This is a genomic window from Nocardia takedensis NBRC 100417 (genome assembly GCF_000308695.1).
Classification (GTDB): domain Bacteria; phylum Actinomycetota; class Actinomycetes; order Mycobacteriales; family Mycobacteriaceae; genus Nocardia; species Nocardia takedensis.
In genome coordinates, this window is the sequence record NZ_BAGG01000265.1 from 1 (window position 1) to 113,290 (window position 113,290).

Sequence of the window (113,290 nt, forward strand, 5' to 3'; positions counted from 1 at the left end):
CTTCGTCCAGTTCGTCCTGGGTCAGTTGCGCCGACGGGCGCGACACCAGCAGCAGTGCGAGCGTCATCCGGGCGATGTCGTACTCGCCGGAGGCGGATCGCACTTGGCGCAGGGTGTCGATGGCGGCGGTGGTCTCACCCGCCGCGATCGAGCGGCGGGCCGACCCGAAGGCGGCGGCGACCACCGTGCGGTCGGTCCGCCACACCGTCCGGTAGTGGTCGGCGGCCCGGCGCTGTCCGCGTTCGCGGTCGGCGGGTTCGGCGGCCTCGGCCAGCAATTCGGCGACGCCCGCCAGGGCGAGCAGGGGCGCGAGTTCGCCGGGGACCATCGCGGCGACGGCCTCGAACCGCGCGTACGCCCGGTCGAGCCGTCCGGTCGTCAGGGCGAGGATCGCGTCGAACCAGTCCACGCGCCACTCGTGCGGATGCTCGACGCGCAGTCGGTCGAGCAGTTCCCCCGCCGAGGCGGGCGCGCCGATGTCCAGGTAGGCGCGGATCTCGATCAGCGCGCATTCCAGCGCGAAGGAGTCGGTGGGCTCGATCGCGTTGGCGCGCAGACTCGCCCGGGTGATCCGCAGGGCCTCGAGCGCGCGGTCCGGGTCGGTGTGCGCGCGGCCGGCGAGGATGTCGTAGCCGGGTTCGTCCGGGTCGACCATCGGGATCGGCAGGGCGGCCGCCAGATCACGCGCGGTCAGTCGAGGCGGGCGGCCGTCGCCGATGGTGATGTCGACCGAGCCGAGCAGGACCGCCGCGCCGAAATCCGCGCGCACGGCCCCGAAGGACGTCGAGACCTGCGGATGGTCACGGCCGGTGTCGGCGGCGAGCACCATCCGCAGCACGCCCTCGAGTTGCCGGTACATCGCCACGGCGGAGGGGAAGCGCCGCGCGGGGTCCTCGTGGGTCGCCCGGCGCAGCAGTCGGGCGAAGGCCGGGTAGCGGCGCAGGACCGGATCGTCGTCCGGGATCGGCCCCGCCGCCCCGTCCGGCAACGCCAGCGCGGCGAGGGTGCGGCCCACGGTGTAGAGGTCCGAGGCCACTGTCGGGCCGGTGCGCCCGATCTCGGGCGCCTGGTAGCCGGGGGTGCCCTCGAGGCTGCCGCCCGAACGCAGCGCCGCGACCGCGCCGAGATCGATGAGTTTGACCTCGTCGCCGCTGACCATCACGTTGTGGGGTTTCAGGTCGTTGTAGGCCAGGCCCAGGGAATGCAGGTGGTCCAGGGCGGGCAGGACGCCGAGCATGTAGGCGATGGCCTCGGCCACCGGAATCGGCGCCGGACCGCGCTGTTCGAGCAGCGCGCCCAGCGACCGTCCGCCGATGTACTCCATCACGATGTAGCCCTCGGCCGCGCCGCGGTCGGTGACGAAATTGAAGATCTTCACGATCGCCGGATGGATGACCTCCGACAGGAACTGCCGTTCGGCCAGCGCCGTCACGTGCGCGTCCAGGTCGCGGGGATTGCGCAGTCCCTTCAGCACCACCCATCGGCCGCCGACGTGGCGGTCACGAGCCAGATACACCCACCCGAAACCGCCGTGGGCCAGGCAGCCGCGGATCTCGTACTGGTCGGCGACGAGGTCGCCCGGTTCGAGGGCGGGCCGGAAACTGAACAGCGCCCGGCACTGTCCGCAGATTCCGCGCGTCTCGCCGCGCGCGCGGCCGACCGGGCTGGCACACTTCCAGCAGAACCGTTTGTCCTCGGGGACTTCCGGTTCGGCCAGCACCGCGGCCTCGGGTTCGATCGGCACCACACCGGGCATCGCGACCAAGCCGAGGTCGCGACGAAGGGCGTGTCGCCGGGAAGGACCCCGTCGCGTCGAGAAAGGTTGCCGCACAGCGATATCGGACGAACGAGGAACACCATCGACCAGATTCTTCATTGCTACCACGTCATCTCACCGAGGCTCGGTCTCACACCGGCCATGTGCCATCGATTTATGTAATGTACCGCTATTTTACGGCACATAACAGGGATGGCCGGAAATGTAACGTGGCTGAAATCCGCGCGATCGGACGCACCGTCGTCTGTGGTTTCCTGGAGGCATGGCGGTGAATCCCGAGCTGACGATCAGCGACCTGGCCCAGCGGGCGGGCATGACGGTGCGGACGCTGCGCGACTACAACGAACGCGGACTGCTGCCGCCGCCGAAGATGAAGGGCCGGACCGGCTTCTACGGCGAAGAGCACCTCAACCGCATCAGGATCGTGGAACGACTGCTCGAACGCGGCATCACCCTCAACGGTGTGCGCGGCCTGCTCGAAGCCTGGGATCGCGGCGAGGACCTCGCCGACGTCCTCGGCGTCGCCGCGCCCAGCGCTCCCCCGTCGCCGCGCGAATCCACCGCCGACGGCCTGATCGGCGCCGAGGATCTGGCGCGGCGCTTCCACGACGTGCCCGACGGCCTCGGCCGCGCGGTGGCCGCCGGTCTCTACGAACCGGTCGGCGCGGACGCCTACCGCGTGCCCGATCCCGTCCTCGTCGACGTCTTCGACCAACTCGTGGAGGCGGGCGCGCCCCTGGACCGCGCGCTGGACGAGATCGACCAACTACGCGCCGATTGCGACCACATCGCCCGGCAGTTCACCGACCTGTTCCTGCGCACCTCGGTCCGCGCGTTCCGGCAGTCCGAGCGCACCGACCGCGACGTGCAGCGCCTGAGCGCGCGCCTCGAACTCACCCGCGAACTGCCCGGCAAGGTGGCCGGGCAGGTCATCGACCGGTTCGTCGACCGCCACCTCGCGACGATCGTGCGCCGCGAACTGGGCGACGTATTCCCCGACGGTCCCTAGTCTCTCGCGTACCCGTGGCACCGTCGCCCGGCGGTCAGGACGGCCTGGTCAACTCCAGGATCACCACTTCCGGCGGCGCTCCCACCCGCACGCGGCCGCGTCGTCCACCTGCTTCGGTTGGTGGGCCAGCAGCAGCACGAAACGTGTCGGGTCCGCCGCGACCACGAGCACCCCTGTCGTCACCCGCAGCCACCGCAGTCGGACCGGTGGCGCGGGCCGACCCGCCACCCTGAACACCAGCAGGACGATCCCCAGCACCGCGAGCCCGAGTACCAGGTAGAACACGGCGGCCATCCAGGTCGGACCGGCGAATCCCACCGGCCGTATCCACGCGACCGGGGCCACCGTCCCCACGGCGGCAGCGGTCACCGCCGAGGCCCAGCCGAGCACCAACACGCCGTCGGTCACCCGCGCCCATCGACCGGTCATCCCGGTGGCGCGCACCAGTCGCCGGTGCAGCAGCAGGTGCACCGACCCGAGCAGCACCGCCACGACAGCGACCCGAACCATCCCGATCCGCTTCTTCGTCGAACGTTTCCGATGTGGGGGACGTCGCCGCCGGTTCGGCCCCGCGAACGGCGACGGCGTTCGCGCCGGTCAGCGGGCTACGGTGCCGCCGTCGATCAAGAATGTCTGACCGGTGATGAAGCTGCCGGCGTCCGAGCACAGCAGCAGGGCCGCGCCGACCAGTTCGTCCGGGTTCGCGATGCGGCGCAGCAGGGCCGAGTTCGCCATCAGTTCGACGAACTGCGGCGGGTTCTTGCGGACCATGTCGGTGTCGACCGCGCCGGGGGCCACGGCGTTCACGCGGATGCCGTCGGCGGCGAATTCGGCCGCCATCGACCGGGTGAACGAGAGCAGCGCCGCCTTGCCCGCCGCGTACATCGACAGCGCGGGCGCGAATTGCAGCGCCGCCACCGACCCGATGTTGAGCACGGCGGCGTGCTCGCTGGTCTTCAGGTGCGGCAGTGCGGCCTGCACCAGGAACAGCGGGCCGTTGACGTTGACCGCGAAGGATTTCTCCACGGCTTCGGGCCGCATGGTTGCCAGAGGTTGGGCGAGCGCGTTGGCGGCGTTGTTGACGACGATGTCGAGGCCGCCGAATTCGGCGACGGCGCGGTCGACCAGCGCTTGCAGCGCGGCGTGTTCGCCGAGATGGGTCGGCACGCCGATGGCCTGCGCGCCGAGTGACCGCAGCCGGGTCGCGGCTTGTTCGCACGCCTCCGGTTTGCGGCTGGCCACCACGACATTCGCGCCCGCGCAGGCGAATCCCTCGGCGATCGCGAGCCCGATCCCGCGCGTCCCGCCGGTGACGACCGCCGTGCGCCCCGTCAGGTCGAACAGTGTCGCGAAGGCTTGTTTGTCCACCGGAGTCACCTCTCGTTCGCGGGCCGCGTCGCCCGCCCGTCCGTAGCGTGCCCTACGGTCGCAGCCAGTTGTACCAGGCGGCGGGACGATGACACACCGGGTGCGACAGAGTAAACTTTCAGCTACCAGTTGTCGCCTCGCACGACGCGGGTTCCGGCCCGCGCCACAGGAGAACATCGTGTCGACAGTCGACTCTCGGAGCGCCCGCCGCCTGCTCGCCGCTGCCGCGTTCACCGGCGCTTTTCTCGCGCTGCCCGCCGCATTCACCCTCGCGCCCGCCGTCGCGCCCGTCGCCCAGGCCCAGATGCCGCCCGCGATGCCGACCCCGGACATCCCCACCATCCCGGACCTGCCGAGCGTGCCGCAACCGCAACTCCAACCGCCGACGCCGCCGGAATCACCCGGTTCGCCCGGATCGCCGCTCGACGTCCCGTGCGACCCCGGTGACCCGACCTGCTACCTCAGCCCCATGAACCCGGAGAACCCGTCGAATCCGGACAATCCCGAGAACCCGAACAACCCGCTGAGCCCCGAGAACCCCGAGAATCCGGCCAACCCCGACAATCCGATCAACACCCCGCCCTGGCCCACCGCCCCCGGGCCCCAAGGCTTCGCCCCCAGCCCCAGCGGCTGAGCCCGACAGGCACTTCTCCGTCGCCGTCGTTCCGAGAATGTCAGAGCAGTCCGCGGGCGACGACCTCGCCGGTGAGTCGGTCGGTGAGGTAGGCGGTCGCGTCGTGGGCGTGGGAGCCGTTGTGCACCAAGGCGTTGCGCAGGGCCGGGCCGAAGTGGGGGCGGAGGTCTTTGACGAGGGCGACGATGTCGCCGGCGTCGCTGATGTTGGACCATTCCAGGGTCGGCGGGCCGGGCCAGGCCCCGAGGCGGTCCACGGGCGCGGGTTCGAGGCGGTCGAAGACGAGGTTGGGGATGCCGAGGGGCGAGCCGAGGGTGAGCAGGGCTCGGACGGGGTGATCGGTTGTGGCGCAGAGGGTTTCGTAGGCGACGACGGAGCCCAGGGAGTGGGCGACGACCACCCGGGTGTCGGGGGCGAGGCAGGCGCGCAAGCGGGCGCGGACCCGTTCGCGGAGTTCGGAATCGGTGAAGTAGCGGCGGACCTGTTTGAGGTTCCAGATCAGCAGGCGTTCGCCCAGGCCCGCGAAGAATTTCGCGCGGGCGAGTTGGTAGAGGGCGGTCTGGATCGAGGACGGGACCGCGACCAGGCTCTCGTCGCCGGGCACGGTGACCTCGGGGTCGGTGGCGGCGGCGTGCCGCCACCACGCGGTGAGCAGGTCCTGTTCCCAGCCCGGGTCGACGTCGCGGGCGTCGAGGTAGGGGATGTCGAGCGAGAGCCATTCGCCGGGCGGTCGGAACAGGTCGCCGTAGAAGGCGAAGGCGACCTCGTGTTCGAGTAGCCGGTCCGCTCCGGCGCGGGTCAGGCCGCCGTTGAGGGCGGCCAGCCAGGGGGCGGTGAGCAGGGGTTCCCCGGACAGTTGCGCGCCGATGCCGTGCACGAACACCACTCGAGCCATGTCGACCTCCCCGGTGGGCCACGCGGCCACCCGATATCCAGCTCCTCCGACGAATGCTACGGAGCCCGACGGGTTTCCGGTGCGAACTCGACGGCGCCGAGAACATGGGCGCGGTGCTGGATTTCCTCGGGGCGGGAATGCCACCGCCCGGGGCACGGGACCGAGCGGCGGCGGTCGGGTCAGTCGACGGCGAGCAGGTCCTCGACACAGCGCCCGGCGCACAGGCGGGTGGCCGAACCGCAGCGGAAGCGTTCGATCGGGGCGAGGTCATCGGCCGGGGCGCCGCCCGCGGCCAGCGCCCGAGATTTGAAGGCGCGCGCGGCGGCGCTGAGGTGGTGGTGGGCCTCGACGAAGTGGTGGTCGAGGTCGTCGGGCAGGTCCTCGTCCCAGACGACGATGTCGAGCAGTCCGCGGTCGAGGCAGTCCTGCACGCCCGCGCGCACCCGCGAGTCGGCGACCAGGACCTCCGGGCTCACGACCATCAGATCGGGCCAGATGTGGTGCACCGGCACCGACAGCGGCCCCTCGAGTTCGACCACCGAGGCGCCCAGGATGTGCAAGGGGGCGATGTCGTCGACCTGTTCGAGGGCGGCCACGACTTCCCAGCCCGCCTGCGCCTGATCGAAGAGCCAGCCGCCCGCACGGGCGACGACGTCGTCGGAGTCGTGGGCCAGCACGGCCAGTCGGCGCCGCAGGCGCAGCCCGTGCGCGTAGGCCCACCATTCGGTGATTTCCCCCCCTGGTCGCACCACGCCCATACAGTTCCCGCTCTCACAAGATCCATCAGTCCCCCCACAGGTCTACACCCGCCGACGCGCGCCCGGAGCGAATCGCGCGCAGTCGGCAGGTTGGCGACGCCTGTGGGGTTACCGGTCAGTCACTGGCGGGCAGCGGCTTGGCCTCCTTCAGGGTCAGGGGCGTCGCGCCGACGGTGAGGGTTCCCTTACCGGCCTTGGTGACCAGCACTTCCGCGCCGGAGGGGTCCACGTAGCGCTTGCCCATGAGGTTGCCCTCGGCGAATCCGTCGGCGGGCGCGCCCGCCTCGACGCGGTCCGCGCCGAAGGGCACCATCGGCGCGCCTCCGGCCCGCAGATCGGCCAGGCTGTCGGCGGCCTTCACCACGATCACCTCGGTGTCGCAGACCTGACTGCGCAAACGCGCGCCGTTGTCGACCATCGTCGATCCTCTCTACTGGGTGTCGGCGGCCCCGGCGACCGGTGCCGGACCGTATTCGGCGACGAGTTCGCGACGCAGCACCTTGCCGGTGGGCGTGGCGGGCAGCGCGTCGCGGAAGACCACCCGGTCGGGGGTTCGCGATCCGCGCAGTCCCGCGCGGGCGAACGCGCGCAACTCCTCGGGGTCGGGGGCCGAGGAGCCCTCGGCGACCACGACGGCGACGATGATCTGGCCCCAGTGCGGGTCCTCGACGCCGATGACGGCGACCTCGCGCACCAGCGGGTGTTCGACCAGGACGTCCTCGATCTCGGCGGGCGCGATGTTCTCGCCCCCGCGGATGATGGTGTCGTCGGAGCGTCCGCCGAGGAACAGATAACCCTCGGCGTCGAGTTCGGCGACGTCGCGGGTGGGGAACCAGCCCTCGGCGTCGAGGACCGAGCCGATGCCGGTGTAGCGGCCGGAGACCTGGGCTCCGCGCACGAACAGCTCACCGGTGTGGCCGGGCGGCAGGACCGTCCCGTCCTCGGCGCGGATCTGCACCTCGATGCCGGGGACCGGCAGACCCACCGAGGCGAGTCTGCGGGCCACGGCCGGGTCGTCGGAGTCCAGGGCGGCCCGATGTTCGTCGGGGCCCAACACCGCGATGGTTGAACTGGTCTCGGTGAGGCCGTAGGCGTTGACGAACCCGACCTCGGGCAGCAGTCGCAGCGCGGTGCGCAGCAGCGGCAGCGGCACTTTGGAGCCGCCGTAGGCCAGGGTGCGCAGGGCGGGCAGCGGCGTTCCGGTGCGGTCGAGTTCGTCGATGACGCGGGCGAGCATGGTGGGCACCACCGTGGCGGAGGTGACCGCTTCGGCGGCCGCCAGCTCGACCCAGCGCGCGGCGTCGAAGTTGCGCAGGTACACCACTTTTCGTCCGGCGTAGAGGTTCGACAGGGCCGCGCTGACGCCGGCGATGTGGTAGGGCGGCACGCAGACCAGGGTGGTGTCTCCCGGTGCGGCCGAATCGAAGTCGACGGTGCCGGTGATGTAGCTGACGAGGTTGTGGTGCGACAGTTCGACCGCTTTGGGGGCCGAGGTGGTGCCGGAGGTGAACAGTACCACGGCGACCCGCTCGGGTTCGCAGAACTGGGCGGTCGGGGTGGCCACGGCCGCTTGGTCGACGAATTCCGCCGACCGCAGCACCGTCACCGCCGGGCCGGCGAGTTCGGTGACGAGCGCGTGGTATTCGTCGTCGGCGATCACCAGCGGGGCGGGCAGGCGGCCGATCAGCGCGCCCAGCGCCTCGCCCGCGAGTCGGTAGTTCAACGGTGCGAAGGGCACGCCCGCGCCCGCGGCGGCGAAGATCAGCAGGGGCAGCAGGTGGCCGCCGGTGCCGACGTAGACCGCGGTGCGCGCGCCCGAGGCCGCGATCGCCCCGGAACCGCCCATGACCAGGGTGTGCAGGTCCTCGACGCTCCAGCGCACCTCGTCGCAGACCAGCGCGGGCCGTTCCGGACTGCCCGACACGGCCATGTCCAGCAGCAGCGACACACTCATCCCGCCCCCTTTCTCGGGTGGTCCTCACGCATATGAGATTGGCATTCTCATATGCGGAGAGTAGCATAATCGATCAGGTCGGCCGCTCGACGAGGTCGCGACGCGGCGGACGGCGCGACCTCGAGCGAAAGGGTCAGGCGGGCTGATGTTTCTGTTCGTAGAGCGCGGCCCACTCGGCCCGCGAGCGGATCGAGGTGTCGACGTCGGTCGAGCGGGCCCGCAGGGCGCCGACGGTGATCTCCTCGCGCCGCTTGCCCGCGAACGGATCCCAGGTGAAGAACCGGCAGGAGTTCTGCCAGGTGATCTTCTCGATGTCGGCGTCGTCGGCTCCGGCGGCGTCGAGTTCGGCCAGGACGCGTTCGGGAGCGTCGGGCCAGAAGCAGTCCGAGTGCGGGTAGTCGCACTCCCAGGCGATGGTGTCGATGCCGATCTCGTGGCGCAGTTTCAGCGCCGTCGGGTCGGTGACGTAGCAGGCCAGCGAATGCTCCTTGAACACCTCGCTGGGCAGTTTCCCGCCGAAGTCGCGGCGCAGCCAGCGCTGGTTGGTGTAGTGCCGGTCGCAGCGGTCCAGATAGAACGGAATCCACCCGATCCCACCCTCGGAGAAGGCGAATTTCAGGTCGGGGTAGGAGCGCATCGCGGGGCCCCACAGCAGGTCCTGGGCGGCGATGGCCGAGATCTGGGTGGCCAGCACGATGAGGTTGTCGATCGGCGCGTCCTTGGCCATCGAGATCGCGCCGAAGCCCGACCCGATGTGCAGGCACATCACCACGTTCTCCTCGCACAGGGTCTGGAACACCGGACCCCAGTACTCGATGTCGTGGTAGCTGGGCAGACCTTCCAGGTGCGGGATCTCGGGCATGGTGATCGCCCGGCAGCCCTTGGCGGCGACCCGGCGGATCTCCGCGCACATCGCCTCGACGTTCCAGGTCGGCATCAGCGCCAGCGGCAGGAACCGGTCCGGGTAGGCCCCGCACCACTCGTCGATGTGCCAGTCGTTGTAGGCCTGCACCATGACGATGGTGACCTCGGCCTGGTGCTGGTTGAGGTGCCGCGCCGAGAAACCGGTGAAGGTCGGGAAGCACATCGAGCCGATGATGCCGTTGCGGTCCATGTCGCGGACCCGGGCGTCGATGTCGTAGACGCCGGGACGCATCTCGGCGAAACGCGCCGGATCGCGACCCCACTCCTCGGCGGGCCAGGACACCACCGCGTTGAGACCGCTCACGCCGGTCGGCCTGCCCTGGTAGACCCACTGGTCAACGCCCTGTTCGGTGACGATGACCTTGGGGGCTTCGTCGGCGTATTTGGCCGGGACATGGCGGGCGAACATGTCGGGGGGCTCGACCACGTGGTCGTCGATACTCACCAGAATCATGTCGTCGATACGCATTCTCACTCCTCGGGTGCCGCCGTTCACGAAAGGATAATGCCGTTCTACTCCCTGAACCGCTGACCGACGCCACACGATCGGCCAGTCCTCGTGCGCGATCGGCCGACATCAAATACCTGCGCCGCAGCGCCGCGGTGACGGCGGGTAGCTACCTCTACGACCGCGGCCATCTGGTCACCACCTGGCACAGCCACGAGATGCACCAGATCGAGTACGCCGTGGGCGGCGTGGTCGAGGTGGAGACGGCCACCACCCACCACCTGCTCCCCCCGCAGCAGGCGGTGTGGATTCCGGCGGGCCTGCGACACCGGGCCACGATGAGCGCCGACGTGCGCTCGATCGCGGTGATGTTCGATCCGGAACTGGTCCGCTTCGCGGGCGACCGCGCGGCCGTGCTCGACGTGTCGCCGCTGATCCGGGAGATGATCATCTACGCGCGGCGCTGGCCGATCGGCAGGCTCAGCGACGATCCGCGGGCAGCCGAATTCTTCGCCACCCTGGGACATCTCGTACTGGAAGCGCTGGAGTCGGACGCGGCGCTGCTGGGTCTGCCGGTGTCGGATCACCCGGTCGTCGGCGCGGCGATGGCGTTCACCAAAGAGCATCTGCGCGCGGTCACCATCGGGGAGGTCAGCCGCGCGGTGGCGGTGTCGGATCGCACGCTGCGGCGACTGTTCGAGGAACACGTCGGCTACCCGTGGCGCACCTACCTGCTGCACGCGCGGATGCTGCGGGCCATGGCGCTGCTGGCCTCGCCGGGGCGCGGCGTCGGGGAGACCGCGCGCGCGGTGGGTTTCGACAATCCCAGTTCCTTCGCCCGCGCGTTCACGGAGTTCTGCGGCCAATCACCGTCCGCGTACGCGCGGCGCAGCGCCGACCGATAGCGAGAATGCCATTCTCATTCGAGGGCGGGTGACCTACCCTCGAGAGACCACACTCGCACCGGCGGACGGAACCGCGATGGACCCACACCTCCCGCAAGACGGTCGCCTCCGCGTCGGGCAGTGGGCCACGGGCAACGTCGGCGCGCAGGCGCTGCGCGCGATCCTGGACCACCCCGATCTGCGGCTCGTCGGCGTGCTGGTCCACGACCGCGCCAAGGTGGGCCGCGACGCGGGTGAGCTGTGCGGCACCGAGGCCCCGACGGGCGTGTGCGCCACCGCCGAAATCGCGGATATCCTGGCGGCACAACCGGATTGCGTGCTCTACATACCGCGCCTGTTCGACGCGGACCAGGTCTGCGCCCTGCTCGCGGCGGGCATCGACGTGGCCGGGAGATCCTGCTTCCGGTCGGTGTGGTACTGCCGCGCCGCGCCCGCGCCGGGCTGGACCACCCGCGAGACAGGCTGGCACCTGACCGTCGCCGGGGAGACGCCGGTCGAGTTGTTCCTGCGCTACGACGCCGAACCCGACCGGCTCGCCGCGGTCTCCCCGCGCTACGCGGCCAACCGCGCGGTCAACGCCGTCACCGCGCTGCGCGCCGCGCCGCCCGGCATCCGCACCACCCGCGACCTGCCCGCGCCCGCCACCCGATTCTGCTGAACCGTCACGAGCCGGGGCCGAATTCACGCGACGCCTCGCGTCTTCCAAACGCCGAGCAGGCGCAGGCAACGCCCCGCGGTGTCACGGAAAGGCCGTGCCGCTTCGAAACGCTGAGCCGGGCCGTCGGAGTCCGACGGCCCGGCTGCGCGCTCGATCGCGTTATTTGAGCATGCTGCCCGCGTCGATGGGCAGCGAGACGCCCGTGATGAACCGCGCCTCGTCGGAGACCAGGTAGAGGATCGCGTTGCTGACGTCCACCGGGTCCACCCACGGCGTGGGCAGGGTGTGGAACATCTGGCAGATCGGCTTCATGTCCTCCGGGCCCGGGTTCTCCAGATCCGGCCGGAACAGTTTGTAGGTGCCCTCGTTCAGCAGCATCGACGTGCTGACGTGGGTCGGGTGCACCGAGTTCACCCGGATGTTCTGGTGTCCGTGCTCGACCGCGAAGGTGCGCATCAGGCCCACGACGCCGTGTTTGGCGGCGATGTAGTGACCGACGTTGGGGTAGGCCTTGAGACCGCCCACCGAGCCGGTCAGCACGACCGCGCCGCCGCCCGCCGTGATCAGATGCGGCACAGCGGCTTTCACGGTCTTCCAGACACCGCCGAGGTTGACCGAGATCATGTCGTCCCACAGGTGTTCCTGCAGATCGGCCAGCGCGCCGCCCTCGTTGCCGATGCCGGCGTTGGCGATGACGATGTCGAGCTTGCCGAGTTGTTCGACACCGCTGTTCACGGCGGCGACCAGCCCGTCGTAGTCGCGCACGTCGACCTCGGCGGTGACCACGCGCCTGCCCTCGGCCTTGACCAGTTCCGCGGTCTCGGCGAGATCCTCGGGGGTGGACATCGGGAAGGGGACGTTGTCCAACTGCTTGCACACGTCGACGGCGATGATGTCGGCGCCTTCCTGCGCCAATCGCACGGCGTGGCTGCGACCCTGCCCGCGGGCAGCGCCGGTGATGAAGGCGACCTTGCCCTCGACCCGTCCGGTCATGGTGATACCTCTCTTCGATGGTGCTGCTGTGTCAGGAGTTCGGGGTGAAGGTGATGTGCAGGTTGGAGAGCCCGCGCAGGATGTAGGTGGGCTCGTAGGTGTAGCGGCGATCACCCGCCGGGCCGTGCTGCTCTTCGTCGATGCCGATGTCGAGCATCCGGTCCAGGATCCGTTCGATCGAGACCCGGCCCTCCACGCGCGCCAGCGGTCCGCCGGGGCAGGAGTGCACGCCGCGGCCGAAGGCCATGTGCTCGCGGAAGTTCTTGCGGTCCAGGCGGAAGGTGTGCGGGTCCTCGAACCGGCGCGGGTCGCGGTTGGCGGCGCCGGGGCAGAACATCATCGTCGACCCGGCCGCCACCTCGACCTCCCCGACCGTGACCGGCTGGGTGGTCAACCGGAAGCCGCTCTTGACCGGGGAGTCCATCCGCAGCGTCTCCTCGACGAAGATCGGGATGAGCGTGCGGTCCGCGCGCAGGGCCTCCTGCACGTCCGGGCGATCGCCCAGAACCCGCATCGCGGCGCTGAGCAGTTTGGCGGTGGTCTCCTGCCCCGCGGCGAAGAGGAAGGTGGCCGAACGCACCACGTCGATCACCTCGGGGGTGGAACCGTCCGGGTACTTGGCCAAGGCCAGCGAGGTCAGCACGTCGTCGCGCGGCGATTCGCGGCGGTCCTCGATGTAGGCGGAGAACTTCACGTCCAGCCAGGCCAGCGGATTCTCGGCCAGCACTTCGTCATCGAGCGCGCCGACCCGCGACCCCGGCTGCTCGGCGCCCAACACCACGCGGAACTGCTGGTGGTCCTCCTCGGGCACCCCGAGCACGTCGGCGACCACCAGCAGTGAGAACGGCTTGGCGTAGGAGGCCAGGAATTCGCAGCGGCCGTCGGCCAGGAATTCGTCGAGCTGCTGGTCGGCCAGCCGCCACATGAACTCCTCGTTCTCCTTCAACCGGGCCGGGGTCAGCAGGCGGTTGAGCACCGAGCGCGCGTAGGTGTGCTGCGGCGGGTCCATGGTGACCATGTGCTCGTGCATCGGCAGTTCGCTGCGGTGGCGCGCGATCTGCTCGCGGATGTCGTCGCCCTCGGGCTGGAACGGCAGCGGCGGGAACGGCCCGCCGACCGCGATGGCCGAGGAGAACAGGTCGGCGTCCTTGAGCACCTCCATCGACTCCTCGTAGCCGGTCACCGCGTACACGCCGTAGCGCGATTCCCGGGTGACGGGGCAGCGGGCCCGCAGATGGTCGAAATACGGGTGCGGGTCCGGCACCAACGCCGGATCGGTGAAGTAGTCGACGGTGTCGAAATCGGTCATCGAACGCTCCTAGATCTTGTGAACAGATGCGGTCTCGCGCTGCGCGAGAGAACGGTCAGGGCAGGTAGACCCGGCTGGCCAGCCAACGGCCGTCGACCAGGCGCATGGTCATCTCGACGCGGCTGCGATCCACGCGCGGATCGGCGGAGGCGGCGTTGGTGACGGTCTGGTCGATGAACAGCAGCACCTCGACCTCGGTCTCGGTGCCCGATTTCACCGCCGCCTCCAGCACGGTGCCCTTGCCGGTGGCCTTGTTCTCCAGCAGCAGTTGGCGCAGTTGGCCGCTCGAACGGGAGTACATGTCCTTGAAATCGCCGGTGGCGCCGTCGAGTACGGCCGCGAAGTCCCGGTCGAGATTGTTCGCGTCGACGCTGGTCAGGGTGACCGCGTAGGTGCGGGCGGCGGCGAGTGCGTCGCGGGCGGCGGCGTCGCGGGCGCGCTCGGTGTGCAACTGCCGGCCGAGGATGCCCGCCGCGACCAGGGCGGCGATCGCGACCAAGGCGGTCGCCGGGAGCAGGAACCGGCGACCGAGGGCGAGCGTCCGGGACCAGCGCGAAGGCGGGGGCGGGGTGGAAGCGTCGGCGTCGCCGTCCGGCGTCACCCCGGCTTCGGAATCGGCCGACTCCGACTCCGCGACAACCGAATCCGAATTTCCGTCGGGCTCGGCATCGGCGGCGATCGACTTCGCGCCGACGGATTCGGCCGCGGCAGCGCCGTTCTCGGCACGTGTGGTCGCTGATCGCGCGGGCGTGTCGGTGCCGAGGTCGGGGAGGTTCTCGACTGCGGTGTCGGTCTTGCTCATGAGCTGTTCCTCGCGGTTCATTTCCGGGCTGGGTCGAACGTCGGGTAGTGGAACGTCGGCGGTGGAACTCGGGCCGGTCGGTTCACCGCCTCGGGGCGGGCGGCGGGTCGGGCAGGGGCGGTCCGCCGTAGTCCAGCGGCAGCGACAGCGGGCCCATGGGGGTGGGCGTGGCCTGCCGGTCGGCGGGCATGCCGGGCGGCGGCGGTCCGGCGACCGTCGCGCCGGGCGGGCGGGGGGCGTTCTGCGCGCCGCGGATCATGATCGACGGGTCGTCGGTCGCGCAGTAGGTGTAGAGGTAGGGCTCGGGGAAGTCGGCCAGCCAGGGTGGGCGGCGCGGCAGGTCGTAGTCGCAGGCGTGGCGCGGGTAGAGGTTGACCAGGCCCCAGACGCCGCCGTCGTGGAAGGCCACGGCGATGGCCCCGAGCGTCGATCCGTCGCGTTCGGTGGGGAAGAAGAATTCCTGGAGCGCGGGCACCCGGGAGCCGGTGGTCTCGGCGACCACGGACAGGCTGTCCAGCAGATTCCCGCCGACGGTCGCGTTCTGCGCCATGACGGCGTCCAGCGCGCGCAGGGTGCCGGGCGCGGCGGCCAGCAGGTCCACGAATCCGCCGGTCTTGGCCTCGGTTCCGGCCAGCGTCGATTTCGCGTCGCCCGCGAATGCGCGCAGCCCCGGGGTCAGGTCGGCGACGGTGCCCATGACCTGTTTGCTGTCGCGGATCAACCGCACCGTCTGCGGCAGCACCGAATCCAGGGTGGCGGCGAGGAAGACGCCGCCGTCGAGGATGTCGGCCAACTTCTCCGGCCCCTGCGGGCCGACGCCGAGTTCGGCGACGACCGCCGCCAGCTCGCTCGGATCGACCTGGGCCAGGGTGGTGTCGAGTTCGGACAGGGTGCGCCACAGCGGGGTCGGGGTGCTGGTGCGCTCGACGGCGATCTCCGCGCCGTCGCTCAGGTACGGGCCGCCGTCGCGATCCGGGCGGAAGTCGAGGTACTGCTCCCCCGCGGGTGACAGACTCGCCACCCGCACCGCGCCGTCGGCGGGCACGGGGATCGCGGCGTCGATCACCGCGACGGCGACCAGGCCGGAACCGCTGAGCCGCACCGATTCCACGGTGCCGATCGGCACGCCGCGCAGGGTGACGTCCTGTCCGGCCAGCAGTCCGCCGGATTCGGCCAGGTGCACCCGCACCCGCAGCACCGACTCCCCCGGACGCAATCCGAGCGCGCCGACCGTCAGGTAGGCGACCCCGAGGGCCAGGGTCAGCACCAGCGCCGCGGCCGACAGCGTCGAGCGACGGGCGCGGCCCGCGCGCACCGCCCCGACCAGCAGCCGGGCCGGTGTTTCGATCAGCGCGCTCATCGGCCTGCCCCGTTCAGCCTGCCCTGCAACTTCAGCAGGGTGTAGGTGAAGCTGCCGATGAAGTTCTCCCAGTCGCGCTGATCGGGCAGGCGACTGGCGGGGTCGCCGCCCGGGTGGTTCGGATCGGGCAGGAACCCGATCGCGAGGTCCTGCATATCGGCGTCGGTGCTGGCCGAGGTGGCGTCGAGGACCTTCATCAGCGGGCCGAGCATGGCGTTCATCGCCGCGACGCTGGCGCCCGGCGTCCGCGCGGCGGCGTCGAGTTGGTCGGCGATGGTGTTCACGTCGGCGATCAGTCCGGCGCCCTGTTGTCCGTCGAGGCCGGGGAAGCGGGCGAGTCGTTCGCTGATGGCGTCGACCTGGCGGACCAGGGTCAGCGCGTGGTCGGCGTCGGCGCGCAACGTGGCCAGCGCGGGTCCGGCGGCGGCCAGTACCTGGTCGATGGTGTCGCCGCGCTCGTCGAGTCGCCTGGTGAGCTGGTCAACCTCGGCCAGCGTGGTGCGGATGTCCTGCGAGCGCGCGGTGAGCGCGGCGACCACCCGGGTCGAGCGTTCGATCAGGTCGGCCATCCGTTCGCCGCGGTCGCCGACGGTGCGCCCGAGTCCGTTGACGATCGTGCTCAGATTGCGGATCGCGCCGCCGTTGACCAGCAGCGACACCGTCGCCAGCAGTTCCTCGATGGTGGCGGCCTGCGCGGTGCTCTCGAGCGGGATGTCGTCGCCGTCGGCCAGCGCCGGGCCGTCGGCGGTCGCCTCGGGCGGTGGTGTCAGCGAGACGAACACGTCGCCCAGGGGGGTGGCGGTGCGCAGTTCGGCGCGGGTGCCCTTCGGCAGGCGCACGTCGGCGCGGATGCCGAGGGTGACGATGGCGGTGTAGTCGCGCACGGCCATCTCGGTGACCTCGCCGATCTCCGCGCCCGCGAGCCGGACCTTCGCGGCGGCGGGCAGGTTGAGGGCGTTGGCGAACGCGGCGTGCACGAGATACTTGTCGCCGCGCACGCCGGGGGCGGGCAGCGGCAGATCACCCAGGCCGACACCGCATCCGGTGCAGGCGACCAGAGCGGTCAGGCCCAGCGCGGCTTGCCGCGACCAGTGCGCGCGGCGGCTCATCGGGGCAACCCCGCCATCGCCGTGAGCATGTCGGTGATCCCGAAGTCGGGGCCGAAGTCCTGGAGTGTGCCGGTGGCGCAACCCAATTGGCGCAGGCCGAGGATATTGCAGACCTCCTTGACCAGCTGCCCGTCGAAGAACACCTTGTCCAGCAGCGCGTGCACGCGCACGCCGCGGTTCTCGAAGTCGACGGCCGTGTAGGCGTTGTTGAGCAACAGCGGTGTGACGTCGAGGAATTCGGCGAGTTCGCCGCGGTAGTCGGCCAAGGACTTCGTCACGGTGGCGGCGTCGGTGAGGGTGCTGTTCAGCAGGCCGGCGTTGTCGCTGAGCAGGGCGTCGGACTGCCGCAGGATCTCGACCAACCGGGCTCCGGTGTCGCCGGTACCGAGGTTCAGCTCGGCCAGCACGTCACCGAGTTGACCCGTGGCCGAAGCGAATTCGCGCACGGTCTGATCGTTGTCGGCGGCCGCGCGCATCAGCGCCGCGAGCTGGTCCACGATCCGGCCCACCAGTTCGCGCATCTGCGCGCCGCCGTCCTCGCCCAACCGCAGCGCCGTCGCCAGTTCGTCCAGGGTGCCGCGCAGTTGGTCGCCGCTGCCGGTGGAGATGGCCGCGGCGGCGCTCAGCAGGCGGGCCACCGGGCCGTCGTCGGGGGTCTGGCCTTGCAGGTCGCCGCTCATGCGGTCGGCCGCGCCGAGCAGTCGGTCGAATTCGACGGGGGTGCGGGTGCGGTCCAGACCGATCCGGGCGCCGTCGGCCAAGGCGGGACCGCCCCGATAGGCCGGGGTGAACTCTACGTGCCGGTCGGTGAGGACCGAGGTGGACAGCGCGACCGCCATCGCGTCGGCGGGGATGTCGACCTCGCCGTCGACCGACATGGTCACCTCGACGTGGCCGCCGCGCGGGTGGATCGCGGTGATCTCCCCCACCGGCATGCCGAGCACCGCCACGGCGTTGCCCACGTACAGCCCGGCCGCGTTGTCGAATTCGGCGGTGACGGTGCGGTTCTCGTCGTCGAAGGGGGCCGCGCCCACGGCGCATCCGCCGATCACCACCAGCAGCAGCGCGGCGCCCGCGCGGACCAGGCCACGGAACGGACTCATCGGCAGTCCTCGCGGTAGGGGGTCAGGTTCGCCTGCGACGCGCGGCCGCTCAGCGCGCACATCCAGGAGTCGATCATCGGACCGGAGGGTGCGGTGAAGTCGACCTCGTTGGCCGTGCCCGAGGCGTTGGCGAAGTTGCGCACCGGCACGGGCAGGATCTCGAGGGTGTTGCGCAGCAGCGCGTCGTTGCGCGCCAGGCTGCCCAGCAGGTTGTCCAGGCCGGCCAGCAACTCCTCCACGGCGGGACGGTCCTGGACCAGCAGCGTGCGCAGTTGATCCGCCAGGCGGGTGGTGGCCTGCATCAGGCGTTCGATCGCGTCACGGCGCGCGACGATCTCGGTGAGCACGTCGCGCCCCTGGGTCATCACCGCGGCCAGGTCGGCGCGCTGATCGGTGAGCACCTGGGTGAGTTTCGCGGTGCTCGCGAGCAGCGCGCCCACCTCGGAGCGCCGGTCGCCCAGGATGTTCGCCAAGGCCCGCAGGTTGTCCAGCATCGAGGGCAGCACGGTGGGCACACCGTCGAGTTGGCCCGCCAACGTGGTCAGCGACTGTCCGATCTGCCGGGTGTCGATCTGCTCGAGGGTGACGGTGGCGTTCTCCAGCGCGCGTTGCAGATCGTAGGGAACCTCGGTCTGTTCCAGGGTGATCCGGTGCGCGGGCAGCGACCCCTCCCCCGCCGGGCGCAGTTCGATGTAGCGCGCGCCGAGCAGGGTGGTCAGCTTGATGGCCGCGCCGGTCCGCGCGCCCAGCGGCACGTCCGCGTCCACGCTCAGGGTGACCAGCACGCGGTCGCCCGCCAGTCGCTGCCGCTGGACCGCGCCGACCGGCACGCCCGCGACGGTTACGGCGTCACCGGGGCGGATACCCGCCGCCTGGGCGAATTCGGCCTCGTATTCGACGCGGCCCACTTGCAGACGGCTGTAGCCGATCGCGCCCGCTGTCACCGCCAGCAGCACCAGTACCGCGATCGCGCCGAGCACGACGCGGGGATGGTCCTCGAGCGGGGTGCGCAAGGTCCGGCGTACGGGGGATCTCTTCGCGTTCATGCCCTCACCTACAGGTCGGTGAATACTGGGCCTGCCCCGAGGCCGAGGCCAGCCCGACCACCGTGGGCACGAGCGGGATCAGCGGCGGCAGCAGGTTGACGTTGAAATTGCACAGGTAGGTGTTGAGGTAGGGGCCTTCCTGGCTGACCCGCGCCAGCCCTTTCATCAGGGCGGGCAGGTTGAAGCCGAGGTAGGCGAACTCGTCCTTGTTCTCCTGGAAGTGCCGGGTGAATCCCGGTTGGCGGTAGAGCATCTCGTGCAGCGGCGCGTCCGCGCCGTCGAGCAGATCGGCCATCCGCCCGGTCGTCGTGGCGGCCGTGCTCAGCGCGCCGAGCAGTTCGTCACGGTGACGCGAGAGGCCGTCCACGATCGAGCGCGAACTCTCCAGCAGGGTGCTCACCTCGCCGCTGTGGCCCGCCAGTTCGCCGACCACCTTGTTCAGGTTGACGATGACCGAGCCGAGCACCTGGTCCGGGCCCGCCAGCGACTGGGCCAGCGTCGAGACCTGTTCCACCAGCAGGACCAGCGAGGTGCCGTCGCCTTGCAGCGCGGTGATCAGCGCGGCGGTGACGTTGTCGACCTGCTTCGGATCGAGTCCGCTGAACAGGGGCTCGAAACCGTTGAGCAGTCCGGAGATGTCGAAGGACGGCTCGGTGTGCTCGAGCGGGATCTCCCCGCCCGGCGGCAGCGGCAGCGGATCGCCGAAGTCGGCGCGGGCCAGTCCGAGATAGCGCTGGCCGATCAGGTTCTGGTAGGTGATCGACGCGGCGGTGTCGCCGTGCAGCGTCTGATCGTCCTGGACGCGGAACCGGACCCGCGCGTGCGTGCCGTCGAGTTCGATGGCGTCCACCCGACCGACCCGCACTCCCGCCATGCGCACGTCGTCACCGACGCGCAGACCGCTGACATCGGTGAACACCGCGCTGTAGGTACGGGTTTCGCCGCTGATCCCCCGGTTCAGCGTGACGAAGGTGATGTAGAGCAGCGCGACGGCGAGGGCGACGAACAGGCTGACGCCCACCAGGGCCTTGCGATAGCTCATCGCGGACCTCCCGTCGGGAACGGCCCGTCGGCCAGCAGCGGCGCGAGCAGCGACTCCGCGCCGTTCTGCTCGCCGGTGAGCACCCGCTGCACCAGGTCGCGCAGGTCGGCGGGCAGGTCGACGGGCATCGGCGGATAGGTCGCCGGGTCCAGGGCGGCGGGCACGGGCTCGACCGGGATGTTCTCCGGCGCGGTCCGGCAACTCGGTCCTTCGAGGTCGCCGTAGCGGGGACAGTCGGCGCGGGTGTAGGGGGTGTGCGGGGTGAAGCGGAACTGGAATTTGCCGCGCCCGCGCGGGCTCTCGGCATTCCAGAACTCGCTGAACCACAGGTCCGACAGGTTGCGGATGCGCAGCACGATCGGGCCGAAAGCCGGTGAGCCCGCGGCGAAGACGTCCAGCACCGGTCCGAGTTGGTCGGTGGCCGTGACGAGTTGGTCGGTGCGCCGGCCCAAGGTGGCCTCGACGGTGGACAGCGTGCCCGTCCCGGCGGTGAGCAGGTTCGTCAGCTGGGCGTCCTGTTCGGCGACGGTGCGCATCGGCAGCACCGCGTGGTGCAGCGCGTCGAGCAGGTCGGGGGCCGAATCGTCCAGTCCGCGCACGGCTTCGGCGACCAGCGCGAGCGTCGGCGGTCCGCCGTCGGGGGTGAGCAGCGCGTCGAATTCGCGGGTGATGCGGTCCAACTGCGCGCCCGCCGCGACCAGATCGGCGCCGCGCCGGTCGGTGGCCCGCGCGACGGCGGCGAGCACGCCGACGGTCGCGCCGGAACCGATGCGGGCGGTGGCGGCGATGATCTCGCGCAGTTTGGTCAGCGCCGTCTGCAGTTGCACGGTGGCCAGGGTGCGGTCCTGGGGGATCTCCACCTCGGCGCTCAGCGCGGGCGCGGGGCCGTTGTCGACCAGTTGCACCGAGGACACGGCGAAGACGTTGCTGGGCACCACCCGGGCCGTCACCGTGCGGGGTATGCCCGCCACGACCTGCGGGTCGAGCAGGAGCCGTACCCGATTGCCCCGGTCGCCCGCGACCAGGTCCACCGAACCCACCGTGCCGACCAGCATGCCGCGGAATTTGACGTCCGAGCGCGCGGGCAGGCCGTCGCCGAGTTGGTCGAGGACGGCGACGACCTCGACCTGCTCGTCGAACCGGCCGGTGGATTTCATCAGCAGCACCGACACGACCGCCGCGCTCACCAGCACCAGCGCGATGCCGCGCAGTACCAGCGCGAGACCCGAGGGTCCGCGTCCGTCCTTCTCGAACAGGATCGACATCGACTAACCCCCGAGCCGCGCGCCCGCGCCGATGCCCCACAGGGCGACGGTGAGCAGCAGGTTGACGATGATCATCAGCGAGATGGCGGCCCGCATCGCGCGGCCCGCCGCGATGCCGACACCCTGCGGGCCGCCCGCGGCGTAGAAGCCGTAGTAGCACTGCACGGTGGTCGTGATGATCACGAAGACAACGGCTTTGAGCAGCGAGTACACGATGTCGTTGCCGTTGAGGACGAGTTGGAAGTAGTGCTGGTAGGTGCCCGCCGACAGGCCGCCGGAGAAGCCGACCACGGCCTGCACCGCGAGGTAGTTGACGGCCAGGCAGACCAGATACAGCGGGATCATGGCCAGGATCGAGGCCAGCAGTCGGGTGCTGACCAGGTACGGGATCGACCGGATCGCCATGGATTCCATCGCGTCGATCTCCTCGGCGATCCCCATCGCGCCCAACTGCGCGGTGAACCGGCAGCCCGCCTGCGAGGCGAAGGCCAGCGAGGCCATGATGGGCGCGAGTTCGCGGGTGGAGGCGGTGGAGGCGATCAGGCCGACGGTCGGTTCCATGCCGAGCAGGTGCAGCGCGTTGTAACCCTCGAGGCCGACGATGGCGCCGCCCGCCGCGCCGAGCACGATGATGACGCCCGCGGTGCCGCCGCCGACGACCAGTGAGCCGTTGCCCCAGGTGATGTCGGACAGGATGCGCAGGAATTCCTTGCGGTAGTGCCGCAGCATCACCGGGATCGAGACCAGCGCGCGGACCAGGAAGGTGATCATGTGGCCCAGGCGCATGACCGTGATCGAGAACTGTCTGCCCGAGCGCAACAGTACGCGGGTGCCCGGCGGCCGGTAGGGCGCGGCCATCACAGCGCCGACCGCGGGAACAGGATCAGGAACATCTGGGTGAAGACGACATTGACCACCATCAGCAGCAGGATCGAGGACACCACGGTGGAGTTGACCGCGTTGGCGACCCCGGCGGGTCCGCCGCGCGTGGACAGCCCTTTCTCACACGCCACCACCGCGACGATGGCCCCGTACACCACGGCCTTGACCACGGTCAGCCACAGGTCGCCGACGGTGGCGAAGGAGGCGAAGGTCGCCACGAAACTGCCGGGTGTGCCGTTCTGGGCGAAGACGTTGAACAGGTAGCCCGCCAGGAAGCCGACGAAGCAGACCACTCCGGTCAGGCAGACGCCGACCAGGATCGCGGCCGCCAGGCGCGGCACGACCAGGCGGCGGATGACCGAGACGCCCATGATCTCCATGGCGTCGAGTTCGTCGCGGATCTTGCGCGAGCCGAGGTCGGCGCAGATGGCCGATCCGACCGCCGCGGCCATCAGCAGCGCCGCGACCATGGGCGCGCCCTGCCGGATCACCGCGAGTCCGCTGGCCGCGCCCGCCAGCGAGGTGGCCCCGACCTGTCCGGCCAGCAGGCCGAACTGGATGGACAGGGTGACCCCGATGGGCAGCGAGACGAAGATCGTCGGCAGCGCCGCCGAGGAGGCCATGAACGCCGATTGCCGGATGAATTCGGCGAAGGCGAAGCGGCCGGTGACGATGTCGAGGACGAGGTACTGCATCGCGCGCACGCCGAGGACGAACTGTCCGCCCACGGTCTCGAGCGCGGCCTGCGGGTGCCGCCGCACGTAACCGCGTCCCCAGTCGGCGATCTCGCGCGTCGCGGGCGACGCGGAGACCGGAGCGGGCCCGGTTTCCGCTGCGCGGTCCGTGACCTTCCGGACTGCTGCGGCGCGACGAATCGTCATGGCGTGGTCTTTCGGTTCGACAGGGTGCGCGCGAGGACGCGACGCGGCTGGGAAAGGCACGGAACGAGGTGAGAACTCACTCCCCGAGAGCTTGACATGACCATTGTGAGTGCCACCACAACCCTAGTCAAGAGCGGAATGCAGAAAAGGGAGAATCCAATTCTCCTGTGTGCGTTCGCATTCCACGGAATTCGTTGATTCGAAATGCCGAAAAGGGGCGGCGGGAAATTCCCGTCACCCTCGCGCGATGCGCGTCGACCGCTCGCGCGGTGCCGCGCAGCCGTCGAGATGGCTTGCGACACAACATAGGTGCCGCGACACGCCGGAGGTCCACGAGGGACTTCCGGCTGCGCGGGCGCTGTCCTGAGCACCCGCACAGCATTGTGCTGTGCACATGCTTAGCATGGAATTCGAGAACGAGTCAAGAGCGTAACGCCGCCGCATTCCTCGCTATGTATGTGAACAACAACCGTTTCCGGAGAGAGGTGGGCCGATGCCGTCGTCGCGCAGGATCGGGGCTCCCGACGCCAAGAATCGCGCCCTGCTGCTCGAGGCCGCCGAACAGCTGCTCGTGGAGGAGGGCTGGGCGATGGTGACCTCGCGCCGGGTGGCCGAACGCGCCGAACTCAAACCGCAACTCGTGCACTACTACTTCCGATCCATGGACGATCTGCTGCTCGAGATATTCCAGCGGCGCGCCGAGGAAGGGTTGGTGATCCAGGACGCCGTGCTGGCCTCGGCCGAACCGCTGCGGGCGCTGTGGGAGTTCAGCATCGACCCGGCCGCGGTCCGGTTCACGATGGAATTCGTCGGGTTGTCCAACCACCGGCCCGCCCTGCGCGCCGCCGTCGCCGACTGGGCCGAGAAATTCCGCGCCGCGCAGACCACCGCGCTGACCCGCATCCTGGACGACTACGGGTTCGACACCGCGCGATTCCCCGCGGCCGCCATGGCGGTGCTGATCACGAGCGTGTCCCGGGTGGTCGTCCTCGAACGCGCCCTCGGCATGTCCGGCGGGCACGCCGAGGCGATCGCGATGGTCGAGCGCGAGATCGACGCGCTGGAACGGGGTGCGCGAAAGTCCTGACCGCGCAACCGGTTTCGGGTATCAGCCCGCCGATTCCAGATCGCGCAGATGGGTGCGGTAGGACGGCGGAAGCAGTTCGCCGGTGCGGAAGCGCTCGGTGGTCTCGGCCGCGCCCGCCGGCAGTCCGGCCGCGGCCAGCGCCCGCGTCTTGAACGCGCGCGCCGCGACGCTGACGCGATGGTAGGAGGTGCCGACGCGGCCGTCGAGTTCGGCGGGGAGCCGGTCACCCCACACCACGACCTCGAGCAGTCCGCGGTCCAGACAGTCGATGAGCCCTTCGCGGATCATCGGGTCCCAGCGATACATGTCGGCCGAGACGGCCACGGCCGTCGGCCAAGCGCTGTGTCCGCCGCCGGGCAGGGATTTGCGCAGGTCCAGCACGGTGGCGCCGAGGATCTGCAAGGGGTAGACGTTGCGCGGTTCGGGGACGAGGACCGTCACCTCCCAACCCGCCGCCGAACGATCGAAGAGCCATCCGCCCGCGTGCCGGACCACGTCGGTCTCGTCGGGAGCGATGACGGCCAGCCGATACCGCAGCGGGCGTCGCTTGGCGTGGGCGCGCCAGCGGCTGACGGAGTGAACGCCGGAGTCGGTTCGGTCGACGGAGTCGACGGATCGTGCAGCCATGATTTCCATCCGAATCAGTCGGGAACTCGACACGGCGGTTGCTCCGCGGCGGCCACCGGCAACGAGCTGAAGCTGCCTGTTCCGTCCAGTCGGACCACAACTACCGACCACACCGTAAGGCGATTCGACCTCCGCCGATACCGACCTCGCAAAACTACTAGATGTGATGAATATCACATTACCGCGTGAGTATCCCTGTTACGGAAATGACGTGCAGTTTTGGGTGCAACCCTCGCTGCCAGGTGGTCCACCCCTGTTCTCCTTTGAGAAAATGTGCTTCTCTCGAAATGAGAACGTTCTTACGTCGCGGTGTGTCCCGTCGGCCGCACCGGAGAAGGGGCCGACGATGCGCACGATTCCTCCCGCCCTGGCGGAACACTACCGACGGGAGGGGTGGTGGACCTCCGAGACCATCGGCGACATGCTCGCCGGCGGGCTCGCGGCCGCCCCCAACACCCCGTTCCAGGTGCACTCCACCGTGCGCCCGTGGTCGGGCACCTTCGGCGAGGTCGAGACGGTGGCGCGGCGACTGGCGGCCGGACTGCGCCGCCGCGGCGTCGGACCGGGCGACGTCATCGCCTTCCAACTGCCGAACTGGATGGAAGCCGCGGCGGTCTTCTGGGCCTCGGCGCTGCTCGGGGCCACCACGGTCCCGGTCGTGCACTTCTACGGACACCGCGAACTCACCTACATCCTCGACGCGGTGCGACCGCGCGTGTTCGTCACCGCGGAGCGCTTCGGGACCAGTGAGTTCCCCGCCGAGACCTACGCGCGGGTGCCGATCACGGGCGTGGTCGGCCGGGATTTCGAGGACTTGCTCGACGAGACCCCGATGCCGGGGGTGCTGCCCGTGGACGCCGCGCGAGCGGCCCTGATCGCGTTCACCTCCGGCACCACCCGCGCGCCCAAAGGCGTCGTGCACAGCCACCAGACCCTCGGCAACGAGACCCGCCAGTTGGCGAGCACCTATCCGCGCGACCGCGGCCACCAACTCACCGCGGCCCCGGTCGGACATTTCATCGGCATGGTCAACGCGTTCCTGATCCCGGTGCTCGACGGTCAGCCGATCCACCTGATCGACGTGTGGGATCCCGCGCGGGTGCTGGCGCTGATGCTCAGCCACGACGTCACCGTCGGCGGCGGCGTGCCCTACTACGTGACCAGCCTGCTCGAACATCCCGACCACACCCCCGCCCACCTCGCGCGGATGCGCTACGCCGGACTCGGCGGCTCGAGCGTGCCCGCGGCGATCACCACCCGCCTGGCCGGGCACGGCATCACCGTCTTCCGCTCCTACGGCAGCACCGAACACCCCTCGATCACGGGCTCGCCGCACACCGCCCCCGAGGACAAGCGCCTGTTCACCGACGGCCGGGCCCGCACCGGCGTCGAGATCAGACTCGCGCCCGACGGCGAAATCCTCAGTCGCGGACCGGATCTGTGCCTGGGCTACACCGACGAGGAGTTGACCGCGACCGCCTTCGACGCCGAAGGCTGGTACCACACCGGTGATATCGGCGTCCTGGACGAGGACGGCTACCTGACGATCACCGACCGCAAATCCGATGTCATCATCCGCGGCGGGGAGAACATCAGCGCCCTCGAGGTCGAGGAGGTGCTGCTCACGTTGGCGGGGGTGGCCGAGGCGATCGCGGTCGCGGTGCCCGACGAGAGCCTGGGCGAACGGGCCGCGGCGGTGCTGCGCCTACTGCCCGGCGCACAGGCGCCGACGCTGGAACAGCTGCGCGAGCACTTCGCCGCGGCGGGACTGGCCAAGCAGAAGTGGCCCGAGCAGATCCACGTCGTGGCCGACTTCCCGCGCACCCCCAGCGGCAAGATCCAGAAATTCGTGGTCCGCCGCGAGTTGCGCGCGGGCACGGCATTGCCACCCGACAGTCGAGAGAATACGATTCTCACTAGACGATAAGGAGAATTCCTATGACGAAGATCGACCTTCCGTACCAGCTCTTCGACGCGGACAACCACCTCTACGAGAGCAAGGACGCGCTGACCCGGCACCTGCCCGAGCAGTACTCGAAGGCCATCCAGTACATCGAGATCAACGGCCGCACCAAGATCGCCATCCTCGGCCAGATCAGCGAGTACATCCCCAACCCCACCTTCGAGGTGGTGGCCCGCCCCGGCGCGATGGAGGAGTACTTCAAGCACGGCAACCCCGAGGGCAAGAGCCGCCGCGAGATCTTCGGCGAGCCGATGCGCGCCATCGACGCCTTTCGCGATCCGGTCGCGCGCCTGCAGGTCATGGACGACCTCCAGTTGCACCGGTCGCTGATGTTCCCGACCCTGGCCAGCCTGGTCGAGGAGCGCATGCGCCACCACCCCGAACTCATCCACGCGGTGATCAGCTCGCTCAACAAGTGGATGCTCGAAACCTGGGGCCAGGACGGCGCTTTCGTGCACTCCGACCGGATCTTCACCGTCCCGGTCATCACGCTGCCGATCGTCGAGCGCGCCATCGACGAATTGAACTGGGCCGTGGTCGAACACGGTGCCAAGGCGATCCTGGTGCGCCCCGCGCCGGTCCCGGGCCTGCGCGGTATGCGCTCGTTCGCCCAGCCCGAATTCGATCCGTTCTGGAAGCGGGTCGTCGAACTCGACGTGCTGGTCACCATGCACTCCTCCGACAGCGGCTACCAGCGCTTCGACGCCGAGTGGGACGGCAACAGCCTGGAGATGCTGCCGTTCCAGACCAACACCTTCGCGATGGTCAACCAGTGGCGCCCCGTCAGCGACGCGGTCGCCTCCTGGGTGTGCCACGGTGCGCTGAACCGGTTCCCGGAGTTGAAGATCGCGGTCATCGAGAACGGCTGCGCCTGGCTGGAACCGCTGCTGCAGCAGTTGACCGACGTGTTCAAGAAGGCGCCGGAGGGCTTCGGTTTCCGCAACCCGATCGAGGCCATCAAGCAGAGCCTCTACGTCAGCCCGTTCTGGGAAGAGGATCTCGACCGACTCTCCAGCGTCATCGGCGCGGACCACGTGCTCTTCGGCTCGGACTGGCCGCATCCGGAGGGCCTGGCCGAACCCGCGCGCTACATCAACGAGATCAAGGACATGCCCCTGGAGAACCAGGCCGGGATCATGGGCGGCAACCTCGCGAGGCTGCTGAAGGTATGACCTGGGACACGATCCCGCAGATGGTGCTCAGCGCGGCCGACCGCTTCGGCGATGCCGAAGCGGTCGTCGACGGCGATCTGCGGTGGAGCTTCACCGAACTCGTCGACCGGGTGCGGGTCGCCGCGGGCGCCTACGCCGGTCTCGGGATCGAGCGCGGCGACCGCGTCGCGCTGTGGGCGCCCAACAGCGCCGAGTGGATCGTGGCGGCCTTCGGCCTGCTCACCGCGGGCGGGGTACTGGTGCCGGTGAACACCCGGTTCAAGGCCGAGGAGGCGGGCGAGGTCATCCGGCGCAGCGGCGCGAAGGCCGTGCTGGTGCAGCAGGGTTTCCTCGGGACCGACTACAGCGGTGTCGCCGAGGTGCCGGTGCTCGACCTGAAGTCGGAATTCCTCACCGCCGCCAACCCTTTCGAACGGCCGGTGGACGGCGAGGACATCGCCGACATCGTGTTCACTTCCGGCACCACCGGCCGCCCCAAGGGCGTGCTGATGAACCACCGGCAGACCTTGCGGCTCTACACCGAATGGTGCGACCTGGCGGGGTTGCGACAAGGCGACCGGTACCTGCTGGTCAACCCGTTCTTCCACACCTTCGGCTACAAGGCCGGTCTGGTCGCCTCGCTGGTGCGCGGGGCGACGATGTTGCCGGTGCCCGTCTTCGACGTGGACGCGGTGCTGGATCTGGTGGAACGCGAACGGGTGACGATGCTGCCGGGACCGCCGACGCTCTACCATTCGCTGCTCGAGGCCGCGGGTGAGCGCGACCTGTCCTCGCTGCGCAACGCGGTCACCGGCTCGGCCGACATCCCGGTGGAGCTGATCCGCCGGGTGCGCGAGGAACTGCCGTTCGAGTCGATCATGACCGGTTACGGGCTCACCGAGGCGGGCACGGCCACGGCCTCGCGGCCCGGCGACAGTTTCGAGCAGATCGCGACCACCGTCGGCAAGCCGTGCGACGGCGTGCAGATCGACCTGGCCGCGGACGGCGAGGTGCTGGTGCGCGGATACACCGTCATGCAGGGCTATCTCGACGATCCGGAGGCCACCGCCGCCGCGATCGACGCCGACGGGTGGCTGCACACCGGCGATCTGGGCGAACTCGATCCCGACGGGCGGTTGCGCATCGTCGGGCGCAAGAAGGACATGTTCATCGTCGGCGGCTTCAACGCCTACCCGGCCGAGATCGAGGGCTTCCTGCTCGAACATCCGGCGGTGGCCCAGGTCGCCGTGATCGGGGTGCCCGACGAGCGACTCGGGCAGGTGGGGCGCGCGTTCGTCGTCACCAAAGGCCCGGTGTCCGAACAGGAACTGATCGCCTGGAGCCGCGAACGCATGGCAGGCTACAAGGTGCCGCGCACGGTGCGTTTCCTGGCCACACTGCCGCTCAACGCGACCGGCAAAGTGGCCAAGGACCAGTTGGACGCCGCATGAACGCGGTACGCGAATTCGCCGACTTCGACGCCCTGCGCGCCGCGGTCGGCGCCGAACTCGGCGCGAGCGAATGGATCGAGATCGACCAGGCGCGCATCGACCTGTTCGCGCGGGCGACCGGTGACCACCAGTGGATCCACGTCGACCCCGTGCGGGCCGCCGACGGCCCGTACGGGCGCACCATCGCGCACGGCTTCCTGACCTTGGCCCTGCTCGCGCCGATCGCCCAGCAGCTGATGACGGTGCGGGCGGCGCGCTCGGCGATCAACTACGGCCTGGACCGGGTGCGCTTCCCGAGTCCGGTCCCGGTCGGCAGCCGGGTGCGCGGCACGATCGCGCTGAGCGCCGTCGACGAGGTCCCCGGCGGCGTGCAGGTCCGCCGCACCGTCACCATCGCGGCCGAAGGGGCCGACCGTCCGGCGTGCGTGGCCGAGCACCTCGTGCGCTATCTGGCCTGAGACCGAACACCCGACAGGAGAGAACACCGATGGCACAACGACTGCTGGTCTTCGCGACCCCGCGCGCGGGAGCCGAAGAGGAATACGAGAAGTGGTACTCCGAGGTCCACATCCCCGAGATGTTGGAGATCCCCGGTGTCGTCTCCGCCGAATGGCACCGCCTGGTGCGCGGCGGACCCGATGACGAGAGTCACCTGTCGGTCTTCGTCCTGGCCGCCGACGCGGAGGCGACCGCCGTGCTGGGCGAGTTGCGCGCGCGTTCCACCGACGGCCGCATGACCATGTCCCCCGCCGTCGACCCGACGCACACCAAGATCACGGTGTACGAAGCCCTCTGATCCGGCAAGCCACCGCAGACACTTCGGCGCCCGCCTTCGCGGCGGGCGCCGAAGTGCTGTGTCGGGGACCGCTGCGATCCCGCGAGATCGGCGGACTCAGCGTCCGGAGCCTTCGAGGATCGTGACCGCCGAGACGGCCGTGGGTCCGCCGAGGTTGTGCGCCAGCCCGATCCGCGCGCCGTCGACCTGGTTGACCGCCGTGCCGCGCAACTGCTCGAACAACTCCACGCACTGGGCCACCCCGGTCGCACCGGGCGGATGCCCCTTGGACTTGAGACCGCCGCTGGGATTGACCGGCAGCGCGCCGCCGACCTCGGTCACACCCGCCTCCAGCAGCTTCCAGCCCTCGAAACGGTCGGCGAAACCGAGATCCTCGTAGCTCATCAGCTCGATGCCGGTGAAATAGTCGTGCACTTCGGCCACGTCGATGTCGGCCGGGTCGAGGCCGGCCATGTCGAAGGCGCGCTTGGCCGCGCGCACGGTCGCGGGGAAGGTGGTCAGATCGGGCCGGTGCTGATGCATCACCGTGTCCAGGCCGAGGCCGACACCGCGCACCCACACCGGGGCGTCGGTGTAGCGGTCCACCACGTCCTCGGCGGCCAGGATCAGCGCCGCGGCGCCGTCGCTCTGCGGCACGCAGTCGTAGACGCCGAACGGGTCGGCCACGATCGGGGCGGCCAGCGCCTGTTCGACGGTGATCTCGAAACGCAGGCGCGCCTTGGGATTGCGCGCGCCGTGCCGATGGTTCTTCACCGCGACCATCGCCAGATGCTCACGGGTGGCCCGGGATTCGTGCAGATACCGGTTGACGTGCAGCGCGAAACCGGCGGGCGCGAACAGGCCGAGTTGGTAATCCCAGGCCCGGTGGCGCGTCATCGCCTCCCACTCGCGCAGCATGTCCTTCTCGGCGGTCTCGCGCAGTTTGTCCGCGCCGATCACCAACGCCACGTCGACCGCGCCGGAGGCGATGGCGTAGAGGGCGTTGCGGACCGCGTCGTTGCCGGTGGCGCAGGAGTTCTCGATATGGGTGACGGGTAGGTCGGGCATGCCGAGCGAATCGGCGAGCACCCCGGCCGGGAACCCGTCGGTGGTGCGCAGGGCGCCGAACCAGGCGGCCTGGATCTCGGCGGTGCGCATCCCCTTGTCCACCGTGGCCACACAGTCGGCGAAGGCCATCGGCAGCAGGTCCTGCACGCCGAGGGCGAAGTGTTCGGCGAACGGGGTCATGCCCGCGCCGACGACGGCGACTCTTCTCATGCCGCTTCCTCTCCGTTCGCGCCGTCGGCCGCCTGCGGGCCGGGTACCAGGCCGTCGGTGTCCGGTTCGAAGGCGTAGCCGTAGTCGGGCACGCCCGAGCGGACCGCCCCGCGCCGCAACACCATTCGGCCGCGGGTCCCGATGCGGGCCGTGCCCGCGTCGGCTCCGGTGACCCGCGCCAGCGCACGCACACCGACGCCGTCGAGTTCCACGATCACCAGCGTGTAGGGGCTTTCCAGACCGGGCACGGGCAACCGGACCGTGGTCTGGGTGTAGACCGTTCCGGTGCGCGGCAGCGGCACCAAGGTGTAGTCGGTAGCCAGCGTCCCGTCGGGGCCCAGGCGGTAGCGGGGCGGGAAGTCGAGGTCGTCGCTGCCCGCGAAACGGCCCGCCTCCCAGCGCACTTTGGCCTCGAACGCGCGATCGTAGGCGGCCAGCGACAACGGCAGGTCGTCGCCGGGTTCGTACACGGTCTCGGGCAGTTCGCGGGCGGCGGGCTCGACCCGGGCCACGCCGACCGGCCCCGCGCTCACGGTGACACCGGACAGGCTGGCCTGTTCGACGCCGACCAGCAGGCCCGCGGTCTCCCATTCGGCCATCGCGGCCAGCGCGAACAGCGCGGAGGACGCGCCCGTGGTCGGCACCCGGGGCGGGGAGGTCCGGCACAGGGCCGTGGCCTGGTCGTGGTCCACCCCGGCGACCGCGACGGGAGTGTCGAGCCAGGCCGCCGACAGCGAGGCGACCAGTCCGCGTTCGCGCAGCAACCGAGGGTCGCCGTAGTCGTGCACACCGGTGGCATTGCGGGTGCGCACCGGCAGACTGCGCGAGACCCTGGCGGTGGTGCGGACCTGGAGGCCGCCGTGTTCGCCGACCCAGGCCGCCGCCGCGCCCGCGGGCTCGAGGTCGACGCCGATCACCAGGGTGCGCGGCCGCGCCGAACTGAGCGCGTCCAGCGTGGCGGGCGCGCCGCCGAGTCGTTCGACGACCTCGAGTTCGGGATCGAGGCCCAGGCCCGCCAGCAGGACCGCGGCGTTGGCGCTGTCGACCAACGGCAGTTCCCGGCTGACCAGCACCACCCGTTCCACCGGTTCACCGCCGCCGAGCGCGGCTCGGCCCGCCTCCACCGCCAAGGTGACGGCGTCCTCGTCGGGTCCGGCCACGCGACTGTGGCGCGCGCCCCAGCACGGCAGGTAGGTGCCCATGGCGGTGACGTGCGGCATCGCTCGTCCTTCCGGTGTCAGGAGACCGCGCCCGCGGTCTTCAACTCGATGACCCGATCCCAGTCCAGTCCCAGTTCGAGCAGGATCTCCTCGGTCTGGGCGGCGAATTCCGGACCGGGGCGCAGTCGCGGCGCGGTCACGTCGAATTGCACCGGGCTGGAGACCAGTTCGAGCTCGCCCGCGGGCAGCACGTACTCGTTGGCGCGGATCTGGGAATCGGCGAGCACCTGCTGGGAGTCCTGCACGGGCGCCCAGGGTCCCGCCAGTCCGGTGAAGCGTTCGCTCCACTCGGCCAGCGTGCGCGCGCCGATCGCCTCGCGCAGGATCGCCACCGCCTCGGCGGTGTGCTCGGCGATGGCGGCCGCGTCGGCGAAGCGCGGGTCCTCGGCCAGTTCCGGGCGGTCCAGGTGCCGGACCACGTCGGCCCAGAACTTGCCGGGCTGCAACATGACCAGCGACAGGTAGCGTCCGTCGGCGGTCTCGTACAGCCCCGAGAGCGGATTGGTGGGCGCGCCGTGCGCGCCCGGCTTCGGCGCGACCATCGGCTGCTTCTGCTGGGCCGAGAGCGCGACGGTGTGCCCCATCGACCACAGCCCGCTGCCGAGCAGCGAGACGTCGACCACCGAGGTCTCCCCGGTGCGTTCGCGTTTGAGCAGCGCCGCCGCGATGCCGCCCGCGAGGTTGGTCCCGGAGATGGTGTCGCCGAAGGCCGGGCCGGGCGGTTGGATCATGCCGGGTGTCCCGGGCGGGGTGATGGTGGCGGCGATGCCGCCGCGGCACCAGAACGCGGTCATGTCGTAGCCGCCGCGGTCGGATTCGGCGCCGCGCGGCCCGAGCGCACTGCCCCTGGCGTAGACGATGGCCGGGTTCACGGCGCGGATGTCGTCGAGGTCGATGCCGAATTTGGCGCGGGCCCCCGGTAGGAAGCTGGTCAGGAACACGTCCGCGGTCCTGGCCAACTCGTGCACCACCGCGCGCCCTTCCGGCACGGACATGTCGACGCCGATGCTGCGCTTGCCCCGATTGGCGTGCTCCACATTGGGATTCGGATCGCCCTCGACGGTGAACGGGCCGACCCGGCGCAGTCCGCGCTGCGGGTCGCCGGTCACCGCGTGCTCGACCTTGATCACGTCGGCGCCCCAGTCGGCCAGCACCGCGCCCGCCGAGGGCACGAAACCGTACATGGCGACCTCGAGCACACGGATGCCGGCGAGCGGGCCGCTCACAGTGTCACCCTGCGGGCCGCTCATGCGATCACCTCGGCCAAGGTCTTGGACTCCAGGAACTCCTCGAGTCCCGCGCGGCCCATCTCACGTCCGATACCGGACTGTTTGAAGCCGCCGAAGGGCGCGTCGGGGTGGAAGTAGCTGCCCCCGTTGATGCTGAAGGTGCCGGTGCGCACCCGCCGGGCGATCGCCCTGGCCCGGTCGGCGTCCGCGCCGAACACCGCGCCCGACAGACCGTAGACGGAGTTGTTGGCGATGCGGACCGCGTCCTCGTCGTCGGTGTAGGGGATCAGCGCCAGGACGGGGCCGAAGACCTCCTCCTGGGCGATCTCGCTGTCGGGGTCGACGTTCGCGAGCAGCGTGGGCGCGTAGAAGAAGCCGGGGTCGAGCTTCTCGCCGCCGGTGACCAGCGTCGCGCCCGCCTCGACCGCCCGGCGCACCATGCCGTGCACCTTCTCCCGCTGGCGTTCGCTGATGAGCGGGCCCATGTAGGTCGTGGGTTCGTTGGGGTCGCCGTGCTTGACGTGGGCGAAGTTCGCCGCGATCAGTTGCGCGACCTGGTCGTGCTGGGCCTCGGGCACCAGCACGCGGGTGGTCAGCGCGCAACCCTGGCCCGCGTGGGTGACGATGGTGAAGGCCGCGAAGGTCGCCGCGGTGGTGAAGTCGGCGTCGTCGAGCAGGATCATCGCGGATTTGCCGCCCAGTTCCAGGAAGACGCGCTTGAGGGTGCCCGCCGCGGCGGCCATGATCTCGCGGCCGACCGGCGTGGACCCGGTGAAGGTCACCACGTCGACGTCGGGATGGGTGGTCATGCGCTTGCCGACCTCGATGTCGGAGGAGCTGAGCACGTTGACCACGCCGGCCGGGATGTCGGTGTGCTCGGCGATGATCTCGCCCAGCGCCAGGGTGGACAGCGGGGTGTCGGGCGCGCCCTTGAGCACGACGGCGCAGCCCGCGGCCAGCGCGGGCGACAGTTTCGCCAGCGCCAACTGGTGCGGGTAGTTGTAGGCCGCGATGGCGCTGACGACGCCCGCCGCCTCCTTCTCCACCCACCGCGCGTGCTGCTTGCCGCGTACCTCCACCGGGCCCAGGTCCTCGGTGAAGGAGTAGCCCTCGAGCAGATCGGCGTAGTAGCGCACGATCTCGATGGGCGTCTCGAGCTGGTTGCCCTGGGTGAGCACGCGGGTCGCGCCGACTTCGGCGATGGTGAGCGCGCGCAACTGCTCGACGTTGTCGCGCAGGGCCTGGTGCAACTGGCGCAGGCAGTGCACCCGGAACTGCGTGTTCGTCGCCCAGTCGGTGGTGTCGAAGGCGCGGCGGGCGGCGGCGACGGCCGCGTCCACCTCCGCCACGCCCGCTTCGGGCGCGTATCCGTAGTGCTCGCCGGTCGCGGGATCCAGGGAGGCCAGCGTCCGCCCGGTCTCCACCAGCTGCCCGTCGATCAGCAGCCGCCGCGCCACCGTCACCGCTTGTTCCTGCGTTGACATCCCCGTCTCCTCGCTGAGTCCTACCTCGTCGCGGAAATCACATTCTCACTTGTCGAGAATGATACATTCGGTCGAGCGCACTGTAGCAACAACGCGAGAACCACACCAGGTTCGTTTCCGCCCGCTACCGCTGCTCTTGTCAACGTCAAAGCCTGAGAGTACGGTTCTCACATCTGTAAAGGGAGATTCTTGTGTTGCAGACGACAGAGGACGAGGCGGCCTCGCGCGGACGCACGGCGGTGGTCACCGGCGGCGCGTCGGGCATCGGCCGCGGCATCGTCGACCGGCTGCGCGCCGAGGGCTACCGGGTCGCTGTCCTGGACCTGAACCCGCCCGACGACGACCCGCACGCCCACCGCGCCGACGTCACCGACCCCGACCAGGTCGCCGCCGCGCTCGACGCCGTGCGCGCCGACCTCGGCCCGATCACCATCCTGGTCAACTCGGCCGGACTCGAGGGCTTCGAGCGGTTCGCCAAGATCTCCTTCGACGTCTGGCAGCGGGTCGTCGAGGTCAACCTGCACGGCGTCTTCCACTGCGTGCAAGCGGTGCTGCCGGACATGGTGAACGCCAAATGGGGCCGCATCGTGAACATCTCGTCCTCGAGTACCCATTCCGGACAGCCGTTCATGGCCCACTACGTCGCCGCCAAATCCGCGGTCAACGGGCTCACCAAAGCACTGGCCCTGGAACTGGGCCCCTCGGGCATCACCGTCAACGCCGTGCCGCCCGGCTTCATCGACACCCCCATGCTGCGCAAGAACGAACAGGCCCGCCGCCTCGGCGGCACGGTCGAGGACCACATCCAGCGCACCCCGGTCCGCCGGATCGGCCTGCCCGCCGACATCGCGGCCGCCTGCGCCTTCCTGATCTCCGAGGACGCCGGCTACATCACCGGCCAGATCCTCGGCGTCAACGGCGGACGCAACACCTGAGCACGAAACCCGAACGAGAGGAACCACCGTGGGACGCGTAGAGGGCAAGGTCGCCTTCGTCACCGGAGCGGCGCGCGGCCAAGGCCGCAGCCACGCCGTCCGGTTGGCGGAGGAGGGCGCCGACATCATCGCCGTCGACATCTGCCGCGACATCGACACCATCGGCTACTCGCTGGCCACCCCCGAGGATCTCGAGGAGACCGCGCGACTGGTGGAGAAGGCGGGCCGCCGGGTGATCGCCGAACAGGGCGACGTCCGCGACGCCGCCCGCCTGCGCGAGGTGATCGCGCGCGGCGTCACCGAATTCGGGCGTCTCGACATCGTCATCGCCCAGGCCGGCATCGCGGGCATGAAGGGTCAGCCGCAGTGGCAGGCGTGGTCCGATGTCATCGACACCAACCTCATCGGCGTCATCAACACCATCCAGGCCGCGCTGCCGCACCTGACCGAAGGGGCCTCCATCATCGCGACCGGTTCGGTCGCCGCGCTGATGGACATCGCCAAGGTCGACCAGCCGGGTCGCGACCCGGGCGGGGTGGCCTACGTGGTGGCCAAGCGTGGCCTCTCGCAGTACGTGCACCACCTGGCCCTGCACCTGGCGCCGCAGAAGATCCGCGCCAACGTCATCCACCCGACCAACTGCGACACCCCGATGTTGCAGAGCGAGCCGATGTACCGCTCGTTCCGCCCGGATCTGCCGAATCCCACCAGGGCCGACGCCGAACCGGCCTTCGTCGTCCAGCAGGCCATGCCCGTGCCGTTCGTCGATCCCGGCGACATCAGCGCGGCCGTGCTGTTCCTGGCCTCGGAGGAGGCGCGTTTCATCACCGGCACCCAGCTGCGCGTGGACGCGGGCGGCTACCTGAAGTGGTACGACTACCACATCTGAGAGGAAGATCCCGTGAAGGTCCACGTCGACCAGCAGCGCTGCCAGGGACACACCCTGTGCGCCATGATCGCGCCGGAGTCGTTCGCGCTCAGTGACATCGACGGCCACTCCACCCCGGTCGCGGACTCGGTTCCCGCCGACGCGCGGGATCGGGTGCGCGAAGCGGCGCACTCCTGCCCCGAGCGCGCGATCTCCATCGACGAGTAGGCAGAGATGACAGTCGAGAACCACGACACCGCACGCCGACAGCCGCAGTTCCACTTCGACCGCTACGCCCCGGAGTACCGGGAACGGTTCCAGGACATCACCGAGCAGATGCAGCAGCAGTGCCCGATGGCCTGGACCGACACCTACGACGGCCACTGGGTGGCGGCGGGCAATCGCGAGGTCTTCGAGCTCGCGCGCTGCCCGCACGTCTCCAACGACAACGATCCGCACGGCGTCCGCAAGGGCTACCAGGGCATTTCGATCCCGCCGCCGAACCGGGCGCGCGGCATCCGCGGCGGCATCCTGGAGATGGACGAGCCCGAACACCGCGAACTGCGCTCGGTGCTCAACCCGTACCTGTCCCCCGCGGCCGTGAAACGGTGGATTCCGTTCATCGACGAGGTGGTGCGGGCCGCGATCGACGAGCACATCGAGTCGGGGCGCATCGATTTCGTCGACGACCTGGCCAATGTGGTGCCCGCCGTACTCACCCTGGGCATGCTCGGCGTCCCGTTGGCCAAGTGGACCATCTACAACGAACCGGTGCACGCGGCGGTCTACACCCCGCCCGACTCCCCGGACTATCCCCGGGTCGCCGAGATGCACCGCACCATGGGCATCGACCTGCTCACCAATCTGGCCGAGATCCGGCAGAATCCGCGCCCCGGGCTGATCCACGCGGTCGCGGGCGCGCAGGTCAACGGCGAGCCGCTGCCGGACATGGAGATCCTGGGCATGCTCAGCCTGCTCATCGGCGGCGGCTTCGACACCACCACCGCGCTCACCGCGCACGCGCTGGAATGGCTGTCCGAACATCCCGAACAGCGCGCGACGCTGAGTTTCGACCGGGACTTGCTGCTCGACTCGGCCACCGAGGAGTTCCTGCGGTTCTACACGCCCGCGCCCGGCGACGGCCGCACCATCGACGCCGACTGCACGGTGGCGGGCACCGAATTCAAGGAGGGCGAGCGTGTCTGGCTGTCCTGGGCGATGGCCAATCGCGACCCGGCGGTCTTCGAGGACCCGCAGACCATCGTGCTGGATCGCAAAGGCAACCGGCACTACAGCTTCGGACTCGGCATCCACCGCTGCATCGGCTCCAACGTGGCCAGGACCGTGTTCAAGCGGATGCTGGTGGCCGTCTTCGACCGGATGCCCGACTTCCGGGCCATTCCGGAACAGACCGTGCACTACGACACGATCGCGGTGATCCAAGGGATGCGGCACCTGCCCGCGACCTTCACCCCCGGCAAGCGGCTCGGTCCCGGACTCGAGGACACCTTGGCGAAGTTGCAGAAGGTCGTCGACGAGCAGCGGCTGGCCGAACCGGTCACCGTCAATCGCGAGACCGCCGAGATCTGATCGCCCACAGTTTCTTTCGACCGGGGGACGCGCTTCGTGCGCGGCCCTCGGTCGCCGACTCCGGGAGGACCGACGTTGCCGGACGCACCTGCCTCGGGGCGACCGCTGCCCCTGCTGACCCTCGACACCGAGTTCTTCTGGACCTCGGGGGCCGACGGGGTGCTGCGCCTGCGGCACTGCCGCTCCTGTGACGCGCTGCAACATCCTCCGCAGCCGGTGTGCCGCTACTGCCGCGGCCACGATCTCGACGTCCGCGCGGTGTCGGGGGCGGCGACGCTGGCGAGTTTCACGGTCAACCACCGTTTCGGCGGCCCCGGCCTGCCCCCGCCGTACGTGGTGGCGACCGTGGCGCTGGTGGAGGACCCACGAATTCGACTGACCACCAACATCATCGACGCCGATCCCGCCGACCTGCGACTCGGCGCGCGGGTGCAAGTGGTCTTCGAACCGGACGGCGACGTCTGGCTGCCGCTGTTCCGCCTGTCCGCCGACCAGGCCGCCCCGGACCCGCTCCCGGTGGACGAGATCGCGCCCGACCGCTTCGGCGAGCACATTCGGGTCGGACTGTCGCGCAGGAAGTTCGAGGACGAGGTCGCCCTGACCGGCGCGGGCATGTCCCGGATCGGCAGGCGGCTGATGGTCCCGCCGCTCGAACTGACCGTGGAAGCGTGTGAGAAGGCCGTCGCCGACGCCGGACTCACCTTCGCCGACATCGACGGCCTGTCCTCCTACCCCGGCGGCGGCAACCTCGGCGGCTTCGCCGAAGGCGGCGTGACCGCGCTCGAGGCCGCCCTGGGCCTGCGCCCCACCTGGCACAACGGCGGCATCGAGACCTTCGGCCCCGCGGGCTCGGTGATCGCGGCGATGACGGCGGTGGCGGCCGGACTGGCCCGGCACGTGCTGTGCTTCCGCACGGTGTGGGAGTCGACGTTCGGCGAGCTGATGAAAGCGGGCCGGATCACGCCCTCGGGCGGCCGGACCACCAGTTGGCTCGCGCCGTTCGGGGCCTCCTCGGCCGCGCACACCCTCGCACAGAAGGCGCAGCGGCACTTCCACGACTACGGGACGACCCGCGAGACCCTCGGCTGGATCGCGCTGAACCAGCGCGCCAACGCCGAACTCGACCCCACCGCGGTCTACCGCTCCCCGATGACGATGGACGACTACCTGACCGCGCGTCCGGTGACCACCCCGTTCGGCCTCTACGACTGCGATGTGCCGTGCGACGGCGCGGTCGCGGTGATCGTCTCGGCGGTCGAGGCCGCGCGCGATCTGCCCGGCACTCCGGTGCTGGTGGAGGCCGTCGGCACCCAGATCGTGGAACGCCTGGAATGGGATCAGAGCACCCTGACCCACGAACCGCAGGTGCTCGGCCCGGCCGCGCACCTGTGGACGCGCACCGACCTGCGCCCCGCGGATGTCGACGTGGCCCAACTCTACGACGGGTTCACCTTCAACTGTCTGTCCTGGATCGAGGCGCTGGGCTTCTGCGGGATCGGCGAGGCCGCGGATTTCCTCGAGGGCGGCAAGAACATCGCGCGCGACGGCCTGCTGCCGCTCAACACCCACGGCGGCCAGCTCTCGCACGGCCGCACCCACGGGATGGGGCTGTTGCACGAGGCGATCGTCCAGTTGCGCGGCGCGGCCGGTCCGCGCCAGGTGGACGGCGCGCGGGTCGCGGTGGTCTCCAGCGGCGGGCTCACGCCGGGCGGCGCGATCCTGTTGCGCACCGAGACCTGAGGACCCCGCCCCCTGGACAGTCGATTACGACTGTCCCCCAACGCTATTCGACGGCGGCGACGAGCCGCCGGGAGGTGACCGCAGATGATCGAGACCGATACCGCGCTGCTGCTGTTGCGGATCGTGGTGGGCGCCACCATGATCGCGCACGGCCTCAACCACTGGATCGGCGGCGGGAAGATCGCGGGCACCGCGGGCTGGTTCGCGAGCCTGGGCCTGCGCAACGGCGTACTACAGGCGTGGCTGAGCGTGCTCACCGAGATCGGCGCGGGCGCGCTGCTGATCCTGGGCCTGCTCACACCTTTCGCCGCCGCCGCGGTGGTCGCGGTGATGCTGGTGGCCGGGTTGCTCGCGCACCGCCCCAACGGCTTCTTCGTCTTCCGCGAAGGCTACGAATACGTGCTGGTGCTGGCCGTCACCGCGGTGGCGCTGGGCCTGCTCGGACCGGGCCGGATCTCGCTCGACCACGCCGCCGACATCACGATCACCGGGTGGGCGGGCGGCGGCGTCGCCCTGGGTCTGGGCGTACTGTCCACCCTGGGCCTGCTCGCCGTCTTCTACCGCCCCGCCCCCGCTCCCGCGACGGTCGAGGAGGTGCGCTGATGCGCGTCGGATTCATCGGACTCGGCAGCCAGGGCGGGCCGATGGCCCGCCGGATCGTCGAAGGCGGCTTCCCCACCACGCTGTGGGCGCGACGGGCCGCCTCGCTCGAGCCCTACGCCGACACCGCCGCCGAGATCGCGGACTCCCCCGCCGCGTTGGCCGCGGCCAGTGACCTGGTGTGCCTGTGCGTCGTCGGCGACGACGACGTCCGCGAGGTCGCCACCGGGCCGGACGGCGTGCTCGCCGCGATGGCCGCGGGGTCGATCCTGGCCGTGCACTCCACCGTCCACCCCGACACCTGCCGCGCCCTCGCGGAACTGGCCGCGCCCCGCGACATCTCGGTGATCGACGCGCCCGTCAGCGGCGGTGGACCCGCGGCCTCGGCGGGCAAGCTGCTCGTGATGGTCGGCGGCGCGAAGGAGGCCGTCGAACGGGCCCGGCCGGTCTTCGAGACCTACGCGAGCCCCGTCGTGCACCTGGGCGAGATCGGCTCCGGCCAGTCCGCGAAACTGCTGAACAACCTGCTGTTCACCGCGAATCTCGCCACCGCGCACGGCGCGCTGCGACTGGGCGCGGATCTCGGCCTGGACCCGGGACGCCTGGGCGAGGTCATCACCCACGGCACCGCCGACAGCTTCGCGCTGGGCCGCATCGTCGCGGCGGGCGGCACCCTGGACCGGTTGGCGGCGCACGCGGGCGACCTGCTGCGCAAGGACGTCGGCCTGGTCGCCGCCTTGGCCGAGGCCGCGGGCCTCACGCCGGGCATCGAACTCGGGGCCGCCGACGCCACGCTGGCGCTCATGCGCCGCGAACGCTGAGACCTCGGACGCCCAGGAGGACACCGTGCGGATCGGATTCATCGGGGCCGGACGGATGGGCGCGCCCATGGCGGCGCGTCTGGCGGCGGCGGGCCACGAAGTGCGCGTGCTCGGCCGCACCGACGAAACGCGCTCCGCGCTCGCGGATCTCGGCCTCACCGCCGTCGCCGACCCCACCGAGGTCGCCGACGGGGCCGACGCGGTGGTGCTCTGCGTGTTCAGCGACGAGCAGGTGCGCGCCGTGTGCCTGGACGGACCGCTGCTGGGCGCGCTCCCCCGCGGCGCGCTGCTGGTCGTGCACACCACAGGCGCACCGGACACCGTCGGCGCGGTCGCGGCGGCGGCCGCCCGCTACGGCGTCGGCGTCGTGGACGCGCCCGTCAGCGGCGGACCGCACGACATCGCGCGCGGGACGCTGACCGTCTTCCTCGGCGGCGGCGACGTCGAGATCGCCCGCGCGCGCGAGGTTCTCGGCGCGTACGCCGACCCGGTGCTGCACGTCGGGCCGCTCGGCGCGGGCCAGCGCGTCAAATTGGTGAACAACGCCCTGTTCGCCGCGCAGATCGGCCTGGTCGCCGAAGCCGTCCGCTTGGCGGGCGAACTCGGCGTCGAGGAGACCACCCTGCTCCACGCACTCCCCCATGCCAGCGGCGGCAGTCGGGCGCTGGCGGGCATCGCCGCCAAGGGCTCGGTCGACGGATTCGGTTCCGCCGTCGGTGAATTCCTGCGCAAGGACATCGCCGTCACCCGGGCGCTGGCAGGCGCGCTCGGCGCGAACCTGGGCCTGCTCGCCGCGGCGATCGAGGCGGGCGTCCCGCCCGAGGCCGCTTCCGCTCCGACCGAAGGACTCCCCCATGCCTGACGACCCCCGCGCGGATCAGCGCTTCTTCCGCACCACGACCCGCGATTTCCTCACCGAGACGATGCCCGTGAGCGCCGTGCGCGCCCACGGCGACGCGGGCGGCGGCTTCGACCGGGACTGGTGGCGGCGCGCCGCCGAACTCGGCTGGACCGCGATGCTGGTGCCCGAACACCTCGGCGGCGGATCGGTCTCCGGTCAGCCGGTGACCGAACTCGCCTCGGTGGCCGAGGAACTCGGCCGCGCCGCCGCCCCGGGACCGTTCGTGACGACCAGCGCCGTGCTGGCCGGTCTGGCGCACGGTGGCGAGCGCCACGCGGACACCGTAGGCGCGATCCTGTCCGGCGCGACGGTCGCGACCTGGGCGGTCTACGAACCGGGCCGCGGCTTCGACGTGCTCGGATCGGACGCGGTCGGCCAGACCCGCGCGGTACGCGACGGCGACGGCTACCGCGTGAGCGGGGTCAAGGACCGGGTGGAGGCCGCCGACCAAGCCGACCTGTTCCTGGTCACCGCCACGAGCGCGGACGGTCCGGTGCAACTGTTGGTGCGCGCCGACGCCCCCGGCGTCACCGTCAGCCCGGCCTGGACCATCGATCTGACCCGCCGCACCGCGCGGGTCGCCTTCGAGGACGTCCCCGCCGAGGCCGTCGCGCACACCGGCGAGCAGGCCCGCGCGGCGATCGCGGCGCAGGCGGACATCGCCGCGCTGCTCACCGCCGCCGAATCGACCGGGGCCGCCGACCGCGCGCTGACCGGCACCCTGACCTGGTTGTTCGACCGCTACACCTTCGGCAGGCCACTGGCCTCCTACCAGGCGCTCAAGCACCGGATGGCCGACAACAAGACCTGGCTGGAGGCCTGCCGGGCCACCTCGTTCGCGGCCGCCGCGGCCTGGGACGCGGGCGCGCCGCACGCCGCCGAATACGTCAGCGTCGCGAAATCCTATGTGGCGGACAAGACCCCGGTGATCGCCCAGGACTGCGTGCAGTTGCACGGCGGCATCGGGGTCACCTGGGAACACGATCTGCACCTGTTCCTGCGCCGGATCACCCTGGGCCGCGCCCTCTACGGCACGCCGGAGGAACACCGCCGCCGCATCACCGACCTGCTCGACACCGCCGCCTGAACGCACCGAGAAAGGCGTCACCCATGACCACCGACACCGAGTCCGTCGAATCCTTCCGCGCGCGGGCGCGGACCTGGCTGCGCGAGAACCTGCCGCCCGCTCCCGACGAGCCGATGAAATCCGACTCCGAACAGGCGTGGGAACATGCCCGGCGGTTGCAGCGCCTGCTGCACGACGGCGGTTTCGCCGGCGTCTGCTTCCCCACCGAATACGGCGGCCTCGGACTGAGTTCGGAGCATCAGCGAGCCTTCACCGAGGAGTCGCTGCCCTATGAGATGCCGCTGCTGCTGAACGTGCCGACCCTGGCGATCTGCGCCGCCGCGCTGCTGGACCTGGGCACCGAGGAGCAGAAGCGCGCGCACCTGCCCGCGGTGCTGCGCGGCGACGAACTGCTGGTGCAGTTCCTGTCCGAACCGCGCGGCGGGTCGGATCTGGCCGGCCTCACCACCAAGGCCGAGGCCGACGGCGACCGCTGGATCCTCAACGGCGCCAAGATCTGGAGTTCGGGCGCATACGCCGCCGACTACGGCCTGTGCCTGGCGCGGACCAACTGGGAGGTGCCCAAACACCGCGGGCTCACCATGTTCCTGGTGCCGGTGCACGCCGAGGGCGTCACGGTGCAGCGCATCAAACAGGTCACCGGGTCCACCGAATTCTGCCAGGAGTTCTTCGACGACGTCGCGCTGCCCGCGGACGCGGTGCTCGGCCACGTCGACGCGGGCTGGGAAGCCGCCTCTCGCTTGCTGTTCCACGAACGCGCGGCCCTGGGCGGCACCTCCCCCTACACCAGCGGCGCGCGCCCGCACCTGGGCGGCGAGGTGGACCGTCTGCTGCGACTGGCCCGGGCCACCGGACAGTTCACGGACCCCCGCGTCCGCGAGGACATCGGGGCGGCCCGCGCGATGACCGTCGTGCGCGACCAGCTCATCGAACACATCACCGAGGCCATCACCGAAGGCGCGCTGCCGATTTCGGCCGGAGCCATCACCCGCCTGTTCTCCGCCGAGAACGCCTGGTTGCAAACCGACACCGCCCTGCGCATCGCCGGTCCCGGCGGCGCCACCCACACACCGGGCGACGCCGCCGACACCGAGACCGTCGGCCTGGACTACCTGTTCCGGGCGGCGTGGAGCCTGGCGGGCGGCAGCACCGAGATGGCGCGCACCGTCATCAGCGAACGCGTCCTGGGCATGCCGCGCGAATACGCCGCCGACCGGGACGTGCCGTTCAACCAGGTCCAGCAGGGACGCCGCTGAGTCAACGGCCGGTCCAGCGGGGCGCGCGCTTCTCGGCGAAGGCGCGCGGCCCCTCCTGGGCGTCTTCGCTCTCGTAGCAGTGCTCGGCCGCGTGCCGGGCGGCGCGCAGAGCCGCGGACCGGCCCATCTCGGTGGCGAGCATGACCGTGTCGCGCGCGGCCCGCACCGACAGCGGCGCGCCCGCCAGGATCTCGTGGGCCAGATCCACCGCCACCTCGAGCAGGTCGGCCGGGTCGGCCAACCGGTTCACCAGACCGATCTCGTAGGCGCGGTAGGCGTCGATCGGCTTGCCGGTCAACAGGATCTCCATCATGATCCGCTGCGGGATCATGTGGATCAGCGGCGCCGCCCACGGGGAGGCGCGCCCCACCTTCACCTCGGTCACCGCGAAACTCGCCGAGGTCGCGGCGACACACAGATCGCACGCCTGCGCGATCATCCACCCGCCCGCGAACGCCGCGCCGTTGACCGCGGCGATGGTCGGCTTGCTCAGTTCGACGGTGTCGTAGGGCAGGGCGAACATCTCGCGCGGCGGCACGCCCATCCCGCTGTCCACCATCTCCTTCAGATCACCGCCCGCGCAGAAGGCCCGACCCGTGCCGGTCAGGATCGCGACCCGCAGCGCGGGATCGCGCTCGAACCTGTCCCAGGCGGCGGCCAACCCGGCGCGTACCTCCCGCGACAGGCAGTTGCGTGTCTCGGGCCGGTTCAGGGTCAGGATCGCGATCCCGTCCTCGCGGGCCTGGAAGACCACGGCGTCCTCGCTCATCAGAAACCTCTCCGCTCGATCTCGCGGGCGGCGCGAGACAGTTCGTCACGAAAGTCGGGATGGGCCACGGCGACCAACCGCCGGGCCCGCTCGGCCAGCGTGCGGCCCGCCAGTTCGGCGGCGCCGAATTCGGTGACGATCACGTCCACGTCGCTGCGCGCGGTGGTGACCGGCCCCGACAGCGCCGCGGTGATCCGGCTGACAGCGCCGCCGCGCGCCGTGCTCGGCAGCGCGATCACCGCGTGCCCGCCCGGCGAGCGCAGGCCCGCGCGCACGAAATCGACTTGGCCCCCGGTGCCCCCGAGATAGGCCGACCCGCTCTGCTCGGCGTTGACCTGCCCGGTGAGATCGACCTCGATCGCGGAGTTGATCGTCACCAGGCGGCTCAGCCGCGCCAGCACCGCCGGGTCGTGGGTGTAGTCGGTGGTGCACATGCGCAGGCGCGCGTTGCGGTCGGCGAAGCGGTAGAGGCGGTCGGTGCCGATCAGCGCGCCGGTGATGGAGACGCCCGCGTCGATCTCCTTGCGCGCGTCGGTGAGCACGCCAGCCTCGATCAGGTCGACCACGCCGTCGCCGATCATGCCGGAATGCACCCCGAGGTCGCGGCGGTCGCCGAGCAGGCGCAGCACCGCGTCGGGCACCGCGCCGACGCCGGTCTGCAACACCGCGCCGTCCTCGATGAACGCCGCGACATTGCGGGCGATGGCCTGCTCCAGCGGGCCCGCCGGGGCGGGCGGCACCCGCACCGGATCACGCGAAACCGTTACCGCGTAGTCGATCTCGCGCGCGGGCAGGCGTTCCCCCTCGGTCCGCGGCACGCGGTCGTTGACCTCGGCGACCACCACCCGGGCGGCCCGCACCGCCGCCAGGACGTGGTCGCTGATCAGGCCGAAGCTGTGCGTGCCGTCCGGGTCGGCGGGGGCCACCTGGACGAAGGCGACGTCGCAGCGCAGCGTGCCGTCCGCGATCATCGGACCGACGCGGCCGACGTGGCAGGGCACGACGTCGAGGCGGTGCGCCTTGGTCAGTGCCCGCAGCGTCCCGATCGCGCCCATGCTCCCGGGCCGGAACGCTTCGGCGGCGGCCGGCGTGAACAGCCCGGAGAAACTGGTGGCGATGAACAGGGCAAGATCCGGGATCGCCGCGCCCTGGGCGATGAGCGCTTCGATCAGCGTCGTCGGTTCGCCGCACGCCTGACCCGCGACGATCCGGTCGCCGGGGCGCAGGATGGCCCGCAGGTCCAACTCCGGGCCGGACAGGACGGCGGTCACCGGGCCGCTCCCGCCCCGTTGTTCCGCCGGACCGTCTCGGCCAGGACCGCTTCGGTGTCGGCCCCCAACCGAGGTGGCGGGCCCGCTATCCGCCCGGGGGTGCGGGAGAATCGGACCGGCGGACCCGGGAATCGCAGGGGGCCGTGCGGGGAGTCCACGCTCTGGAAGAAGCCGACCGCCGCGAGGTGGGCGTCGTCGAACAGGTCGTCGAGGGAGCGCACGGCCGCCGCCGGGATCTCCAGCGCGCGCAGCAGTTCCAGCCATTCGGCGTTGGTGCGCTGGGCGAAGGTCTCGGCCAGCCGCGCGTAGACCGTGTCGATCCGCTGCGCGCGGTGGGCCAGCGTCGCGAATTCCGGTCCGGCCCAAGGCGGTTGCACGGCGTTCACGAACGCCGACCAGTGTTTGTCGTTGTAGACCAGCACGGCCAGGTAGCCGTCGGCCGTGCGGTAGGGCCTGCGGTCCGGGATCACCGCGCGCGGGTAGCCCGCGGGCGAGAGCGGCGGATCGAACAGGCGACCGTTGGCGTGTTCGACGAGCATGAACGCGGCCATCGTCTCGAACATCGGGACCTCGACCTCCTGTCCCTCGCCGGTGCGCTCGCGGTGCAACAGGGCCATCGTGGTGGCGTAGACGGCGGTCATCCCGGCGACCTTGTCGGCGATGATCGTGCCGACGTAACCCGGTGTGCCGGTGAGCATCTCCTGCACCGCAGGAATGCCGCACTCGGCCTGGACGGTGTCGTCGTAGGCGGGTCGCCCGGATTCGGGTCCGCCGCGGCCGTAGCCGTAGCAGTGGGTGTAGACGATGTCGGGGCGCAGCGCGGCCACCCGCGCGTAGCCGAAGCCGAGGCGTTCGATCGCGGCGGCGCGCATGGAGTGCACGAAAACATCCGCGCCCGCAACGAGTTCGCGCAACGCGGCCGCGCCGGATTCGGTGCGCAGATCCAGGACCACACTGCGTTTGCCCCGGTTGACGTTGGCGAAGACACCGCTCATGCCCGGCTCGGGGCCGACCGAGATGTAGCGGGTGTCGTCGCCGCGCGGCGCTTCGACCTTGATGACCTCCGCGCCCATATCGGCCATGATCTGCGTGCAGTACGGGCCCATCACCATCGCCGTGAGATCGATGACCCGGATCCCGGACAGCGGACCTGCGTGTTCCATCGCGTCCTCCTTCGCACCCACTCGGTGCCGATCCTTCACTGTCTATCTGATGAATCTTTGTAAGGATAGTGATATCAAGGACGGGTGGACAGTTTCACCGGCGAAATCCGTACCCCGCGACCGATCGCGCGGGTCCTGGACGCCGCACTCGCCGCCCGGCGCGACTCCCCCGCCGTCGTCGCGACCTCCGGCACATGGACTTACGCCGACTTGGACGAGCAGGCGGGTCGGGCCGCGGGCGCGCTCTGGGCGCTGGGGGTACGTCCGGGCGACCGGGTCGCGGCCTGCCTGCCCAACGACCTGGCGATCGTGGCCGCCTTCCACGGCGCGCAGCGGATCGGGGCGATCTGGGCGGGGATCGGCGAAGCACTGGCCCCCGCCGAACAGCAGTACCTGCACGATCTGTGCGCACCGGCCGCACTGCTGACGGGTCCGCGCTGGCAGGGGAATTCGCCGCGCGCGGTCGATCCGGGGCGGTGGACCGACCTGCTCGACCGGGCCGACCCCGCACCGGAGATCGCGCACGACATCGACGCCCCCGCCGGCATCGGATTCACCAGCGGCACCTCCGGTCGACCGAAGGCCGTCGTGCACAGTCAGCGCAATCTGCTGCTCCCGGGCGCGGTCACGGTCGCGACCCGCGGGTGGGGCCCGGACCTGCGGCGCGGCGACAGCTTCCCGATGACCATCCTCAACATGATGGCGCTGTCCACCTTGACCACCGCCCAGGCGGGCGGGTGCGCGGTGATCATGGACCGCCGCGACGTGGCGGGCGTGGCCGAGTGGATCGCCGCGCACCGTGTGACGGTGTGGAACGGAGCCCCCGCCCAGCTCTACGACCTCGCCCGGCTGCCGGGCGCGGATCTCGGCTCGCTGCGCGAGGTCTGGAGCGGCGGGGCCGACACCTCCGAGGCGATCCGCACCGCGTTCGCGGCGGCGCACGGCGTCGTCCCGCGCGCCACCTACGGCCTGAGCGAAGCACCCACGGTGGTCGCCATGGACCCGCCCGGCGACGCGTGGACCCCGGGCGGCAGCGGACGGGTCCAGCCGCAGTTCCACGTCGCCGCCTACGACGACGACGGTCGCGCGCTCCCCCCGGGCGAACTCGGCGAACTGCGCTTGCGCGCCGCCGACACCGGACCGTGGGCCGGACTGTGGCGGCCCTGCCTCGGCTACTGGAGCGACGGCGCGGTGACACCGCCCGAGCCCGGCCCGTTCGCCACCGGCGACATCGGCACGGTCGACGCGGGCGGCGAACTCGCGGTGCTCGACCGCAAGAAGCTGGTCATCATCCGCGGCGGCGCGAACGTCTACCCGCTCGAGGTGGAGCGCGTGCTCGCTGGTCATCCCGACGTGGCGCGGGTCGCGGTGTTCCCGGTGCCGGACGAGCGACTCGGCCAGAAGGTCGCGGCGGTCATCGAGAGCCCCCGCGAGACACCGGATTTCGCGGCGCTGGCGGCGCTGTGCCGCCGCGAGCTGGCCGGATACAAGGTGCCCGAGATCTGGACCAGGGTGGCCGCGCTGCCGCTCAACGCCATGGGCAAGGTAGAGCGCACCCGACTCACCGCACTGGTCACGGAGGCCCGATGAACCCCGCGCTGCGCCTGTTCGACCTGCACGGCCGGGTGGCCGTGGTGACCGGGGCCTCCTCGGGTCTCGGGGCCGCGGTGGCCGAGACGCTGGCCGGTCTCGGCGCGCGGGTCGCCGTGGTGGCCCGCCGGACGGACCGACTCGACGATCTGGCCGACCGCGTCGACGGCATGGCCCTCGCGTGCGATCTGAGCGCACCGGATCGACTGGCCGAGGTGATCCCGCGGGTCGTCGAGCGACTCGGTCCGCCGCGCGTCCTGGTCAACGCCGCGGGCAACCGGTTCACCACCGCGCGCGCCGAGGACGAACCGCTCGAGGCCGTGCGCGCCACCCTTGACCTGAACCTGGTGGCCCCGTTCCTGTTGGCGCAGGCGGTGTTCCCGCACATGCGCGACAACGGCGGCGGTTCGATCGTGAACATCTCCTCGATCAGCGGCCGCGTCGGCGTGCCAGGCATCCCGCAGGCGTCCTACGCGGCGAGCAAGGCCGGATTGTCCGGGCTCACCGCCGAACTCGCCGTGCAGTGGGCCCGGCATTCGATCCGGGTGAACACCGTCGCCCCAGGATTCTTCCGCAGCGAGATCACCGACAGCCTCTACGACAGCGAACGCGGCGCGGACTACCTGCGGCGCAACACCCCGCTGCCCACCGAGGCCACGGCCGAGGATCTGGTCGGCGCGGTCACCTGGCTGGCGAGCGAGGCCGCCCGCTACGTCACCGGACAGACCGTCGTCGTCGACGGCGGTTGGACGGCACGTTGACCAGAGGATTTCCGGCGCGCGCCGGTTGACATCACCCACCCCGAGCGGAACATAATCATACCCATTGGAGAATGTAATTCTCCTGATAGTGGAAGGACACTCCCCGGATGTTCTCGGCACTACTCATCGACAAGGACGACAGCGGACAGCGGGTCACCCTGACCGACCTGGACGAGTCGGCGCTGCCCGACGGCGACGTCACGATCGACCTCGCCTGGTCAACGCTGAACTACAAGGACGCCTTGGCCCTCACCGGCAAGTCGCCGGTGGTCCGCACATTCCCCCTCGTCCCCGGCATCGACCTCGCGGGCACCGTCACCCACAGCGACCACCCGGACTGGTCCGCGGGCGAGGAGGTCCTGCTCAACGGCTGGGGCGTCGGCGAAAGCCACTGGGGCGGACTGTCCCAGCGCGCCCGGGTCAAGGGCGACTGGCTCATCGCGCTCCCGAAGGAATTCACCGTGCGCCAGGCCATGGCCATCGGCACCGCCGGCTACACCGCGAGCCTGTGCGTCGAGGCGCTGGACAGCTTCGGCGTGCGGCCCGCCGACGGCGAGATCCTGGTCACCGGCGCGACCGGCGGCGTCGGCAGCGTCGCCGTGGCACTGCTGGCTGCGGCGGGCTTCACCGTCGCGGCGGCCACCGGCAAGGCGAGCGAGGCCGACTACCTGACCGGACTGGGCGCGAGCGCGATCCTCGACCGCGCCGAACTCGCCGACCGCGGCAAACCGCTCCAGAAAGAGCGCTGGGCGGGCGTGGTCGACACCGCGGGCAGCCACACACTGGTCAACGCCGCCGCCCAGACCCGCTACGGCGGCGCGGTCGCGGCCTGCGGTCTTGCCCACGGCATGGATCTGCCCGGCACCGTCGCGCCGTTCATCCTGCGCGGGGTCACGCTGTTGGGCATCGACAGCGTCATGGCCCCCACGCCGCGGCGCGTGCGGGCCTGGGAGCGACTGGCCCGCGACCTGGACCCGACACTGCTGGACACCATCGCCACCGAGATCTCCCTCGGCGAGGCCGTGGCCGCCGCGGACCGCCTGATCGACGGCGCCGTGCGCGGCCGCTACGTCGTCGACGTGAATCGCTGAGGAGCGCGCCGATGGTCACCAAGAAGAAAGCGCCGGGACCGGAACTGGATCTGTCCGACGTCGACCACCGGGTCGGCAAGCCGGTCGGCGGCGGCCAGTTGTGGGACCCGTGCAGTTCCTCCGACATCCGCCGCTGGGTGATGGCGATGGATTACCCCAACCCGCTGCACTGGGATCAGGAATTCGCCAGCGAATCCCGCTACGGCGGGCTGATCGCCCCCCAGTCCATCGCGGTGGCACTGGATTACGGGCACGGCGCGCAACCCGCGTGCGTCGGCCGCATTCCCGGCAGCCACCTCATCTTCGGCGGCGAGGAGTGGTGGTTCTACGGCGCGCCCGTACGCCCCGGCGACACCCTGTTCCAGGACCGGCGTTTCCACGACTACAAGGTGGTCGAGACCAAATTCGCCGGACCCACGATGTTCTCGCGCGGCGACACCACCCACCGCAACCAGCACGGCGTGCTGGTCGCGCGCGAACGCTCCACGGCCATCCGCTATCTCGCGGAGGAGGCGACCGCGCGCGGCATGTACGACAACCAGTTGGGCGCGCTCAAACGGTGGACGGCGGAGGAACTCACCGAGATCGAACAGCTGCGCCACCAGTGGATCCTGTCCAACCGTCTCGGACTCTCCCCGCACTTCGATGAAGTGAAGGTGGGCGACAAACTGCCGCGCCGGGTGCTGGGCCCCCACAGCGTCGCCACCTTCACCACCGAGTACCGCGCCTTCCTGTTCAACATCTGGGGCACCTTCGGCTGGACCGCCCCCGAAGGACTCGCGGACCCCTGGATCAACCAGGACCCCGGCTGGACCGAGGGATTCGGGTTCGACGAGGAAGGCGCGAAGATCGATCCGCGCAAACGCGACGGTCTCTACCTGGGCCCCTCGCGCGGCCACATCGACGGTGACAAGGCCGGCGAGGTCGGCATGGCCCGCGCCTACGGCTACGGCGCGACGATGGGTGCATGGTGCACCGACTACCTCGCCTACTGGGCGGGCAACGACGGCATGGTCCGCCACACCAAGGCCGACTTCCGCGGCCCCGCCTTCGAGGGCGACGTCACCTATTTCGACGCCGAGATCATCGACAAGATCCCGGATTCGACCTGGGGCGTACCGCTGGTGCAGGTGCGCCTGAAGCTCACCAGTCAGCAGTTCACCACCCTGGTGGACTGCACCGCCGAGATCGAACTGCCGCACTGAGGGGCCACGGGATCATGACCACTGTCTCCCCCGCCATCGCGGCGGGTCCACCGCTGGCCGAGGAACCCGGACTCGGCCCGCTCACCCTGCCGGGCTTCCTGCGCGAGGTCACGGCCCGCCACGGCGACCGCGAGGCGCTGCGCGTCCCGGGCGGCGTCCGCTGGAGTTACCGGGACCTGCACGAACGCTCCGTCGAGGTCGCGCGGGCCCTGCACGCCGCGGGCGTCGGCAAGGACTCCCGCGTCGGCGTGCTCATGACCAACCGGCCCGAATGGCTGGCCGCCGTGTTCGGCACCGCGCTCGCCGGCGGTGTTGCGGTGGCGCTGAGCACCTTCTCCACCGCCGCCGAACTCGATCACCTGCTGCGGGTCTCCGGCGTGACAGTGCTGCTGTTCGAAAGGGAGGTGGGACGCACCGATTTCGCGGACGTCCTCACCGAACTCGAACCGGCCCTGGTCACCACCGCGCCCGGCGAGCTGCGCTCCACCGCGTACCCGTTCCTGCGTCACCTCGCGGTGGTCGGCGCGAATCCCGGTGGCGCGGTGCAGGACTGGGACGGATTCTTGAAGCGCGGCGCGCGGGTCTCGACCGAGCTGATCGAGGCCACGGCCGCGACGGTGCAGCCCAGCGACACGGCGGTGCTGTTCTTCTCCTCCGGCACCACCAGCAAACCCAAGGGAATCCGCAGCGCGCACCGCGGTGTGACCGTGCAGATGTGGCGCTTCGCGCGCATGTTCGGCTTCGGTCCCGAGGACACCGTGCGCTGTTGGACCGCCAACGGCTTCTTCTGGTCCGGCAATTTCGGTCAGGCGCTGGGCGCCACACTCGCCTCCGGCGGAACCCTGGTGCTGCAACGCCTCTTCGACGCCGAGGAGGCGGTGGCGCTGCTGGAATCCGAACAGGTCACCTTCCCGGTGGCCTGGCCGCACCAGTGGGCCCGCCTCGCCGACGCGCCCAACTGGGCCGCCGCCGACCTGAGCGGCATGACCTACGTCGACCGTCACACCCCGGCCGCCGACCATCCCACGGTGACCACCGACTGGACCGAATGCGGCCACGCCTACGGCAACACCGAGACCTTCACCATCACCACCTGCTTCCCCGCCTGCACCCCCGACGAAGTGCACGCGGGCAGCAGCGGCATCCCGTTGCCGGGTGTGACCGTGAAGATCACCGACCCGCTCACCGGCACGGTGCTCGCCCGCGGGGAGAGCGGCGAGATCTGCGTCAAGAGCCCCACTCTCATGCTCGGCTACCTGGGCATCCCACTGGACGAAACCCTCGACGCCGACGGCTGGTTCCACACCGGCGACGGCGGCCGGTTGGACGACGCGGACCGCCTGTTCTGGGAAGGCAGACTCACCGACATCATCAAGACCGGCGGCGCGAACGTCTCCCCGATCGAGGTGGACGAGGAACTGGCCCGCTACCCCGGCGTCAAGATCGGCCGCACCGTGGGCGTCCCCCACGACACCCTCGGCGAAGTCGTGGTCGCCTGCGTCGTCCCGCAACCGGGCACCGAAGTGGACGGCGAAGGTCTGCGCGGATTCCTCCGCGAACGCCTCGCCGGCTACAAAGTCCCCCGCCACGTCCTGGTCTTCGCCGAAGACGACCTCACGTTGACCGGCAGCGCGAAGATCAAATCCACCGACCTCCGAGATCTCGCCACCAAGCGACTGAGCGGATAGTGGTGTGACAGCCTGTCGCGCGTCGCGCATCGGCGCGTGACAGGCCGCGCGCCGAGTCACCGCGCACCGGCGACTGCGGGGTGTTCGGCGCCGATCCGGGCGCATTGCGAGCCGGGTGTGCACCCTGTAATGTTCGCCATATGCAGACTGAGGGGGTTCATACTGCGCGTGGCAAGATCTGGCGTTGGAACAGGAAGCGCGCAACCGGGATCGTGGAATCGACAGCCGGCGATCGAATTTGGTTCGGCTTGGATTCTCTGCGCGGCAGAGACTTCGGCGACATAAACATCGGGGATATCGTCGAAGTGGAATACGAATTCGCCCAACAAGACTCGCACGATCGACGTGCGGTACTCATCACCTGGGTCGAATCCTAAACAGAACACAATCGGGGGGAACAAGTGAATAAGGTTATTTTGGCGTTTGTTTCAGCTGCGTCTACCCTGTTGATGACCGCTGGTCCGGTGGCGGCACAGCCCAATCCCGCGAACCTCGAGTTCACACAGAGCAAGCCGTACAGGGAGTATCAGAACAACGTCGCTCGGTTCACCGGTCAGATGGACTACGGTACCGACACTCTCGCTTGGTCGTTGAAGCTCACGCCGTCGACTCAGAATGTCATTTTCGGTTCGATGAGCTGCCGCACGACGATAAAGGGCATCTCCGGATACTCGGACAGCCATCCCGACATTCCACGTGACTATCTACTCCACTCGAGTGTCCGGGTCGATAGGGGGCGCTGGTACGGCCTGCGAAGCAGGTGCGATTTCAAGGTGTTGACCGATACCGGAATGCAGCCGGGGAATGTCGAGACTTTCGTGGATTTCATAGCGCGATAGGAGTATTCGGAATCGACCGTGCCGGTCGCCTCGACACGGCAGCGCGACTACAGACTCGCAAGACCCGCATCGAACGAACTTCGGCTGATATCGCCTACCTGACAAGCGTGCGAGAGCGTGGCAGCGCTTCAGGCGAGGCCATCCCGCGTGTGGTGGGCGGCGAGGGTTCGGCGGTGGGTGGTGGGGGAACCGTAGAGGGCGCGGTTGAGGGTGGCGCGTTTGAGGTGGACGTGGAGACCGCTTTCCCAGGTGTAGCCGTAGCCGCCGTGTAGTTGGACGGCCTTGCCCGCTACTCGGACCGCTGTCGAGGTGGCGTAGGACTTGGCTCGGGCCACCGCGAGCGCGGAGTCCGGTGCGGAATCGTTGACTGCTTCGACGGCGGCCGCGACCAGGTGTCGGGTGAGTGTGGTCTGCACGAGCATGTCGGCGCAGGCGTGTTTGACGGCTTGGAAAGAGCCGACTGGGCGGCCGAACTGCTCGCGGATCTTCACGTAGGCGACGGTGGCGTCGAGCATCGCTTCGGCGATGCCCAGCGAATCGCAGGCCACGGCCAGCGCCGCGCGGGCGGGCAGGTCGAGGGGCGTGCGAAGCTGCCACACCGCCCGAACGGGGGCGTGGTCGGCGGTGACCGACGCGGCCGACCGGGTCGCGTCGACCAGGGGGACGGCTCGGAGGGTGACGAGATCGGGGTGGACCGCTGTCAGGACGGTCTCGCCCGTGTCGGTGCGGGCCGGGATCAGCAGCAGGTCCGCCGCGCCCGCGTCGAGGACGAAGCGGGCGGTGCCGGACAGATGTGGGCCGTCGGGGGTCAGCGCGAGGGAAAAACCCGAACCGGAGCGCCGAACCTCGAGTTGCCGCGGCTCGCCCCCCTGCGTCGAGCCCTCGCTCCTCCGCCGATCCTCGACGCGACATCCGTCTGCCGCCAGGCGACGGTTCGGTGGGGGCTGGGTATTCCACGGCTCGGAGCGCTCTACGGAACCGTCCGCCGCGGACCGCTCTTTATCCGGCGACGCATTCACGCCTCCGGCCTCGGCTTCCACTTCCGCTTCGAGCACCACGACCGGTAGTGCCGAGCCAACCACGACATCGCGTAACAGGCTGTCCCGCAACGGTTCGGGCTCAGCCGCGAGCAGAGCGGGCACGCTCAGCGCGAGCACAGTCGACAGCGCGGTGGGCGCGGCGGCGCGCCCGATCTCGACCAGCGGGATCGCGGATTCGACCGAACCGGCTCCCGCACCGCCGAATTCCTCGGGAACCTCCAGGCCGAGCCATCCGGCGGCGACCGCGGCTTTGCACAGCGCGCGTTCGTCGCCCGCGCCGGCGAGCAGATCTCGGGCCACCCGGCGCAGTTCGTCGTGGAATTCGGCGAATTCGCTCACCCGGCCGTCCTTCCGATGGGTTCCCTGGGCAGGCCGAGGCCGCGTTCGGCGATGATGGTGCGCTGGATCTCGCTGGTCCCGCCCGGAATGGTCCACTCCCAGGAGCCGACGAAGTCCAGGACCCACGCGCCCGATTCCCAGCCGCCCGACATCGGTTTGCGTATGACGGTGTGCGCGGCGACCCCGCCGAGTTCGGCGCCGAAGTCGGTCATGCGTTGCAGCAGTTCGCTGTAGAACAGTTTCACCACCGAGGCGTCGGCGGGGCCGACCTCGCCCGCTTCGTGCCGCCGCACCAGGTCGCGGCACAGCGCCCGCAGGCCGGTGAGTTCGATCTCGAGTTCGGCCAGACGGTCGCCGACCAGTGGGTCCGGCGACGATCCCGCCGACTCGACCAGCCAGCGGAAACCGGCGTTGCCGAGGCGTTCGGCCAGTTCGAGCATGGTCAGGCCGCGTTCGGCTCCCAGGGTGCGCTGCGCGACGCGCCACCCGTCGTTCGCCGCGCCGATCAGGTTGCGCGCGGGGACGCGCACGTCATCGAGGAACAGTTCGCAGAAATGGGATTCGCCGGTGGCCTGTCGCAGCGGGCGGATGCGAACGCCGGGGCTGCGCAGGTCCAGCAGGAAGTACGAGATCCCCTGCCGCTGTGCGGCGTCCGGGTCGGTGCGGGCCAGCAGCAGACACCAGTCGGCGTATTGCGCGCCGCTGACCCACACCTTCTGGCCGGCCACCACGTAGTCCTCGCCGTCGCGGCGGGCCACGGTGCGCAGCGCGGCCAGATCCGACCCGGCCCCGGGTTCGGAGAAGCCCTGCGCCCAGATCTCGCCGTCCCGGATGGCGGGCAGGTGACGTCGCCGCTGTTCCTCGGTCCCCGCGCCGAGCAGGGTGGCCGCGGCGTGGTGGATCGCGACGAAGGACAGCACCACGCGCGGGGCGTCGTGGGCCGCGAGTTCCTGGAACAGCACGACTTGGCGGGCCACAGACATCCCGCCGCCGTGTTCGGCGGGCCAGTGCGGCGTCGCGAAGCCGGCGTCACGCAGGCGACGGAACCAATCCTGTTGGAAAGTAACAAATTCCGCGTCGGTGGCACCGGTCTGGGCGCGTCGCCAATCGCGGGGGATCTCCGCGCGACAGAACTGCCGCACGTGCTCGCGGAACTCCGTGAGATCCTCGGCGGTCATCGCGTCCGCCGCCGCAGGGCCAGCAGGCGGTCCCGGTGTTCGTCGGTCGTCATCGACACCACTTCGGCGGCGAACCCCGCTTGCATGGGGCCGCCGAGGGCCTGGGAGAGATACATGTTCACCACGTGTTTGGTGCCGCGCACCGCCTCGACCGGCAGCGCGGCCAAGCGGTGGGCCAGCGCGTACGCCTCGTCCAGCAGCGTGTCGGCGGGCACCGTCCTACTCGCCAATCCCACCTGCACGGCGGTGGCGGCGTCGATCCGGTCGCCGGTGTAGAGGAATTCGCGGGTGCGCAGGATCGGGGTCAGCAGCGGCCAGAACGCGGCCCCGCCGTCGCCCGCGACCAGGCCGACCGCGACGTGCGGATCGGCCAGGTAGGCGCGTTCGGACATGAGCACCACGTCGCACAGCACCGCGATGCTGGCCCCGAGCCCCATGGCCGCGCCGTTGACGGCGGCGATCACCGGCAGCGGGAAGCGCAGCATCTCCTCGATGATGCGCGCGCCCTCGCGGATGCTGGCGTCGCGGGCGACGGGGTCGTCGAGGAAGGAGGTGATCCAGTCCAGGTCGCCGCCCGCGCTGAAGGCGCGGCCCGCGCCGGTCAGCACCACGACGCGCGCGTCCGGGTCGGCGGCCAGGTGCTCCCAGATCTCGGCGAGCGCGCGGTGCAGGTCGGCGTTCACGGCGTTGAGTTCGTCGGGACGGTCGATCAGGACGGTGCGCACCGGCCCGTCGGCGGTCACCGTCAGTCCGGGTGGCAGCGGCACGAGGTCACACTCCTGGGGGATCGGAGAACAGGCCGGCCAAGCCGTCGCGGCCGATCCGGCGGGTCAACTCGTCCTCGGTTGCGGCGAGCCCGAAGGGCAGGCGACGCACCGGCAGACTGTGCCGTGACAGCCACGACAGGGTGGCCTCGTCGCAGAAGCCCAGCGCGCCGTGCACCTGGTGGGCGACCCGGAAGACGATCTCGGCGGCCTCGAGCGCGGCCAGTCGCAGCGCGAGCGCGTCGGCGACGGCGTCGGGACGCCGGGTCTGGATGCTCCACAGCGCGTAGCGGGCCAGCAGGTCCACGCCCTTGCGCTCGACTTCGGCATCGGTGAGTTGGAAACGCACGGACTGGAATTCGGCCAGCGGACTGCCGAACTGCTCGCGCACCAGCACGTGTTCGCGGGCCAGTTCCAGCGCGCGGTCCAGCAGTCCCAGCAGGGTCCAGCACGGCAGGGTGAGGGCCAGCGCGAGATCGTACGGGTCGCCCGGCCCGGTGAGATCGACCGAGAGCGGGACGACGAAGCCCGTCTCGCGCGCGGTCCCGGCGGCGGGCAGCGCGCCGGCCGCACCCCGTCGACCGGCGAGGTCGACCGCCGCGATCCGCAGGGTCAGGCCCGCGATCGGCGCGGCGGGCTGCGGGCCGACGACCACGAGTGCGTCGGCCTCGGAATCCGTTGGTCGGGCGAGTCTTTCGGCGACCGGATAGGGCGTGGCCCAGTATCCGGCCGCGCGGCACAGCGCGGCCGCCGCCTCGAGTTCGGTCGGGTCCTCGCGCGGGGCGAGTTCCCACGCGCCGATCCGGGTCAGCGCGGGCACGACGAGGGCTTCGCGGCGCGGCGGGTCCGCCTCGGCGGCCTGGACCAGGTCGTCACCGCCCGCCGATCCCAGCGCGCGCAGCGCTTGCAGACCGAATTCCGCGGCCTCGGGCGCGAGGTCGATGCTCATCGGCTCCGGAGGGCGCGGCGCGGCGGTCATGCCGCCTCCCCGCCGCGGCGCGGGCCGGTCAGCAGGGCGCGGGCCAGCAGGATCTGCTGCATCTCGATGCTGCCGGAGGCCACGGTGGCCGCGTTCGCGTAGCGCCAGTGGTCCTCCACCGCGCGCCGGAACCGCGCGCGCTCCCCCGCTTGTTCGGGGACGTAGGCGGCGAATTCGGTGAGCAGGGCGGCGCTCTCCTGGTCCAGGCGGGTGACCGCGATGCGGTAGGCGGCGGTGTCGTCGGGGGCGACCCGGCCCGCGCCCTGGGTGGCCAGCACCTGGTAGGCGAGCAGGCGGGCGCGGCGCGCCCGGGTCAGCATGCGCGCCCATCGGCCGCGCAGCGACGGCGGCACCGTCTCCCACCGCTCCCCCAGCACCCGCGGCGCGAGGTGCAGCAGACGTTCGCAGCGGGCGTAGCGGGCGATGCCGACCCGTTCGAAGGCCAGCACCTCCTGCACCACCGACCACCCGTCGTCCACTTCGCCCAGCACGTCGGCCCCGGTGGCCACGACCTCGTCGAAGAACACCTCGTTGAGGTGGTGCGGGCCGAGCATGGACCGGATCGGGCGCACCACGATGCCGGGCGCGCTCATCGGCAGCAGGAACACGGTCAGCCCCTGCTGTTTGCGTGCGCCGCGCGCGGTGCGGGCCAGCAGGAAGCACCATTGCGCCATGGTGGCGTAGGAGGTCCAGATCTTCTGTCCGCTGATGCGCCACCCGTCGCCGTCGCGGCGGGCGGCGGTGCGCAGCGAGGCCAGATCCGATCCGGCGTCGGGTTCGCTGAAGCCCTGGCACCAGATGACCTCGCCGCGCGCGATCGGCGGCAGGTGTTCGCGCTGCTGTCGGGCGGTGCCGTGGCGCATGATGGTCGGCCCGACCCAGTTGACACCCATGTACTGCGCGCCGCGCGGTTCGTGGTGAGCCCACATCTCCTCGCGGACCACCGTCTGCTCCCAGATCGAGGCGCCGCGCCCGCCGAAGCGTTCCGGCCAGGCCGCGCACAGCAGGCCGCGTTCGGCCAGTACGCCGCTGAAGCGTTGCGCCACCGCGAGATCGGCGGGATCGTCGGTGAACGCGCCGAGGTAGCCCTGCGGGACCTCCGCGGCGACGAGCCGCCGGATCCGATCCCGCAGGTCCGCGGCGACCTCGCCCATCGTGAAGTCCATGTGCCGCACAGTACTTCAATCCTCATAAGGATAGCAATATTTGTATGGTCATCCGGCACTGACTAGACTGCCGCCATGACGGAAACGGCAGGCCGCGCGGCGACCACCGACGGACGGACGCGGTGACCGACGCGCGCCGCGGCCGGGTGCCGCAACGGCGGATCGCCGAGACCGTCGCCGCCGAACTGCGCACCCGCATCCTCGCCGGGGACGAGAGCTACCGGTTGCCCACCCAGGATCAGTTGGTGCAGGACTTCGGCGTGAGCTATCCGTCGATCCGCGAGGCGCTGCGCATCCTGGAGACCGAGGGGCTGGTCACCGTGCGGCGCGGCAACGTCGGCGGGGCCGAGGTGCACCGGCCCGACGAGGCCTCGGCGGCCTACCATCTCGGCCTCGCGCTCCAGGGCGCGCGCGTGACGCTCGGCGATCTGGCCGGCGGGTTGCGCGCGCTGGAACCGTTGTGCGCCGCCGAATGCGCGCGTCGCGTCGACCGGGCCGAGACGGTGGTGCCCGCGCTCGTCGCGAGCGTGGACCGCTCGGCCGACCTGGTCGAGGACGGCGTCGCCTTCACCCACGCGGCGCGCGAGTTCCACGACCTGATCGTCGCGCACACACCGAATCTCACCGTCCGCTACGTGGTGAGCACGCTGGTCACGCTGTGGTCGGCGCAGGAGGAGGCGTGGGCGGAGGCCCTGACCCGCCAGGGCGAATACCCTTCACACGAGGAGGCAGGCGCGGCGGTGCGCGCGCATCGCCGCATCGTCAAGGAGATCGAGTCCGGTCGCGCGGCGGAGGCCGAACGCCTGTACCGGACCCACCTGGCCGCCACCCAGGCGGTCGTGCTGGAACGCTTCGACGACGGTGTGGTCAACGCCTCGTCCGCGGGGGCCCGCCTGGCCATGCAGAGCGCGCCGCGCACCCGGATCTGATACCGCGGGCGGCGGGAAAGGCCCCGCTCGCGGCGCGGTGTTGGTAATCTAATTCTCACATTTCTTCATACGGCATTCCGCCGACCGTCGCCGCCCCCGTTCGGGTCGGCCGATCGCGCACGCGTCGCCTCGGCGACCTCCCAATAGCCGCGCGTATCAACAATTTTCGCCTCGCATATAAGGTGACCGGCAATTCCGGCCCCAGTATTGCAATCATTGTGAGGATTGACGTAGCGTGGCCCGCGACACACTCCTCCGATCGCATGGGAGGCCCCGCCGTGACGCGAGGGGCGCGCTACCGCAGCACCGCATCCATCACCACCGCCGAGGGGGTGAGCGTGCAACGACTCACCCCGCCCAGCAGGCTCTTCGGCGCCAACGGTCTACGCACCGGCCCCGACAACCGCATCTACGTGGCCCAGGTCGCGGGCAGCCAGATCAGCGCGCTCGACGTCGTCACCGGCGAACTCGAGACCATCAGCGCCAAGGGCGGCGACATCGTCGCGCCCGACGACATCGCCTTCGACCCGGCGGGCAACCTGATCGCCACCGAATACATGGACGCGCGGGTCAGCGTGCGCGGGACCGACGGCCGCAGCCGGGTCCTGCGCGACGATCTGCCCGGCGCCAACGGCATCACCGTGCACAACGGCCGACTCTTCGTCAACGAGTGCCGCATCGGCGGCAGGCTCATGGAACTGCCGCTGGACGGCGGCGCGCCGAAGGTGCTCCAGGACAACCTGCCGATGCCCAACGCGATGGAAGTCGGCCCGGACGGCCTCCTCTACTACCCGGTCATGGGCACCAACGACATCTGGCGCATCGACCCCGACGGCGGCGAGCCCGAACGGGTGGTCGGGGACCTCGGCGTCCCCGACTCGGTGAAGTTCGACGCCGCCGGATTCCTGGTCTCCACCCAGGTCGGCACCGGGCAGGTGCTGCGCATCGACCCGCGCACCGGCGGTCGGGAAGTGCTGGCCCAGCTCGATCCGGGCCTGGACAACTGCACCTTCGTCGACGGCAGGCTGTTCGTCTCCAGCTTCGGCGGCGCGATCACCGAGATCCTCGGCGGCGGCGAGACGAAACAGGTGCTCGAGGGCGGGCTGATGTGGCCGCTGGATCTCACCGTCGGGCCGGACGGCACCCTCTATGTCGCCGACGGCACCTTCTTCTACGCGCTGCGCGAGAACGGACTCGAGGTGCGGGCCTCGCTGTTCAGCCCGAACACCCCGGGCTACGTCCGCGGCGTCACCGCGCTCGGCGCGAACGAATTCCTCTGCGCCACTTCGGACGGGAAGATCGTGGTGTATCGGCACGGGCCCGAACCGGAGACCGAGCCGATCGCCGAGGGGTTCGATCAGCTCTACGGGATCGCCGCCGCCTCCGACGGAGCGATCGTGGCGGTGGAACTGGGCGCCGGCCGGGTGCTGTCGGTGCGCGGCGGGTCCACCGAGGTGCTGGCCTCGGGGCTGGTCGCGCCGACGGGGGTGGCCTTCGGCCCCGACGGCGCGATCCTGGTGTCCGAGACCGGGGCGGGCCGCGTGGTGAGCGTGGGCGCGGGCGGCGTGGACACGGTGGTCGACGGTCTGGAGAGTCCGCAGGGAATCCTGGTGCGCGGCAACCGGTTGCTGATCGTCGACGCCGGACTCAAGGCGCTGATCTCGGTCGACCTGGTCACCGAGGCGCGGCAGACCTTGGCCGCGGAACTGCCGGTCGGCGTGCCGGAGGGCGTGGTCGCCAAACCGCTGAAGGGCACGCCGCCGTTCTCCGGGCCGATGGGGCCCTTCGCAGGCATCACGGCCGGGCCGGACGGCACCGTGTACGTCTCGGCCGACGCCGAGGGCAGCGTGCTCGCCGTGCGGATCGCGGGGTGAGCCCGCGATGACCGACATCGATCTCGGCCTCGACGGTCGCGTGGTGATCGTGGCGGGCGCGGGCGGCGGCGGCATCGGCACCGCGGTGACCCGACTCGTGGCCAGGGCGGGCGCGACCGTGATCGCGGTCAGCCGGGGCAAGGAGAATCTGGCGACGCACGTTAAACCACTTGCCGCCGAAGGACTTTCGGTGATACCGGTGGCCGCCGACGCGGGTTCCGAGGACGGGATCGCGACGATCCTCGACCACGCCCGCGCCGCCGACGGCGAGTTGCACGGCCTGGTCAACATCGCGGGCGGTGCCGCGCCGGGCACGTGGATGCCCGCCACCCGGGTCACCCGCGCGGACTGGCGCGCGCTGTTCGCGCAGAACTTGGAAACCATGTTCTTCCTCAGCCAGGCCGTCGCCGCCGAGTTGCGCGCGGCGGGCAGGCCGGGGTCGATCGTGTCGCTGTCCTCGATCAGCGGCATGAACACCGCGCCGTTCCACATCGCCTACGGCACCGCGAAAGCCGCGCTGGTCGCCGCGACCCGCACGCTGGCGGTCGAACTGGCCCAGGCAGGCATCCGGGTGAACGCGGTGGCGCCCGGCGTCACCGCGACCCCGGCCTCCACGGCCTACGTCGGCGACGATCCCGAGCGCGACCGCACCGCCATCGCCATGGGCCGCCGCGGCACGCCCGAGGAGCAGGCCGGGCCGATCCTGTTCCTGCTCTCGGACCTGTCGAGCTACCTCACCGGCCAGACGCTGCTGGTCGACGGCGGCCTGAACCTCAAATGGACCCACCTGGGCGCCGACAACACCTCGCTGTTCCTGGAGAACGAGGAGTTCCGGGCCGCGATCACCCGCTGACACCGATCGGGAGAATGTCATGACCGAAACCGCCGAGAACACCACCGAACCGCTGTCGACCCCGACGCTCATCGGCGTCGACGCCTACATCTCCCCCGACTACGCGCGCGCCGAGGGCGACCGACTGTGGGCGAAGGTGTGGCAGCAGGTCGGCCGCGTCGAGGAGATCCCGCGGGTCGGCAACTACCTGACCTACGACATCATGAACGACTCGATCCTGGTGGTGCGCACCGCACCGGACACCTTCCGCGCCTACCACAACGTGTGCGCGCACCGCGGCCGCCGACTGGTCGACACCCCGCCGGGCGCGCACGACGCCCGCGGCAGCGCCAAGCAGTTCGTCTGCGGATTCCACGGGTGGCGCTACGACCTCGAGGGCCGCAACACCTTCGTCCCCGAGCGCGAGGACTGGACCTGCGGTCTGACCGAGGGTGACGACGGCCTGAACCAGGTGCGCGTGGACACCTGGGGCGGCTGGCTGTGGATCACCATGGACCCCGAGGCCGAATCGCTGCGCGACTACCTGCAACCGGCCGCCTCGCTGCTCGAGCACTTCGAGTTGGAGAAGATGCGCTACCGGTGGCGGCGCTGGGTGGAGTTCGACTGCAACTGGAAGGTCGCCTTCGAGGCGTTCATGGAGACCTACCACGTGCCCTACACCCATCCCGAATTCGCCAATTTCGGCAGCTTCCTGGGCTGGGCCCGCGCGCAGGGCAAGCATTCCAACATCGGCTACGACGCGCCGAAGGGCATGGAGGAGAACCAGGCCAAGCTGCGCGTGGGCGGCGGGGCCGACGCCCGCGTCTCCACGGCCACGCTCCAGAACTTCACCTGGGAGAACGCCAACACCAACACCACGCGCACCCTGGTCGACGTCGCGAACCGTCTGGTCGACGAACTGCCCGAGGGGACGCCGAGCGACCAGGTGCTGCGCTACTGGCTCGACACCGCGCGCGCGGAAGACCAAGCACGCGGGGTGGATTGGCCCAAGGTCGATCCGTCGGTGGTGGCCCAGGCGGGCACGGCGTGGCAGATCTTCCCGAACTTCCAGATCGGCCACGCCGTGAACAACATGCTGTGCTACCGGTTCCGGCCCTACGGCGTCGACCCGGACAAGTGCGTGTTCGAGGCCGCGGTCTTCGAGTTGTTCCCCGAAGGCCAGGAACCCGAGACCGAATGGGAGTACACCCCCGTCGGCGATCCCGGCTGGCGCACCGTGCTGCCGCAGGACTTCGACAACATGGCGGCCGTGCAGCAGGGCATGAAGTCGCGCGGCTTCGCGGGGCCGCGGCCCAACCCGTACCGGGAGCGCAGCGTGGTGAACCTGCACCACAATCTCGCGCGGTACATGGGCACCGGCGCGCCCACCGATCTGACCTGAACCCAGCGAACGAGGAACCACACCCATGACCGACTGCGCCCCCACGCGGACCCCCGAGATCGACCTGCACGCCCTGCGCGAACGCTACCTCGCCGAACGCGACAAGCGACTGCGCACCGAGGGCCAGGGCCAGTACCTGGTGACCGAGGACGGCTTCGAGTCCTTCTACGAGGGCGACCCGTACACCACCGTCGAACCGCGCGAACCGCTCACCGGCGAGATCGGGGTGGCGATCCTCGGCGGCGGCTGGGCGGGACTCATCGCCGCCGCGCGCCTGGTGGAGGCCGGGGTCACCGATTTCCGGATCATCGAACTGGCGGGCGATTTCGGCGGCGCGTGGTACTGGAACCGCTATCCGGGCATCCAGTGCGACACCGACAGCTACGCCTACCTCCCGCTGCTCGAGGAGACCGGCTACCTCCCCAAGGAGAAGTACGCGCGCGGCGACGAGTGCTTCGAGCACGCCCAGCGCATCGGCAAGCACTACAACCTCTACGAGCGCGCGATCTTCAGCACGCTGGTGCGCTCGCTGGAGTGGGACGAGCCGAGCAGGCGCTGGCGGGTCGGCACCGATCGCGGCGACGATCTGCGCGCCCGTCACGTCATCATGGCGCAGGGCCCGTTCAACAAGCCGAAACTGCCCGGCATTCCCGGGATCTCGGAGTTCCGGGGGCACACCTTCCACAGCGCCCGCTGGGACTACGAGTACACCGGCGGCGGCATGAACGGCGAGCTGACCGGGTTGGCGGACAAGCGGGTCGCGGTGATCGGCACCGGCGCCAGCGGCATCCAGGTCATCCCGCACCTGGCGAGGTCCGCGGCCCACCTCTACGTCTTCCAGCGCACGCCGTCCTACATCTACGAGCGCGGCGACGTCCCGACCGATCCGGAGTGGGCCGCCACGCTGCGACCGGGCTGGACCCGGGAACGCAAGCGCAACTTCCACACCGCCGCGTTCGAGGCGTTCGCGCCGGGCCAGCCCGACCTGATCTGCGACGGCTGGACCGAGGTGAGCCGCAACGTGGAGGCGCACCTGAGCGCCACCGGCGGTTGGGCGACGCTGACGCCCGAGAAGTTCATGGAACTGCGCGAGATCGAGGACTACAAGGCGATGGAGCGGGTGCGGCAGCGCGTGGACGCGATCGTGCGCGATCCGGCGACCGCGGCCAAACTCAAGCCGTACTACCGGTTCCTGTGCAAGCGGCCGTGTTTCAACGACGACTACTTGCCGACCTTCAACCGCGACAACGTCACCCTGGTCGACGTCTCGAAGACCAAAGGCGTGGAACGGATCACGGCGACGGGCGTGATCGCCGACGGCGTCGAGCACGAGGTGGACTGCCTCATCTTCGCCAGCGGATTCGAGATCACCACCGATCTGGACCGCCGCCTCGGGATCGCGCCGTTCACCGGCCGCGACGGACTCTCGCTCTACGAGCACTGGGCCGACGGGTACTCCACGCTGCACGGCCTGACGACCCGCGGGTTCCCGAACATCTTCTTCACCGGGTTCATCCAGGGCGGCGTCACGGCCAGCACCACCGACATGTTCGACCAGCAGGCCCGCCACATCGCCTACATCCTGGCGCGGGCCCAGGCCACCGGGGCCACCTCGGTCGAGCCGACGGCCGAAGCGGTCGAGCAGTGGTGCGCGACCGTGCGCGAGACCGCGGTGGACAACACCTCCTTCCAGCGCGAATGCACGCCCGGCTACTACAACAACGAGGGCGAGAAGCAGATCCGCTCGCACCTGGGCGAACCGTACTGGCCCGGCTTCTACGCCTTCGAGGACGTGTTGCAGGCCTGGCGCGAGACCGGTGAGCTGTCCGGCCTGACCTTGGACAAGTGAGGGACGCCGTGGCGGAACTTCGCTACGACGGCCGCGTCGCGGTCGTCACCGGAGCGGGCCGCGGGCTCGGGCGCGAGTACGCGCTGCTGCTCGCCGCCCGCGGGGCCCGGGTGGTGGTCAACGACCTGGGTAGCACGGTGCGCGGTGACACCGTGGAGGGCAGTCCGGCCGCGGAGGTCGTCGCCGAGATCGAGGCGGCGGGCGGCACGGCCGTGGCCAACACCGATTCGGTGGCCACGGCCGAGGGCGGGCGGGCCATCGTGGCCTGCGCGCTCGAGCGGTTCGGGCGGCTCGACATCGTGATCCACAACGCCGGGAACGTGCGCTACGGGTCGCTGCGCGAGCTCACCCACGAGGATTTCGAGGCGGTGCTGGACGTGCACCTGCGCGGCGCGTTCCACGTGGTGCGGCCCGCGTTCCCGGTGCTCGCCGACGCGGGCTACGGCCGCGTCGTGCTCACCTCCTCGATCGGCGGGCTCTACGGCAACAAGGGCGTGGCCAACTACGCGGTCGCCAAGGCCGGGATGATCGGCCTGTCCAATGTGATCGCCCTGGAAGGGGCCGAATCGGGGGTGCGCAGCAACGTCATCGTGCCCGCCGCGGTCACGCGGTTGGCCGACGGGCTGGACACCTCCGCCTATCCGCCCATGGGCCCCGAGCTGACGGCGCCCGCCGTCGGCTGGCTCGCGCACGAATCCTGTTCGGTCAGCGGCGAGATGTTCGTCGCGGTCGCCGGACGGGTCGCGCGGGCCTACATCGCCGAGACCCCCGGGGTGTACCAGCCCGCGTGGACGGTCGAGCAGGTCGGCGAACGCATCGACGAGATCCGGGACACGGCGGATTCCTGGGTCCTGCCCACCGCGACCGGGCACGTCGATCACCTGAGGAAGAGTTTCGCACTAGCCACGGAGGCGCTACGGCATGTCGGTCAAGGTCTTTGAACGTATTCTCCAGCTCTTCGAGGCCGAGGGCATCGACACGATCTTCGGCATCCCCGATCCGAATTTCGTGCACATGTTCCACCTCGCCGAGGAGCGCGGGTGGAACGTGATCGCCCCGCACCACGAGGAATCGGCGGGGTTCATGGCCGAGGCGGTGTCCCGGATGACCGGGCGGGCCGCGGTGTGCATCGGCACCCTGGGCCCCGGCGTCGCCAATCTGGCGGGCGCGATGATGTGCGCCAAGGTGGAGAACTCCCCGGTCATCTTCCTCGGCGGCCAGCGAGCCCGGATCACCGAGCAGCGGGTGCGCCGCGGCCGCATCCAATTCGTCACCCAGGCAGCGCTGTTCGAGCCGTCGGTGAAGTACACGGCCAGTATCGAATACGCCGACCAGACCGACGAGATCATCCGCGAGGGTCTGCGCAAGGCGCTGTCGGGCACGCCCGGCCCGGTCTACATCGAATACCCCTCGCACGTGATCCTCGAGGAGTTGGACGTCCCGGAACCGTTGGCGCCGCACCGTTACCGACTGGTCGGGCAGACCGCGGGCGGTGACAGGATCGCCGAGGCGGCGGCGCTGATCCGCGCCGCCAAGAGCCCGGTCTTGCTGGCGGGTCACGGCGTGCACACCACCCGTTCCGGCGCGGCGGTGCGCGAACTGGCCGAACTCATGGCCTGCCCGGTGATCCAGACCTCCGGCGGCACCTCCTACATCGAAGGGCTCGAGGACCGCACCTTCCCCTACGGCTTCTCTCCCGCCGCGGTGGAGGCCGTCGTGGGATCGGATCTGTGCGTGGCGCTGGGCACCGAACTCGGCGAACCCGTGCACTACGGTCGCGGCAGGCACTGGGCCGCCAACGAAGCCGACCGGAAATGGATTCTGGTGGAACAGGATCCGACCGCCATCGGGGTCAATCGGCCCATCGACGTTCCGTTGGTCGGCGATCTGCGCGCGGTGGTCCCGCAGTTGGTGGACGCGCTGCGCGACACGCCGCGCACCGCCGGACCCGACCTGGCCCGCTGGATCGAACAGGACGCCGCCCGCCTCGCCGAACTGGCCGAGACCGCGCCCTCCGGCCGCTCCCCCGTGCATCCCGCGCGACTCATCGTGGAGGCGACGAAAGCCTTTCCCGCGGACGGCATCATGGTCCGCGACGGCGGTGCCACCACGATCTTCGGGTGGACCTACTCGCAGGCCAAACCGCACGACGTCATCTGGAACCAGAACTTCGGCCACCTCGGCACCGGCCTGCCCTACGCCGTGGGCGCGTCCGTGGCCGAGGGCCGCAAGCGCCCGGTGATGCTGGTGACCGGCGACTCCTCGTTCCAGTTCCAGATCGCCGAACTCGAGACCGCCGCGCGGCTGAACCTGCCGCTGGTGTGCGTGGTCGCCGTCGACTACGCGTGGGGTCTCGAAGTCGGCGTCTACAAGCGGACCTTCGGCCAGGGTTCGCGCGAGACCGGCACGCACTGGAGCACCGCGACCCGCTTGGACAAGGTCGCCGAGGGTTTCGGCTGCCACGGCGAATACGTCGACCGCGACGAGGACATCGCCCCCGCGATCAAACGCGCGTTCGCCTCCGGCCGACCCGGCGTGGTGCACGTGGTGGTCGACCCGAAAGCCAATTCAGAGGAAATGCCCAGCTACGACGAGTTCCGTACCTGGTATGCCGAAGGGACGCAGTAGTCGTGCGCACACTGTCCAGCTTCTACATCGGCGGCACCTGGACCGCCCCGGCGGGTCCGGCGGTGTTCGAGGTGATCGATCCGGCGACCGAGGAGGTCGCGGGCACGGTCGCGCAGGGGTCCGCGGCCGACGTCGACCGGGCGGTCACGGCCGCGCGCGCCGCGTTCCCCGCCTGGTCGGCGACCTCGGTCGCGGACCGACTCGCGGTGCTGCGGGCGATCGGCGTCGAATACGAGCGCCGCCGCGCCGATCTCGCCGCCGCGCTGACCGCCGAGATGGGCGCGCCCGCCGCGCTGGCGGGTGGCTTCCAGGTCGATCTCGGCGCGGGCCACCTCGCCACGGTCATCGAAATCCTGGAGACCTTCGCCTTCGAGGAGCGGCGCGGGGCGACCCTGATCGTGAAGGAGCCCATCGGGGTCTGTGGACTCATCACGCCGTGGAACTGGCCGCTGAACCAGATCGCGGTGAAGGTGTTCCCCGCCTTGGCCGCGGGCTGCACCGTCGTACTCAAACCCTCCGAGCAGTCGCCGTTCTCCGGTGCGGTGTTCGCCGAGATCCTCGACGCCGCGGGGGTTCCCGCCGGTGTCTTCAACCTCGTGCAGGGCGACGGGCCGAACGTCGGCGTGCCGCTCTCCTCGCACCCCGAGGTGGACATGGTCTCGTTCACCGGGTCGACCCGGGCCGGAATCGAGATCGCGCGCAACGCCGCCGCGGGCGTCAAACGCGTCACCCAGGAACTCGGCGGCAAGGGCGCCAACATCGTGCTCGACGACGAGGCGTTGGCCGCGAACGTCGGCAGCGCGGTCGGCACGCTGGTCGCCAACTCGGGGCAGACCTGTAGCGCGCTGACGCGCCTGCTGGTGCCACGGCACCGGGTGGAGGAGGCCGTCGCCGCCGCGAAGGTGGCCGCCGACGCGGTGACCGTGGGCGATCCGCACGGCGAGGTCACCATCGGTCCGGTGGTCTCGGCCCGCCAGTTCGACAAGATCCAGTCCCTGATCCGCACGGCCATCGATGAAGGCGCGACGGTGGTCGCGGGCGGTCCCGGCAGGCCCGAGGGCCTGGATCGCGGCTACTACGTCAAGCCGACGGTCTTCGCCGAGGTCACCAACGACATGACGATCGCGCGCGAGGAGATCTTCGGCCCGGTGCTGACGATCATCGCCTACGACGATCTCGACCACGCGGTGGAGATCGCCAACGACACCGAGTACGGACTGGCCGCCAATATCGCGGGCGCCGATCTCGAGACAGCCCGAGCGCTGGCGCGGCGCGTGCGCTCGGGCTGGGTCTCGATCAACGACGCCTTCGATTTCCACTGCCCCTTCGGCGGGTATCGCAAGAGCGGCAACGGCCGGGAGTGGGGCGAATTCGGCTTCCACGAATACCTGGAGATCAAAGGCGTTCTCGGGTACGACCCTTCCTAGGAACAGCAGCGATCGTCGCTCAGGACAGGCCGAGGTCCCGGGCGACGATCATCTTCATGACTTCGCTGGTCCCCGCGTAGATCCGTGCCACGCGCGCGTCGGTGTAGAGCCGGGCGATGGGATATTCCATCATGTAGCCGTAGCCGCCGAACAATTGCAGGCAACGATCCACCACGCGGGCCTGGATCTCGGTGCAGAACAATTTCACCCGGGCCGCGTCCGCGCCGGAGAGCACCCCGTCGACCAGGTCCAGCACCGCGCGGTCGATCATCGTCTGCGCGGCCTCCACTTCCGCCGACATCGCCGCCAACTCGAATTTGGTGTTCTGGAACGAGGCCACCGGCGTGCCGAACGCCTTGCGCTGCTTGGTGTAGTCGATGGTCGCGGCGATCGCGGCGCGGGCTTGGGCGACCGAACCGACGGCCACGGTCAGACGTTCCTGCGGCAGATTGTGGCCCAGGTAGCCGAAGGCCGCGCCCTCCTCGCCGAGACGGTTGCGCGCGGGCACCCGGACGTCGGTGAACGACAACTCCATGGTGTCCTGCACCTTGCAGCCCATCTTCTCCAGCATCCGCCCGCGCTCGAAGCCGGGCATGCCGTCCTCGACCACCAGCAGGGTCAGGCCCGCGCGCCGGTTGTCGGGGTCGGTGGACGTGCGCGCCACCACGATCACCAGATCGGCGAGCAGACCGCCGGTGATGAAGGTCTTGGCCCCGTTGAGGATGTAGTCGTCCCCGTCGCGGACCGCGCTGGTGCGCATCCCGGCCAGATCCGAACCGGTGCCGGGTTCGGTCATCGCGACGGCGGTGAGCAAACTCCCCGCGGCCAGGCCCGGGAACCAGCGGGCGCGCTGCTCGGCGTCGGCGTACTCCAGGAAGTACGGCAGGATCACGTCGAGTTGGGTGCGCACCGTCCCGAGGGTGACCTGGGCGCGGTAGGCCTCCTCCTGCAGGATCACGTTGTAGCGGTAGTCGCGCAATCCCGCACCGCCGTACTCCTCGGGCAGCGCGATGCCGAGCATACCGAGTCCGCCCATCTCGGTGAAGATCTCGCGCGGCATCCGCCCGGCGGCTTCCCAGGCGGCGTAGTTCGGCGCCACCTGCTTCTCGACGAAAGTGCGCACCAGGTCCCGGAACGCCTCGTGGTCCGGGGTGAACAGTTCGCGACGCACCGGATCTCCTACCCGAGCAGTTCCACGACGGTGGCGTTGGCGGTGCCGCCGCCCTCGCACATGGTTTGCAGGCCGTAGCGAATCCCCTTGTCGCGCATGTGGTGCAGCATTCGGGTCATCAGCACCGCACCGGACCCGCCGAGCGGGTGGCCCAGCGCGATCGCGCCGCCGAGCGGGTTGAGCAGGGCGGGGTCGGCGCCGGTCTCGGCCAGCCAGGCCAGCGGTACCGGGGCGAACGCCTCGTTGACCTCGAACACACCGATGTCGGACAGGGCCAGACCTGCCTTGCGCAGCACCTTCTCGGTGGCCGGGATCGGGCCGGTGAGCATGAGCACCGGGTCCGAGCCCGCCACCGCGCCCGCCCGGTACCGGGCCAGCGGTGTCAGGCCGAGTTCGCGGGCCTTGTCCGGGGTGGTCAGCAGCAGCGCGGCCGCGCCGTCGGAGATCTGCGAGGAGTTGCCCGCGTGGATGACGCCGTCCTCCCGGAAGACCGTCTTCAACCCGGCCAGTTTCTCGACGGTGGTGCCGCGCCGGATGCCTTCGTCGGCCGCGACCACGCCGTCCTCCGTGTCGACCGGCACGATCTGGTCGGCGAACGCGCCCGCGTCCTGGGCGGCGGCGGCCAGTTCGTGCGAGAGCACCGAGAACTCGTCGACCCGGGCGCGGTCGAAACCCCACTTCTCGGCGATGAGTTCGGCCGAGACGCCCTGGTTGAAGGCGAATTCGTCGTAGCGGGCCAGCGCGCGCGGTCCGTAGGGCGCGCCGCCGGTCTTGGCCGCGCCGAGCGGCACCCGGCTCATCGACTCGACGCCGCCCGCGACCACCACCTCCTGTTGACCGGACAGCACGGCCTGCGCGGCGAAGTCCAGGGCCTGCTGACTCGACCCGCAGGCGCGGTTGACCGTCGTCCCCGGCACGCTCTCCGGCCACCCCGCCGCCAGGACGGCGTAGCGGCCGATATTGCTCGACTGGTCGCCCACCTGGGACACACACCCCCAGATGACGTCGTCCACGACCGCGGGATCGAGGCCGGTGCGCTCGACCAGCGCGTTCAGTACCAGCGCGGACAGGTCGGCCGGGTGGACGCCGGCGAGTCCGCCGTTGCGCTTGCCGACGGCGGTGCGGACCGCGGCGGCGATGACTACCTCGGGCATGGATCAACTCCCGTTCTCGGAGGAGGGGCGGATCGGCGGGCGGTGCACCGTCCAGCGTCCGGTGAAACGCGGTTCCCGCCGTTCGGCGAACGCGGCGAAGGCTTCCGGCGCGTCGGCCGTGGCGAAATTCAGTCCCTGCGCGCGGGCCTCGGCGGCCAGCGCCTGACGCAGGGTGGTGTCGGCGCCCTCGTGCAGCAGCGCCTTGGTCTGGGCCAGCGCCACCGGCGGTCCGGCGGCCAGTCGACGCGCGAGATCGTCGGTGAAGGCGTCGATCTCGTCACCGGGGACCACCCAGGTGACCAGGCCCAGGTCGCGGGCCTGCGCGGCGTCGATGGTCTCGGCCAGCAGCGTGAGCCGTTTGGCCTGCTGCATGCCGACGAGTCGGGGCAGCAACCAGGACCCGCCGAGATCGAGGGTGAGCCCGCGCGCGGTGAACACCTGGGCGAAACCGGATTCGGGGGTGGCCACCACCAGATCGCAGCCCAGCGCCAGATTCCAGCCCGCGCCCACGGCCGGACCGACGACCTTGGCGACGGTGGGCAGCGGCAGTTCGTGCAGCAGCACGGCCACGTCGGTGAGGGCGCGCATGCGGTAGGTCGGGTGCGTGTTGTCCGGTGTCGAGATGTCCGCGCCGGAACAGAACGCGCCGCCCGCACCGGTCAGCACCAGCGCGCGCACCGAGCGGTCGCCCGCGGCCGCCCGGAACGCCTCGGCCAGGGCGGCCCAGAGTTCGGCGTCGATGGCGTTGCGGCGGTGCGGGCGGTTCAGGGTGAGGGTGCGTACGCCGTCGCGGTCGGCGCTCAGCAGCACCGGCGCGCCGTCCTCGCTCATCGGACCGCCCGCTCGGATGCGGGTCCGCCGATCACGGCCGAGGTCCGCAGATCCGCGATCTCGGCCGGGCTCCAACCCATTTCGGCCAGCACCGCCTCGGTGTGCTCGCCGAGTCCGGGCACCGCGCCCATCGGCGGGTCGTAGCCGTCGACCACGGCGGGCGGCAGCAGCGACGGGATCGGCCCCGCCGGGGTGTCGATCGTGCGCCAGCGCCCGCGCGCCGCCAGTTGCGGATGCTCGAGCACATCGCTGGGGCGGTTGTAGCGGGAGTTGCCGATGCCCGCCTCGTCGGCGACGCGCTGGATCTCGGCCAGATCGTGCCGGGCGCACCAGGTTCCGATGGCGGCGTCGAGTTCGGCGCGGTGCCGGGTGCGGCCCGGGTTGGTGGCGAAACGGTCGTCAGCGGCCAGATCCGGGCGGCCCAGGATCGCGGTCGCCAACCGCTGCCACTCCTTGTCGTTGGTGGTGCCGAGGAGCACGGTGTGACCGTCGCGGGTCGGGTACGCGCCGTAGGGCGCGACGGCGGGCGAACTCATCCCGAGAGGCTGCTGGTCGATCCCCGAGTGCCGGGCGTAGGTCAGGTGGTAGCCCATCATCTCGGCCATGGTGTCGAACAGGCTCACCGAGATCTCGGCCCCGCGCCGGGAGCCACGCGCGCTGTCGCGCTGGTACAGCGCGGCCAGGATCGACAGCGCCGCATACAGTCCCGTGGTGACGTCGGCGACCGGCGGTCCCGGTTTCGCGGGGGCCTCGGCGGTGCCGGTGACCGCGCACACCCCGGATTCGGCCTGCACCAACAGGTCGTAGGCCCGTTTGTGCGACAGCGGCCCGCCCGCGCCGAATCCGTCGATCTCCAGGGCGATCAGCGCCGGGTAGCGGCTCGCGAGCTGTTCGGGGGTCAGGCCCAGCCGTGCCGTCGCGCCCGGGGCGAGATTGGCCACCAGGACGTCGGCGCGGCTCAGCAACTCGTGCAGGATCGCAACGCCCGCTGCGGATTTCAGGTCGAGGGTGACCGATTCCTTGCCGCGGTTGACCCAGACGAAATGCGCGGCCTGCCCGAGCACCACGTCGTCGTAGTGGCGGGCGAAATCGCCGCCGACGGGGTGTTCCACTTTGATGACCCTGGCCCCGAAATCGGCCAGCGTCCGGGTGCACATGGGCGCGGAGACCGCCTGTTCCAGCGCGATCACGGTGATGCCCGCCAGCGGAGCGGACCGCGCCGTCCCGGGTGGGTTCGGCTCGGCGGATAGGCCCTCGTCCATCAGATCACCGTGCCGCCGTCCACCGGCAGCACCTGCCCGGTGATGAAGGAGGCGGCGTCGGAGGCGAGGAAGACGAACGCGCCCGCCACCTCCTCGGGTTCGGCCCAGCGCCGCAACAGGATCCGGTCCAGCATCTGCGGCGCGAACCGTTCGTCGGTGCGGATGGTCTCGGTCATCGGGGTGGCCGCGAGCGGGGCCAGCGCGTTGACCAGGATCTGCTTGCGCGCCAACTCCTTGGCCAGCGATTTGGTGATGCCGAGGATGGCCGCCTTGGCGGCGGAGTAGTTGACCTGCCCCAGGGTGCCGACGAGCCCGGCCGCCGAGGTGACGTTGATGATGCGGCCGGTGCCGTCGGTGGGCAGGTACGGCAGCGCCGCCTGCGAGACGGTGATGGTGCCCAGGGCGTGGATGTCGAACAGTCGGCGCACCGATTCGGCGGTGGTGTCCTTGAACATGGCGGGGGCGGTCACCCCGGCGTTGTTCACCACGATGTGCAGCTTGCCCTCGGTGAGCTCGGCCCCGCGCCGCGCCGCTTCGGCCGCCGCGTCGGCGTCGGTGACGTCGAGGGCGAAAGCGACCGCGACACCACCGTTTCCGGTGATCTTCTCCGCGACCGCGGCGGCCGCCGCGCCGTCGCGATCGGTGACCAGCACGGCGGCCCCCGCAGTAGCCAGCGCCTGGGCCACCGCGGAGCCGATGCCGCCGGCGGCGCCGGTGACCAGGGCCGAGCGCCCGGTGAGATCGAACATCGTCGGCTGTGCCATCAATAGCTCCTCGGCAGTCCAAGGGCGTGCGTGCCCAAGTAGTTCAAGATCATTTCCTGACTGACCGGGGCGATGCGCATCACGCGCGCCTCCCGGAAGTAGCGGGCGACGTGGTACTCCTCGGCGTAGCCCATGCCGCCGTGGGTCTGCAACGCCCGGTCGGCGGCGGTGAAACCGGCCTCGGCGCACAGAAATTTGGCCGTATTCGCTTCGCGGCCACAGGGTTTGCCGTTGTCGTAGCGCCAGGTGGCCTTGCGCAGCATCAACTCGGCGGCGTCGAGGTGGGCCAGGGAGTCGGCCAGCGGGAACTGGATGCCCTGGTTGCGTCCGATGGGCCGGTCGAAGACCACGCGCTCGTTGGCGTAGCGCACCGCGCGGTCCAGCGCGACGCGCCCCAGGCCGAGCGCCTCGGCGGCGATCAGCATCCGCTCCGGGTTCAGACCGTCGAGCAGGTAGCGGAAGCCCTTGCCCTCCTCGCCCACCCGGTCCTCGACGGGAATCCGCAGATCGTCGATGAACAACTCGTTGGAGGTGACCGCGTTGCGGCCCATCTTGGCGATGGGACGGATGTCGACGTGCGCGCGATCCAGATCGGTCAGGAACAGCGTCATGCCGTCGGTCTTGCGGGTCACCTGGTCGTAGGGCGTGGTGCGGGTCAGCAGCAGGATCTTCTCCGACTCCATCGCCTTGGAGATCCACACCTTGCGACCGTTGACCACGTAGTGGTCGCCGTCGCGTCGGGCGAAGGTGGTGATGCGCGGAGTGTCCAGTCCCGCACCGGGTTCGGTCACGCCGAAGCAGATGTGCAGGTCACCGGAGGCCACCCGGGGCAGGGTGCGGGCCTTGAGTTCCTCGGAGCCGTGCACCACCACCGGATGCATGCCGAAGATCGACAGGTGGATCGAACTGGCGGCGTTCATGCCGCCGCCCGAGCGCGAGACCTCCTCGGCCAGCAGCGTGGCCTCGGTGATGCCCAGGCCGTGGCCGCCGTATTCGGTCGGGATGGTCATCCCGAGCCAGCCGCCCTTGGCGATGGCGTCGTAGAACTCCGTCGGGAATTCGTGGGCGCTGTCCTTCTCCTGCCAGTAGTGGTCGTCGAACTTGCGGCACAGGGCGGCCACCGAGGAGCGGATCAACTCCTGATCCTCGGAGAGCTCGAAATTCATGCCTTCGGACACTGCGGACTCCGTTCACCTTGGGGCACTGCGGTTTTCGCGACTCGCGTCAGCGCGGTGCGGGCACGCCGTTGTGCTGGGGATCGCCGAGGACCCGGGCGCCGAGGGCGTCCAGGTCGTAGGACTGCCGGGCCAGCCAGAACCGCAGGAAGTTGGTCAGGGAGTAGCGCAGGAACAGCGTCGCGCCGACGATGGTGGCCGCGACGGCGGCCAGCGCCAGCACGATCGCGTCGCGCTGGGCCAACGGGTCGGTGGTGCCGTGCGACATCAGGTAGGCCAGCACCGCGACCACCGGTCCGCCGACCATGAGCGCGATGCCCACGCGCAGCCACAGTCCCGAGCGGCCCGCGGCCGGGTCGGGGATCTTCAGTTCCTGGAGTTCGCGGACGAAACGGTCCGCGCGGGTCTCGGTCATGGGGTGTGACTTCCTAGGTAGAGGGCTGCCAATTCGTCGCGGATGCCACTGTCGGGATGTCCCTGGCGCACCACGCGCCCGCGCACCAGGACCGCCGCGTGGTCGGCGATGTCGAGGACGGCGGCGGCGAACTGTTCGACCACCAGCACCGCCACGCCCTGCCGGGCGATCTCGGCGACCTGTTCGTAGAGACCGGCCACGACCAACGGGGCCAACCCCATCGACAGTTCGTCCAGCAGCAGCACCGCCGGGTCGCAGGCCAGGCCGCGGGCCAGGGCCAGCATCTGCTGTTCGCCGCCGGACATGGTGCCCGCCACCTGGTTCGCGCGCTGTCCGAGGACGGGGAACCGATCGAAGGCCAGTTCCTCGATCTCGGCGCGGGTGCGGCCGGTGAAGGTCATCATCAGCAGGTTCTCGCGCACGGTCAGGTTGGGGAACACGCCGCGTCCCTCGGGGATCAGGCACACCCCCGCCCTGGCCAGGTCGCGGGGCGCGCCCCGGTGACGTCGCGGCCGCCGAGCACGAGCCGTCCGGCGGTGACCGGATGGGTTCCCGCGACGACGTTGAGCGCGGTGGTCTTCCCGGCCCCGTTGGGGCCGAGCAGGGTGAGCACCTGTCCCGCCGCGACTTCGAGGTCGACCCCGTGCAGGACGGTGATGGCGTCGTAGGCGGCGCGTACGCCCTCCAGGGCCAGCAGCGGCGCGGCGGCGGTGCCGTCGTCGGAGACCTTGGGGTCCGGGATGATTCGCGTGGTCACAGGTCCCCCAGGTAGGCGGCCAGCACGGTGGTGTCGGCGCGGACGACCTCGGGCGGTCCGGAGCAGATGATCCGGCCCAGATCGAGGACGAACAGCTCGTCGCACACCTCCATCACCAGGCCCATGTCGTGTTCGACCAGCAGGACGGCGGTGCCCTCGTCGGCGAGCGCGCGCAGCAGGGCGCCGAAGCGCTCGGTCTCGGCGGGGTCCTGTCCGGCGGCGGGTTCGTCGAGCAGGACCAGCGCGGGCCGGGTGGCGATCGCGCGGCCGACCTCCACGAGTCGGCCGGTGCCGGTGGGCAGTTCGTCGGCGCACGCGTCGGCCACCTCGTGCAGGGCGAGGCGGTCGATGAGTTCGTCGGCGACGGCGGCGGCCCGTTTGCGGTCGGGGCCGAGTTCGGCGGCGACCAGCAGGTTGTCGCGCACCGTCAGCCTGCCGAACAGTTCCAGCCGTTGGAAGGTCCGAGCCAGACCCTGCCGGGCCCGTCGGGCCGGACCGGATCTGGTCACGTCACGGCCGTCGAGGGTGACGCGGCCGCGCGCGGGGTTGCGCAGACCGCAGATCACGTCGAACAGGGTGCTCTTTCCCGCGCCGTTGGGACCGATCAGTCCGGTGATCGCCCCGCGCTCGGCGCGCAGCGACGCGCCGTCGAGCGCGCGGTGACCGCCGAACACGACGGTGACGTCGTCAACTTCCAGCAGTGACCCCACGATCGAGCACCTCCTCGTCCTCGGATTTCCACGGTCGGCTCAGGCCCCACCATTCGACGGGCGGTTCGGTGATCTCCGGTGCGGGCCGGGTGCGGGTGCTGTGCCAGATCCGGGCGGCGACGGCCGCGGCGACCACGCCGAGTACGAAGTTCCAACCGTCGACGGCCTCGGCCACCCGCAGACCCCACAGGGCCAGGACGACGACCAGCAGCGCCGACCCGACCACCCGATCGCGCAGCATCGGCAGCCATTCCTCGCGCAGCGGTGCGAGCGCGCCGTGGCGCAGGACGCCGCCGCCGAACAGGATGCCGCCGAGCGCGGGCAGCACCTGCGACAGGTCGAGCAGGTCGGGCCACAGCACCGGGATCACCAGCAGCGGACCCGCGATGACGAGTCCGGTGAACAGGCCCGCCCCCACCGCGCCGAGTCCGGCGATGGTGGCGATCAGGAAGATCGGGAGTCCGGCGACCAGGCCGAACTGTTCGGGGGCCACCGCGCGCACCTGCATGCCGTAGAGGGCGCCGCCCAGTCCGGCCAGCGCGGCGGAGAACGCGAACACCAGCACCCGGGCGGTCTGCGGGTTGCCGCCGAGGGTGGCGTAGGCGGCCTCGCTGTCGCGCAGGGCGATCAGTCCGCGCCCGAATCGACTGCGCCGCATCGCCACCACGGCCAGACCGGCCAGCGCCAGGCACACCGCGGCGAAGATCGTGATGCCCGCGGTGCTGTCGATCTCCAGGCCGAACAGGTCCGGTCCGACGAGGGAGACCGAGCCCTGGTCGAACAGGGCGATGCGGATGCCCAGGATCTCGAAGGAGGGCAGGGTGAAGATCCAGCGGTCCAGGATCACGGCGAAGGCGGCGGTGGCCAGCGCCATGTAGACGCCGGACAGTCGCAGCGCGGGCACCGCGATCAGCGCGCCGACCAGCGCGGCGATGCCCATCGCGGCGAGCAGCGCCCACCACTGCCCCTGCGGGCCGAGGTGCGCGTAGGCCACCGCGCCGATGCCCGCGAAACTCAACTGGCACAGCGAGATCTGGCCCGCGAAGCCCAGCAGCGGCACGTAGGACAGCGCGATCACGCCCCAGGCGAACATCGCGCCGTAGGTGATCAGGTCGGGTTCGTCGAGCATGGTCGTCAACATCACCGCGAAGGTGACGATCACCGCCGCGAAGGCAAGCGACCCGCGGATGCCGGGCAGCGGCACCGCGCCCAGTCTGCGGTCGCGACCGCGCAACCGGCCGTGCGGGAAGACCAGCAGCGCGATCAGCAACAGCAGCGCGGGTGCCGCCAGGCGCAGGCCGGGCAGGTACTCGTTCTGCGGGAGGTAGCCGGTCAGGTAGCTCTCCAGCAGACCGACCACGATCGCGCCGACGAACACCATCGGCAGGTTGCGCAGCCGCCCGAAGATCGCGGCGGTGTAGGCGCTGACGATGAGCAGCGACAGTTGCGCGGCGTCCAGGGTGACCATCGGGGCGATGAGGATGCCGCCGATGGCGGCCAGTTCGATGCCGAGGATCCAGGCGATGCGGTTGGCCCGGCGCGGGTCGGCCCCGGTGAGGCCGACCAGCGCCCGGTCATCGACGGTCGCCCGCATCTCCGCGCCGGTCCTGGTGCGGTAGAGCAGGATACGCAGCCCGATCGCGACGAGCACCGCGACGGCCATGGTCAGCACCTGGTGCCAGGTGACGGTCACCACGCCCAGGTCCAGGGAGGGCCGGTCGGCGAAGAAGCGCGGCACCGTGCGGGATTCGTTCGGGTCCCAGACCCAGCGGGCGATCACGATCAGGCCGCTCAGCAGCGCGATCGTCATCACCAGTTTCTCCGCGTCGCCGAGCCCCTGGGTCGGGGCCAGCGCTTTGCCGAACAGCATCCCGAACGCCGGGGCGAAGACCAGCAGCACCGCCGCCAGCGCCAACGGGACCGGCCACCCCCACCCCACCGACAATTGCCAGTAGACGAACGCCGAGACCATGCCCGCCGCGCCGTGGGCGAAGTTGAACACGCCGGTGGTGGTGTAGGTTAGCACCAGGCCGCTGCCGATCACGGCGTAGATCGCCGCGGTGCTCAGACCGACGATCCCGAAGGCGATGAACTGCTCCATCAGGCCGCGCGCTCCGTCACTTCAGTTCGGTGAGGGATTTGCCGACATCGGCCAGCGTGGTCGGCTTGCCGAAGTCGCCGGTGTAGCGGTACGGGGTGAACCCGCACTTGAAGATGCCGTTGGTGTCGGCGCCGAAGTCCGCGGTGGACCATCCGCCCGGACCGGCCTTCTGCACGTTGAAGCAGCGGTTCTGCTGGTCAAGCGGTTTGGACAGGTCCACCGGGGCTTGCAGTCCGCCCGCGGTCCACGCGGTCTCCTTGCGCGCCGCCTCGTAGACGCAGGCGCGGGTCAACTGGTCGCCGCAACTGTCGGCGGCCTTGGCGAACAGCAGCCAGGTCTGGAAGGCGCGCAGCACCTGGAAGGTGATCGCGCTGCCGGGCGAGTACTGGTCGAACAGGGCCTTCAGTTCGCGCACGGCCGGCACCTTGTCGGCGGCGTCCAGCGGCGCGGTCCCGCTCAGGTCCAGCACATTGTTCTGGAAGTTCAGCGAGTTCTTCGCCGCGTCGAGGAAGGTCTGGTTGTAGGCGTTGGAGTTGGCGTCGATCCAGTCCAGCTTGTAGTTCATGCCGGTGAGCACGTCCTCGAGCTTGGCCAGGTACCGGAAGTCGCCGAAGAAGATGAGCCCCTTGACATTCGCGGCCTTGATGGCCTGCGCGTAGGGGGTCCAGTCCGAGACGCCCGAGATCGGGTAGAGGTCGTTGTAGACGACCTCGGCGCCGTTGGCGGTGAACGACTCCCGCAGTTTGTCGCCCATCGCCTTGGTGATCGGCGAATCGCCGTTGACCATGCCGACGGCCTTCTTCGAGCCGGGGTAGGCGACGTCGACCAGATAGTTGTGGAATCCGGTGTAGGGGTTGACGTTCTCGGCCACCGAATAGCCCGAGCCCAGTTGCAGATCCGAGCCCGCGTTGGCGGTCTGGGCGACCTGGGCGGGGAATTCGGGCAGCAGACAGCTGAGCCGATCCTTGACCCCCAGCGCGTCGAGCGCGGCGCCGCCGCCGACGAGGAAGAAGTCCTCGCGACAGGCTTCGAGCATGCGCTGGCGGACCTCCATGAGCTTGGTGTCGCGCAGGTTGGTCACGATCTCGCGCCCGTTGATGCCGCCCGCGGCGTTGCACCAGGAGGTGAACACCTTTGCCGCGTCCACGAAGTCGGGGTTCTTGGTGAAGCCGATGTCGGAGAAGACACCGATCTCGATCTGCTTGTCGGTGACCCCCTGGGTGGGTGAGCCGGTGGGATCGCCCCGGCCGCAGATGTCCTGGAGGGTGCCGAAATCGCCGGAGGCGGTGGCGGCCGGCTTCGAGCCGGTCTCCCCGTCCTCGCGCGCGCCGCTCTCGCGGCCGCAGCCCGCCACCAGGAGCGCGACCGCAAGCAGTGCGATACCTATCCGATGCGGTTTCACCGTTACCTCCTCTGGGCCGCGCCGCGTCGGACGGCACTGGTCTCCTCGGTGCCCGGCCCGCGCTCCGCGTCGAGCCGGGATGGGTGCTCGAACGGCACCCGTCTCCAACGGAAACTATCTTCTCAGATTTGGATAATCAACATCCAGTTTTGGAGAAGGATAGATCTGGCCGGTCCGGCCACCGCGCCGGCCGACGGGTCGGTTCGGCCGTTGACAGCACGTCGAGGGAGTGGAAATCTAGTAGTTGCATTTTGAGAATGCTATTCTCCAAGTGGTGCGCACGACTATGCCGTCTCCACCGATCCCGGTGGGGACCCAGGCCCTGCGCAGAGTCCCGGCGAGCCCCCGCCGACCGACAGCCCCGGAGCACGAAAGGTAAACCCTTGGCACACTTCACCAAACCGGCCGCGGGAAGCTGGACGCAGAACTATCCCGAACTGGGCACCGAGCCCGTCGACTACAGCGACTCGATCGACCCCGCCTTCTACGAGGACGAGCGCCAGGCCATCTTCCGCAAGAGCTGGCTCAACGTCGGCCGGGTGAACCGACTGCCCAAGCGCGGCAGCTACTTCACCAAGGAACTCGCCTGCGTCGGCACCTCGCTGATCATCGTGCGCGACACCGACGACACCGTGCGCGCCTTCCACAACATCTGCCGCCACCGCGGCAACAAGCTGGTCTGGGACGACTTCCCCAACGAGGAGACCGCGGGTACCTGCCGCCAGTTCACCTGCAAGTACCACGCCTGGCGCTACAACCTCGACGGTTCGCTGAGCTTCGTCCAGCAGGAGAAGGAGTTCTTCGACCTGGACAAGGAGAAGTTCGGCCTGAAGTCCGCGCGCTGCGAGGTGTGGGAAGGGTTCATCTTCGTCAACCTCGACGCGGACGCCAAACCGCTCACCGAATACCTGGGCCCGCTGGTCAAGGGCGTCGAGGGCTACCCCTTCGACAAGATGAGCGAGGTCTACAGCTACAAGGCCGAGATCGGGTCGAACTGGAAGCTGTTCATCGACGCCTTCGCCGAGTTCTACCACGCGCCGATCCTGCACCAGAAGCAGGCGGTCAAGGACGAGGCCGACAAGCTCACCGGCACCGGCTTCGAGGCGCTGCACTACGAGATCGCCGCGCCGCACTCGATGATCTCCTCCTGGGGCGGCATGGCCCCGCCCAAGGACCCGAACATGGTCAAGCCGATCGAGCGCGAACTGCGCAGCGGCCTGTTCGGCCCGTGGGACCGCCCCGACATCGAGGGCCTGGAGCCGCTGCCGACCGGACTCAACCCGGCCCGCCACAAGGCCTGGGGCGTGGACGAATTCGAGATCTTCCCGAACATGTCCCTGCTGTTCTGGGCGCCGGGCTGGTTCCTGACCTACCACTACTGGCCCACCGCGGTCGACCGGCACATCTTCGAGGCCAGCCTCTACTTCGTGCCCGCGACCAACGCCCGCGAACGGCTCGCCCAGGAACTGGCCGCGGTGACCTTCAAGGAATACGCGTTGCAGGACGCCAACACCCTCGAGGCCACCCAGACCATGATCGCCACCCGTGAGGTCACCGACTTCCCGCTCAACGATCAGGAGATCCTGCTCCGCCACCTGCACAAGACCACCCAGCGCATCGTCGAGGAGTACCGCAATGGCAGCGCCCACTGAACCCCGCACCACCGCCGCCCCGCTGCCGGAGGAGTTCGCCGACCTGGCCCGCTTCTCCGACTGGATCCTGGCGACCGAACCCGAGCGCTACGCCAAGCGCCTGAACTCCACCATGGCCGAGATGCAGGACTTCTACGACACGGCCATGCCGCGTCTGTCCGCGGCCCTGGACCACGTCGACACCTACGACTGGACCGACCTGCCCGATCAGGCGCGCAACCTGTTCCACCTGTTGCAGTCGCTGGTGATGGCCTCGTTCCCGGTGGAGGTGTGGAAGCAGCCGCGAGTGCCCGACTCCGGGGCCGCCTACCTCGACATCGTCCACGAACCGGTGGTGTGACCGCATGGCGACGCTGACACTGCGGGCGGCCGGCCTGCTCGATGTGGACACCGGTGAGATCGTCCGCCCCGGAATCCTACGGATCGAAGACGACCGGATCGTCGGTGTCGGCGGCGCCGTGACCGGCGAGGTCGTCGAACTCGGCGACCTCGTCCTGCTGCCCGGGCTGATGGACATGGAGGTCAACCTGCTGATGGGCGGGCGCGGGGAGTCCGGGCTCGCCTCCAGCGTGAAGGACGACCCGGCGCTGCGGATGCTGCGCGCGGTCGGCAACGCCCGCCGCACCCTGCGCGCCGGGTTCACCACCGTGCGCAACCTGGGCCTGTTCGTCAAGACCGGCGGCTACCTGCTCGACGTCGCGCTCGGCAAGGCCATCGACGCCGGCTGGATCGAGGGTCCGCGCATCGTGCCCGCCGGGCACGCCATCACCCCGACCGGCGGGCACCTCGACCCCACCATGTTCGCGGCCTTCGCTCCCGACGTGCTGCACCTGACGCTCGAGGAAGGCATCGCCAACGGCGTGGACGAGGTCCGCAAGGCGGTGCGCTACCAGATCAAGCACGGCGCGCAGTTGATCAAGATCTGCGTCTCCGGCGGCGTGATGTCGCTGACGGGAGCGCCCGGCGCGCAGCACTATTCTGACGAGGAACTGCGCGCGATCGTCGACGAGGCGCATCGGCGCGGGCTGCGGGTGGCCGCGCACACCCACGGCGCGGAGGCGGTCAAGCACGCGGTCGCCGCGGGCATCGACTGCATCGAGCACGGCTTCCTCATCGATGACGAGGCCATCGACCTCATGGTCGCCAACGGCACCTGGCTGGTGCCGACCACCCGGTTGGCCGACGCGATGGACATCTCGCGGGCCGAACCGGAGTTGCAGGCCAAGGCCGCGCTGATGTTCCCGAAGGCCCGCACCTCGGTGCTGGCCGCCTACAAGGCCGGGGTGAAGATCGCGGTCGGCACCGACGCGCCCGCGATCCCGCACGGCCGCAACGCCGACGAACTCGTCGCGCTGGTCGAGCGCGGCCTGCCCGAGATCGAGGTGCTGCGCGCGGCCACCGTGCGCGGGGCCGAACTGATCGGCGTGGCCGACCGCGGCCGACTGGCCGAAGGGCTGTTGGCCGACGTCATCGGCGTGCCCGGCGACCCGATCGCCGACATCGCCGTCACCCGCGACGTGCGGTTCGTGATGAAAGGCGGAAAGATCCATGTCCAGAAGTGACGACCTGCTCGAGATCCAGCAGGTCCTGGCCCGCTACGCGGTGACCATCACCCGCGGCGACATCGAGGGCGTGCTCGCGGTGTTCACCGCCGACGGCACCTACAGCGCCTTCGGCGACACCTACACCCTCGACCTGTTCCCGGATCTGGTGGCGGCCGCCCCGAAGGGCTTGTTCCTCACCGGCACACCGGCTCTCGAGATCGACGGCGACACCGCGACAGGCACCCAGCCGCTGTGCTTCATCGACCACGGCACCCACGCGATGCGCATCGGCTACTACACCGACACCCTGGTCCGCACCGAGGACGGCTGGCGGTTGCGGACCCGTCGGATGACCTTCATCCGACGCAGCGGCGACCACGATTCCGGCATCCCGCACGCCTTCGAGCGCTCGCGCCCATGACCGGTCCTGACGCCCTCGGGATCACCGAGTTCCGTACGCGACTGCGCACCTGGCTCGACGCCAACGATCTGACCCCGCCGGCGGATCACTCCCTCGACGGTCAGGTCGCGCAACTGGGCCGGGTGCGCCGCGCGCTGTTCGACGCGGACTGGATGCGCTACGGCTGGCCCGCCGAGGTGGGCGGACTGGGCGGGCCCGCGGTGCTGCGGGCGGTGCTGGGCGAGGAGGTGGCCTCGCGCGAACTCGCCGAACCCGGCATCTGGTCGATGATCGAGGTCCTCGCGCCGACGATGATCTCCTATGCCCGACCGGAATTGGCCGCCGAGATGGTGCCGCTGCTGCTCTCGGGCCGCGAACAGTGGTGCCAGGGCTTCTCCGAACCCGGCTCCGGCAGCGACCTGGCGTCGCTGAGCACCAAGGCCCGGCCCGACGGCGACCGCTGGATCGTCTCGGGCCAGAAGGTGTGGACCAGCCTCGCGCAGTACGCCGCGCGCTGTGTGCTGCTCACCCGCACCGGCCCCGGTCACGACGGCATCACCGCCTTCTTCCTCGACATGGACTCCCCCGGAATCACCGTGCGCCCCTTGCGAACCATGCACGGGGTCGACGAATTCGCGGAGGTCTTCTTCGACGAGGTCGCCGTGCCCGCCGAGCGGATGCTGGGCGATCCCGGCGACGGTTGGCGGGTCGCGATGGACCTGCTGCCCTACGAGCGATCCACCTGTTTCTGGCATCGCATCGCCTACCTGTTCACCCGACTCGACCGGCTGATCGAAGGGGCAAGTCCGCGCGAGGACGCCGATCTGGGCGCGGCTTTCCTCGCCCTGCACACGGTGCGCTGCCGGTCACGTGACACCCAGCGGCGCTTGGCCGAGGGCGGCACGCTGGGCGCGGAGACCTCGATCGACAAGGTGCTGTTGGCCACCGCCGAACAGCGCCTGTTCGACACCGCGCGCGAAGTGCTGCCCGGCGCGGTCGAACTCGACGACGACATCTGGCGCACCGAATACCTCTACTCGCGCGCGGCGACCATCTACGGCGGCACCGCCGAGATCCAGCGCAACATCATCGCCCGCCGCCTGCTCGATCTCGGGAAGGACTGAGCGTGGACGAACCCACGACCCTCGACGCCGCCGAACGCGACCTGCTGACCGGGTCGCTGCGCCGGGCCATGTCCGAGTCGTCGGGCCCGGCGCTGGACGCCGCGCTCGCCGACCTGGGCTGGCCCGACCTGCTGGCCGAGGTTCCCGGATTCGCGGTGCCGACGGTCTTCGGACTGCTGGGCGAGACCGGCGCGCACGCCTCGGTCCTGCTCGACGTCCTCGGCCGCGCGGACGCCGGCGAGGCGGCGGTGCCGTTCGCGGGCGGGCGGTGGGTGCTGTGGTCGCGCGCGGCCGAGGCCGCGGCGACCAGCGTGGACCAGGACCTGCCGTTGTCGCCCGCGTCCGCGGGCACCGCGCCGAGCGAGGAGGCGCTGGCCCGGGGGCGCTGGGCGCTGGGTTGGTGGCTGCTGGGCTCCGGGCGGGCCGCGCTCGCCCTCGCCCGGGCGCACGTACTCGAACGTCACCAGTTCGGTCGCCCGCTGGCCGCGTTCCAGGCCGTGCGGCACCGACTGGCCGAAACCCTCGTCGCCCTCGACGGCGCGCGCGCCACCCTCGAACTCGCCGACGCGGCAGTGTGCGGGGCGGACCCGGACGCGGCGCTGATCGCCGCGCTGGCCAAGGCCGCGGCCGGGCAGGCGGCGCTCACCGCGGCCCGGCACTGTCAGCAGGTGTTGGGCGGCATCGGATTCACCGCCGAACACGATCTGCACCGCCACGTCCGGCGCATCCTGGTCCTGGACGGTCTGCTGAGCAGTTCGGTCGAATTGACCCGCCAGGCGGGGGCGCACCTGCGAACCACCGGGTCCGCGCCCCGCCTCGCCCAGCTCTGAGGCACGCCGCGACCGGATTCGCGCTGCGCCGATTCTCCCGGCCCGTTCCCGCGAACCACGAAGGCCCGGTACCCCTGCGGCGGGGTACCGGGCCTTCTCGCGCCGGGATTCAGCAGGCGGGCGAGGTGCCGCCCTGGATCGCCAGCAGGGCGCAGAAGGTGGCCGCGGCGACCTTCCAGGCGCCGCCTTCGGACACGGCCTGACCGGTCTGGTCCGGCAGGACGGGGTTTCCGCCCATGAGCAGCGTGTAGGAGACGTCGGCGCTGTTCGCGCCGGTGGTCTTCACACCCGCGACGGTGACGGTGGTGCCACTGTTGCCCGCGGCGGCCTGCGCCTTCAGCACGGGCAGGAAGGCGTCGCTGTTCTGTACCACCGCGGCGCGCTGCTCGGCGGGCAGGCTGCCGTCGAAGAAGGTGGTGTAGGCCTTGGTGATCGCCTGCGCGGTGGCGGCGTCGGCGGTCGCGGGGGCCGCGCTGGTGGCGGCGGCCGCCTTGGTCGAGGTCGCGGCGGTGGATTCGTCGTCGGAACCGCATCCGGTCAGGACCGTGGCGACGACGGCGAGACCGCAGCAGGCGACCGCGGCCGAGCGGAGAAGTGAAGTGCGCATAGGGATTTCCTCGTTTCGGGACAGGGCTCGGGTTCCGGGAGGCGAGGCGACCGTCCGGTCCCCGGCCACGTAGCCGCGAGCCCGCCGAGAATATCATTCTCCTCACAGGAAGTGATAGTCTCTTACCTGCTCTACCTCGGTTGTTGCGCACACCTACGCCGTACTCATCTCCGGTACAGTGCATTCATGTCGTCTTCATATGACCGGGGATCGAGGTGCCCGTGACCAGCCTGAGCGAGGAGCCCGCGTGGAAACAGCGCGCGGTCGAGCGATCACTGCGCTCGGCGAAGCTCCGGGCCGAAGAACGGGTCCAGCGCTTCCTCGACGCGGCACAGGCCATCATCGCGGAGAAGGGCACCACCGACTTCACCGTGCAAGAGGTGGTCGATCGGTCCCGGCAGTCGCTGCGCAGCTTCTATCTCCAGTTCGACGGTAAACACGAACTGCTGCTCGCGCTGTTCGAGGACGCGCTGGCGCGCACCTCCGAACAACTACGCGCCGCCGCCGAAGGACAGCGCGACCCGATGGACAAACTCCAGGTGGTCGTGGAACTGCTCTTCGAGCTCTGTCGGCCCGACCCGTCCGCGCAGCGCCCCCTGTTCACCGACTTCGCCCCGCGGCTGCTGCTGGCCCAACCCGGCAACAACAAGGCCGCCTACGCGCCGATGCTGCGACTGTTCGCCGAACTGATCGAGCTGGCCGTGGAAGCGGGCGAACTCGACGCCGCCACCAACTCCCGCCGGGTCGCCGCCCTGGTGATGCAGACGGTGATGTTCACCGCGCAGTCCGCGGGCGCGGTCGACTCCGAGACCCAGCATCCGCTGACCGCCGCCGAGGTGTGGGATTTCTGCGCGCACGGGTTCGCCCACCGCTGATCCCGCCCGTCACCCGCCACGCGCACCGGCTTCGAAGCCGGTGCGCGTTCTCGTCGGTCAGGCGCGGCCGACCAGACGGTCCGCCGCGCCGTAGGCGTCCAACTCCCCCGCCGCCACCGCCGCCGCGAGCGCGTCCAGCGCGGGATGCTCGCGCAGGCGCGAGCGCGCCAGCGACAGGATCTGGGCGCGAGCGCGGGCCGCGCGCCGGGCGGGCGAATCGTTGCGGTGATGGGCCTCGATCGCCTCGACCAATTCCGCCACCCGCTCGCCCCGGCTCGCGACCAGTGTCAGCACCGGGACCGCCGATTCCGCGCGCAGGTCGCGCACGGTCTGATCGGTCCCCTCGCGGTCGGCCTTGTTGACCACCAGCAGATCGGCCACCTCCAGCAGACCGGCTTTGGCCGCCTGCACCGCGTCGCCCGCGCCCGGTTCCAGGATCACCAGCGTCGGATCGGCCACCGCCGCGATCTCGATCTCGGACTGTCCGACGCCGACCGTCTCCAGCAGCACCACGTCGAAACCCAGATCGGCCAGTACGGCGATGGAAGCGGGCACCGCCTCGGCCAGACCGCCCAGATGTCCGCGCGCCGCGACCGAGCGGATCAGCACGTCGGGGTCGTCGACGTGCTGGGCCATGCGGATCCGGTCACCGAGCAGCGCGCCGCCGCTGTAGGGCGAGGACGGGTCGACGGCCAGCACCGCCACGCGCAGGCCGCGCTCCCGATACCTACCCACCAGGGCCGCCACGGTGGTCGACTTGCCCGCGCCGGGCGGGCCGGTCACCCCGATCACGCGGGCCTCGGCGGCCGCCAGCGCGGCCAGCACCTCCGCCCGCCGTTCCCCTTCGACCAGACTCAGCAGCTTGCCCGCGGCCCGCGCCGAACCCGCGCGGGCCTTCCTCAGCAGATCGGTGACGCCCACGACGCGCACCGTCACGCGGCGGGCACCTCGATGACGGTGGCCGAACCCATGCCGCCACCCGCGCACAGTGCCGCGATACCGAATCCGCCGCCGCGCCTGCGCAGTTCGTGCACCAGGGTGACGATCATCCTGGCGCCCGTCGCGGCGACCGGATGACCGAGCGAGCACCCGCTGCCGCTGTAGTTGACGATGTCCGGGTTCAGGCCGAGCGCGCTGATCGCCGCCAACGGCACGCTGGCGAACGCCTCGTTGATCTCGATGAGCGATACCGCCTCCAGCGAGATCCCCGCGCGCGCCACCGCTTTGGTGATCGCCTCGATCGGGGCAAGACCGGTGACGACGGGGTCTACGCCCACCGACGCCCAGGAGCGGATGTGGCCCAGGGCGGGCAGACCCAGGTCGGAACTGGCCACGGCCAGCGCCGCCGCGCCGTCGTTGGCCCCCGAGGCGTTGCCCGCGGTGATGGAGAAGCCCTCGATCTCGGGGTGCAGCACCTTCAGCGACGCGAGTTTCTCGGCGCTGGTGTCCCGGCGCGGCCCCTCGTCGGTGTCGAACACGCCGTGCGGGGTTCGAATGGGAACGATCTCGTCGACGAACCGCTTCTCGTCGATGGCGGCGACGGCGTTGCGGTGCGAGCGCAGCGCCCACCCGTCCAGGTCCTCGCGGGTCAGTCCCACGCGCACCGCCGTGTTCCAGCCGACGGTGATGGACATGTCCATCGCGGGGGCCTCGGGCCGGTCGGGGTGGCTCGGCGAGACCCACGGGTCGATCCATTCCTCCGGACCGACCCGGAACCGGGCCTTGGGCGCGGTCGAATCGCTGTTGACCCCGCCGGCGATGATCAGTTCGTCCATCCCGGAGCGGATCGCGGCGGCCGCGGACTGCACCGCGGCCATCCCGGCCGCGCAGTGGCGGTTCTGGGCCAGCCCGGGCACGGTGGTCAGCCCGGCGGTGACGGCCGCGTGGCGGGCCAGCACGCCGCCGCCGTAGCGTCCCTCGCCCAGGATCACGTCGTCGATCCGGTCGGTGTCCAGTCCCGCGGCGACCGCGCCCACGACGTGGCGGGCCAACTCGAACGCGTCGGTGTCGCGCAGGGTTCCCTTCCTCGCGGTGCCGATGGGTGTCCGCAGCGCGGAAACGATGACGGCGTCGGGCATCGGGATCCTCCCTCGTTGATCACCCGCACGGGTCACGGCCACATGCGAGAATAGTATTCTTCTCATTTGAGAGTACGACTATCCAGGAGGGATTGCGAGATGCAGATCAGTGGGAGCGCCGCGCTGGTGGTGGGCGGCACCGGCGGCCTGGGCGAAGCGACCGTGCGCAGGCTGCACGCGGCGGGCGCGAAGGTCGTCGTCGCCGACGTCGCCGACCAGAAGGGCAAGGAACTCGAGAACGAACTCGGCATCCGGTACATGCACACCGACGCCACCGACGAGGATTCGGTGCGCGCCGCCGTCGCCGAGGCCGAAACCCTCGGCCCGCTGCGCATCTCGGTCGACACCCACGGCGGACCGGCCGCGGGCGGCAGGCTGATCGGCAAGGACGGCACGGCGCTGGACCTGACAGGCTTCCGCACCACCATCGAGTTCTACCTCACCGCCGTGTTCAACGTGCTGCGCCTGTCGGCCGAGGCGATCGCGCGGGCCGAGGCGCTCGAGGAGGGCGCGCGCGGCGTCATCGTGACCACCGCCTCGATCGCCGCGTACGAGGGCCAGGTCGGCCAACTCCCGTACGCGGCGGCCAAGGGCGGCGTCGCGGCGATGACCCTGGTCGCCGCGCGCGACCTGTCCCCACTGGGCATCCGCGTGGTCACCATCGCGCCCGGCACCATCAACACCCCCGCCTACGGCAAGGCCGCCGACCGCCTCGAACAGCACTGGGGCCCGCAGGTCCCCTTCCCGCACCGCATGGGCCGGTCCGAGGAATACGCCCGCCTGGCCACCGCCATCATCGACAACGACTACCTCAACGGCGAGGTCATCCGACTCGACGGCGCGCTGCGCTTCCCGCCGCGCTGACTCAACCGCCCGCGGTGTTCTTGTACACCGCACCGTCTTTCATCACGAAGCGGACGTCCTGGGTGACGGTGATGTCGCGAGTCGGATCACCCGGGACGGCGATGATGTCGGCGAGCAGACCGGGCGCCAACCGGCCCCGATCCTCGACGCCGAGCAGTTCGGCGGAGACCACGGTCGCCGCTCCCAGCGCCTGCGCGGGGGTCATCCCGCGATCGACCAACGCCCACAACTCCTTGGCGTTGTCGCCGTGCGGGACCGCGGGAGCGTCCGTGCCGCAGGCGATCCGGACGCCCGCCGCGATGGCCTTGCCCAGGGTGCGCCGCGCCTGCGGGAACACCTGCTCGGCCTTGGCGCGCAGCGCGGGCGGCGCTTTGGACACGTCGAGCCCTTCGGACAGGTAGCTGGTCGGCACCAGGAACGTGCCGTGCTCGACCATCATCGCGATCGTCTCGTCGGAGGCCAGCGACCCGTGTTCGATGCAGTCCACTCCCGCCTGGATACAGGCGCGGATACCGGCGTCGCCGTGCGCGTGCGCGGCCACCTTCAGCCCCGCCCGATGCGCCTCGTCGGTGATGGCACGCAGTTCCTCGTCGGAATACTGCTGGATGCCGGGCGCGGTGCTGTGCGACATGACCCCGCCCGAGGCCGAGATCTTGATCAACTGCGCCCCGTACTTGATCTGGTAGCGCACCGCGTGCCGCACCTGGTCGACCCCGTTGGCGATGCCCTCCTCCACCGACAGCGGCATGATGTGCGGGGCCAACTGCTGGAACATGGTGGGATCGAGATGTCCGCCGGTCGGGGTGATGGCGTGACCGGCGGAGGCGATCCGCGGGCCCGGAAACCACCCCTGTTCGATGGCCCGGTGCAGGTCGACATCGAGCAGATAACCGCCGGTCTTGACCATCAACCCGAGATTGCGCACCGTGGTGAAGCCCGCGAGCAGCGTCGTGCGGGCGTTGACCGTGGCGCGCAGGCTGCGATAGACCGGATCGTCGCGCACGCCGTGCATGGGGGCGGGCAAGCCGGTGGGATTCTCCGGCCCGCCGATGAACAGGTTGATCTCCATGTCCATCAGACCCGGCAGCAGCGTGACATCGCCCAGGTGCAGCACGGTGGCGTCCTCGGGTTCCACCGCCGGGTCGATCGCCTCGATGTGCTGTCCGCGCACCACGATCACCGCGGGCGCGTGCACCTCGCCGGTCACCACGTCCACCCACCGGGCCGCGCGCAGCACGACGGCCCGGTCGGTCGCGACGGAGGCCGTCATATCCGCGGCTCGAGCACGCAGTTCAGCATCGCCGCGCCGGAGTCCGGCACCCGCTGCTGACTCCACACCTCCACCGGGAAGGACACCATCACCATCGAATACAGCAACCACAGCAGGCGGCGGGCCTCGTCGGGCAACTCGTCGAGGGCGAACCGGTCGAGATAGACCAGCGCCGCCTCGGCCCGCGGGGTGACCGCGTCGTAGAAGCTCTGCATCTGCTCCATCGTGCTGTCGAGCCGACGCCCGTAGCGCTCGGGTTCGGTTTCCAGACACCAGGTTTCGGCGAAGGGTTCCAGATCGGCGAATTCGCCGGGCAGCAAGGCGGTCATCGGGCTTCGGCCTCCGTCGGTCGGTCGTGGTGCTCGCGGACCCAGTCCCCCGCCACCTTGTGCAGGTGCCGCAGCAGGATCTCCTGGTCGTTGAGCGGGAAGCGGGTCACCGCCCGCGACTCGAGCATGATCTGGGTGGCCTCGAGGGTGTTGCTGTCCTGCAACGCGTATTCCTTGAACGTCACCGCGGCCATCTCGCGGGCCAGGCGGTCGCGCGGTGTCTTGGCGGGCGTGAAATACAGGTTGCCCTCGAAGACGTGGGTGTCGTGTCCGGTCGGCCAGTAGTGGTAGGTCAGATACCAGCCGCCGGACCAGATGAGGATCACGAAGTTCGGGAACAGCTGGAACGAATCCAGGCCCCACGGATCGCATTTCGCCGGATTCAACCCGACCGGCATCTCCCCGAGATCGGGGACGTCCCACGGACCGAACAGGCCGCTGCGGGTGATGTCCTCCATCGGTTTGCGCATGGTCGGATCGAGTTCCCACGTCACCACACCCGAGGTGCTGACCAGGCGGTGCGGTCCGTCGAGTTGGTAGTGCGGCGCCTCGAATCCGGCCTGCTGGGCGGCGTTGGCGTAGTTGTCGGGCGACTGGCTCGCGTGCAGCACGGGCGCGTGATAGAACTCCTGGAACGCGTCCATGTAGAGCTTCCAGTTCGCGCCCACCTCGGCCCGGTAGTAGTACCGGTCGGTGAGCTTGTCGAACGGGTAGCCCTCGAGGTCGGTGACCATGGGGCCCAGGAACTCCCGCAACGTCTGCGGCGGTTCGGGCGCGAGGTTGACGAAGACGAAGCCCGCCCACACCTCGCAGTGCACCGCGGCCAATCCGTAGTCGGCCTTGTCGAGGTCGAAGAACTCGCCCTCCTGCTGCACGAAGCTCAACGCCCCGTCCAGACCGTAACGCCACCCGTGATACTTACAGGTGAACTGACGGCAGGTCCCCGAAGTCTCCTCGCGCGGAAACTCGTTCCACACCAACTTGTTCCCGCGATGACGGCAGATGTTGTGGAACGCGCGGATCTGTTGGTCGCGGCCACGCACCAGGATCACCGAGGTGCGCGCGGCGTCGATCTCCTTGGTGAAGTAGCTGCCGACTTTCGGAAGTTGTTCCACCCGGCCGACATTGAGCCAGGCACGCTGGAAGATCGCGGTGCGTTCGAGTTCGTAGAACTCGGGGGAGATCGAGTCCTCGTAGGACATCGGGGCGGTGCCGAGCTCGGAATAGTGCTCGGTCCAGCTGCCCTCGGGGGGTTTGGGCCAACGCGGCATGGTCGTACTCCTGGACTTGCGATATCGGGCCGGGGCTGTGCGGGGGGCTATTGGATGGGTTCGTCGCCGAGCACGGTGGTGCGCAGCATCTCGCGCGGCGAATCGGGCGGATACGGTGCGGCGCGGTGGATCACGCCGCGGTTGTCCCAGATGACGGTGTCGCCCACCGACCATTCGTGCCGATACACCCGCTCGGGCGCGGTGCTGCGGTCGAGCAGGTCCTCGAGCAGGCGGCGGCCCGCCTCGGGCGCCATGCCCACGACCTCGCCCGCGGACGCGCCGAGCACCAGGGAACGGCGTCCCGAACGGTGCGTCCACACGATCGGGTGTTCGCGCACCGGACGGCGATGCCAGGCCGCGAGCTGTTCGGGGGTCGGATCGGCGGTGACCCGACGCTGGGACGCCTCGAGCGAATGCACCACCCGCAGCCCGGCCAACTGCCGCCGCTCGTCCTCGCCCAGGTCGTCGTAGGCCTGGTAGGTGCTGGCGAATTCGGTCTCGCCGCCGCTGTCGGCCACCGCCAACGCCGAGAGCATGGTGGCGCGCTGCGGAAAAGCGTCATCCTCGGGGGTGCAGCCGTCGATGTGCCAGTCGAAGGTCGCGCGCAGGTAGTTCGCCGAGGAGTTCTTGGAAGTGTCCAGGCTGACCCGGTAGATCCCCGCGACCGGATGGTGGCCCGGCGAGGTGTCGACCGGCCCGAGCGTGCGACAGAACGCCACCTGTGTCTCCGGGTCCAGGTGCAGCCCGCGGAAGACGAGGACGCCGTTGTCCTCGAGGGCCTGTTCGATGGCGCGCGGCACGGCGGGGTCGCCGACGAGACGGTCGGGGGTGAGCCCGACGATCTCGGCGCCCACGTCTTTGCCCAGTTTCGCCACGGTGAGTGTGGTCATGGTCGTGTCCTTCGGATCGGGGCGGTCAGGGGGCGGGCTCGCCGACGCGGTCGAGCCAGGCGTCGGCGGCGTCGACCGGCAGCGGCTGCTGGAAGATCTCCACCGCCATCGCCACCGTGACCAGGGAATAGACGAGCAACAGCAGGTTGAGCGCGTCCTCGGGCAGATCGTCGAGCGGGAATTTGTCGCAGTAGACGATGGCGTCGTCCAGGCGCGGGAAGAACGCATCGTAGAAGGCGTTCAACTCGGCCATGCTCGACCGCGTGCGGCGCGTCCACCGCTCGGATTCGGTCGCCAGGCACCAGGTGGGCGCGAACTCCTCGAATTCGGCGAACGCGGGCGGCAGCATGCTCGGGCTCATCGCGCGCCCACCTTCGCGCCGCGGTAGTCGTTCACCCAGTCGGCGACGACCTTGTGGAAATGCCGGACCAGGATCTCCTGGTCGTTGACCGGGTAGTCGGTGATGCCCGCGGTCCGATAAGCCTGTTCCAGCGCGGTCTGGGTGCCCGTGAGCATGCCCGCGTCCTGGAGCGCGAACTCCTTGAACACCACCGAGGCCACCTCGTGTTCGACCCGCTTGCGCACCGAGTCGGCGGGCTGGAAGCACAGCGTGCCCTCGAAGGTGTGGGTGTTGTAGGAGGTCGGCCAGTACCGGTAGAGCAGATACCAGCCCCGGTAGAACAGGATCTCGATGTTCGGGAAGATCTGGAAGTTGTCGATCCCCCACGGATCGATCCGGCCCGGGTTGATGCCCGGCGGCAGTTCCCCGATGTCCGGCGACTCCCACGGCCCCACCAATCCGCTGCGCGTCACCCGCTCGATCGGATACATGTACTCCGCGGGCAGGGTCCAGCGCCGCGCGCCGCCGGTGCTGACCATGCGGTGCGGACCGTCGAGTTGGAAATGCGCGCAGGTGAATCCGGCCTCGGTCTTGCGCACCGCGCCCGGCACCTGCTGGGAGTGCAGCCCCGGCACGTGGTAGTACTCCTGGAAGGCATCGGCGAAAAGCTTCCAGTTGCTCTGGTTCTCGGCCCGGAAGGTGTACCACTCGGTCATGCGGTCGAAGGGGTAGTCCTCCAGCGCGGTCACCATCGGTCCCAGGAACTCCCGCAGCGTCTGCGGCGGTTCGGGCGCGAGGTTGACGAAGACGAAGCCCGCCCACACCTCGCAGTGCACCGCGGCCAATCCGTAGTCGGCCTTGTCGAGGTCGAAGAACTCGCCCTCCTGCTGCACGAAGCTCAACGCCCCGTCCAGACCGTAACGCCACCCGTGATACTTACAGGTGAACTGACGGCAGGTCCCCGAAGTCTCCTCGCGCGGAAACTCGTTCCACACCAACTTGTTCCCGCGATGACGGCAGACATTGTGGAACGCGCGCACTTGCTTGTCGCGATCGCGCACCACCACGACCGAGGTGCGAGCGGCGTCGATCTCCTTGGTGAAATAGCTGCCGATCTTCGGAAGCTGTTCCACCCGGCCGACATTGAGCCAGGTCCGCTCGAAGATGGCCTTGCGTTCGAGTTCGTAGAATTCCGGGGACACCGAGTCCTCGAAGGACATCGGTCCGGTCCCCAGGTCGGGATAGTGCGCGGTCCAGCTGCCCGCGGCGGGCTTGGGCCAATCGGTCATCGTGGTTCTCCACTTCTGCGACGGGGGCGGTCAGATGACGGTGCCGCCGTTGACGCCGACCACCTGTCCGGTGATGTAGCGGGCGTCCTCGGAGCACAGGAAGGCGCAGGCCGCGGCGATGTCGTCCCCGGAGCCGAGGAAGCCGACCGGGATCGCGTTGGCCATGGTGTCGTTGTCGGGCAGATGTCCGGCCGCCTGCGAACTGCGCGACATCGGCGTGTCGATTCCCGAGGGCGGGATGGTGTTGACGGTGATGCCGCGCGAGGCGTATTCGCGGGCAAGACCTTTGGTCATCGCGATGACCGCGCCCTTGGCGGCGGTGTAGTGCACCATCCCCGGCGACCCGCGCTGCGCGCTGGAGGAGGAGATGGTGACGATCCGGCCCCACCCCCGCTCGAGCATGTCCGTGACGACGGCCTGCACGCAGTGGAAGGTGCCGGTCAGGTTCACCTCGACCACCCGCTGCCAGGACTCCGGGCTGATCTCGACGAACGGTTGGAACGCCACCAGACCCGCGCTGGTGACCAGGATGTCGACGGGGCCGAAATCCGCGCGGACCGTCTTCAGCGCGGCCTCGACGCCCGCGCGGTCGGTGACGTCGACGGCGAAACCCAGCGCCTTGCCGCCGTCGGCCCGGATCTCGGCCGCGGCCCGCTCGGCGCCCGCGCCGTCGAGGTCGAGGACCGCGACCCGCACGCCGTTGGCCGCCAACCGCTTGCTGATCGACAGACCCATACCGGAGGCTCCGCCGGTGACGACCGCGGTGCGGTCGCCGAAGGTGAGGGGGGATGCCATGCCAGGTGCTCCTATTCGTAGTCGACCCGCACCAGCGGGCCCGTCGGAACGGCCTGGCAGGTCAGCACATAGCCGTCTTCGACTTCCTCGTCGGAGAGCGCGTCGTTGTGGCGCATGACCGCCCGGCCCTCGGTGATCCGGGCCAGACAACTGCCGCAACTGCCCGTCTCGCAGGAGGAGGGCGGACGCAGTCCGAACGCGCGGGCCGCCTGCAACAGGGTCTTCCCGTCACGGTGCTCGCCGGTCGCGGTGCGCTTGCCGCACCGGATGTGCAGGGTCACCGGCTCGGCGGAGGTCACGACGACCCCGGCGTCCTCGACGGTGAAGCGCTCGACGCGCAGCCGGTCCCGGGCGACACCCGCCCGTTCCAGCGAGGTCTGCACCAGATCCATGAAAGGCGCGGGGCCGCAGAGGAAGTACTCCGCCTCGCCGTCCAGCAGTTCGGCGATCCGGGTGGCGGTGGGCGGACCGGCCTCGGCGTCGAGGTGGTGCTCCACGGTCAGCCTGCCGGGATACCGCGCGGCCAATTCCGCCAGGTCGGCCGCGAAGATGATCGAGTCGCGGTCGCGGTTGGCGTAGAACAGGCGCACGCGGCGCGCGGTGGTCGCCAACGCGGTCCGCACGATCGAGAACACCGGGGTGATCCCGCTGCCGCCCGCGAAGGCCACGATGTCACCGGTTCCCTCGCGCAGAACGAAAGCCCCTGCCGGAGACTCGATCTCGAGAAAGTCCCCGACGCCGACGTGATCGTTCAGCCACGTCGACACCACACCGTCCGCCACCCGCTTCACAGTGATGCGCGGCCTGTCGTCGAGCGACGGCGACGAGGACATCGAATAGCACCGCCGATGCTCACGCCCGTCGATCGATGCCACCACCGTGACGAACTGCCCGGCGCGGTAACCGAACTCGCGCCCCTCGTCGGGAAACTCGAGGACGAACGACCGCGCGTCGGCGGTCTCCACCCGCACCTCGGCCACCCGGGCCGCGAAGGCGCAGGCGTCCGGACGGGATTCGGCCTGGCGCGTCGGACTCGACACCGCGTTCCCCCTTCGACTACGCCGGGACACCGGCTCGAAGTTTGATCGAACGATCAATTTGATCGACTGGTTAAATTAAAGGGCCGACGCGGGTCGGTGTCAAGACTCGGGCCGGGAACCCGGCCCTATGATCGAGCCGTGACCATCGGAAAGAGGCAGCCATGAGCGAGAAGGCGCCGACCAAGCCGGAGCGGGTGGGCCGCGCCCACAGCGCCGCCACCCGGGGCGCGCTGCTCGACGCCGCCGAGCAGATCATGCTCGAGGAGGGCTACGCCGCCGTCAGCTCACGCCGCCTCGCCGCCCGAGCGGGCGTCAACCCGGGCCTGGTCTACTACCACTACGACACGATGGACAACCTGTTCGTCGAACTGTTCCGCCGCGGCGCCGAACGCAGCTACGAACGCCAGCGCCGCGCCCTGGAATCCCCGCAACCCCTGTGGGCGCTGTGGGAGGCGATCCACGACCAGTCCCAGACCTCGCTCACCATGGAATTCGTCTCCATGGCCAACCACCGCGAGACCATCTGGGCCGAGATCGCCCAGTCCTCCCGCCGCTTCCGGCACCTGCAACTCGACGCCGTCACCGACATCCTCGCCGCCCACCCCGACATCCCACCCCTGTGGACCCCCACCCGAGTGGTCATGCTCATGTCCAGCATCTCCCGCCAACTGCGCATGGAGGAATCCTTCGACATCGACACCGGCCACGCCGAAACCATCGAACTCATCGAGGATTTCCTCCGCAGCACCGAAGGCGAGCGCCGCTCCCCCGACCCGCGCTGAGTCGGGTTCGTCCTGGCCGCAACGGTTCTGAGCGCCGGTGACGCGGCCGCTGCCGTTCGCCGATTCCGAAGGTAACCTCGATCTGGAGATCGCCCGACGAACAGGCGAGTCGGGCGCGGGGAGGATCGCCGTGCGACGCATACGAATCATCGCTCAATTGACCACCTACCCACCGGAAGTCCTGCGGTCCATGCCCGACCGCCCGGGCGGAAAAACCCTCGACGAATGGAAATCCCGCTTCGGCGGCTCGATGGAAGGCGAACTCCCCGACATCTACGGCGGCCGACGTCGTATATCGCTGGAACCCCTCACCGACCTCCCCGCCGACACCTACATCGATTTGGTCTTCGTCCGCTCCCACCCCGGCGGATTCGGCCCGAACGACAACCTCCCCGACTCGGTCGTCCTGTCCGAATTCGACGCTCCCCCGGACACTTCCGAACTCTGAGACACCCCGCTTCGCGCGGCGCGGTTCCGCGGCCAGAGTGTGAATCGATCCCGTCGCTCGATTACGCCGCGCCCGCGATGGCCGGAGTGACGCGCACGAGCGAGCAGATAGCGGTCAGCCGCCGAACAGGCCCAGATCGTCGTAGGCGCGCACCGCGTTTCCCGCGAACAGCGCACCGACAACGATGGTGACGACCACGACGCCCGCGACGGCGCGCGGCAGCGGCGACCGCTCGCCGCTGGGACGGCGCAGGATCATGACGACGTAGACGACGAGGATAGCGACCGCGAGGACGATCGATTCCACCAGCGACCAGATCGTGTTCTGCGGGACGTAGGACGCGTGGTAGTAGTGCTCGAAGACTTCACGCGGCACGTCTCCCACCCCTCGCGCCATCGGTGCCGACACACCTTTCGCGAGCGCGCCACCGACCAACCAGTACACGAAAGCGAGAGGCACGAACACACTGACCGACAACAGGATTCGCGACGCGGCAGTCCGAGAACGGTCGCTCACCAGCGTGGTGAGCGGTGCCGCCGTCGTCAACGCGATCACCACGCCCGCCGCCAGCGGCGTCACGAGCAGCGGGACGTACACCTCGCCCTAGCAGAGCGCTCCGGCCGAGGAAAGCGGTCTGACCCGCAATGTCGTCGCCTTCGACGGCGCAGGTGAGCGGACGGGAGCCTTCTACGCCGGCGACGCCATCGCCCAACTACAGACCGATCCGAGCGGCACGATCTGGATCAGCTATCTGGACGAAGCCACCTACCGGACAGCCATGCCGGATGGCACTTGGGGGGAATACTTCCTGATCGGACTGGCTCGGTGGGACGATCCCGGCGGCAAACCTTGGTTCGTCGAAAGCGACACCCGCAGGGAGGTCTGCTGGTGTGACTGTTACGCGCTCAACGTCGGCCGGACGCTGGTCAACGCGTGCCCGTATACAGATTTCCCGCTGGTCGAGATGGATGCGAACGGCGTCCGATCGATCACACCGAATCCGATCACACGCTGCACCGCGCTGGCGGTAGCGGATTCCGAACTCGCCTTCCTCGACCAAGTCCGCCTCGACAACAAGCGGATCTGGACCATCCGCAGAGGCCGTCGCCATGACGGCATGGTGACCGAGACCGGGACGGAACTGCTCACTCTGCCCGGCGGCCGGTCACCGAAAGGCTGGGCCCGGGGAAAGATCGGCCGCGATGCCACGATCTGGCTGCACGAGGACGGCAACCCCCGACAGTGGTACCGATACGAGATCGACTGCTGATCGACCCGAACGGAATTCGGCTCGCCGGAGTGTCGCCCCCCATCGCGAGGGCAGGGGGCCTCGAATGCGAACACTTCATTCGAGGCCGCGCTCGTTCCGGTCCGCCGGAACGCCTCGGCTGCGGTGCCGGACTACACGCTCTGGTCGACTTCGCCGCCGCCTTCGCATCCCAGCCCGTCGGTAGGCTCGGGGCATGGGTGGGGCCTTGTTGGTGTTGATCGCGGCATTCGGGCCGCTGATACTGCTCGGGTGGGCGGCTGTCCGGGCGAAGCGTCGCGGGCTCGGTGGGGCGTTCGTGGGGCCGTTCCAGGAGATGTTCGATCCCGGTGCGGCGCGCGCGCAGATCGTGGTCGAGCAGTTCGCGGAGTTGCCGGATCCCGCGGATTCCGGTGATCCGGACAACGAGGACGACAGGCCGAACACGGTGATCTACAGGGGTGTTCGGCTCTACATCGATCCGGGCAGGGCGCGGCGGCACGCTGACGATGAACCTACCGAGCGGGCTGGCTGAGAAGGAGGGTTCGGGATTCCACCGTCCCGGGTGCCTCCGACTGTCTACACACACTCCGCCGAGCGGGAAAGGTCTCGGATCTCCGTCTCCATCACGGGAGTGAGCAACGTCCGCGCGAGACCGGCCTGCAAGGCGGCGCTCCCGCGCTGGACGAAGTACACGGTGAGCAATGCCACCACGCCGATGACCGTGTAGAGGACCGTCCTGTTCTGCTCGGTGTCCGTGCCCATGACCGTCTCGATGAAGACGTCGCGACTCTCACCCCTGGGGATGAACCCGCCCCAGAACCAGTAGGTCAAGCCGCCCAGGGTCGCGGCCCACCAGACGATCGGCAGCACGAACGCGATGATCGCGATCGGCAGGACGAGCACCGCGTACAGCAGATCCAGCCAGCTCTGCCCCTGGACGATCGGCGCGGTCATCCGGCGGAACCAGCCCGCCCCTTCCGGCGCGCGAGCATAGTGCGGCCGATTCGTCGGGCCGCCCGTCAGTCGGTGCAGTCGGGCGCGCTCGATGTCGGCGAACCCGCGCGCGACCAGCAGTGTCAGCGCGAGCAACGGAATCCCGACGAAGATCACCGCTGTGCCGAGGCTCGCGGTGAAGAGGGGCACCAGGAGACCGAACCCGACCACCGCCAGGGGCAGGCCGAGGAACGTGTAGGTGAAGTCGAGGCCCATGCGCCGCAGGATCATGCGATCGACGCTAGGTCCGCGCCCCGCGAAGGGTCATCCCTCCCCGGTAAGGGCTCCCCTGCCTCCGGGGAGGGAGGCCGACCGATCACGTCTACGTCTCGAAGCAGCGTTCGCTGGGCGTCGAGGACGATCAGCGGCGGCCCCTGGACATCCGCTGCGCGGACAGGCGCGAAATCTTCCAGGTGAGATCCGTTCTCATCGCACTCCCATGTCAGGCCCGGTCCCCCGGACAGGTCTTCGCTATGGTGAACAACGAGGTCATCGCTGGTCCACAGCAGGTGGCCGAGTCGGATCACGAAGCGGAAAGAACATGGCGGAGGACCTGACGGTGACTCGGACGCTGGTGATACCGGCGTCCGAATTGCGCGAGCGGTTCTCGCGGTCCTCCGGTCCCGGCGGACAGCACGTCAACACCACCGACAGTCGAGTCGAGCTGTCGTTCGACCTCGCCGCCTCGCGCGCGGTGCCGGAATGGCTGCGCACCCGGATGCTCGAACACCTCGGCTCCCGTCTGGTCGACGGCGTACTCACGATCGCCGCCTCCGAGCACCGCGCGCAGGGACAGAACCGTGCGGCCGCCCGCGAACGCCTGGTCTCGTTGCTGCGTGAGGCCGCCGCGCCCCCGCCGCCCGTCCGCCGCGCCACCAAGCCCTCGCGCGGAGCGAAGGAACGACGCCTCGCCGCGAAGAAACGCCGCGGCGTCACCAAACGCAACCGCCGCGCCTCCCCCGACGACTGACCGACACCTGGACAAGGTCCCGGCCCCGCGTCGACTTCGGCCACCACCGCAGACAACCGACCTAACCGGACGCGGCCGCGATAGCCCGCCGAACCCGGCCGGGCAACACACCATGATCGGGATGCCGGAATCGGGCGTTCGCGGCGCGGGTCAGGTTCCGTATTCGCCGAGTTCGGGGGCGGGGCGGTAGGTGGGGAGGTACTCGGAGACGTGGATGGGGTTGCCGACCGCGCGGCGGTCGCCGACGGTGACCACGGGTGCTCCCGGGGCGTCGAGGGCTTCGGGGAGTTCGCGTACCGCGGCGGCCGGAATTCCCAACGGACGCAGACGTTTTTCCCAGCCCGCGGCCGTGTCGGTGGACAACGCGGCGGTCACGGCGGCCAGTACCTCGGCACGTCGGGCGGCGCGATCGGCCATCCGCTCGAATCCCGCGATCCCGGCCTCGGCGGCGAAGGATTTCCAGAACCCGTCGTGGGTGATGAACAGCGCCAGGTGCCCGGCGGCGGTCGGGAACAGTTGGGCGGGAACGTAGTACGAGTGCGCGCCGAACGGTCGACGTGTCGGACGGACGCCGTCGTTCAGGTAGGCCGCCGCGTGATAGTTGAGTTGGGAGAGCATCACCTCGTAGAGCGACACGTCGATCTGTCCGCCGCGACCGGAGACGATCTGGGCCAGCAACCCCAGTGCGGCGGTCAGGCCGGTGGAGTTGTCGGCGGAGGAGTAGCCCGGCAGGGTGGGCGGGCCTTCGGGATCGCCGGTGAGCGCGGCGATCCCGGCGGCGGCCTGGATGACGTAGTCGAAGGCCGGGCTGTCCCCGCCGTGCAGTCCGTAGCCGGTGATGCTGACGCAGACGATGCGTTCGTTGTGGGCGCGCAGCGCGTCGTAGGTGAGGCCGAGTCTCTTGATCGCGGAGGGTTTCAGGTTCACCAGCAGCGCATGGGATTCGGCGACCAGGTCGGTCAAACCGGCGCGGCCCGCGTCGGTTTCCAGGGCGAGCCGGATGCTGCGTTTGTTGCGGTTGAGGCTGGCGAAGTAGCTCGCGCCGACCTGGCGGGAGATGTCGCCCGCGGCGGGTTCGACTTTGATGACTTCGGCCCCGAGGTCGGCCAGCATCATGGTGGCGTAGGGGCCCGCCAACATGGTGCCGACCTCGAGCACCCGGATGCCCGCGAGCGGGCCGGGGCCGGTCACGGCTCGGCGGTCGCGGGAGCGGGGCGCAGCTCCCGGGCCAGGTCGGCGATCATCTCGCGGGTGCGGCGTTTGGAGGCGATCAGGGCGTCGCGGTCGTCGCCGATGGGCAGCAGGCGCACCGAGATGTCGGTGGCGCCCGCTTCGGCGTAGCGGCGCAGGCCGTCCGCGATCGCCGACTCGTCGCCGACGACGCACAGGTCGCCGATGTCGCGGGCGTCGCCTTGTTCGAGCAGCCGCTGGTAGTTGGGCGAGACCTCCGCCTCACCGAGGATGCGGTTGGCGCGGGCGCGGGCCTCGTCGCGTTCGTTCGAGGCGCACAGACAGACCGGCACCCCCGCGACGATGCGGGGGGCCGGACGGCCCACGGCGTCGGCGGCCGCCGTGATCCTGGGGGCGACGTGCTCGGCGATGGCCCGTTCGTCGGCCATCCAGAGCACGGTGCCGTCGGCCTGTTCGCCCGCGATGCGCAGCATCACCGGCCCGAGCGCGGCGACCAGCACCGGTACCGGGGCTACCGGTCCGAGGTCGAGCGGGTTGTGCACGGTGAAGGTGTCGTTCTCGACGTCGACCGATCCACTGCCGCGCAGTCCGGCCTCGAGCACCTCGAGGTAGTCGCGGGTGTAGGCGGCGGGCTTGTCGTATGGGAGGCCGAGCATGTCGCGCACGATCCAGTGGTGCGAGGGGCCGACACCGAGCGCCAGCCTGCCGCCCGCGGCGGCGTGCGCCGAGAGCGCTTGGCGGGCGAGCGCGATCGGGTGTTGGGCCTGCAACGGCACGACCGCGGTGCCGAGTTCGATGCGCGAACTCGCCAGGCCGAGGGCCGCGACGGTGATCAGCGCGTCGAAGTCGGTGGGGATCTGCGGAATCCACGCCGTGTCCAGGCCCGCGGACTCGGCCCACTCGATATCGCGCAGCATGCGCTCGAGTTTGCGGCCGGAATCCCCCTTCTCCGGACCGATCATCACACCGATTCGCACGGTACCTCCACACTGACTCGACGGGCGTACTGGACGTTCACGGCGCGGAAGTCGCGGTGAGCGCGCGGATCTCGGTCACCAACGTCTCCAGCGGGGTGCTGGTCGGGAAGACCGCGGCGGCGCCCACCGCCTCGAGTTTCGCGACGTCGGAGCGCGGGATGGTGCCGCCGACTACGACCGCGATATCGCCGGCGTCGGCGGCCCGCAACGCGTCGACCACGCGCTTGGTCAGCGCGAGGTGCGCGCCGGAGAGGATGCTCAGTCCGACCACGGCGACGTCCTCTTGCAGGGCGATCGAGACGATGTCCTCGATGCGCTGCCGGATGCCGGTGTAGATGACCTCGAATCCGGCGTCGCGCAGGGTGCGGGCGACGATCTTCGCGCCCCGATCATGGCCGTCCAGACCGGGTTTGGCGACCAGTACGCGCGCGGGCATCAGAACACCACCGGCTGCTGGAATTCGCCCCACACCGACTTCAGCGCGGCGGTCATCTCCCCGACCGTGCAGTAGGCGTTGGCGCAATCGATCAGGCGATGCATGAGGTTGTCGTCTCCTTCCGCGCCGCGCGCGAGGGCGGCCAAGGTGGTGCGCACGGCGGCGGGGTCGCGTTCGGCCTTGACCTTCGCCAGGCGTTTGAGCTGTCGTTCCCGGCCTTCGGCGTCGAGTTCGTAGGTGCCGATGTCGGGCGCGGGTTCGTCGGAGACGAAGGTGTTGACGCCGACCACCGGGCGTTCGCCGGATTCGACGGCGTGGTGCAGGCGGAACGCCTCGTCGGCGATGAGTCCTTGCAGGTAGCCGTCCTCGATGCAGCGGACCATGCCGCCGTGCTGTTCGAGGTCGTCCATGATCTCGATGATCCGTTCCTCGGTGGCGTCGGTGAGCGCCTCCACGAAGTAGGACCCGCCGAGCGGATCGGCGACCCTGGTCACCCCGGTCTCGTAGGCGAGCACCTGCTGGGTGCGCAGGGCCATGGTGGCCGATTCCTCGCTGGGCAGCGCGAACGGCTCGTCCCAGGCGGCGGTGAACATCGACTGCACCCCGCCGAGCACGGAGGCCAGCGCCTCGTAGGCGACCCGCACCACGTTGTTCTGGGCCTGCGGCGCGTAGAGGGAGGCGCCGCCCGCGACGCAGCCGAAGCGGAACATCGACGCCTTGTCGGTGCTCGCGCCGTAGCGCTCGCGAACCAGGGTGGCCCAACGGCGGCGTCCGGCACGGTATTTCGCGATCTCCTCGAAGAAATCGCCGTGGGTGTAGAAGAAGAACGAGATCTGCGGGGCGAACCGGTCGATGCTCATCCGCCCGCGCTCGACGACGGTGTCGCAGTAGGTGACTCCGTCGGCGAGGGTGAAGGCCATCTCCTGCACGGCGTTGGCGCCCGCGTCGCGGAAGTGCGCGCCCGCCACCGAGATCGCGTTGAAGCGCGGCACTTCGGCGGCGCAGAACTCGATGGTGTCGGCGATCAGGCGCAGCGACGGTTCCGGCGGCCAGATCCAGGTGCCGCGCGAGGCGTATTCCTTGAGGATGTCGTTCTGGATGGTGCCGGTGAGCGCGGCGCGGGGCACGCCCTTCTTCTCGGCGGCGGCGACGTAGAGGGCGAGCAGGATCGCGGCGGTGCCGTTGATGGTGAAGCTGGTGCTGATCCGGTCCAGCGGGATGCCGTCGAAGAGGATCTCGGCGTCGGCGAGGGTGTCCACGGCCACGCCGACGCGCCCGACCTCCTCGCCGACTTCGGCGTCGTCGGAGTCGTAGCCGCACTGGGTGGGCAGGTCCAGCGCCACCGACAGGCCGGTGCCGCCCTGCTCGAGCAGGTAGCGGTAGCGGCGGTTGGATTCCTCGGCGGTGCCGAAGCCGGAGTACTGCCGGAATGTCCACAGCCGTCCGCGATATCCCGTCGCGAAGTTGCCGCGGGTGAAGGGATACGCGCCCGGTGCGGGCGGTTGCTCGTCACGCTCGCGCGGCCCGTAGCTCGGCTCGAGCGGGATCCCCGAGGAGGTGTGCACGTCGTTACTCATCATTGATTATGCTACTTCCGAAAAATGAGAATGCCAATACCGTAGGGCGGAGACGACTCGGGCCGGGGAGCGCGCGCTCACCCGGCCCGTGCGCCCGCGAGGTCAGCGCGCGCGGTTGAGCACCGCGTCGGCGGCGACCCAGTGCGCGTCGGAGACCCACAGCCGGGCGAAGGCGTCGACCGCCTCCGCGGCCGCCACACCGCCGATCACCCGTTTGATCTCCGCCGCTGGCCGCACCGCGAGGGCGCGGGCGAATTCACGCCAGCCCTTGTCGAATTCCGCGCGCGGCAGCACGTGGTCGATCAGCCCGACCCGTTCCGCCGCCGCCGCGTCGAGGATGGTCCCCGACCCGGCCAGCCACAGCGCGCGACCGGGTCCGACCAGCCGCGCCAGCCGTTCCGCGCCGCCCCAGGCGGGCATGATCTGCAAGCTCACCTGATTGAATCCGATCTTGATATCCGCGGCGGCCACCCGGATGTCGGCGGCTACCGCGACTTCCGCGCCGCCACCGAGGGCATGGCCGTTGAGCGCGGCGATCACCGGGCCGGGGAAGGCCGCGAGGCGATCGCAGACACCGCGCATCCGCCACGCCATCGCGGCGGCCTGCTCGGTGGTGCGCAGCGCGGCGAGCTGTTTGAGATCACCGCCCGAGACGAAAGCGCGGTCACCGCCGCCCGTGATGACCAGGGCCGCCGCGTCCGCCGCCGCCTCGATCGCCTCGTCGAGCCGATCCATCGTCTCGGGGGCGATCGCGTTCCTGGCCTCGGGCCGGTCGATCTTGATGATCGCCAGCTCTCCGTCCCGTTCCAACTCGACCATTCGACACACCTTCGGTAGACCTGGTTCTCCACGGGGAGAACACCTTTGCCAACCCGACTCCCGGGCCGGCGCGCTCATCCCGCCCGTTCGACGGCCATCGGCCGGACGGGCGCGGCCGCGTCCCCTTTCGCCTCGACCACCGCGCCGGCGATCGCCCCGCTGTCGGGACCCGCCAGGAAGGCGAGCACCGTGGCGACCTGGTCGGGCGCCAAAGCCGACGGCGACCCGATCAGGCTCTGTCGCACCGGATCCGCGCCGCCCGAGAGTCGGACGCCCTCGGCGAGCAGATCGGTGGCGGTCGCCCCCGGACTGACCGCGTTGGCGGTCACACCCGTTCCCGACAACTCGGCGTTCAGCGACCGGATCAGGCCCGCCACACCGGCATTGGCCGCGCCGTAGGCGGCGAACAGCGGTACCCCGTCCAGGGTGCTCGCCGCCGACACCGCGAGGAAGCGACCCGTGCGCGGCGCGGGCCGGGCCAGCAGCGCGGGCACCGCGGCCCTTGCCAGTTGCGCGACACCGCCCAGGCAGACGTCGAGGACCGCGCGTTCGGCTTCGGGCGACATCTCCCACAGCGGCACGCCGCCCGCGAGGACGCCGGCGGCGGCGATCGCCGCGTCGAGTCCGCCCCAGGCGCGAACCGCGGTGTCGACCGCGGCGCGCAGCGCGTCGGGATCGCGGACGTCGGCGACGAACGAGCGCACCGCGCCGACCCGGTTGACCAGACTCCCGGCCCGATTCGTCACAGCGGCCAACTCACCGGCGCTCGCCAGCGGATAGGGCAGCGCCGCATCGTTCTCGGCGCTGTCGACGGCCAGGACGGACCAGCCACGGGAGGCCAGCGCCAGCACGGTCGCCGCGCCGATCCCGCGGCCCGCTCCGGTGACGACGGCCGCTCTGCGATGTTCGCCCCGGCAGCGGCTCGGCATGGGTCGCACCACGATCGACACTCCTTCGGGAGACCGGAGCACGACCGCGATAATCGCACTTCCAAAAGTGATAATATCATTCTCATTCTCGTGTGACCACGGTCTACCACGCCGTTTCCCAAACCGATGGGCCCGCCATGACACTCACCGACCTCCCCTCGTCCGACTTCGCTGACCCGGCGCCGAAGCCGGTCGTCGCCGAGGTCGACGGCATCCCCGTCTCCGGACTGCTCGCCGAGGTCGCCGCACCGCGGGCGGTGCTGGTCGCGTTGCACGGCGGCGCCACCAGCGCCGCGTATTTCGACTGCCCCGGCCACCCGGAGTTGTCCCTGCTGCGCATGGCGCGCCGCCTGGGCTTCAGCGTCCTGGCCCTCGACCGCCCCGGCTACGGCAGTTCGGGACCGTTCGCCGACGAACTGGCCCCGCCGCACCGCCGCGTCGACCTGATGTTCGGCGCGATCGAGCGCCACCTCGGCACCCGCCCGCGCGGCGTGGGCGTCTTCCTGCTGGCCCATTCGGCGGGATGCGAACTCGCGCTGCGCATGGCGGCCGATCCGCGCGGGGCGGACCTGCTCGGCGTGGAGTTGGCGGGCACGGGACGTCTGCACCCCCCGTTGGCCCAAGAAGTGCTGTGGGGCGGACAGGACGAGCCGGGGTGGGTGCCGCGCGGAGTCGGCGCGCTGCTGTGGCATCCGCCGCGGCTCTACGCGCCGGAGATCCTGGGCGGCGCGACGATCGGCGCGGTCGGCCCGCGCCTCGAGGCCGACACCGTCCGGGACTGGGCCACCGACGAATTCCCGGACCTGGCCGGGCGGGTGCGGATTCCGGTGCGGTACTGCGTCGGCGACCACGAGCGGATCTGGCGCAACGACCCCGAGGAACTGGCGGCCGTCGGCGCGCTGTTCACCGCCGCGCCGCGGGTGGTGCTGAAGCTCCAGACCGACACCGGCCACAACATCAGCGTCGGCCGCACCGCCACCGCCTACCACCTGGGCCTGCTGGCCTTCGCGGAGGAATGCGCGATCGCCGCCGAGGCCGACGACTTCACCGCGCCCGCACTGCGATTCGACGGTTTCGGGGCCTGAGACCGACTCCGGTTCCGCGACGAAGGCCCCGGACGAGCGAACGGGCCGCGGCGCTCACCGCGGCCCGTCGGGCTCACTCCGGGACGATCGCCTGCTCTGGACAGGCCGAGATCGTCTCCGCCACCGCGTCTTCGAGATCGTCGGGGATCTCGGCGAGCAGCACTTCGGCGTAGCCGTCGGCGTTGATGGCGAAGACCTCCGGGCACAGCGTCAGGCACACGCCGTGCCCTCGGCAGCGATCCGCGTCCACTGTCACTTTCATCTCTCATCCCTCCTTGACGTCGAATTCCAGGTGCAGGTCGGTCAGCCCGCGCAGGATGAACGTCGGCAGGTAGCGGAACTCGCGCGCGCCCTCGGGACCGTGCACGGTCTCGTCGAACCGGATGTCGGTGGTCCTGGACAGCAGTCGCTCGATCGCCACCCGCGCCTCCGCGCGCGCCAGCGGGGCGCCCGGGCAACTGTGCGGGCCGCGGCCGAAGGCCATGTGGGCGCGGGCGTTCGAGCGCGCCGGATCGAAGGTCTCCGGGTCCTCGAAGCGGCGCGGGTCCCGGTTCGCGGCGCTGTTGACCACCATGAGCACACTGCCCTGCGGCACCTCGGCGCCGCCGACCTCGGTCATGGTCTTCGACAGTCGGAAGTCGCCCTTGACCGGGCTCTCCATCCGCAGCGACTCCTCGATGAAGTTCTGGATCCGGCTGTAGTCCTCGCGCAGGTAGCGCTGGATCTCCGGGTTCTCGACCATGGTCCGCAGCGCGGAACTGACCAGCCGCACGGTGGTCTCCTGGCCCGCGGAGAACAGGTTCGCCGCCACCCGCACCACATCGAGCACCTCGGGCTGCGACCCGTCCGGGAAGGTGGCCGTGGCCAGGCTGGTCAGCACGTCCTGACGCGGGTTCGCCCTGCGGTCCTCCACGTAGGCGGAGAA

Annotated in this window: 110 protein-coding genes and 1 pseudogene (1 of these 111 cut by a window edge); 47 read left to right on the top strand and 64 right to left on the bottom strand. The window is 70.2% G+C overall.

Translation table 11 applies throughout. The annotated features are described in order from the left end of the window. Positions 1–1,756, bottom strand: a 1,756-nt coding sequence (locus tag ON30_RS34320) for a serine/threonine-protein kinase (protein ID WP_051030421.1), incomplete at its 3' end; no start/stop codon positions are given. Between the two features lie 283 nt (positions 1,757–2,039). Here ON30_RS34320 and ON30_RS34325 point away from each other — a divergent pair. Continuing rightward, positions 2,040–2,786: a MerR family transcriptional regulator gene (locus tag ON30_RS34325; RefSeq protein ID WP_040714519.1), complete on the top strand. Its 747-nt coding sequence runs from the start codon at positions 2,040–2,042 to the stop codon at positions 2,784–2,786. A 60-nt stretch (positions 2,787–2,846) separates the two neighbouring features. Here ON30_RS34325 and ON30_RS34330 read toward each other — a convergent pair whose 3' ends face one another. Together ON30_RS34330 and ON30_RS34335 are read right to left on the bottom strand one after the other, a co-directional pair. After that, positions 2,847–3,296: a hypothetical protein gene (locus ON30_RS34330; RefSeq protein WP_051030422.1), complete on the bottom strand. Its 450-nt coding sequence runs from the start codon at positions 3,294–3,296 to the stop codon at positions 2,847–2,849. An 87-nt stretch (positions 3,297–3,383) separates the two neighbouring features. Further along, positions 3,384–4,154: an SDR family NAD(P)-dependent oxidoreductase gene (locus tag ON30_RS34335; RefSeq protein ID WP_040714520.1), complete on the bottom strand. Its 771-nt coding sequence runs from the start codon at positions 4,152–4,154 to the stop codon at positions 3,384–3,386. Between the two features lie 178 nt (positions 4,155–4,332). Between ON30_RS34335 and ON30_RS40785 the strand changes: the two genes are divergently transcribed. Further along, positions 4,333–4,788, top strand: coding sequence for a hypothetical protein (locus ON30_RS40785; RefSeq protein WP_040714521.1), 456 nt, complete (start codon positions 4,333–4,335; stop codon positions 4,786–4,788). Between the two features lie 40 nt (positions 4,789–4,828). On the opposite strand, the gene ON30_RS34345 is transcribed toward ON30_RS40785, so the two are convergent. The 5 genes from ON30_RS34345 to ON30_RS34365 form a co-directional block, all read right to left on the bottom strand. Continuing rightward, positions 4,829–5,683: a hypothetical protein gene (locus ON30_RS34345; RefSeq protein ID WP_174387638.1), complete on the bottom strand. Its 855-nt coding sequence runs from the start codon at positions 5,681–5,683 to the stop codon at positions 4,829–4,831. 179 nt (positions 5,684–5,862) lie between these two features. Next, positions 5,863–6,435 carry a hypothetical protein gene (locus tag ON30_RS34350; RefSeq protein ID WP_157184063.1) on the bottom strand — a complete coding sequence of 191 codons (573 nt, stop codon included), beginning with the start codon at positions 6,433–6,435 and terminating at the stop codon, positions 5,863–5,865. A 121-nt stretch (positions 6,436–6,556) separates the two neighbouring features. Continuing rightward, positions 6,557–6,859, bottom strand: coding sequence for a hypothetical protein (locus ON30_RS34355; RefSeq protein ID WP_040714522.1), 303 nt, complete (start codon positions 6,857–6,859; stop codon positions 6,557–6,559). A gap of 12 nt (positions 6,860–6,871) precedes the next feature. Then, positions 6,872–8,395, bottom strand: a complete 1,524-nt coding sequence (locus ON30_RS34360) for a class I adenylate-forming enzyme family protein (protein WP_040714523.1) — start codon at positions 8,393–8,395, stop codon at positions 6,872–6,874. 133 nt (positions 8,396–8,528) lie between these two features. Beyond that, positions 8,529–9,788, bottom strand: a complete 1,260-nt coding sequence (locus tag ON30_RS34365) for an amidohydrolase family protein (protein ID WP_040714524.1) — start codon at positions 9,786–9,788, stop codon at positions 8,529–8,531. 59 nt (positions 9,789–9,847) lie between these two features. Here ON30_RS34365 and ON30_RS34370 point away from each other — a divergent pair, with 59 nt between their 5' ends. Beyond that, positions 9,848–10,672: an AraC family transcriptional regulator gene (locus ON30_RS34370; RefSeq protein ID WP_040714525.1), complete on the top strand. Its 825-nt coding sequence runs from the start codon at positions 9,848–9,850 to the stop codon at positions 10,670–10,672. 76 nt (positions 10,673–10,748) lie between these two features. Beyond that, positions 10,749–11,330 (top strand): hypothetical protein, encoded by a 582-nt coding sequence (locus ON30_RS34375; RefSeq protein WP_083911897.1) that lies wholly within the window; start codon positions 10,749–10,751, stop codon positions 11,328–11,330. A 159-nt stretch (positions 11,331–11,489) separates the two neighbouring features. On the opposite strand, the gene ON30_RS34380 is transcribed toward ON30_RS34375, so the two are convergent. The 11 genes from ON30_RS34380 to ON30_RS34430 all read right to left on the bottom strand — a co-directional run bounded on the left by ON30_RS34380 (position 11,490) and on the right by ON30_RS34430 (position 23,122). Next, positions 11,490–12,323: a mycofactocin-coupled SDR family oxidoreductase gene (locus tag ON30_RS34380; RefSeq protein ID WP_040714527.1), complete on the bottom strand. Its 834-nt coding sequence runs from the start codon at positions 12,321–12,323 to the stop codon at positions 11,490–11,492. A 31-nt stretch (positions 12,324–12,354) separates the two neighbouring features. Beyond that, positions 12,355–13,632, bottom strand: coding sequence for a cytochrome P450 (locus ON30_RS34385; RefSeq protein ID WP_040714528.1), 1,278 nt, complete (start codon positions 13,630–13,632; stop codon positions 12,355–12,357). 55 nt (positions 13,633–13,687) lie between these two features. After that, positions 13,688–14,434, bottom strand: coding sequence for an Rv1363c family protein (locus ON30_RS36835; RefSeq protein WP_245554338.1), 747 nt, complete (start codon positions 14,432–14,434; stop codon positions 13,688–13,690). 82 nt (positions 14,435–14,516) lie between these two features. Continuing rightward, the gene (locus ON30_RS34395) at positions 14,517–15,794 is read right to left on the bottom strand and encodes an MlaD family protein (RefSeq protein ID WP_040714529.1); all 1,278 of its coding nucleotides are present in this window, start codon (positions 15,792–15,794) and stop codon (positions 14,517–14,519) included. Continuing rightward, entirely contained in the window at positions 15,791–16,903 is a 1,113-nt protein-coding gene (locus ON30_RS34400) for an MlaD family protein (RefSeq protein ID WP_040714530.1), read from the bottom strand. Before ON30_RS34400 ends, ON30_RS34395 begins: the two co-directional genes overlap by 4 nt. Beyond that, positions 16,900–18,006, bottom strand: coding sequence for an MCE family protein (locus ON30_RS34405; protein WP_040714531.1), 1,107 nt, complete (start codon positions 18,004–18,006; stop codon positions 16,900–16,902). The genes ON30_RS34400 and ON30_RS34405 overlap by 4 nt, the downstream gene beginning before the upstream one ends. Beyond that, a complete protein-coding gene (locus ON30_RS34410) occupies positions 18,003–19,052 on the bottom strand; it encodes an MCE family protein (protein ID WP_051030424.1) in 1,050 nt (349 codons plus the stop codon). The genes ON30_RS34405 and ON30_RS34410 overlap by 4 nt, the downstream gene beginning before the upstream one ends. A gap of 4 nt (positions 19,053–19,056) precedes the next feature. Next, the gene (locus ON30_RS34415) at positions 19,057–20,094 is read right to left on the bottom strand and encodes an MCE family protein (protein WP_040714532.1); all 1,038 of its coding nucleotides are present in this window, start codon (positions 20,092–20,094) and stop codon (positions 19,057–19,059) included. After that, positions 20,091–21,359: an MlaD family protein gene (locus ON30_RS34420; protein WP_040714535.1), complete on the bottom strand. Its 1,269-nt coding sequence runs from the start codon at positions 21,357–21,359 to the stop codon at positions 20,091–20,093. Before ON30_RS34420 ends, ON30_RS34415 begins: the two co-directional genes overlap by 4 nt. A 3-nt stretch (positions 21,360–21,362) precedes the next feature. After that, positions 21,363–22,217: an ABC transporter permease gene (locus ON30_RS34425; RefSeq protein WP_040714536.1), complete on the bottom strand. Its 855-nt coding sequence runs from the start codon at positions 22,215–22,217 to the stop codon at positions 21,363–21,365. Further along, positions 22,217–23,122 carry an MlaE family ABC transporter permease gene (locus tag ON30_RS34430; protein ID WP_083911892.1) on the bottom strand — a complete coding sequence of 302 codons (906 nt, stop codon included), beginning with the start codon at positions 23,120–23,122 and terminating at the stop codon, positions 22,217–22,219. The genes ON30_RS34425 and ON30_RS34430 overlap by 1 nt, the downstream gene beginning before the upstream one ends. Positions 23,123–23,615: 493 nt before the next feature. Between ON30_RS34430 and ON30_RS34435 the strand changes: the two genes are divergently transcribed. Then, complete coding sequence (locus ON30_RS34435) at positions 23,616–24,209, top strand: TetR/AcrR family transcriptional regulator (protein WP_040714538.1); 594 nt, start codon at positions 23,616–23,618, stop codon at positions 24,207–24,209. A gap of 21 nt (positions 24,210–24,230) precedes the next feature. Here the strand turns inward: ON30_RS34435 and ON30_RS34440 are convergent, their stop codons facing one another. Next, positions 24,231–24,836 carry a hypothetical protein gene (locus ON30_RS34440; protein ID WP_245554339.1) on the bottom strand — a complete coding sequence of 202 codons (606 nt, stop codon included), beginning with the start codon at positions 24,834–24,836 and terminating at the stop codon, positions 24,231–24,233. Between the two features lie 346 nt (positions 24,837–25,182). Between ON30_RS34440 and ON30_RS34445 the strand changes: the two genes are divergently transcribed. The 5 genes from ON30_RS34445 to ON30_RS34465 are packed head-to-tail and all read left to right on the top strand — an operon-like array spanning position 25,183 to position 30,197. Continuing rightward, positions 25,183–26,763, top strand: coding sequence for an AMP-binding protein (locus tag ON30_RS34445; RefSeq protein WP_051030425.1), 1,581 nt, complete (start codon positions 25,183–25,185; stop codon positions 26,761–26,763). 11 nt (positions 26,764–26,774) lie between these two features. Beyond that, on the top strand, positions 26,775–27,971 hold the full coding sequence (locus tag ON30_RS34450) for an amidohydrolase family protein (protein ID WP_040714539.1): 1,197 nt from the start codon (positions 26,775–26,777) through the stop codon (positions 27,969–27,971). After that, positions 27,968–29,401 (top strand): FadD3 family acyl-CoA ligase, encoded by a 1,434-nt coding sequence (locus ON30_RS34455; RefSeq protein ID WP_040714541.1) that lies wholly within the window; start codon positions 27,968–27,970, stop codon positions 29,399–29,401. Before ON30_RS34450 ends, ON30_RS34455 begins: the two co-directional genes overlap by 4 nt. Beyond that, positions 29,398–29,859, top strand: a complete 462-nt coding sequence (locus ON30_RS34460) for a MaoC family dehydratase (protein ID WP_040714542.1) — start codon at positions 29,398–29,400, stop codon at positions 29,857–29,859. The genes ON30_RS34455 and ON30_RS34460 overlap by 4 nt, the downstream gene beginning before the upstream one ends. Before the next feature lie 29 nt (positions 29,860–29,888). Continuing rightward, entirely contained in the window at positions 29,889–30,197 is a 309-nt protein-coding gene (locus ON30_RS34465; protein WP_040714543.1) for a DUF4286 family protein, read from the top strand. A 96-nt stretch (positions 30,198–30,293) separates the two neighbouring features. On the opposite strand, the gene ON30_RS34470 is transcribed toward ON30_RS34465, so the two are convergent. Genes ON30_RS34470 through ON30_RS34485 form a run of 4 tightly spaced genes read right to left on the bottom strand, consistent with a single transcriptional unit; the run spans position 30,294 to position 35,387 of the window. After that, on the bottom strand, positions 30,294–31,454 hold the full coding sequence (locus tag ON30_RS34470; protein WP_040714545.1) for a thiolase C-terminal domain-containing protein: 1,161 nt from the start codon (positions 31,452–31,454) through the stop codon (positions 30,294–30,296). Beyond that, positions 31,451–32,674 (bottom strand): OB-fold domain-containing protein, encoded by a 1,224-nt coding sequence (locus tag ON30_RS34475; RefSeq protein WP_051030426.1) that lies wholly within the window; start codon positions 32,672–32,674, stop codon positions 31,451–31,453. The genes ON30_RS34470 and ON30_RS34475 overlap by 4 nt, the downstream gene beginning before the upstream one ends. Positions 32,675–32,691: 17 nt before the next feature. Continuing rightward, the gene (locus tag ON30_RS34480) at positions 32,692–33,924 is read right to left on the bottom strand and encodes a CaiB/BaiF CoA transferase family protein (protein ID WP_040714546.1); all 1,233 of its coding nucleotides are present in this window, start codon (positions 33,922–33,924) and stop codon (positions 32,692–32,694) included. Further along, entirely contained in the window at positions 33,921–35,387 is a 1,467-nt protein-coding gene (locus ON30_RS34485; protein WP_040714548.1) for an aldehyde dehydrogenase family protein, read from the bottom strand. Before ON30_RS34485 ends, ON30_RS34480 begins: the two co-directional genes overlap by 4 nt. A 191-nt stretch (positions 35,388–35,578) precedes the next feature. On the opposite strand from ON30_RS34485, the gene ON30_RS34490 reads away from it, so the two are divergent. The 10 genes from ON30_RS34490 to ON30_RS34535 all read left to right on the top strand — a co-directional run bounded on the left by ON30_RS34490 (position 35,579) and on the right by ON30_RS34535 (position 45,185). Further along, positions 35,579–36,322, top strand: coding sequence for an SDR family NAD(P)-dependent oxidoreductase (locus tag ON30_RS34490; RefSeq protein WP_245554340.1), 744 nt, complete (start codon positions 35,579–35,581; stop codon positions 36,320–36,322). 28 nt (positions 36,323–36,350) lie between these two features. Next, positions 36,351–37,211 carry a mycofactocin-coupled SDR family oxidoreductase gene (locus ON30_RS34495; protein ID WP_040714550.1) on the top strand — a complete coding sequence of 287 codons (861 nt, stop codon included), beginning with the start codon at positions 36,351–36,353 and terminating at the stop codon, positions 37,209–37,211. Positions 37,212–37,223: 12 nt separating this feature from the next. Beyond that, the gene (locus tag ON30_RS34500; RefSeq protein WP_040714551.1) at positions 37,224–37,418 is read left to right on the top strand and encodes a ferredoxin; all 195 of its coding nucleotides are present in this window, start codon (positions 37,224–37,226) and stop codon (positions 37,416–37,418) included. A 6-nt stretch (positions 37,419–37,424) separates the two neighbouring features. Next, entirely contained in the window at positions 37,425–38,780 is a 1,356-nt protein-coding gene (locus tag ON30_RS34505) for a cytochrome P450 (protein WP_040714552.1), read from the top strand. Between the two features lie 75 nt (positions 38,781–38,855). Continuing rightward, on the top strand, positions 38,856–40,520 hold the full coding sequence (locus tag ON30_RS34510) for a thiolase C-terminal domain-containing protein (protein WP_040714553.1): 1,665 nt from the start codon (positions 38,856–38,858) through the stop codon (positions 40,518–40,520). An 84-nt stretch (positions 40,521–40,604) separates the two neighbouring features. Beyond that, entirely contained in the window at positions 40,605–41,123 is a 519-nt protein-coding gene (locus ON30_RS34515; RefSeq protein WP_040714555.1) for a DoxX family protein, read from the top strand. Continuing rightward, the gene (locus ON30_RS34520; RefSeq protein ID WP_040714557.1) at positions 41,123–41,941 is read left to right on the top strand and encodes an NAD(P)-dependent oxidoreductase; all 819 of its coding nucleotides are present in this window, start codon (positions 41,123–41,125) and stop codon (positions 41,939–41,941) included. Before ON30_RS34515 ends, ON30_RS34520 begins: the two co-directional genes overlap by 1 nt. A gap of 25 nt (positions 41,942–41,966) precedes the next feature. Continuing rightward, complete coding sequence (locus ON30_RS34525; protein ID WP_040714558.1) at positions 41,967–42,803, top strand: NAD(P)-dependent oxidoreductase; 837 nt, start codon at positions 41,967–41,969, stop codon at positions 42,801–42,803. Beyond that, complete coding sequence (locus ON30_RS34530; RefSeq protein ID WP_040714560.1) at positions 42,796–43,929, top strand: acyl-CoA dehydrogenase family protein; 1,134 nt, start codon at positions 42,796–42,798, stop codon at positions 43,927–43,929. The genes ON30_RS34525 and ON30_RS34530 overlap by 8 nt, the downstream gene beginning before the upstream one ends. Positions 43,930–43,952: 23 nt before the next feature. Continuing rightward, positions 43,953–45,185, top strand: a complete 1,233-nt coding sequence (locus ON30_RS34535; RefSeq protein WP_040714562.1) for an acyl-CoA dehydrogenase family protein — start codon at positions 43,953–43,955, stop codon at positions 45,183–45,185. Position 45,186: 1 nt separating this feature from the next. Here ON30_RS34535 and ON30_RS34540 read toward each other — a convergent pair whose 3' ends face one another. From ON30_RS34540 to ON30_RS39945, 3 genes are read right to left on the bottom strand one after another with little or no spacing between them, the layout of a single operon-like run. Next, the gene (locus ON30_RS34540) at positions 45,187–45,954 is read right to left on the bottom strand and encodes an enoyl-CoA hydratase/isomerase family protein (protein WP_040714563.1); all 768 of its coding nucleotides are present in this window, start codon (positions 45,952–45,954) and stop codon (positions 45,187–45,189) included. After that, positions 45,954–47,225: an acetyl-CoA hydrolase/transferase family protein gene (locus ON30_RS34545; RefSeq protein ID WP_218006342.1), complete on the bottom strand. Its 1,272-nt coding sequence runs from the start codon at positions 47,223–47,225 to the stop codon at positions 45,954–45,956. The genes ON30_RS34540 and ON30_RS34545 overlap by 1 nt, the downstream gene beginning before the upstream one ends. After that, complete coding sequence (locus tag ON30_RS39945; protein ID WP_040714674.1) at positions 47,222–48,388, bottom strand: CaiB/BaiF CoA transferase family protein; 1,167 nt, start codon at positions 48,386–48,388, stop codon at positions 47,222–47,224. Before ON30_RS39945 ends, ON30_RS34545 begins: the two co-directional genes overlap by 4 nt. Before the next feature lie 84 nt (positions 48,389–48,472). Here ON30_RS39945 and ON30_RS34555 point away from each other — a divergent pair, with 84 nt between their 5' ends. The 5 genes from ON30_RS34555 (at position 48,473) to ON30_RS34575 (ending at position 54,723) form a co-directional block, all read left to right on the top strand. After that, entirely contained in the window at positions 48,473–49,978 is a 1,506-nt protein-coding gene (locus ON30_RS34555) for a class I adenylate-forming enzyme family protein (protein WP_040714564.1), read from the top strand. Continuing rightward, positions 49,975–50,739 carry an SDR family NAD(P)-dependent oxidoreductase gene (locus tag ON30_RS34560; RefSeq protein ID WP_040714566.1) on the top strand — a complete coding sequence of 255 codons (765 nt, stop codon included), beginning with the start codon at positions 49,975–49,977 and terminating at the stop codon, positions 50,737–50,739. The genes ON30_RS34555 and ON30_RS34560 overlap by 4 nt, the downstream gene beginning before the upstream one ends. Positions 50,740–50,846: 107 nt before the next feature. Continuing rightward, positions 50,847–51,830 (top strand): acrylyl-CoA reductase (NADPH), encoded by a 984-nt coding sequence (gene acuI / locus ON30_RS34565; protein WP_040714567.1) that lies wholly within the window; start codon positions 50,847–50,849, stop codon positions 51,828–51,830. 11 nt (positions 51,831–51,841) lie between these two features. After that, positions 51,842–53,035 carry a MaoC family dehydratase gene (locus ON30_RS34570; protein ID WP_040714569.1) on the top strand — a complete coding sequence of 398 codons (1,194 nt, stop codon included), beginning with the start codon at positions 51,842–51,844 and terminating at the stop codon, positions 53,033–53,035. 14 nt (positions 53,036–53,049) lie between these two features. Further along, positions 53,050–54,723 carry a class I adenylate-forming enzyme family protein gene (locus ON30_RS34575; protein WP_040714572.1) on the top strand — a complete coding sequence of 558 codons (1,674 nt, stop codon included), beginning with the start codon at positions 53,050–53,052 and terminating at the stop codon, positions 54,721–54,723. A 967-nt stretch (positions 54,724–55,690) separates the two neighbouring features. Here ON30_RS34575 and ON30_RS34585 read toward each other — a convergent pair. From ON30_RS34585 to ON30_RS34605, 5 genes are read right to left on the bottom strand one after another with little or no spacing between them, the layout of a single operon-like run. After that, on the bottom strand, positions 55,691–56,941 hold the full coding sequence (locus ON30_RS34585; RefSeq protein WP_040714576.1) for an acyl-CoA dehydrogenase family protein: 1,251 nt from the start codon (positions 56,939–56,941) through the stop codon (positions 55,691–55,693). After that, entirely contained in the window at positions 56,938–58,119 is a 1,182-nt protein-coding gene (locus ON30_RS34590) for an acyl-CoA dehydrogenase family protein (RefSeq protein ID WP_040714578.1), read from the bottom strand. The genes ON30_RS34585 and ON30_RS34590 overlap by 4 nt, the downstream gene beginning before the upstream one ends. Then, complete coding sequence (locus tag ON30_RS34595; RefSeq protein ID WP_040714579.1) at positions 58,116–58,886, bottom strand: enoyl-CoA hydratase/isomerase family protein; 771 nt, start codon at positions 58,884–58,886, stop codon at positions 58,116–58,118. Before ON30_RS34595 ends, ON30_RS34590 begins: the two co-directional genes overlap by 4 nt. A 4-nt stretch (positions 58,887–58,890) precedes the next feature. Continuing rightward, positions 58,891–59,832, bottom strand: coding sequence for an acyl-CoA dehydrogenase family protein (locus ON30_RS34600; RefSeq protein WP_040714675.1), 942 nt, complete (start codon positions 59,830–59,832; stop codon positions 58,891–58,893). Between the two features lie 26 nt (positions 59,833–59,858). Then, a complete protein-coding gene (locus tag ON30_RS34605) occupies positions 59,859–61,028 on the bottom strand; it encodes an acyl-CoA dehydrogenase family protein (RefSeq protein ID WP_040714581.1) in 1,170 nt (389 codons plus the stop codon). 122 nt (positions 61,029–61,150) lie between these two features. On the opposite strand from ON30_RS34605, the gene ON30_RS34610 reads away from it, so the two are divergent. From ON30_RS34610 to ON30_RS34645, 8 genes are all read left to right on the top strand, one after another. Further along, positions 61,151–61,957 carry a FadR/GntR family transcriptional regulator gene (locus ON30_RS34610; protein WP_040714583.1) on the top strand — a complete coding sequence of 269 codons (807 nt, stop codon included), beginning with the start codon at positions 61,151–61,153 and terminating at the stop codon, positions 61,955–61,957. 263 nt (positions 61,958–62,220) lie between these two features. Further along, on the top strand, positions 62,221–63,831 hold the full coding sequence (locus ON30_RS34615; RefSeq protein ID WP_040714585.1) for an SMP-30/gluconolactonase/LRE family protein: 1,611 nt from the start codon (positions 62,221–62,223) through the stop codon (positions 63,829–63,831). A gap of 7 nt (positions 63,832–63,838) precedes the next feature. Continuing rightward, entirely contained in the window at positions 63,839–64,684 is an 846-nt protein-coding gene (locus ON30_RS34620; protein WP_040714586.1) for an SDR family NAD(P)-dependent oxidoreductase, read from the top strand. 19 nt (positions 64,685–64,703) lie between these two features. Further along, positions 64,704–66,065 (top strand): aromatic ring-hydroxylating oxygenase subunit alpha, encoded by a 1,362-nt coding sequence (locus ON30_RS34625; protein WP_040714587.1) that lies wholly within the window; start codon positions 64,704–64,706, stop codon positions 66,063–66,065. A gap of 25 nt (positions 66,066–66,090) precedes the next feature. Next, positions 66,091–67,914 carry a flavin-containing monooxygenase gene (locus ON30_RS34630; protein WP_040714589.1) on the top strand — a complete coding sequence of 608 codons (1,824 nt, stop codon included), beginning with the start codon at positions 66,091–66,093 and terminating at the stop codon, positions 67,912–67,914. Positions 67,915–67,922: 8 nt separating this feature from the next. After that, positions 67,923–68,855, top strand: coding sequence for an SDR family NAD(P)-dependent oxidoreductase (locus ON30_RS34635; protein ID WP_040714677.1), 933 nt, complete (start codon positions 67,923–67,925; stop codon positions 68,853–68,855). Next, complete coding sequence (locus ON30_RS34640; RefSeq protein WP_040714590.1) at positions 68,836–70,542, top strand: thiamine pyrophosphate-binding protein; 1,707 nt, start codon at positions 68,836–68,838, stop codon at positions 70,540–70,542. The genes ON30_RS34635 and ON30_RS34640 overlap by 20 nt, the downstream gene beginning before the upstream one ends. A gap of 2 nt (positions 70,543–70,544) precedes the next feature. Next, positions 70,545–71,969, top strand: coding sequence for an aldehyde dehydrogenase family protein (locus tag ON30_RS34645; RefSeq protein ID WP_040714592.1), 1,425 nt, complete (start codon positions 70,545–70,547; stop codon positions 71,967–71,969). A gap of 19 nt (positions 71,970–71,988) precedes the next feature. Here ON30_RS34645 and ON30_RS34650 read toward each other — a convergent pair whose 3' ends face one another. The 11 genes and pseudogenes from ON30_RS34650 to ON30_RS34700 form a co-directional block, all read right to left on the bottom strand. Continuing rightward, positions 71,989–73,140, bottom strand: coding sequence for an acyl-CoA dehydrogenase family protein (locus ON30_RS34650; RefSeq protein WP_040714593.1), 1,152 nt, complete (start codon positions 73,138–73,140; stop codon positions 71,989–71,991). A gap of 8 nt (positions 73,141–73,148) precedes the next feature. Next, positions 73,149–74,294 (bottom strand): thiolase family protein, encoded by a 1,146-nt coding sequence (locus tag ON30_RS34655; RefSeq protein ID WP_040714594.1) that lies wholly within the window; start codon positions 74,292–74,294, stop codon positions 73,149–73,151. Positions 74,295–74,297: 3 nt separating this feature from the next. After that, positions 74,298–75,125, bottom strand: a complete 828-nt coding sequence (locus ON30_RS34660) for an enoyl-CoA hydratase/isomerase family protein (protein WP_040714596.1) — start codon at positions 75,123–75,125, stop codon at positions 74,298–74,300. After that, a complete protein-coding gene (locus ON30_RS34665; RefSeq protein ID WP_051030427.1) occupies positions 75,122–76,387 on the bottom strand; it encodes a CaiB/BaiF CoA transferase family protein in 1,266 nt (421 codons plus the stop codon). Before ON30_RS34665 ends, ON30_RS34660 begins: the two co-directional genes overlap by 4 nt. Then, positions 76,387–77,151 carry an SDR family NAD(P)-dependent oxidoreductase gene (locus ON30_RS34670; RefSeq protein ID WP_040714597.1) on the bottom strand — a complete coding sequence of 255 codons (765 nt, stop codon included), beginning with the start codon at positions 77,149–77,151 and terminating at the stop codon, positions 76,387–76,389. The genes ON30_RS34665 and ON30_RS34670 overlap by 1 nt, the downstream gene beginning before the upstream one ends. Continuing rightward, on the bottom strand, positions 77,151–78,317 hold the full coding sequence (locus ON30_RS34675; RefSeq protein WP_040714599.1) for an acyl-CoA dehydrogenase family protein: 1,167 nt from the start codon (positions 78,315–78,317) through the stop codon (positions 77,151–77,153). The genes ON30_RS34670 and ON30_RS34675 overlap by 1 nt, the downstream gene beginning before the upstream one ends. 58 nt (positions 78,318–78,375) lie before the next feature. Beyond that, entirely contained in the window at positions 78,376–78,741 is a 366-nt protein-coding gene (locus ON30_RS34680; RefSeq protein ID WP_051030429.1) for a hypothetical protein, read from the bottom strand. Further along, positions 78,738–79,438 (bottom strand): annotated as a pseudogene (locus ON30_RS34685) (ABC transporter ATP-binding protein). The gene ON30_RS34680 and the pseudogene ON30_RS34685 overlap by 4 nt, the downstream one beginning before the upstream one ends. Before the next feature lie 56 nt (positions 79,439–79,494). Further along, positions 79,495–80,208, bottom strand: coding sequence for an ABC transporter ATP-binding protein (locus ON30_RS34690; protein WP_040714600.1), 714 nt, complete (start codon positions 80,206–80,208; stop codon positions 79,495–79,497). Next, entirely contained in the window at positions 80,186–82,309 is a 2,124-nt protein-coding gene (locus ON30_RS34695) for a branched-chain amino acid ABC transporter permease (RefSeq protein WP_040714602.1), read from the bottom strand. The genes ON30_RS34690 and ON30_RS34695 overlap by 23 nt, the downstream gene beginning before the upstream one ends. A gap of 16 nt (positions 82,310–82,325) precedes the next feature. Continuing rightward, a complete protein-coding gene (locus ON30_RS34700; protein ID WP_245554342.1) occupies positions 82,326–83,711 on the bottom strand; it encodes an ABC transporter substrate-binding protein in 1,386 nt (461 codons plus the stop codon). Between the two features lie 383 nt (positions 83,712–84,094). Here ON30_RS34700 and ON30_RS34705 point away from each other — a divergent pair, with 383 nt between their 5' ends. The 6 genes from ON30_RS34705 (at position 84,095) to ON30_RS34730 (ending at position 89,261) form a co-directional block, all read left to right on the top strand. Then, the gene (locus ON30_RS34705; protein ID WP_040714603.1) at positions 84,095–85,363 is read left to right on the top strand and encodes an aromatic ring-hydroxylating oxygenase subunit alpha; all 1,269 of its coding nucleotides are present in this window, start codon (positions 84,095–84,097) and stop codon (positions 85,361–85,363) included. Next, positions 85,347–85,703: a hypothetical protein gene (locus ON30_RS34710; RefSeq protein WP_051030431.1), complete on the top strand. Its 357-nt coding sequence runs from the start codon at positions 85,347–85,349 to the stop codon at positions 85,701–85,703. The genes ON30_RS34705 and ON30_RS34710 overlap by 17 nt, the downstream gene beginning before the upstream one ends. A 4-nt stretch (positions 85,704–85,707) precedes the next feature. Continuing rightward, positions 85,708–86,925 (top strand): metal-dependent hydrolase family protein, encoded by a 1,218-nt coding sequence (locus ON30_RS34715; RefSeq protein WP_040714604.1) that lies wholly within the window; start codon positions 85,708–85,710, stop codon positions 86,923–86,925. After that, entirely contained in the window at positions 86,912–87,328 is a 417-nt protein-coding gene (locus ON30_RS34720) for a nuclear transport factor 2 family protein (RefSeq protein ID WP_040714606.1), read from the top strand. Before ON30_RS34715 ends, ON30_RS34720 begins: the two co-directional genes overlap by 14 nt. Next, complete coding sequence (locus ON30_RS34725; protein WP_040714607.1) at positions 87,325–88,431, top strand: acyl-CoA dehydrogenase family protein; 1,107 nt, start codon at positions 87,325–87,327, stop codon at positions 88,429–88,431. The genes ON30_RS34720 and ON30_RS34725 overlap by 4 nt, the downstream gene beginning before the upstream one ends. Before the next feature lie 68 nt (positions 88,432–88,499). Further along, positions 88,500–89,261: an acyl-CoA dehydrogenase family protein gene (locus tag ON30_RS34730; RefSeq protein ID WP_083911902.1), complete on the top strand. Its 762-nt coding sequence runs from the start codon at positions 88,500–88,502 to the stop codon at positions 89,259–89,261. A gap of 109 nt (positions 89,262–89,370) precedes the next feature. Here ON30_RS34730 and ON30_RS34735 read toward each other — a convergent pair whose 3' ends face one another. Beyond that, positions 89,371–89,868: an MTB12 C-terminal domain-containing protein gene (locus tag ON30_RS34735; protein ID WP_040714609.1), complete on the bottom strand. Its 498-nt coding sequence runs from the start codon at positions 89,866–89,868 to the stop codon at positions 89,371–89,373. 221 nt (positions 89,869–90,089) lie between these two features. Here ON30_RS34735 and ON30_RS34740 point away from each other — a divergent pair, with 221 nt between their 5' ends. Beyond that, a complete protein-coding gene (locus ON30_RS34740) occupies positions 90,090–90,743 on the top strand; it encodes a TetR/AcrR family transcriptional regulator (protein WP_040714687.1) in 654 nt (217 codons plus the stop codon). Between the two features lie 57 nt (positions 90,744–90,800). Here ON30_RS34740 and ON30_RS34745 read toward each other — a convergent pair whose 3' ends face one another. Continuing rightward, positions 90,801–91,679, bottom strand: coding sequence for an ArgK/MeaB family GTPase (locus tag ON30_RS34745; protein WP_085999461.1), 879 nt, complete (start codon positions 91,677–91,679; stop codon positions 90,801–90,803). After that, a complete protein-coding gene (locus ON30_RS34750; RefSeq protein WP_040714610.1) occupies positions 91,676–92,821 on the bottom strand; it encodes a thiolase family protein in 1,146 nt (381 codons plus the stop codon). The genes ON30_RS34745 and ON30_RS34750 overlap by 4 nt, the downstream gene beginning before the upstream one ends. Positions 92,822–92,920: 99 nt before the next feature. Here ON30_RS34750 and ON30_RS34755 point away from each other — a divergent pair, with 99 nt between their 5' ends. Next, positions 92,921–93,685, top strand: a complete 765-nt coding sequence (locus ON30_RS34755; protein WP_040714612.1) for an SDR family oxidoreductase — start codon at positions 92,921–92,923, stop codon at positions 93,683–93,685. A 1-nt stretch (position 93,686) separates the two neighbouring features. Here ON30_RS34755 and ON30_RS34760 read toward each other — a convergent pair whose 3' ends face one another. Genes ON30_RS34760 through ON30_RS34795 form a run of 8 tightly spaced genes read right to left on the bottom strand, consistent with a single transcriptional unit; the run spans position 93,687 to position 100,909 of the window. Beyond that, positions 93,687–94,955: a metal-dependent hydrolase family protein gene (locus ON30_RS34760; RefSeq protein ID WP_040714613.1), complete on the bottom strand. Its 1,269-nt coding sequence runs from the start codon at positions 94,953–94,955 to the stop codon at positions 93,687–93,689. Next, entirely contained in the window at positions 94,952–95,284 is a 333-nt protein-coding gene (locus ON30_RS34765) for a hypothetical protein (protein WP_040714615.1), read from the bottom strand. Before ON30_RS34765 ends, ON30_RS34760 begins: the two co-directional genes overlap by 4 nt. Next, positions 95,281–96,555, bottom strand: coding sequence for an aromatic ring-hydroxylating oxygenase subunit alpha (locus ON30_RS34770; RefSeq protein WP_040714617.1), 1,275 nt, complete (start codon positions 96,553–96,555; stop codon positions 95,281–95,283). Before ON30_RS34770 ends, ON30_RS34765 begins: the two co-directional genes overlap by 4 nt. A 47-nt stretch (positions 96,556–96,602) precedes the next feature. Then, positions 96,603–97,445: a TauD/TfdA dioxygenase family protein gene (locus tag ON30_RS34775; RefSeq protein WP_040714619.1), complete on the bottom strand. Its 843-nt coding sequence runs from the start codon at positions 97,443–97,445 to the stop codon at positions 96,603–96,605. 25 nt (positions 97,446–97,470) lie between these two features. Beyond that, complete coding sequence (locus ON30_RS34780) at positions 97,471–97,806, bottom strand: hypothetical protein (protein ID WP_174387640.1); 336 nt, start codon at positions 97,804–97,806, stop codon at positions 97,471–97,473. Then, complete coding sequence (locus ON30_RS34785) at positions 97,803–99,074, bottom strand: aromatic ring-hydroxylating oxygenase subunit alpha (protein WP_040714620.1); 1,272 nt, start codon at positions 99,072–99,074, stop codon at positions 97,803–97,805. Before ON30_RS34785 ends, ON30_RS34780 begins: the two co-directional genes overlap by 4 nt. A 30-nt stretch (positions 99,075–99,104) precedes the next feature. Beyond that, the gene (locus tag ON30_RS34790) at positions 99,105–99,869 is read right to left on the bottom strand and encodes an SDR family NAD(P)-dependent oxidoreductase (protein WP_040714623.1); all 765 of its coding nucleotides are present in this window, start codon (positions 99,867–99,869) and stop codon (positions 99,105–99,107) included. An 11-nt stretch (positions 99,870–99,880) separates the two neighbouring features. Beyond that, entirely contained in the window at positions 99,881–100,909 is a 1,029-nt protein-coding gene (locus tag ON30_RS34795; RefSeq protein ID WP_051030437.1) for a ferredoxin--NADP reductase, read from the bottom strand. 161 nt (positions 100,910–101,070) lie between these two features. Between ON30_RS34795 and ON30_RS34800 the strand changes: the two genes are divergently transcribed. Then, positions 101,071–101,691: a TetR/AcrR family transcriptional regulator gene (locus ON30_RS34800; RefSeq protein ID WP_040714625.1), complete on the top strand. Its 621-nt coding sequence runs from the start codon at positions 101,071–101,073 to the stop codon at positions 101,689–101,691. A 157-nt stretch (positions 101,692–101,848) separates the two neighbouring features. Further along, on the top strand, positions 101,849–102,139 hold the full coding sequence (locus ON30_RS34805) for a hypothetical protein (RefSeq protein WP_157184064.1): 291 nt from the start codon (positions 101,849–101,851) through the stop codon (positions 102,137–102,139). A gap of 114 nt (positions 102,140–102,253) precedes the next feature. Here the strand turns inward: ON30_RS34805 and ON30_RS34810 are convergent, their stop codons facing one another. Next, a complete protein-coding gene (locus ON30_RS34810; RefSeq protein WP_040714627.1) occupies positions 102,254–102,736 on the bottom strand; it encodes a hypothetical protein in 483 nt (160 codons plus the stop codon). A gap of 181 nt (positions 102,737–102,917) precedes the next feature. Here ON30_RS34810 and ON30_RS36840 point away from each other — a divergent pair, with 181 nt between their 5' ends. Together ON30_RS36840 and ON30_RS34820 are read left to right on the top strand one after the other, a co-directional pair. Then, complete coding sequence (locus ON30_RS36840; RefSeq protein WP_051030438.1) at positions 102,918–103,409, top strand: hypothetical protein; 492 nt, start codon at positions 102,918–102,920, stop codon at positions 103,407–103,409. 193 nt (positions 103,410–103,602) lie between these two features. Further along, positions 103,603–103,920: a hypothetical protein gene (locus tag ON30_RS34820; RefSeq protein WP_245554343.1), complete on the top strand. Its 318-nt coding sequence runs from the start codon at positions 103,603–103,605 to the stop codon at positions 103,918–103,920. A gap of 44 nt (positions 103,921–103,964) precedes the next feature. Here the strand turns inward: ON30_RS34820 and ON30_RS34825 are convergent, their stop codons facing one another. Beyond that, the gene (locus ON30_RS34825; protein ID WP_051030439.1) at positions 103,965–104,612 is read right to left on the bottom strand and encodes a sensor domain-containing protein; all 648 of its coding nucleotides are present in this window, start codon (positions 104,610–104,612) and stop codon (positions 103,965–103,967) included. A 310-nt stretch (positions 104,613–104,922) separates the two neighbouring features. Between ON30_RS34825 and arfB the strand changes: the two genes are divergently transcribed. Then, the gene (gene arfB / locus ON30_RS34830; RefSeq protein WP_040714628.1) at positions 104,923–105,351 is read left to right on the top strand and encodes an alternative ribosome rescue aminoacyl-tRNA hydrolase ArfB; all 429 of its coding nucleotides are present in this window, start codon (positions 104,923–104,925) and stop codon (positions 105,349–105,351) included. Positions 105,352–105,501: 150 nt separating this feature from the next. Here the strand turns inward: arfB and ON30_RS34835 are convergent, their stop codons facing one another. From ON30_RS34835 to ON30_RS34860, 6 genes are all read right to left on the bottom strand, one after another. Next, positions 105,502–106,542, bottom strand: a complete 1,041-nt coding sequence (locus ON30_RS34835; protein ID WP_040714629.1) for a CaiB/BaiF CoA transferase family protein — start codon at positions 106,540–106,542, stop codon at positions 105,502–105,504. Continuing rightward, positions 106,539–107,519 (bottom strand): LLM class F420-dependent oxidoreductase, encoded by a 981-nt coding sequence (locus tag ON30_RS34840; protein ID WP_040714630.1) that lies wholly within the window; start codon positions 107,517–107,519, stop codon positions 106,539–106,541. The genes ON30_RS34835 and ON30_RS34840 overlap by 4 nt, the downstream gene beginning before the upstream one ends. A gap of 37 nt (positions 107,520–107,556) precedes the next feature. After that, positions 107,557–107,955 carry a cobalamin B12-binding domain-containing protein gene (locus ON30_RS34845; protein ID WP_040714632.1) on the bottom strand — a complete coding sequence of 133 codons (399 nt, stop codon included), beginning with the start codon at positions 107,953–107,955 and terminating at the stop codon, positions 107,557–107,559. Continuing rightward, positions 107,955–109,532 (bottom strand): methylmalonyl-CoA mutase family protein, encoded by a 1,578-nt coding sequence (locus ON30_RS34850; protein ID WP_040714698.1) that lies wholly within the window; start codon positions 109,530–109,532, stop codon positions 107,955–107,957. Before ON30_RS34850 ends, ON30_RS34845 begins: the two co-directional genes overlap by 1 nt. Before the next feature lie 102 nt (positions 109,533–109,634). Further along, positions 109,635–110,351, bottom strand: coding sequence for an enoyl-CoA hydratase/isomerase family protein (locus tag ON30_RS34855; RefSeq protein ID WP_040714633.1), 717 nt, complete (start codon positions 110,349–110,351; stop codon positions 109,635–109,637). A 74-nt stretch (positions 110,352–110,425) separates the two neighbouring features. Next, the gene (locus ON30_RS34860; protein WP_245554344.1) at positions 110,426–111,292 is read right to left on the bottom strand and encodes a mycofactocin-coupled SDR family oxidoreductase; all 867 of its coding nucleotides are present in this window, start codon (positions 111,290–111,292) and stop codon (positions 110,426–110,428) included. A gap of 125 nt (positions 111,293–111,417) precedes the next feature. Here ON30_RS34860 and ON30_RS34865 point away from each other — a divergent pair, with 125 nt between their 5' ends. Next, complete coding sequence (locus ON30_RS34865) at positions 111,418–112,365, top strand: alpha/beta fold hydrolase (protein ID WP_040714634.1); 948 nt, start codon at positions 111,418–111,420, stop codon at positions 112,363–112,365. 73 nt (positions 112,366–112,438) lie between these two features. On the opposite strand, the gene ON30_RS34870 is transcribed toward ON30_RS34865, so the two are convergent. Then, a complete protein-coding gene (locus tag ON30_RS34870; RefSeq protein WP_040714636.1) occupies positions 112,439–112,627 on the bottom strand; it encodes a ferredoxin in 189 nt (62 codons plus the stop codon). Between the two features lie 3 nt (positions 112,628–112,630). Beyond that, on the bottom strand, positions 112,631–113,290 hold the 3' portion of the coding sequence (locus ON30_RS34875; RefSeq protein ID WP_040714701.1) for a cytochrome P450. The gene runs 636 nt beyond the window's last position; only the last 660 of its 1,296 coding nucleotides appear in the window; its start codon lies beyond the right edge, outside the window; the stop codon is at positions 112,631–112,633.

Excerpts from the sequence above, each read along its gene's own strand:
- ON30_RS34655 (WP_040714594.1), bottom strand. The coding sequence starts at position 74,294 with ATGCCCGAGGTAGTCATCGCCGCCGCGGTCCGCACCGCCGTCGGCAAG.
- ON30_RS34440 (WP_245554339.1), bottom strand. The coding sequence starts at position 24,836 with ATGGCTGCACGATCCGTCGACTCCGTCGACCGAACCGACTCCGGCGTT.
- ON30_RS34520 (WP_040714557.1), top strand. The coding sequence starts at position 41,123 with ATGCGCGTCGGATTCATCGGACTCGGCAGCCAGGGCGGGCCGATGGCC.
- ON30_RS34385 (WP_040714528.1), bottom strand. The coding sequence starts at position 13,632 with ATGACCGATTTCGACACCGTCGACTACTTCACCGATCCGGCGTTGGTG.
- ON30_RS34735 (WP_040714609.1), bottom strand. The coding sequence starts at position 89,868 with ATGCGCACTTCACTTCTCCGCTCGGCCGCGGTCGCCTGCTGCGGTCTC.
- ON30_RS34325 (WP_040714519.1), top strand. The coding sequence starts at position 2,040 with ATGGCGGTGAATCCCGAGCTGACGATCAGCGACCTGGCCCAGCGGGCG.
- ON30_RS34360 (WP_040714523.1), bottom strand. The coding sequence starts at position 8,395 with ATGAGTGTGTCGCTGCTGCTGGACATGGCCGTGTCGGGCAGTCCGGAA.
- ON30_RS34485 (WP_040714548.1), bottom strand. The coding sequence starts at position 35,387 with ATGTCAACGCAGGAACAAGCGGTGACGGTGGCGCGGCGGCTGCTGATC.
- ON30_RS34870 (WP_040714636.1), bottom strand. The coding sequence starts at position 112,627 with ATGAAAGTGACAGTGGACGCGGATCGCTGCCGAGGGCACGGCGTGTGC.
- ON30_RS34445 (WP_051030425.1), top strand. The coding sequence starts at position 25,183 with ATGCGCACGATTCCTCCCGCCCTGGCGGAACACTACCGACGGGAGGGG.
- ON30_RS34865 (WP_040714634.1), top strand. The coding sequence starts at position 111,418 with ATGACACTCACCGACCTCCCCTCGTCCGACTTCGCTGACCCGGCGCCG.
- ON30_RS34415 (WP_040714532.1), bottom strand. The coding sequence starts at position 20,094 with ATGAGCTATCGCAAGGCCCTGGTGGGCGTCAGCCTGTTCGTCGCCCTC.
- ON30_RS34505 (WP_040714552.1), top strand. The coding sequence starts at position 37,425 with ATGACAGTCGAGAACCACGACACCGCACGCCGACAGCCGCAGTTCCAC.
- ON30_RS34540 (WP_040714563.1), bottom strand. The coding sequence starts at position 45,954 with ATGAGCGAGGACGCCGTGGTCTTCCAGGCCCGCGAGGACGGGATCGCG.
- ON30_RS34750 (WP_040714610.1), bottom strand. The coding sequence starts at position 92,821 with ATGCCCGACGCCGTCATCGTTTCCGCGCTGCGGACACCCATCGGCACC.
- ON30_RS34405 (WP_040714531.1), bottom strand. The coding sequence starts at position 18,006 with ATGAGTCCGTTCCGTGGCCTGGTCCGCGCGGGCGCCGCGCTGCTGCTG.
- ON30_RS39945 (WP_040714674.1), bottom strand. The coding sequence starts at position 48,388 with ATGGAACACGCAGGTCCGCTGTCCGGGATCCGGGTCATCGATCTCACG.
- ON30_RS34410 (WP_051030424.1), bottom strand. The coding sequence starts at position 19,052 with ATGAACGCGAAGAGATCCCCCGTACGCCGGACCTTGCGCACCCCGCTC.
- ON30_RS34590 (WP_040714578.1), bottom strand. The coding sequence starts at position 58,119 with ATGACCGCCGAGGATCTCACGGAGTTCCGCGAGCACGTGCGGCAGTTC.
- ON30_RS34620 (WP_040714586.1), top strand. The coding sequence starts at position 63,839 with ATGACCGACATCGATCTCGGCCTCGACGGTCGCGTGGTGATCGTGGCG.
- ON30_RS34570 (WP_040714569.1), top strand. The coding sequence starts at position 51,842 with ATGGTCACCAAGAAGAAAGCGCCGGGACCGGAACTGGATCTGTCCGAC.
- ON30_RS34470 (WP_040714545.1), bottom strand. The coding sequence starts at position 31,454 with ATGAGAAGAGTCGCCGTCGTCGGCGCGGGCATGACCCCGTTCGCCGAA.
- ON30_RS34465 (WP_040714543.1), top strand. The coding sequence starts at position 29,889 with ATGGCACAACGACTGCTGGTCTTCGCGACCCCGCGCGCGGGAGCCGAA.
- ON30_RS34420 (WP_040714535.1), bottom strand. The coding sequence starts at position 21,359 with ATGTCGATCCTGTTCGAGAAGGACGGACGCGGACCCTCGGGTCTCGCG.
- ON30_RS34765 (WP_040714615.1), bottom strand. The coding sequence starts at position 95,284 with ATGACCGCCTTGCTGCCCGGCGAATTCGCCGATCTGGAACCCTTCGCC.
- ON30_RS34355 (WP_040714522.1), bottom strand. The coding sequence starts at position 6,859 with ATGGTCGACAACGGCGCGCGTTTGCGCAGTCAGGTCTGCGACACCGAG.
- arfB (WP_040714628.1), top strand. The coding sequence starts at position 104,923 with ATGGCGGAGGACCTGACGGTGACTCGGACGCTGGTGATACCGGCGTCC.
- ON30_RS34660 (WP_040714596.1), bottom strand. The coding sequence starts at position 75,125 with ATGAGCGAGGACGGCGCGCCGGTGCTGCTGAGCGCCGACCGCGACGGC.
- ON30_RS34535 (WP_040714562.1), top strand. The coding sequence starts at position 43,953 with ATGACCACCGACACCGAGTCCGTCGAATCCTTCCGCGCGCGGGCGCGG.
- ON30_RS34530 (WP_040714560.1), top strand. The coding sequence starts at position 42,796 with ATGCCTGACGACCCCCGCGCGGATCAGCGCTTCTTCCGCACCACGACC.
- ON30_RS34855 (WP_040714633.1), bottom strand. The coding sequence starts at position 110,351 with ATGGTCGAGTTGGAACGGGACGGAGAGCTGGCGATCATCAAGATCGAC.
- ON30_RS34800 (WP_040714625.1), top strand. The coding sequence starts at position 101,071 with ATGAGCGAGAAGGCGCCGACCAAGCCGGAGCGGGTGGGCCGCGCCCAC.
- ON30_RS34825 (WP_051030439.1), bottom strand. The coding sequence starts at position 104,612 with ATGATCCTGCGGCGCATGGGCCTCGACTTCACCTACACGTTCCTCGGC.
- ON30_RS34600 (WP_040714675.1), bottom strand. The coding sequence starts at position 59,832 with ATGAGCATCGACCTCGCGCCCGAGGCCGCGGAATTCGGTCTGCAAGCG.
- ON30_RS34760 (WP_040714613.1), bottom strand. The coding sequence starts at position 94,955 with ATGACGGCCTCCGTCGCGACCGACCGGGCCGTCGTGCTGCGCGCGGCC.
- ON30_RS34480 (WP_040714546.1), bottom strand. The coding sequence starts at position 33,924 with ATGAGCGGCCCGCAGGGTGACACTGTGAGCGGCCCGCTCGCCGGCATC.
- ON30_RS34345 (WP_174387638.1), bottom strand. The coding sequence starts at position 5,683 with ATGGCTCGAGTGGTGTTCGTGCACGGCATCGGCGCGCAACTGTCCGGG.
- ON30_RS34435 (WP_040714538.1), top strand. The coding sequence starts at position 23,616 with ATGCCGTCGTCGCGCAGGATCGGGGCTCCCGACGCCAAGAATCGCGCC.
- ON30_RS34365 (WP_040714524.1), bottom strand. The coding sequence starts at position 9,788 with ATGCGTATCGACGACATGATTCTGGTGAGTATCGACGACCACGTGGTC.
- ON30_RS34640 (WP_040714590.1), top strand. The coding sequence starts at position 68,836 with ATGTCGGTCAAGGTCTTTGAACGTATTCTCCAGCTCTTCGAGGCCGAG.
- ON30_RS34515 (WP_040714555.1), top strand. The coding sequence starts at position 40,605 with ATGATCGAGACCGATACCGCGCTGCTGCTGTTGCGGATCGTGGTGGGC.
- ON30_RS34460 (WP_040714542.1), top strand. The coding sequence starts at position 29,398 with ATGAACGCGGTACGCGAATTCGCCGACTTCGACGCCCTGCGCGCCGCG.
- ON30_RS34785 (WP_040714620.1), bottom strand. The coding sequence starts at position 99,074 with ATGACCGATTGGCCCAAGCCCGCCGCGGGCAGCTGGACCGCGCACTAT.
- ON30_RS34615 (WP_040714585.1), top strand. The coding sequence starts at position 62,221 with ATGGGAGGCCCCGCCGTGACGCGAGGGGCGCGCTACCGCAGCACCGCA.
- ON30_RS34780 (WP_174387640.1), bottom strand. The coding sequence starts at position 97,806 with ATGAGCCCGAGCATGCTGCCGCCCGCGTTCGCCGAATTCGAGGAGTTC.
- ON30_RS34605 (WP_040714581.1), bottom strand. The coding sequence starts at position 61,028 with ATGGACTTCACGATGGGCGAGGTCGCCGCGGACCTGCGGGATCGGATC.
- ON30_RS34790 (WP_040714623.1), bottom strand. The coding sequence starts at position 99,869 with ATGGCATCCCCCCTCACCTTCGGCGACCGCACCGCGGTCGTCACCGGC.
- ON30_RS34395 (WP_040714529.1), bottom strand. The coding sequence starts at position 15,794 with ATGAGCGCGCTGATCGAAACACCGGCCCGGCTGCTGGTCGGGGCGGTG.
- ON30_RS34755 (WP_040714612.1), top strand. The coding sequence starts at position 92,921 with ATGCAGATCAGTGGGAGCGCCGCGCTGGTGGTGGGCGGCACCGGCGGC.
- ON30_RS34665 (WP_051030427.1), bottom strand. The coding sequence starts at position 76,387 with ATGGACGAGGGCCTATCCGCCGAGCCGAACCCACCCGGGACGGCGCGG.
- ON30_RS34425 (WP_040714536.1), bottom strand. The coding sequence starts at position 22,217 with ATGGCCGCGCCCTACCGGCCGCCGGGCACCCGCGTACTGTTGCGCTCG.
- ON30_RS34730 (WP_083911902.1), top strand. The coding sequence starts at position 88,500 with ATGTCCGAGTCGTCGGGCCCGGCGCTGGACGCCGCGCTCGCCGACCTG.
- ON30_RS34475 (WP_051030426.1), bottom strand. The coding sequence starts at position 32,674 with ATGCCGCACGTCACCGCCATGGGCACCTACCTGCCGTGCTGGGGCGCG.
- ON30_RS34675 (WP_040714599.1), bottom strand. The coding sequence starts at position 78,317 with ATGAATTTCGAGCTCTCCGAGGATCAGGAGTTGATCCGCTCCTCGGTG.
- ON30_RS34670 (WP_040714597.1), bottom strand. The coding sequence starts at position 77,151 with ATGGCACAGCCGACGATGTTCGATCTCACCGGGCGCTCGGCCCTGGTC.
- ON30_RS34330 (WP_051030422.1), bottom strand. The coding sequence starts at position 3,296 with ATGGTTCGGGTCGCTGTCGTGGCGGTGCTGCTCGGGTCGGTGCACCTG.
- ON30_RS34725 (WP_040714607.1), top strand. The coding sequence starts at position 87,325 with ATGACCGGTCCTGACGCCCTCGGGATCACCGAGTTCCGTACGCGACTG.
- ON30_RS34695 (WP_040714602.1), bottom strand. The coding sequence starts at position 82,309 with ATGGAGCAGTTCATCGCCTTCGGGATCGTCGGTCTGAGCACCGCGGCG.
- ON30_RS34850 (WP_040714698.1), bottom strand. The coding sequence starts at position 109,532 with ATGAGTAACGACGTGCACACCTCCTCGGGGATCCCGCTCGAGCCGAGC.
- ON30_RS34715 (WP_040714604.1), top strand. The coding sequence starts at position 85,708 with ATGGCGACGCTGACACTGCGGGCGGCCGGCCTGCTCGATGTGGACACC.
- ON30_RS34770 (WP_040714617.1), bottom strand. The coding sequence starts at position 96,555 with ATGCCGCGTTGGCCCAAACCCCCCGAGGGCAGCTGGACCGAGCACTAT.
- ON30_RS34375 (WP_083911897.1), top strand. The coding sequence starts at position 10,749 with ATGGACCCACACCTCCCGCAAGACGGTCGCCTCCGCGTCGGGCAGTGG.
- ON30_RS34625 (WP_040714587.1), top strand. The coding sequence starts at position 64,704 with ATGACCGAAACCGCCGAGAACACCACCGAACCGCTGTCGACCCCGACG.
- ON30_RS34430 (WP_083911892.1), bottom strand. The coding sequence starts at position 23,122 with ATGACGATTCGTCGCGCCGCAGCAGTCCGGAAGGTCACGGACCGCGCA.
- ON30_RS34560 (WP_040714566.1), top strand. The coding sequence starts at position 49,975 with ATGAACCCCGCGCTGCGCCTGTTCGACCTGCACGGCCGGGTGGCCGTG.
- ON30_RS34455 (WP_040714541.1), top strand. The coding sequence starts at position 27,968 with ATGACCTGGGACACGATCCCGCAGATGGTGCTCAGCGCGGCCGACCGC.
- ON30_RS34680 (WP_051030429.1), bottom strand. The coding sequence starts at position 78,741 with ATGACCGAGACCCGCGCGGACCGTTTCGTCCGCGAACTCCAGGAACTG.
- ON30_RS36840 (WP_051030438.1), top strand. The coding sequence starts at position 102,918 with ATGCCGGATGGCACTTGGGGGGAATACTTCCTGATCGGACTGGCTCGG.
- ON30_RS34575 (WP_040714572.1), top strand. The coding sequence starts at position 53,050 with ATGACCACTGTCTCCCCCGCCATCGCGGCGGGTCCACCGCTGGCCGAG.
- ON30_RS34380 (WP_040714527.1), bottom strand. The coding sequence starts at position 12,323 with ATGACCGGACGGGTCGAGGGCAAGGTCGCCTTCATCACCGGCGCTGCC.
- ON30_RS34845 (WP_040714632.1), bottom strand. The coding sequence starts at position 107,955 with ATGCCCGCGCGCGTACTGGTCGCCAAACCCGGTCTGGACGGCCATGAT.
- ON30_RS36835 (WP_245554338.1), bottom strand. The coding sequence starts at position 14,434 with ATGAGCAAGACCGACACCGCAGTCGAGAACCTCCCCGACCTCGGCACC.
- ON30_RS34775 (WP_040714619.1), bottom strand. The coding sequence starts at position 97,445 with ATGACCACACTCACCGTGGCGAAACTGGGCAAAGACGTGGGCGCCGAG.
- ON30_RS34710 (WP_051030431.1), top strand. The coding sequence starts at position 85,347 with ATGGCAGCGCCCACTGAACCCCGCACCACCGCCGCCCCGCTGCCGGAG.
- acuI (WP_040714567.1), top strand. The coding sequence starts at position 50,847 with ATGTTCTCGGCACTACTCATCGACAAGGACGACAGCGGACAGCGGGTC.
- ON30_RS34630 (WP_040714589.1), top strand. The coding sequence starts at position 66,091 with ATGACCGACTGCGCCCCCACGCGGACCCCCGAGATCGACCTGCACGCC.
- ON30_RS34820 (WP_245554343.1), top strand. The coding sequence starts at position 103,603 with ATGGGTGGGGCCTTGTTGGTGTTGATCGCGGCATTCGGGCCGCTGATA.
- ON30_RS34450 (WP_040714539.1), top strand. The coding sequence starts at position 26,775 with ATGACGAAGATCGACCTTCCGTACCAGCTCTTCGACGCGGACAACCAC.
- ON30_RS34720 (WP_040714606.1), top strand. The coding sequence starts at position 86,912 with ATGTCCAGAAGTGACGACCTGCTCGAGATCCAGCAGGTCCTGGCCCGC.
- ON30_RS34400 (WP_040714530.1), bottom strand. The coding sequence starts at position 16,903 with ATGAGCCGCCGCGCGCACTGGTCGCGGCAAGCCGCGCTGGGCCTGACC.